The organism is Microbispora rosea (assembly GCF_900156315.1).
In the GTDB taxonomy this organism is placed as follows: Bacteria; Actinomycetota; Actinomycetes; order Streptosporangiales; family Streptosporangiaceae; genus Microbispora; species Microbispora rosea.
Window position 1 is genome coordinate 114,140 of record NZ_FTNI01000001.1, and the last position, 111,300, is coordinate 225,439.

General features: G+C 71.0%; 110 protein-coding genes and 1 pseudogene (2 of these 111 only partly in view). 58 read left to right on the forward strand and 53 right to left on the reverse strand.

The genetic code is table 11. The features are described from left to right. A protein-coding gene (gene map, locus BXA11_RS00520; RefSeq protein WP_076431851.1) for a type I methionyl aminopeptidase crosses the window boundary here: on the reverse strand, positions 1-461 show its 5' portion. The gene continues 388 nt to the left of window position 1, outside the view; 461 of the gene's 849 nt are visible here — the first part of the coding sequence; it begins with the start codon at positions 459-461; the stop codon falls past the left edge of the window. A gap of 43 nt (positions 462-504) precedes the next feature. Between map and BXA11_RS00525 the strand changes: the two genes are divergently transcribed. Beyond that, the gene (locus tag BXA11_RS00525; RefSeq protein WP_231513897.1) at positions 505-681 is read left to right on the forward strand and encodes a hypothetical protein; all 177 of its coding nucleotides are present in this window, start codon (positions 505-507) and stop codon (positions 679-681) included. Between the two features lie 55 nt (positions 682-736). Here the strand turns inward: BXA11_RS00525 and BXA11_RS00530 are convergent, their stop codons facing one another. Both BXA11_RS00530 and BXA11_RS00535 read right to left on the reverse strand, forming a co-directional pair. Then, entirely contained in the window at positions 737-1,027 is a 291-nt protein-coding gene (locus BXA11_RS00530) for a CBU_0592 family membrane protein (RefSeq protein ID WP_143734029.1), read from the reverse strand. Positions 1,028-1,307: 280 nt separating this feature from the next. Further along, entirely contained in the window at positions 1,308-1,886 is a 579-nt protein-coding gene (locus BXA11_RS00535; RefSeq protein ID WP_076431853.1) for a hypothetical protein, read from the reverse strand. Positions 1,887-2,118: 232 nt separating this feature from the next. Here BXA11_RS00535 and BXA11_RS00540 point away from each other — a divergent pair, with 232 nt between their 5' ends. Next, on the forward strand, positions 2,119-2,496 hold the full coding sequence (locus BXA11_RS00540; RefSeq protein WP_076431855.1) for a lipase family protein: 378 nt from the start codon (positions 2,119-2,121) through the stop codon (positions 2,494-2,496). Positions 2,497-2,528: 32 nt separating this feature from the next. Here the strand turns inward: BXA11_RS00540 and BXA11_RS00545 are convergent, their stop codons facing one another. From BXA11_RS00545 to BXA11_RS45700, 4 genes are all read right to left on the reverse strand, one after another. Continuing rightward, entirely contained in the window at positions 2,529-2,942 is a 414-nt protein-coding gene (locus BXA11_RS00545; RefSeq protein WP_076431857.1) for a lasso peptide biosynthesis B2 protein, read from the reverse strand. A gap of 5 nt (positions 2,943-2,947) precedes the next feature. Continuing rightward, positions 2,948-3,220, reverse strand: a complete 273-nt coding sequence (locus BXA11_RS00550; RefSeq protein WP_159454720.1) for a PqqD family peptide modification chaperone — start codon at positions 3,218-3,220, stop codon at positions 2,948-2,950. Between the two features lie 38 nt (positions 3,221-3,258). Continuing rightward, positions 3,259-5,049 carry an asparagine synthase-related protein gene (locus BXA11_RS00555; RefSeq protein WP_076431861.1) on the reverse strand — a complete coding sequence of 597 codons (1,791 nt, stop codon included), beginning with the start codon at positions 5,047-5,049 and terminating at the stop codon, positions 3,259-3,261. 102 nt (positions 5,050-5,151) lie between these two features. Continuing rightward, the gene (locus BXA11_RS45700) at positions 5,152-5,277 is read right to left on the reverse strand and encodes a lasso RiPP family leader peptide-containing protein (RefSeq protein ID WP_142556472.1); all 126 of its coding nucleotides are present in this window, start codon (positions 5,275-5,277) and stop codon (positions 5,152-5,154) included. Positions 5,278-5,864: 587 nt separating this feature from the next. On the opposite strand from BXA11_RS45700, the gene BXA11_RS00560 reads away from it, so the two are divergent. After that, on the forward strand, positions 5,865-7,598 hold the full coding sequence (locus BXA11_RS00560) for an ABC transporter ATP-binding protein (protein WP_159454721.1): 1,734 nt from the start codon (positions 5,865-5,867) through the stop codon (positions 7,596-7,598). A gap of 56 nt (positions 7,599-7,654) precedes the next feature. Here BXA11_RS00560 and BXA11_RS00565 read toward each other — a convergent pair whose 3' ends face one another. Further along, the gene (locus BXA11_RS00565) at positions 7,655-8,329 is read right to left on the reverse strand and encodes a response regulator transcription factor (protein WP_076431863.1); all 675 of its coding nucleotides are present in this window, start codon (positions 8,327-8,329) and stop codon (positions 7,655-7,657) included. Continuing rightward, on the reverse strand, positions 8,326-9,111 hold the full coding sequence (locus tag BXA11_RS00570; RefSeq protein WP_244303542.1) for a sensor histidine kinase: 786 nt from the start codon (positions 9,109-9,111) through the stop codon (positions 8,326-8,328). The genes BXA11_RS00565 and BXA11_RS00570 overlap by 4 nt, the downstream gene beginning before the upstream one ends. 201 nt (positions 9,112-9,312) lie before the next feature. Between BXA11_RS00570 and BXA11_RS00575 the strand changes: the two genes are divergently transcribed. The 4 genes from BXA11_RS00575 (at position 9,313) to BXA11_RS00590 (ending at position 12,657) form a co-directional block, all read left to right on the forward strand. Continuing rightward, positions 9,313-10,017: an ABC transporter ATP-binding protein gene (locus tag BXA11_RS00575; protein WP_076432405.1), complete on the forward strand. Its 705-nt coding sequence runs from the start codon at positions 9,313-9,315 to the stop codon at positions 10,015-10,017. Further along, entirely contained in the window at positions 10,014-10,778 is a 765-nt protein-coding gene (locus BXA11_RS00580; protein ID WP_076431867.1) for an ABC transporter permease, read from the forward strand. The genes BXA11_RS00575 and BXA11_RS00580 overlap by 4 nt, the downstream gene beginning before the upstream one ends. Next, positions 10,775-11,545 carry an ABC transporter permease gene (locus BXA11_RS00585; protein ID WP_076431869.1) on the forward strand — a complete coding sequence of 257 codons (771 nt, stop codon included), beginning with the start codon at positions 10,775-10,777 and terminating at the stop codon, positions 11,543-11,545. Before BXA11_RS00580 ends, BXA11_RS00585 begins: the two co-directional genes overlap by 4 nt. Before the next feature lie 446 nt (positions 11,546-11,991). Further along, the gene (locus BXA11_RS00590; RefSeq protein WP_244303545.1) at positions 11,992-12,657 is read left to right on the forward strand and encodes an LmbU family transcriptional regulator; all 666 of its coding nucleotides are present in this window, start codon (positions 11,992-11,994) and stop codon (positions 12,655-12,657) included. Positions 12,658-12,746: 89 nt separating this feature from the next. Here BXA11_RS00590 and BXA11_RS00595 read toward each other — a convergent pair whose 3' ends face one another. Beyond that, a complete protein-coding gene (locus tag BXA11_RS00595) occupies positions 12,747-14,576 on the reverse strand; it encodes an ABC transporter ATP-binding protein (protein ID WP_076431871.1) in 1,830 nt (609 codons plus the stop codon). 62 nt (positions 14,577-14,638) lie between these two features. Continuing rightward, positions 14,639-15,541 carry a single stranded DNA-binding domain-containing protein gene (locus tag BXA11_RS00600; RefSeq protein WP_030508208.1) on the reverse strand — a complete coding sequence of 301 codons (903 nt, stop codon included), beginning with the start codon at positions 15,539-15,541 and terminating at the stop codon, positions 14,639-14,641. 311 nt (positions 15,542-15,852) lie between these two features. Here BXA11_RS00600 and BXA11_RS00605 point away from each other — a divergent pair, with 311 nt between their 5' ends. The 7 genes from BXA11_RS00605 to BXA11_RS00635 all read left to right on the forward strand — a co-directional run bounded on the left by BXA11_RS00605 (position 15,853) and on the right by BXA11_RS00635 (position 23,659). Beyond that, complete coding sequence (locus BXA11_RS00605; protein WP_076431873.1) at positions 15,853-16,065, forward strand: mersacidin/lichenicidin family type 2 lantibiotic; 213 nt, start codon at positions 15,853-15,855, stop codon at positions 16,063-16,065. A 54-nt stretch (positions 16,066-16,119) separates the two neighbouring features. Then, positions 16,120-19,125 (forward strand): type 2 lanthipeptide synthetase LanM family protein, encoded by a 3,006-nt coding sequence (locus BXA11_RS00610; protein ID WP_143734030.1) that lies wholly within the window; start codon positions 16,120-16,122, stop codon positions 19,123-19,125. Positions 19,126-19,190: 65 nt separating this feature from the next. Then, positions 19,191-19,946, forward strand: coding sequence for an ATP-binding cassette domain-containing protein (locus BXA11_RS00615; protein ID WP_076431877.1), 756 nt, complete (start codon positions 19,191-19,193; stop codon positions 19,944-19,946). Beyond that, positions 19,943-20,641: a hypothetical protein gene (locus tag BXA11_RS00620; RefSeq protein ID WP_076431879.1), complete on the forward strand. Its 699-nt coding sequence runs from the start codon at positions 19,943-19,945 to the stop codon at positions 20,639-20,641. The genes BXA11_RS00615 and BXA11_RS00620 overlap by 4 nt, the downstream gene beginning before the upstream one ends. Positions 20,642-20,688: 47 nt before the next feature. Further along, positions 20,689-21,477 (forward strand): twin-arginine translocation signal domain-containing protein, encoded by a 789-nt coding sequence (locus BXA11_RS00625; protein ID WP_076431881.1) that lies wholly within the window; start codon positions 20,689-20,691, stop codon positions 21,475-21,477. Positions 21,478-21,606: 129 nt separating this feature from the next. Beyond that, positions 21,607-22,278: an NADPH-dependent F420 reductase gene (npdG, locus tag BXA11_RS00630; RefSeq protein WP_076431883.1), complete on the forward strand. Its 672-nt coding sequence runs from the start codon at positions 21,607-21,609 to the stop codon at positions 22,276-22,278. A gap of 85 nt (positions 22,279-22,363) precedes the next feature. After that, positions 22,364-23,659, forward strand: coding sequence for an esterase-like activity of phytase family protein (locus BXA11_RS00635; RefSeq protein ID WP_076431885.1), 1,296 nt, complete (start codon positions 22,364-22,366; stop codon positions 23,657-23,659). Between the two features lie 61 nt (positions 23,660-23,720). Here the strand turns inward: BXA11_RS00635 and BXA11_RS00640 are convergent, their stop codons facing one another. Further along, positions 23,721-24,401, reverse strand: coding sequence for a hypothetical protein (locus BXA11_RS00640; protein WP_030508200.1), 681 nt, complete (start codon positions 24,399-24,401; stop codon positions 23,721-23,723). Positions 24,402-24,514: 113 nt separating this feature from the next. Between BXA11_RS00640 and BXA11_RS00645 the strand changes: the two genes are divergently transcribed. Beyond that, positions 24,515-25,693: a trans-sulfuration enzyme family protein gene (locus BXA11_RS00645; RefSeq protein ID WP_030508199.1), complete on the forward strand. Its 1,179-nt coding sequence runs from the start codon at positions 24,515-24,517 to the stop codon at positions 25,691-25,693. A gap of 180 nt (positions 25,694-25,873) precedes the next feature. Here the strand turns inward: BXA11_RS00645 and panB are convergent, their stop codons facing one another. Beyond that, the gene (gene panB / locus BXA11_RS00650; protein ID WP_030508198.1) at positions 25,874-26,719 is read right to left on the reverse strand and encodes a 3-methyl-2-oxobutanoate hydroxymethyltransferase; all 846 of its coding nucleotides are present in this window, start codon (positions 26,717-26,719) and stop codon (positions 25,874-25,876) included. Between the two features lie 201 nt (positions 26,720-26,920). On the opposite strand from panB, the gene BXA11_RS00655 reads away from it, so the two are divergent. The 3 genes from BXA11_RS00655 to BXA11_RS00665 all read left to right on the forward strand — a co-directional run bounded on the left by BXA11_RS00655 (position 26,921) and on the right by BXA11_RS00665 (position 30,925). Beyond that, entirely contained in the window at positions 26,921-28,219 is a 1,299-nt protein-coding gene (locus BXA11_RS00655; protein WP_076431888.1) for an MFS transporter, read from the forward strand. A gap of 542 nt (positions 28,220-28,761) precedes the next feature. Next, entirely contained in the window at positions 28,762-30,276 is a 1,515-nt protein-coding gene (locus BXA11_RS00660; protein ID WP_083743857.1) for an MFS transporter, read from the forward strand. A gap of 7 nt (positions 30,277-30,283) precedes the next feature. Beyond that, positions 30,284-30,925, forward strand: a complete 642-nt coding sequence (locus BXA11_RS00665; protein ID WP_076431892.1) for a TetR/AcrR family transcriptional regulator — start codon at positions 30,284-30,286, stop codon at positions 30,923-30,925. Between the two features lie 627 nt (positions 30,926-31,552). On the opposite strand, the gene BXA11_RS00670 is transcribed toward BXA11_RS00665, so the two are convergent. Both BXA11_RS00670 and BXA11_RS00675 read right to left on the reverse strand, forming a co-directional pair. Then, positions 31,553-32,272 (reverse strand): response regulator, encoded by a 720-nt coding sequence (locus BXA11_RS00670; protein ID WP_076431894.1) that lies wholly within the window; start codon positions 32,270-32,272, stop codon positions 31,553-31,555. Continuing rightward, entirely contained in the window at positions 32,269-33,942 is a 1,674-nt protein-coding gene (locus BXA11_RS00675) for a sensor histidine kinase (protein WP_076431896.1), read from the reverse strand. Before BXA11_RS00675 ends, BXA11_RS00670 begins: the two co-directional genes overlap by 4 nt. Positions 33,943-34,078: 136 nt before the next feature. On the opposite strand from BXA11_RS00675, the gene BXA11_RS00680 reads away from it, so the two are divergent. From BXA11_RS00680 to BXA11_RS00690, 3 genes are read left to right on the forward strand one after another with little or no spacing between them, the layout of a single operon-like run. Then, complete coding sequence (locus BXA11_RS00680; protein WP_076431898.1) at positions 34,079-35,017, forward strand: ABC transporter ATP-binding protein; 939 nt, start codon at positions 34,079-34,081, stop codon at positions 35,015-35,017. Next, positions 35,014-36,582 (forward strand): DUF1349 domain-containing protein, encoded by a 1,569-nt coding sequence (locus tag BXA11_RS00685; RefSeq protein WP_076431900.1) that lies wholly within the window; start codon positions 35,014-35,016, stop codon positions 36,580-36,582. Before BXA11_RS00680 ends, BXA11_RS00685 begins: the two co-directional genes overlap by 4 nt. Then, positions 36,579-37,361 (forward strand): ABC transporter permease subunit, encoded by a 783-nt coding sequence (locus tag BXA11_RS00690; protein WP_076431902.1) that lies wholly within the window; start codon positions 36,579-36,581, stop codon positions 37,359-37,361. The genes BXA11_RS00685 and BXA11_RS00690 overlap by 4 nt, the downstream gene beginning before the upstream one ends. Here BXA11_RS00690 and BXA11_RS00695 read toward each other — a convergent pair. The 4 genes from BXA11_RS00695 to BXA11_RS00710 form a co-directional block, all read right to left on the reverse strand. Next, complete coding sequence (locus BXA11_RS00695) at positions 37,358-39,106, reverse strand: NAD+ synthase (protein WP_076431904.1); 1,749 nt, start codon at positions 39,104-39,106, stop codon at positions 37,358-37,360. The two genes, BXA11_RS00690 and BXA11_RS00695, sit on opposite strands and share 4 nt — an antisense overlap. A gap of 50 nt (positions 39,107-39,156) precedes the next feature. Next, positions 39,157-40,653, reverse strand: coding sequence for a BTAD domain-containing putative transcriptional regulator (locus tag BXA11_RS00700; protein WP_076431906.1), 1,497 nt, complete (start codon positions 40,651-40,653; stop codon positions 39,157-39,159). Positions 40,654-40,734: 81 nt separating this feature from the next. Then, positions 40,735-42,759 carry a sensor histidine kinase gene (locus BXA11_RS00705; RefSeq protein WP_239104787.1) on the reverse strand — a complete coding sequence of 675 codons (2,025 nt, stop codon included), beginning with the start codon at positions 42,757-42,759 and terminating at the stop codon, positions 40,735-40,737. Between the two features lie 152 nt (positions 42,760-42,911). After that, positions 42,912-44,123: an MDR family MFS transporter gene (locus BXA11_RS00710; protein ID WP_204053472.1), complete on the reverse strand. Its 1,212-nt coding sequence runs from the start codon at positions 44,121-44,123 to the stop codon at positions 42,912-42,914. Between the two features lie 73 nt (positions 44,124-44,196). On the opposite strand from BXA11_RS00710, the gene BXA11_RS00715 reads away from it, so the two are divergent. Continuing rightward, positions 44,197-45,159, forward strand: a complete 963-nt coding sequence (locus BXA11_RS00715) for an ArsR/SmtB family transcription factor (protein ID WP_030508185.1) — start codon at positions 44,197-44,199, stop codon at positions 45,157-45,159. Between the two features lie 12 nt (positions 45,160-45,171). On the opposite strand, the gene BXA11_RS00720 is transcribed toward BXA11_RS00715, so the two are convergent. Continuing rightward, positions 45,172-47,259, reverse strand: coding sequence for a sensor histidine kinase (locus BXA11_RS00720; protein WP_083743904.1), 2,088 nt, complete (start codon positions 47,257-47,259; stop codon positions 45,172-45,174). A gap of 245 nt (positions 47,260-47,504) precedes the next feature. On the opposite strand from BXA11_RS00720, the gene glnA (BXA11_RS00725) reads away from it, so the two are divergent. Continuing rightward, complete coding sequence (glnA, locus tag BXA11_RS00725; protein ID WP_076431909.1) at positions 47,505-48,866, forward strand: type I glutamate--ammonia ligase; 1,362 nt, start codon at positions 47,505-47,507, stop codon at positions 48,864-48,866. 158 nt (positions 48,867-49,024) lie between these two features. After that, positions 49,025-49,783, forward strand: a complete 759-nt coding sequence (locus BXA11_RS00730; RefSeq protein WP_030508182.1) for a hypothetical protein — start codon at positions 49,025-49,027, stop codon at positions 49,781-49,783. A 93-nt stretch (positions 49,784-49,876) separates the two neighbouring features. Here BXA11_RS00730 and BXA11_RS00735 read toward each other — a convergent pair whose 3' ends face one another. Then, complete coding sequence (locus tag BXA11_RS00735; protein WP_076431911.1) at positions 49,877-50,734, reverse strand: alpha/beta hydrolase; 858 nt, start codon at positions 50,732-50,734, stop codon at positions 49,877-49,879. 69 nt (positions 50,735-50,803) lie between these two features. Between BXA11_RS00735 and BXA11_RS00740 the strand changes: the two genes are divergently transcribed. Next, complete coding sequence (locus tag BXA11_RS00740; RefSeq protein WP_076431912.1) at positions 50,804-51,505, forward strand: type 1 glutamine amidotransferase; 702 nt, start codon at positions 50,804-50,806, stop codon at positions 51,503-51,505. 269 nt (positions 51,506-51,774) lie between these two features. Next, positions 51,775-54,819, forward strand: coding sequence for a bifunctional [glutamine synthetase] adenylyltransferase/[glutamine synthetase]-adenylyl-L-tyrosine phosphorylase (locus BXA11_RS00745; protein ID WP_076432413.1), 3,045 nt, complete (start codon positions 51,775-51,777; stop codon positions 54,817-54,819). An 82-nt stretch (positions 54,820-54,901) separates the two neighbouring features. Here BXA11_RS00745 and BXA11_RS00750 read toward each other — a convergent pair whose 3' ends face one another. Continuing rightward, complete coding sequence (locus BXA11_RS00750; protein ID WP_030508178.1) at positions 54,902-55,714, reverse strand: SAM-dependent methyltransferase; 813 nt, start codon at positions 55,712-55,714, stop codon at positions 54,902-54,904. Positions 55,715-55,841: 127 nt separating this feature from the next. Between BXA11_RS00750 and BXA11_RS00755 the strand changes: the two genes are divergently transcribed. Together BXA11_RS00755 and BXA11_RS00760 are read left to right on the forward strand one after the other, a co-directional pair. Then, positions 55,842-57,188: a hypothetical protein gene (locus tag BXA11_RS00755; protein ID WP_143734032.1), complete on the forward strand. Its 1,347-nt coding sequence runs from the start codon at positions 55,842-55,844 to the stop codon at positions 57,186-57,188. Between the two features lie 44 nt (positions 57,189-57,232). After that, positions 57,233-58,471 carry an MFS transporter gene (locus BXA11_RS00760; protein WP_143734033.1) on the forward strand — a complete coding sequence of 413 codons (1,239 nt, stop codon included), beginning with the start codon at positions 57,233-57,235 and terminating at the stop codon, positions 58,469-58,471. A gap of 145 nt (positions 58,472-58,616) precedes the next feature. On the opposite strand, the gene BXA11_RS41110 is transcribed toward BXA11_RS00760, so the two are convergent. Continuing rightward, the gene (locus tag BXA11_RS41110; RefSeq protein ID WP_239104799.1) at positions 58,617-58,778 is read right to left on the reverse strand and encodes a type II toxin-antitoxin system prevent-host-death family antitoxin; all 162 of its coding nucleotides are present in this window, start codon (positions 58,776-58,778) and stop codon (positions 58,617-58,619) included. 22 nt (positions 58,779-58,800) lie between these two features. Here BXA11_RS41110 and BXA11_RS00765 point away from each other — a divergent pair. Next, positions 58,801-59,781, forward strand: a pseudogene (locus BXA11_RS00765) (RNA-guided endonuclease InsQ/TnpB family protein); the annotation flags it as partial. A 100-nt stretch (positions 59,782-59,881) separates the two neighbouring features. Continuing rightward, entirely contained in the window at positions 59,882-60,205 is a 324-nt protein-coding gene (locus BXA11_RS00770; protein ID WP_159454722.1) for an ester cyclase, read from the forward strand. 47 nt (positions 60,206-60,252) lie between these two features. On the opposite strand, the gene BXA11_RS00775 is transcribed toward BXA11_RS00770, so the two are convergent. Beyond that, a complete protein-coding gene (locus BXA11_RS00775) occupies positions 60,253-60,693 on the reverse strand; it encodes a YybH family protein (RefSeq protein ID WP_076431916.1) in 441 nt (146 codons plus the stop codon). A gap of 57 nt (positions 60,694-60,750) precedes the next feature. After that, positions 60,751-61,341, reverse strand: a complete 591-nt coding sequence (locus BXA11_RS00780) for an NADPH-dependent FMN reductase (RefSeq protein WP_030508842.1) — start codon at positions 61,339-61,341, stop codon at positions 60,751-60,753. A gap of 152 nt (positions 61,342-61,493) precedes the next feature. Here BXA11_RS00780 and sigJ point away from each other — a divergent pair, with 152 nt between their 5' ends. Then, a complete protein-coding gene (gene sigJ / locus BXA11_RS00785; protein WP_076431918.1) occupies positions 61,494-62,429 on the forward strand; it encodes an RNA polymerase sigma factor SigJ in 936 nt (311 codons plus the stop codon). Positions 62,430-62,444: 15 nt separating this feature from the next. Here sigJ and BXA11_RS00790 read toward each other — a convergent pair whose 3' ends face one another. Then, on the reverse strand, positions 62,445-63,215 hold the full coding sequence (locus tag BXA11_RS00790; RefSeq protein ID WP_076431920.1) for a neutral zinc metallopeptidase: 771 nt from the start codon (positions 63,213-63,215) through the stop codon (positions 62,445-62,447). 125 nt (positions 63,216-63,340) lie between these two features. Between BXA11_RS00790 and BXA11_RS00795 the strand changes: the two genes are divergently transcribed. Then, on the forward strand, positions 63,341-63,862 hold the full coding sequence (locus BXA11_RS00795) for a GNAT family N-acetyltransferase (RefSeq protein WP_076431922.1): 522 nt from the start codon (positions 63,341-63,343) through the stop codon (positions 63,860-63,862). A 10-nt stretch (positions 63,863-63,872) separates the two neighbouring features. On the opposite strand, the gene BXA11_RS00800 is transcribed toward BXA11_RS00795, so the two are convergent. Beyond that, complete coding sequence (locus BXA11_RS00800) at positions 63,873-64,487, reverse strand: class I SAM-dependent methyltransferase (RefSeq protein WP_076431924.1); 615 nt, start codon at positions 64,485-64,487, stop codon at positions 63,873-63,875. Positions 64,488-64,491: 4 nt separating this feature from the next. Then, the gene (locus BXA11_RS00805; RefSeq protein WP_076432419.1) at positions 64,492-65,364 is read right to left on the reverse strand and encodes a LysR family transcriptional regulator; all 873 of its coding nucleotides are present in this window, start codon (positions 65,362-65,364) and stop codon (positions 64,492-64,494) included. Between the two features lie 83 nt (positions 65,365-65,447). Here BXA11_RS00805 and BXA11_RS00810 point away from each other — a divergent pair, with 83 nt between their 5' ends. From BXA11_RS00810 to BXA11_RS00820, 3 genes are all read left to right on the forward strand, one after another. Beyond that, on the forward strand, positions 65,448-66,689 hold the full coding sequence (locus tag BXA11_RS00810) for an MFS transporter (protein WP_204053473.1): 1,242 nt from the start codon (positions 65,448-65,450) through the stop codon (positions 66,687-66,689). Positions 66,690-66,863: 174 nt separating this feature from the next. Next, a complete protein-coding gene (locus BXA11_RS00815) occupies positions 66,864-67,490 on the forward strand; it encodes an HAD family hydrolase (RefSeq protein WP_208865546.1) in 627 nt (208 codons plus the stop codon). 161 nt (positions 67,491-67,651) lie between these two features. Next, complete coding sequence (locus BXA11_RS00820) at positions 67,652-68,071, forward strand: HIT family protein (protein ID WP_076431928.1); 420 nt, start codon at positions 67,652-67,654, stop codon at positions 68,069-68,071. 22 nt (positions 68,072-68,093) lie between these two features. Here the strand turns inward: BXA11_RS00820 and BXA11_RS00825 are convergent, their stop codons facing one another. Continuing rightward, a complete protein-coding gene (locus tag BXA11_RS00825; protein WP_143734034.1) occupies positions 68,094-68,348 on the reverse strand; it encodes a hypothetical protein in 255 nt (84 codons plus the stop codon). Positions 68,349-68,497: 149 nt separating this feature from the next. Between BXA11_RS00825 and BXA11_RS00830 the strand changes: the two genes are divergently transcribed. Further along, positions 68,498-69,262, forward strand: coding sequence for an SDR family NAD(P)-dependent oxidoreductase (locus BXA11_RS00830; RefSeq protein ID WP_076431932.1), 765 nt, complete (start codon positions 68,498-68,500; stop codon positions 69,260-69,262). A gap of 154 nt (positions 69,263-69,416) precedes the next feature. Here BXA11_RS00830 and BXA11_RS00835 read toward each other — a convergent pair whose 3' ends face one another. The 4 genes from BXA11_RS00835 to BXA11_RS00850 all read right to left on the reverse strand — a co-directional run bounded on the left by BXA11_RS00835 (position 69,417) and on the right by BXA11_RS00850 (position 73,826). Beyond that, positions 69,417-69,998: a dihydrofolate reductase family protein gene (locus BXA11_RS00835; protein ID WP_076431934.1), complete on the reverse strand. Its 582-nt coding sequence runs from the start codon at positions 69,996-69,998 to the stop codon at positions 69,417-69,419. Positions 69,999-70,064: 66 nt separating this feature from the next. Next, positions 70,065-70,904 carry a helix-turn-helix domain-containing protein gene (locus BXA11_RS00840; protein ID WP_204053474.1) on the reverse strand — a complete coding sequence of 280 codons (840 nt, stop codon included), beginning with the start codon at positions 70,902-70,904 and terminating at the stop codon, positions 70,065-70,067. 272 nt (positions 70,905-71,176) lie between these two features. Next, positions 71,177-72,601, reverse strand: coding sequence for a type I glutamate--ammonia ligase (gene glnA / locus BXA11_RS00845; protein ID WP_030508854.1), 1,425 nt, complete (start codon positions 72,599-72,601; stop codon positions 71,177-71,179). A gap of 169 nt (positions 72,602-72,770) precedes the next feature. Next, positions 72,771-73,826 (reverse strand): hypothetical protein, encoded by a 1,056-nt coding sequence (locus BXA11_RS00850; RefSeq protein WP_143734035.1) that lies wholly within the window; start codon positions 73,824-73,826, stop codon positions 72,771-72,773. Between the two features lie 109 nt (positions 73,827-73,935). Between BXA11_RS00850 and BXA11_RS00855 the strand changes: the two genes are divergently transcribed. Continuing rightward, entirely contained in the window at positions 73,936-74,397 is a 462-nt protein-coding gene (locus BXA11_RS00855) for an RDD family protein (protein WP_030508856.1), read from the forward strand. Positions 74,398-74,415: 18 nt separating this feature from the next. On the opposite strand, the gene BXA11_RS00860 is transcribed toward BXA11_RS00855, so the two are convergent. Beyond that, positions 74,416-75,072: a response regulator gene (locus tag BXA11_RS00860; protein ID WP_030508857.1), complete on the reverse strand. Its 657-nt coding sequence runs from the start codon at positions 75,070-75,072 to the stop codon at positions 74,416-74,418. Between the two features lie 3 nt (positions 75,073-75,075). Then, entirely contained in the window at positions 75,076-76,128 is a 1,053-nt protein-coding gene (locus tag BXA11_RS00865) for a HAMP domain-containing sensor histidine kinase (RefSeq protein WP_083743861.1), read from the reverse strand. A gap of 220 nt (positions 76,129-76,348) precedes the next feature. Between BXA11_RS00865 and BXA11_RS00870 the strand changes: the two genes are divergently transcribed. The 3 genes from BXA11_RS00870 to BXA11_RS00880 all read left to right on the forward strand — a co-directional run bounded on the left by BXA11_RS00870 (position 76,349) and on the right by BXA11_RS00880 (position 78,618). Next, positions 76,349-76,624, forward strand: a complete 276-nt coding sequence (locus tag BXA11_RS00870; RefSeq protein ID WP_030508859.1) for a cation:proton antiporter regulatory subunit — start codon at positions 76,349-76,351, stop codon at positions 76,622-76,624. Between the two features lie 44 nt (positions 76,625-76,668). After that, on the forward strand, positions 76,669-77,127 hold the full coding sequence (locus tag BXA11_RS00875) for a CBS domain-containing protein (protein WP_030508860.1): 459 nt from the start codon (positions 76,669-76,671) through the stop codon (positions 77,125-77,127). A 216-nt stretch (positions 77,128-77,343) separates the two neighbouring features. Then, positions 77,344-78,618 (forward strand): ArsB/NhaD family transporter, encoded by a 1,275-nt coding sequence (locus BXA11_RS00880; RefSeq protein ID WP_076431940.1) that lies wholly within the window; start codon positions 77,344-77,346, stop codon positions 78,616-78,618. A 39-nt stretch (positions 78,619-78,657) separates the two neighbouring features. On the opposite strand, the gene BXA11_RS00885 is transcribed toward BXA11_RS00880, so the two are convergent. The 4 genes from BXA11_RS00885 to BXA11_RS00900 all read right to left on the reverse strand — a co-directional run bounded on the left by BXA11_RS00885 (position 78,658) and on the right by BXA11_RS00900 (position 82,411). Further along, complete coding sequence (locus BXA11_RS00885; RefSeq protein ID WP_239104788.1) at positions 78,658-79,446, reverse strand: class I SAM-dependent methyltransferase; 789 nt, start codon at positions 79,444-79,446, stop codon at positions 78,658-78,660. A 14-nt stretch (positions 79,447-79,460) separates the two neighbouring features. Beyond that, positions 79,461-80,132, reverse strand: a complete 672-nt coding sequence (locus tag BXA11_RS00890; RefSeq protein WP_076431943.1) for a DUF4191 domain-containing protein — start codon at positions 80,130-80,132, stop codon at positions 79,461-79,463. Positions 80,133-80,161: 29 nt separating this feature from the next. After that, complete coding sequence (lipA, locus tag BXA11_RS00895; RefSeq protein WP_030508864.1) at positions 80,162-81,103, reverse strand: lipoyl synthase; 942 nt, start codon at positions 81,101-81,103, stop codon at positions 80,162-80,164. 135 nt (positions 81,104-81,238) lie between these two features. Further along, entirely contained in the window at positions 81,239-82,411 is a 1,173-nt protein-coding gene (locus BXA11_RS00900; RefSeq protein ID WP_076431945.1) for a hypothetical protein, read from the reverse strand. An 82-nt stretch (positions 82,412-82,493) separates the two neighbouring features. On the opposite strand from BXA11_RS00900, the gene BXA11_RS00905 reads away from it, so the two are divergent. Next, positions 82,494-83,147 (forward strand): TetR/AcrR family transcriptional regulator, encoded by a 654-nt coding sequence (locus BXA11_RS00905; RefSeq protein WP_076431946.1) that lies wholly within the window; start codon positions 82,494-82,496, stop codon positions 83,145-83,147. Beyond that, entirely contained in the window at positions 83,135-83,431 is a 297-nt protein-coding gene (locus tag BXA11_RS00910) for a DUF6204 family protein (protein ID WP_076431948.1), read from the forward strand. Before BXA11_RS00905 ends, BXA11_RS00910 begins: the two co-directional genes overlap by 13 nt. Positions 83,432-83,434: 3 nt before the next feature. On the opposite strand, the gene lipB is transcribed toward BXA11_RS00910, so the two are convergent. From lipB to BXA11_RS00940, 6 genes are all read right to left on the reverse strand, one after another. After that, positions 83,435-84,103: a lipoyl(octanoyl) transferase LipB gene (lipB, locus tag BXA11_RS00915; RefSeq protein WP_051761889.1), complete on the reverse strand. Its 669-nt coding sequence runs from the start codon at positions 84,101-84,103 to the stop codon at positions 83,435-83,437. Between the two features lie 5 nt (positions 84,104-84,108). Further along, positions 84,109-84,849, reverse strand: a complete 741-nt coding sequence (locus BXA11_RS00920) for a Type 1 glutamine amidotransferase-like domain-containing protein (protein WP_076432425.1) — start codon at positions 84,847-84,849, stop codon at positions 84,109-84,111. Positions 84,850-84,883: 34 nt separating this feature from the next. Continuing rightward, positions 84,884-85,774 (reverse strand): TIGR01777 family oxidoreductase, encoded by an 891-nt coding sequence (locus BXA11_RS00925; RefSeq protein ID WP_076432427.1) that lies wholly within the window; start codon positions 85,772-85,774, stop codon positions 84,884-84,886. A 101-nt stretch (positions 85,775-85,875) separates the two neighbouring features. Beyond that, positions 85,876-87,366 (reverse strand): 2-oxoglutarate dehydrogenase, E2 component, dihydrolipoamide succinyltransferase, encoded by a 1,491-nt coding sequence (gene sucB, locus BXA11_RS00930; RefSeq protein WP_076431950.1) that lies wholly within the window; start codon positions 87,364-87,366, stop codon positions 85,876-85,878. A gap of 33 nt (positions 87,367-87,399) precedes the next feature. Next, positions 87,400-88,779 (reverse strand): dihydrolipoyl dehydrogenase, encoded by a 1,380-nt coding sequence (gene lpdA / locus BXA11_RS00935; RefSeq protein WP_076431952.1) that lies wholly within the window; start codon positions 88,777-88,779, stop codon positions 87,400-87,402. A 154-nt stretch (positions 88,780-88,933) separates the two neighbouring features. Beyond that, entirely contained in the window at positions 88,934-90,505 is a 1,572-nt protein-coding gene (locus BXA11_RS00940) for a leucyl aminopeptidase (RefSeq protein WP_076431954.1), read from the reverse strand. An 85-nt stretch (positions 90,506-90,590) separates the two neighbouring features. Between BXA11_RS00940 and BXA11_RS00945 the strand changes: the two genes are divergently transcribed. From BXA11_RS00945 to BXA11_RS00955, 3 genes are read left to right on the forward strand one after another with little or no spacing between them, the layout of a single operon-like run. Then, on the forward strand, positions 90,591-90,950 hold the full coding sequence (locus BXA11_RS00945) for a GntR family transcriptional regulator (RefSeq protein ID WP_030508874.1): 360 nt from the start codon (positions 90,591-90,593) through the stop codon (positions 90,948-90,950). Next, positions 90,947-91,978: a DUF1648 domain-containing protein gene (locus tag BXA11_RS00950; protein ID WP_076431956.1), complete on the forward strand. Its 1,032-nt coding sequence runs from the start codon at positions 90,947-90,949 to the stop codon at positions 91,976-91,978. Before BXA11_RS00945 ends, BXA11_RS00950 begins: the two co-directional genes overlap by 4 nt. Continuing rightward, on the forward strand, positions 91,975-92,961 hold the full coding sequence (locus BXA11_RS00955) for a CPBP family intramembrane glutamic endopeptidase (RefSeq protein ID WP_076431958.1): 987 nt from the start codon (positions 91,975-91,977) through the stop codon (positions 92,959-92,961). Before BXA11_RS00950 ends, BXA11_RS00955 begins: the two co-directional genes overlap by 4 nt. Positions 92,962-92,979: 18 nt before the next feature. Here the strand turns inward: BXA11_RS00955 and BXA11_RS00960 are convergent, their stop codons facing one another. Both BXA11_RS00960 and BXA11_RS00965 read right to left on the reverse strand, forming a co-directional pair. Continuing rightward, a complete protein-coding gene (locus BXA11_RS00960; RefSeq protein WP_083743862.1) occupies positions 92,980-93,960 on the reverse strand; it encodes an adenosylcobinamide-GDP ribazoletransferase in 981 nt (326 codons plus the stop codon). An 18-nt stretch (positions 93,961-93,978) separates the two neighbouring features. Beyond that, complete coding sequence (locus BXA11_RS00965) at positions 93,979-95,037, reverse strand: bifunctional adenosylcobinamide kinase/adenosylcobinamide-phosphate guanylyltransferase (protein WP_076431960.1); 1,059 nt, start codon at positions 95,035-95,037, stop codon at positions 93,979-93,981. 165 nt (positions 95,038-95,202) lie between these two features. Here BXA11_RS00965 and BXA11_RS00970 point away from each other — a divergent pair, with 165 nt between their 5' ends. After that, positions 95,203-95,409, forward strand: a complete 207-nt coding sequence (locus BXA11_RS00970) for a hypothetical protein (protein WP_030508879.1) — start codon at positions 95,203-95,205, stop codon at positions 95,407-95,409. A 79-nt stretch (positions 95,410-95,488) separates the two neighbouring features. On the opposite strand, the gene BXA11_RS00975 is transcribed toward BXA11_RS00970, so the two are convergent. Beyond that, positions 95,489-96,487 carry an aldo/keto reductase family protein gene (locus BXA11_RS00975; protein ID WP_030508880.1) on the reverse strand — a complete coding sequence of 333 codons (999 nt, stop codon included), beginning with the start codon at positions 96,485-96,487 and terminating at the stop codon, positions 95,489-95,491. A gap of 65 nt (positions 96,488-96,552) precedes the next feature. On the opposite strand from BXA11_RS00975, the gene BXA11_RS00980 reads away from it, so the two are divergent. Further along, positions 96,553-97,734: an SMI1/KNR4 family protein gene (locus BXA11_RS00980; protein WP_143734036.1), complete on the forward strand. Its 1,182-nt coding sequence runs from the start codon at positions 96,553-96,555 to the stop codon at positions 97,732-97,734. 97 nt (positions 97,735-97,831) lie between these two features. Here BXA11_RS00980 and BXA11_RS00985 read toward each other — a convergent pair whose 3' ends face one another. After that, positions 97,832-98,467: a DUF3043 domain-containing protein gene (locus tag BXA11_RS00985; RefSeq protein WP_030508882.1), complete on the reverse strand. Its 636-nt coding sequence runs from the start codon at positions 98,465-98,467 to the stop codon at positions 97,832-97,834. Positions 98,468-98,614: 147 nt separating this feature from the next. On the opposite strand from BXA11_RS00985, the gene BXA11_RS00990 reads away from it, so the two are divergent. From BXA11_RS00990 to BXA11_RS01010, 5 genes are read left to right on the forward strand one after another with little or no spacing between them, the layout of a single operon-like run. Beyond that, complete coding sequence (locus BXA11_RS00990) at positions 98,615-99,415, forward strand: PspA/IM30 family protein (RefSeq protein WP_030508883.1); 801 nt, start codon at positions 98,615-98,617, stop codon at positions 99,413-99,415. After that, the gene (gene pspAA / locus BXA11_RS00995) at positions 99,412-99,690 is read left to right on the forward strand and encodes a PspA-associated protein PspAA (protein ID WP_030508884.1); all 279 of its coding nucleotides are present in this window, start codon (positions 99,412-99,414) and stop codon (positions 99,688-99,690) included. Before BXA11_RS00990 ends, pspAA begins: the two co-directional genes overlap by 4 nt. Further along, positions 99,690-100,583: a zinc metalloprotease HtpX gene (gene htpX / locus BXA11_RS01000; RefSeq protein WP_076431964.1), complete on the forward strand. Its 894-nt coding sequence runs from the start codon at positions 99,690-99,692 to the stop codon at positions 100,581-100,583. Before pspAA ends, htpX begins: the two co-directional genes overlap by 1 nt. A 10-nt stretch (positions 100,584-100,593) precedes the next feature. Then, positions 100,594-101,142 carry a PspA-associated protein PspAB gene (gene pspAB, locus BXA11_RS01005; RefSeq protein WP_030508886.1) on the forward strand — a complete coding sequence of 183 codons (549 nt, stop codon included), beginning with the start codon at positions 100,594-100,596 and terminating at the stop codon, positions 101,140-101,142. A gap of 16 nt (positions 101,143-101,158) precedes the next feature. After that, positions 101,159-101,953, forward strand: a complete 795-nt coding sequence (locus tag BXA11_RS01010; RefSeq protein WP_076431966.1) for a maleylpyruvate isomerase family mycothiol-dependent enzyme — start codon at positions 101,159-101,161, stop codon at positions 101,951-101,953. Positions 101,954-102,097: 144 nt separating this feature from the next. On the opposite strand, the gene nadA is transcribed toward BXA11_RS01010, so the two are convergent. Next, positions 102,098-103,252, reverse strand: coding sequence for a quinolinate synthase NadA (gene nadA / locus BXA11_RS01015; protein WP_197042676.1), 1,155 nt, complete (start codon positions 103,250-103,252; stop codon positions 102,098-102,100). Positions 103,253-103,448: 196 nt separating this feature from the next. On the opposite strand from nadA, the gene erpA reads away from it, so the two are divergent. After that, complete coding sequence (gene erpA / locus BXA11_RS01020; protein ID WP_030508889.1) at positions 103,449-103,802, forward strand: iron-sulfur cluster insertion protein ErpA; 354 nt, start codon at positions 103,449-103,451, stop codon at positions 103,800-103,802. Positions 103,803-103,984: 182 nt separating this feature from the next. Further along, positions 103,985-104,971 (forward strand): carbohydrate kinase family protein, encoded by a 987-nt coding sequence (locus tag BXA11_RS01025; RefSeq protein ID WP_076431968.1) that lies wholly within the window; start codon positions 103,985-103,987, stop codon positions 104,969-104,971. A 10-nt stretch (positions 104,972-104,981) separates the two neighbouring features. Here BXA11_RS01025 and BXA11_RS01030 read toward each other — a convergent pair whose 3' ends face one another. Next, entirely contained in the window at positions 104,982-105,203 is a 222-nt protein-coding gene (locus BXA11_RS01030; RefSeq protein ID WP_076432429.1) for a sulfurtransferase TusA family protein, read from the reverse strand. 101 nt (positions 105,204-105,304) lie between these two features. Next, the gene (locus BXA11_RS01035; protein ID WP_076431970.1) at positions 105,305-106,438 is read right to left on the reverse strand and encodes a cysteine desulfurase family protein; all 1,134 of its coding nucleotides are present in this window, start codon (positions 106,436-106,438) and stop codon (positions 105,305-105,307) included. A 187-nt stretch (positions 106,439-106,625) separates the two neighbouring features. Here BXA11_RS01035 and ctaC point away from each other — a divergent pair, with 187 nt between their 5' ends. The 4 genes from ctaC (at position 106,626) to BXA11_RS01055 (ending at position 110,818) form a co-directional block, all read left to right on the forward strand. Continuing rightward, positions 106,626-107,456 (forward strand): aa3-type cytochrome oxidase subunit II, encoded by an 831-nt coding sequence (ctaC, locus tag BXA11_RS01040; protein WP_030508893.1) that lies wholly within the window; start codon positions 106,626-106,628, stop codon positions 107,454-107,456. Beyond that, positions 107,453-109,117, forward strand: coding sequence for an aa3-type cytochrome oxidase subunit I (ctaD, locus tag BXA11_RS01045; protein WP_030508894.1), 1,665 nt, complete (start codon positions 107,453-107,455; stop codon positions 109,115-109,117). Before ctaC ends, ctaD begins: the two co-directional genes overlap by 4 nt. Then, the gene (locus BXA11_RS01050; RefSeq protein ID WP_030508895.1) at positions 109,114-109,509 is read left to right on the forward strand and encodes a cytochrome c oxidase subunit 4; all 396 of its coding nucleotides are present in this window, start codon (positions 109,114-109,116) and stop codon (positions 109,507-109,509) included. Before ctaD ends, BXA11_RS01050 begins: the two co-directional genes overlap by 4 nt. Before the next feature lie 139 nt (positions 109,510-109,648). Next, positions 109,649-110,818: a L,D-transpeptidase gene (locus BXA11_RS01055; RefSeq protein ID WP_076431972.1), complete on the forward strand. Its 1,170-nt coding sequence runs from the start codon at positions 109,649-109,651 to the stop codon at positions 110,816-110,818. Here the strand turns inward: BXA11_RS01055 and BXA11_RS01060 are convergent. After that, a protein-coding gene (locus BXA11_RS01060; protein ID WP_076431974.1) for an acyltransferase family protein crosses the window boundary here: on the reverse strand, positions 110,775-111,300 show its final stretch. 641 nt of this gene lie beyond the right edge of the window; the window shows 526 of its 1,167 coding nt (coding positions 642-1,167); its start codon lies off the right edge, out of view; its stop codon occupies positions 110,775-110,777. The genes BXA11_RS01055 and BXA11_RS01060 overlap by 44 nt on opposite strands.

Genomic DNA, 111,300 nt, shown 5'->3' on the forward strand with positions numbered 1-111,300 from the left:
CGCGACTCCTCGTCGACGTCGCCGACCAGGAAGGTGGCGTCGGTGTCGCCGTGCACGCCGCCGATGTAGGCGGTGATGTCCACGTTGACGATGTCCCCGTCACGCAGCACGGTGTCGTCGGGGATCCCGTGGCAGATCACCTCGTTGATCGAGGTGCACAGCGACTTCGGGTAGCCGCGGTAGCCGAGCGTCGACGGGTAGGCGCCGTGGTCGCAGAGGAACTCGTGCCCGATGCGGTCGAGTTCGTCGGTCGCCACGCCGGGGGCGACGTGCCTGCCGACCTCCTCGAGCGCCTGCGCGGCGATCCGGCCCGCGATCCGCATCTTCTCGATGGTCTCGGGGGTCTGGATGTCGCTGTCGCCCTTCTTGGGCTCGGCCTTCCCCACGTACTCGGGCCGGGGGATGTGGGCGGGAACCTTGCGGGTGGGCGAGATTCGCCCGGGGCGGAGCAGCGTGGTCATGCGGCCAAGTCTAGTTGCGCGTCAAGGGGGCACGATTAAGGACGTGAGCGATCAATGGTGGTTCTGCCTGAAGCACATGAGCGTCGAGCCCGAGAAGGGCTGCCCGAACAAGGACCGGCTCGGTCCCTACGACTCCCGCGACGCGGCCGCCAACGCCCTGCAGACGGCGGCCGAGCGCAACAAGCGCTGGACCGAGCAGGACAAGGAATGGGACGACTGACCCCCTGACCCCCGACCCGGGCCCGGCCTTCCAGAGTCTCAACCGGGCCCGGTTCTCACCGTCCCGGTGCCGGTGTGGGCTCCGCCGCGTGCCGCCGGGCGGTCGCGCGGCGGGTGACGAGCCGGCCGAGCGTCCACACGCCGATGCCGCTCCACACCAGGTTGAGGCCCGCCGAAGGCCAGGCCGAGTAATACGCGCTGTTGATCATCAAGGTGGCCGCCCCGCCGAAGTTGAGCAACTGGTAGGGCAGCTTGTCCGCGGACATCCGGCCGGACGACACCAACGCGTACGCGAGCAGAAGGACGACGGCGCCCGCGGTGCCGATGATCGTGATGAAGGTGGACATCAGGACGGTTCGCCGTCCACGCACATGGTCATGACCCGATGATCCTGCCTGCGGAGAGTGAAGGGCAAATGAAGGATTCTTGATCCGAACATAAGACCTGCTGCATGGATATCGACCCGTGGCGGCTGCGGATCCTGCACGGGGTGTCCCGCAGAGGCGGCGTCGTCAAGGCCGCGCAGGCGCCGCACCTCACGCCCTCAGCCGTCTCCCAGCGGCTCGCCATCGTGCCGTCGCCGGCGCTGCTCGCCCGCGTCCTGACCCGTCGCCGGGCGCCGGTCGCTCAGTCGCTCACCCGGGGGCCGGTGATCCGGTCGGCCAGGCGGGCGAGGCGTTCCCGCAGGCCGAGCCGCCGAATCTCCCCGGCCGCGCTGCTCACCAGGTGCTGCGCCGCGTCGAAACTCAGGACGGCCCCCTCGGCCGGTACGGCGATCGCGTCGTGGGCCAGCGACTCCAGTTCGGGATCGCCGCCGTCGACGGCGAGGATCGTGGCGCCGCTGCGGCGGGCGTCGTCCACCCGTTCGAGCAGGGGCACGGGGGTTCGTTGCTCGGTGACCACGAAGAGCGTCTCGCCCCTGCCTGCGCTCCGCAGGCGCTCCACCCCGACCCGCAGGTGGGCGGGCGCGCCGGGCGGCGGCGCCCAGCGGACCAGCGTGGGGGAGAGCTGGGCGAGCCCCGACAGCCGGGCCTCGTCGGAGAGATGGGCGGTGACGTGCCACGGCTCGTCCTCGGGGGTGCCGACGACGAGGAGCCCTCCGGCCGACCGGGTGGCCCGCAGGGCCAGGCCGAGCTCCCGGGTGCGTTCGAGCCATCCGGTGGAGGCGAGCACTTCGCGCAGCAGGTTCACCGATGCGGCGTCCATGAACGTTATGGTGCCTGACACGAGCGCGTGAAGTCCCGCCAATCGGGTCCATGACACACGGTTACCGCCGGGTAACGATCAGCCCGCGGCGCCGATTGCGGAATGGGATCCAACAGCCGGAAGGCGGCTTCATGAACCTTCCCGTTCGCGCCACCCTGTCCGTGATCGGGTCTCTCCTCCTGCTGCCCGCACTGGGGGGCACCGCACGCGCGACCTCCGCCGGAGGCGCCGGGTGCCGGGCGCGAACCTGTCCGGCAGCGCTCCCGTCGTCGTCATGGGCTATTCGCAGGGCGGGTCGTCCGCGACCTGGGCCGCCCAGCTCCAGCCGTCGTACGCGCCCGAGCTGCGGCTCAAGGGCGTCGCGGCGGGCGGCGTGTCGGCCGACCTGCGGGCGGTGGCCGACCACCTGGACGCCACGGGCGACTTCGGGCTTGCCGCGGCCGCCGGCATCGGCCTGGACGCCGCCTATCCCGAGCTGCGCCTGGACGGCCACCTGACCCCCGAGGGCGCGGCCCTGTCCGGCGACGCCCGCGACGACTGCGTCCCGCGATCCCGAACCGACGACGGGTCCGATCACCGGCACGGTGATGAGTCGTCAGGGATACCTTGAACCGGAGCATCGGGGATGTCCTGTTCCTCACGTCACGACCGGGACCTCGCCCGACGAGGCCGGACGCGGGACGCGTGAACGACCGTATAGGCCGATACCTTCTCGGGCTCTCCCACCGGCCGGCCATCCACCTCCACCCAGGCGTGAGCGGTGAACGGGTGCATCGCGAATCCGGCGCGCCAATCGGGGGCGCTTCCCCGGAGGCGGCACAAGATCACGACGGCCACCGAACGTTGGAGGCATCCCTGTCCGGCGCAGCGCGGGCTCAGCGCGCACACCACGTTCCGCGCTTCACCGGCGTCCGTCGCCGACGCGTGAGCGACGCCTCGGCAAAGGCACGTCAGTACGGCGGCAAGACGATCTGGGGAAAGCAGGATCAGCACCCGTGCGACGGTGATGGCCAGGCGCGCTTGAGCCCGGTACCTGACCGGATGGACCGTTTCCATCGTGATCAGTCCGAAGAGTCGGCGCGAATGAGGCGCGCCTCGACAAGAGCCGCGACCAACTGGTCGATGTCGGCTTTCACCCGCACGCGATCGATGTCATGGATTTGAGCGATCGACTCGACCACTTCGGTGGCTGTGTCGCCGTCGAGCAGGCGTTTCAGCATCAATAGTGCGGTGCCGTTGATGCGCCAGTAGGCCGCTTTACGTCCGGTCCCTACCAGGACCGCTTGCCCGTCGACTTCCTGGAGCACAACTCCCTTGTTCAATTGGATAGCCACGATATTCCCTTATTCGTCGTGAAGATGGAAACGGGTGATCAATCGACTCCACGCAGCCATCGCTCCGCGGTGACCAACTTCTCAATTTCAAGTAGCCCGATGTCGGATGCCGCTGGTTCAGCCAGAATCGGCTCGATCAAATCTCGCTGAACGAGGTCGCGCTCCACCAGACAGCTGTCCTTGAACTCGACGAGGAGCTTGTCCCGGCGGGCTCGATGCTCGGCGTAGATATCCGAGGTGAAGTCTCCCCGGCCTCTCTTGTCGTAGAAGCCGCTTGGCGCGATTCCATTCATCGTGGCCGCCAGCAGCGGCTTGTCGACAGAGTCGCTGATCCGGGCGGATGCTGGGGCGCGGAGCACCGCGCGCACGACCCGGCTGTCGGTGAAGGGCGCGCACCAGCGAATGTCGTACTGGCCGTACACCTCGGAGAACTGCCGGAGTATCTTGCCTTGAAAAGTGACCGACTCCACGGTCTGGTGTGCGAGCGGGTCGCGGCCCAAGGGCTCGGGCGCCGACGTGGCCGCATCGAAGAATGCCTGAACGATAAGGTTTCTCGCCTTGGTCGTGATCCACCGGGGGAGAACCACCGGCGGAAACCAGGAGTACGCGTCCTCGGGCCGCGAGGGGGCATCGTGCGCGATCGAGGCAGCGACACGCAGGAAATATCTCTGATAGCTCTCCCGGGATGACGCGCCCCTGAGAAGCGGAACAAGACGCTGCTTCTGCGTGAGTTGGAATCTGCGCATACGCCTCAAGGCCGCGACGGCATTCTCGCGCCACAGAGCCCGGAAAAAGCCAGGAACCACGTCGAAGAGTTCGTCGCCACCGAGGCCGGTGAAGTGAACGTGCGCCCCGGTCCGGCAGAGCTCATCCGCCAGGAGGTCGAGGTAGCCGCGGGAGGCGGCCCAGACAAGAGGACCTTCGGCGATGGAGGCCGGGCTCGGGTCGGGATCCAGGTCGAACGCCGTGCTCTGTTCGGCCAGCGGCGGGAACTCGTGCAGGGGCAGCCGGAGGTCTCGGGCAACCTCGCGGGCACGGGTCGTCTCGTCATTCCATGGGCTCATGGACGACGTTCTGTAGGTCGTGAATTCCGCGTCCAGGTCCGCGAGCAGGAAACAGAGGCTCGTCGAGTCCAGGCCGCCGGACAGGTCCGCACTGACGCGCCTGGCGCCGCTGTGGATCGCTCCGCCGGCCGCTTCACGCAGCGACGCGCGAACAGCGTCGGCCGACGACGCGAAGTCTTCGCCCGAAGCCGGAGGAACCCACCATCGCACGGGCCGAGCCGACCCCCGCGCGTCGATCCGCAGCCACTCGCCGATGCCCAGCGAGCACAGACCAACCCACGGTGTCCGCGGAGCGAACGGGTGGATGGGCAGTGCCTTCACCAGGGAGAGTGCAAGCCACGTCTCATCGACCTGGGGCTGTGTCACCTCCCTCAGCACACGCGGGCTGTTCGAGGCGAGCGCGACACCGTTGACCATGCTCCAGAACAGCTGCCTTTGCGTGCTCAACGAGCCTTGCAGACGCTGCTGCCCGTCGGCCGAGACAAGGAGGAAGCTGTGTAGCGTCAGGCTCTTCGCGATGTCGTCGACGCGTGCACTCGTCGAGAGGTCGTCGACTTCGGCCGCGACGACAGGGTCGCTGTTCGCTTCGGGAACGGCGATCCTCGTCCCGTCCGCCAAGTCCCGGACCGCCCAGTGCGACAGATCGTCCGTGAGAATCCAGGGCCTTCCCGAAGGATGCCGGACGACATCCGGCTCGACATCCCAGCTGAGACGGCCGGCGATGTGGTGATCGAGGTCTCGGTCCGGTAAAGCCAGAAACTTCACGTGACGTCACCCAACCATTGGAGTTCCAGTTGCGTCGCCGGTGAGTCGACCAAGCAAATGTGCGGGTGAGGTGAACTGAATCACCTCACCCGCGCACCGGACTCACGGTGAGATGAACGTGTGCCCACCGAAGAGGTCGCGATAGTCCCACCAGGGGTAGCCATTTGTCACTTCACGGAACCCGCCAATTTCCTCCAGGACCGGAGCGACGTAAGACTGCTTAGCCATGTCTCTCACCTCCTTCCTAATAGAACGGGTACCACAAGATAGGCGCAGTCAGCGCCTACTGACCCCCGCAATAGGCGGCAGTTGTTGTTCTCTGCCCCAAGCCTGCGGGCCGTGGGGTCACGCTAACACGCCGGCAGAGAAGCGGCCAGATTCGCGTTGAGACGTCCGATGACGGCCTCGATATTTTTTCGCTTTCGACGGACCGGGCCCTAGAAGAATGAGGATGTGCGCGCGAATACCATGCGCTTCACTATCTGTCATCCCCTTGACTCGGAGTGGGGTGCTTATCGACATGATGCGACGGCGGTTCTGATGACGGTATGCATCTTTCTCAATCCGCCTCGCAATGAGAGATCGGTCACATTGTCTGCGGCAGACTCCCTGTGATAGTCCGAAATCATTCTTCCGCCGGCCTCTTGGCGCCTCATGTCGTGCTGGGTCTTCCATGCGAACGGGCCGAAAGACCGAGGTCGCAGACCTCCGGATGTCGCGCGACCACCCGTGATCTTGTTCTTCCGCTCGGACGTTGAATCGTGATTGGATGGTGTGACATGCGACGTGGCGATGGAGCCCGTTCGTCGCTCCGTGTGCTGCTGGGCCTGCTGAGGGGCAATGGCGGACTTCTCACAGGCGGGATCGTCGTCAGCCTGCTGGGAGCCGCCGCGTCGTTGCTGCTTCCCGTTGTCGTGAACCGCCTGGTGAAAGAGGTCGGCGGCTCCGGCGGGACGTCCCTGATCCCGCATGTTCTGCTGGCGTGCGCGCTCCTCCTGGCCGTAGGACTTCTCAGCGCGCTGCAGCAATATCTCCTCTACCGCATGGGGGAGGGCATTGTTTTCAACGCCCGGCGGACGCTGATCCGTTCGTTGCTGCGGCTGCCGATCCGTGAGTTTGACGAGCGCCGAAGCGGCGACTTGGTCTCTCGTGTCTCCAACGACACGACAGTCATTCGCCTGGCATTGACCCAGGGGGTCCTCGCGAGTGCCGGCGGAATCGTCACGATGGTTGGCGCGCTGGCCGCACTGCTGCTACTCGATGCCTTACTCTTCGGGCTGACGCTGGGCATAGCCGCGGTTTTCGCGATACTCACGACTGGGATGTCGCTGGGCGTCAAGAAGGTGAGCCGCGAACTGCAGGAAAGCGTCGGTCAGCTCACATCGGCGCTGAGCAGGGCCATTGTGGGCATCAGGACGATTCGCGCCGGGAACGTGACCGATCCCGAAGAGCGGGCCATCATCCGCACCGCCGACGACGCGCGCAAGGCGGGGCTGAAGGTCGCAAGGATCACAGCGCTCCTGGAGCCGATGTCGCTTCTGACCATGCAGGCCGCCGTCCTGATGGTGCTGGGGGTCGGCGGCCTCAGGGTCGCGGCCGGTCAACTCGCCATCGGCGACATGGTGTCGTTCCTTATGTACGTTTTTCTGCTGATCGCCCCGCTCGGACAGATCTTCTCCGCCTTGGGGTCCCTTGGCTCCTCGATAGGTGCGATCGATCGCATTCGGGAGATCACCGAGCTGCCGAGCGAGTCCGGCGATCACCGGGTCACGTGCACGTCCAAGGGGCGCGCAGGAGCGGCGAGCGTCACGTTCAGGAACGTCACCTTCGATTATCGGGCCGCGGCCGTGAACGGCTCCTCGCGGCGGGGCGCGCTCTCGGATGTGTCCTTTCATATCGATCCCGGTCAGCGTGTCGCCTTGGTCGGCCCTTCGGGAGCGGGCAAGACCACCGCTCTCAGCTTGATCGTGCGCTTCTACGATGCGACTTCCGGCCGAATCCTCATCGACGGCGTGGACATCGCAGATCTTCCTCACGAACTCGTGCGTGACCGCGTTGCGTACGTCGAGCAGGACTCGCCGGTATTACCAGGGACGATTCGCGAGAATCTCACGCTCATCGCGCCAAAGGCGACGGACGCCGACTGCTGGGGTGTCCTGGACGCCCTGGAACTCGGGGAGAGGATTCGGGTCTCGACCACGAGATTGGACACTCCGGTCGGGGAGTTCGGCGCGACCCTGTCGGGTGGAGAGCGTCAGCGGCTTGCCGTCGGACGCGCGCTTCTCGCACGGCCCCGGCTCCTCCTCCTCGATGAGTCGACGGCGAATCTCGATGGACGAACCGAGATGCTCGTCCGCCGGGCGATCGCGTCGGCAGCGGACAACTGCACTCTCGTGATCGTGGCTCATCGCCTCGCGACCGTTCGAGACGCTGATTCCATCATCGTCTTGGACGAGGGCCGTGTCTCGGCGCAAGGCAGCCACGATGATCTGATGAAGGAGAGCCCGCTGTACCGGGAGCTCGCGCGCAATCAGCTCCTTGTCGAGTGAACGCGCGCGCCGGTTCGCGGTCGGCTGCACGTGTTCGATCGCGCCCAGGCGCGTATTCAACGTGTCGACTGGACGAGGTTGCTCTCGTAGGCCGCGATGACGAGATGCGCGCGATCTCGTGCCTGGAGCTTGCTCAGCAGGTTGCCGATGTGGGTCTTGACGGTTTTGATCGAGATCATGAGCGTCGTCGCGATCTCGTCGTTGGAGAGCCCGTGGCCGACCAGGGTGAGGACCTCGGTCTCCCGCTCGGTGAGACCGTCCAGGCTCCCCGGCTTCGCGACCGCCGGCTGGGCGATGTAGGCCTCGATCAGGCGTGTAAGGACTCTCGGGGCGAACAGCGACTCGCCCTGATGCGTTCGGCGAATCGCGTCGAGGAGTTCGTCCGGGTGGGCATCCTTGAGGAGAAAGCCGCTGGCGCCGGCTTGCAGGGCGGCGCGGACATACTCGTCGAGCTCGAACATCGTGAGAACGATGACCTTCACCGATTCAGTGCCCGGGTCGGCCATTAGGCGGCGGGTGGCTGCGATTCCATCTGTGCCCGGCATGCGGATGTCCATCAGCACGACGTCGGGATGGAGTTCAGCGGTGAACTCGACCACCTCATCGCCTGTGCCCGCCTCGCCGACCACCGTCATGTCGTGATTGGCGTTGATGACGGCGGCCAGGCTGTGACGCAGCAACGGCTGGTCATCGGCGATGACGACGCGAATCGGAGTCTCGCAGTCACTCATGACGTCCGAGCCTCGGGAATACGGGCGGTGACGCGAAACCCGTTCTCGACGTGCTCGGCTCGAAAGGTCCCGCCGACGGCGGCGACGCGCTCCCTGAGCCCCTCGATCCCATGCCCGGCTCCCGGGTGAGGTGTCCATCCGTCCACAGGGCCTTCGTCCCATACGCTCGTGACCACCCAGTCGCCGTCGCGACGCACGTGCACGTTCGCGCTCGTGGGCCCGGCATGCCGAGCGGTGTTCGTGAGGGCCTCACGCACGATGGAGCAGACCGTGAGTTGCGCGCCGGAGCTGATGTCATCGATCTCGCCGAGCCTGAGAGTGACGGTTGGGCCTGCCCTTTCGGCATCCTCGATGATGGCCGGCAGGTCGTGAAGGGATTCCGCGGGCCGCAGAGGTGCGGTCGTGCCGGTCGAGTCACGCAGCACGTTGAGCATCCGGCGTAGCTCTGTCGTGGTCTGCCGCCCGATGCGCTCGATGTCCGACAGCGCCGCGGAGCTGTCATCCCCCGCGCCGGGATAGCGTGCCGCGCTCGCGCGGACAGTGATCAGACCGAGGCCGTGAGAGACGATGTCGTGCAACTCGCGGGCGATGCGGAGTCGTTCGGCCTGTGCCGCGCGTTCGCCGGCCCATGCTGTCAGGCGCGCTTCGTACGCGATTCGCTGCCGGCGTGCGTGAAACAGCGCCCACACGGTGACCGTCAACGCCAGCGCGGCGATGACTACCGGGAGGACGACCGCGGCGGTACCCCCGCGGCCGACCGCGAGAAGAGCGAGCAGGAGCACGACGTGAACGGCGATGGCCAGTGGCCAGACTCGCCGACTGCGTTTCGGAAGTGCCTGACCCGGCCCCATCCCCCAAGTCTAAGGACTCGCTCGTGGATGAAGCATCAGTCCTGGGTCCGAGAGGCCCAGGTCCGAGCCGCGAGACGATGTCCGGTCTTCGGTCCGATGACCGGAGGTCATGTTCCGGGTTCACATGTGAACATGATTACGATCGACAGCCTCGTCAAGCGGCGCGGTTCCAAGGAGATTCTGAGCGGCATCGGCTTCCAGGCCCGCCCCGGAAGAGTGACCGGCTTTCTCGGCCCGAACGGAGCGGGAAAAAGTTCCACGCTGCGCATTCTGCTGGGCCTGGATCGAGCGACCTCCGGCACGGCACTCATTAATTCTGTCCCGTTCGTGCAGCTTCGTGATCCGCTCGCCACGGTCGGGGCCATGCTGGACGGCTCCGGCGCGCATCGGGCGCGGACGGGCCGGGCACACCTGCGGTGGGTGGCTCGCTCCGCAGGGCTGCCGCGGGCGCGCGTCGACGAGGTCCTTGACATCGTGGGCCTGACGAGCGCCGCATCGAGGCGGGTCGGCAGCTACTCCCTGGGCATGGCGCGTCGTCTCGGGCTGGCGGCGGCGCTGCTCGGAGACCCGGAGATCCTGATCCTGGACGAGCCGGTGAACGGGCTGGACCCGGACGGCATCCGCTGGATCAGGACCTTCCTCCGCCAACACGCCGCGTCCGGCCGTACCGTGCTGCTCTCCAGCCACCTCATGGGGGAGCTCGCGGAAACCGTGGATGACGTCGTGGTCATCAACGAGGGCAAGGTCGTGGCGGATGGCACCCTCGACGAGATCACCGGCTCTCACCGCACTCTCGAGGACGCGTTCTTCGCCCTCACCACGGGGGGTGCGCCATGAGGGCGCTCGCGGCTGAGGCGTCGAAGCTCGCCTCGTTGCCGACGGTGTGGATCGCGATGGCCGCCGGGGTGCTCGTGCCAAGCGTGATCGCCGCAATCACCGCGTCGTCGACCCGCAGCACGATCACCCGTGGCGCCGCGACCGTCGCCGGGGCCGACACCGGATATCAGGAACTGGCGTTCGGCGTGGTTGGTGCGATCACCCTCGGTGTCGTCGCCATCAGCAGCGAGTACTCCACCGAGAGCGCGGAATCCGGAGGCGGGCGCCAGATCACCACCAGCCTGACCGCCGTTCCCGCCCGCCTTCGGTTCCTGCTCGCGAAAATCTCCGCGGTCGCGATCGCCGCCGCGGTACTCGCGATCATCGCGTCGGGGACCACCATGGGCGTCATCCACGTGGTGCTCGGCGAGCACGCCCCTGCGATGGGAGCGGACGACGTTCCGCGGCTGGCCGGTGTCGTCTGCTACTGGGTGTACACCGCGCTCCTTGCCTTCGGGATCACCGTGCTCACCCGCCACGGGGTGATTCCGCTCGCGGTGCTCATCGCGAACACCTCGGTCGTCACCGTCACCTATCTGCTGACCAAGATCACTCCGCTGGCGAATTACCTGCCCGACATGGCCGGGGTCCGCATGTTCATTCGGAGGCTCGCCGACAACACTGCCGAGATCAGCCCGCTCACCGGAGGACTGGTGATGACCGCCTGGGTGGCGGTGCTGCTCGTGATCGCCGCCGTCGCATTCACGCGGAGGGACGCATGACCGCCCCTACGACGGCGACTCGCACCCGTGGCCGGGAAGCCGCTCAGGCGCTCGCGGCGGAAATGTCGAAACTCGTGTCTCTTCCGGCGACCTGGCTGACGCTCGGAGGCACCCTGGTGGTGAATCTGATCCTCGCGGTCGCGTTCACGGTCGCCGGCCTTCAGGGTTCCACCGGCACCAAGAGCGCCGTCGACATCGGATTGGCCTCGATCAGCTACGCGCAAGCCGGCTTCGTCATCCTCGGCGTCCTGACAGCCTGCTCCGAGTACATCGGTGGGCAGATCCGCACCACGCTGACCGCGATGCCCCGCCGCGCCCTTCAGTTCACCGCCAAGCACCTCGCGTTGGCGATAGTCGTGTGTCCCGCAGCGGCGATCACCGCTGCGTCCGGAGTCGTGCTCACGGCTGGTGTGCTCGGCGACACCGCTGCGCCGGTGACCTCAGGTCGTGTCGTGGGGGCCCTGAGCGGTGTGACCGCGTATCTCGCGCTTACCGCGTTGATCAGCGCCGCCGTCGGTGCGCTCGTGCGCCGGACTCTTGCGGCAGTCGTCGTCCTGCTGGGGTATTTCTTCATCGTCGGACCGCTCCTGCGCGATCGCACCCCTGCGGCGAAGTACCTCCCGGACACTGCCGGATTCGCCATGTGGTTTCCGGTAGCGGACGACGCGAGCGCGGTGACACCGGCGCAAGGCGCCCTGCTCCTCACGGCGTGGACTGTCGCCCTGATCGTCTTCGTCGTAATCGGGTATCGCCGTTGGGATATGTGACGCACAATTCCCAGAACCACTGGTCAGATGGCCGGTCGATGCCGTCGGCGAGCGCGATCACGATTTGCGGCCGGAGCGCAAGACCCGCCGGGGATGATCCGGGCACCGCGGAGTTGGGGGAGTCGTCCTTCGCGCCTCCCACGTCAACAGCGTGGTTGACATTGCAAGACAATGGCGGAAATCATGCAGATGCTCCCGGCAGCCTCCGTTAGCGGGAAGCGTGCTCAGCGGTGCTGCCGCGTGTCCGTAGTCCTCCTTGCTTCGCACATATCGCTGCCGGGGAGTGCGGTCAACCAGCTCCATGACGACATGGGTGAGGAGGCAGCGCTCTCACACCCCTGAGATTGAGGAGCCGATCGGGAAAACCGTCCTCATGAATCAGAGGCGGAGCCGAGGCCTGACCGCCTTGGCTCTCTACGGGGTTTCAGAACCGGGGGTTATGACCAATGGCGATGCCACTTCTCGATCCTGTTCCGAGGAAGGAAGAAGAGCGCGGGACTGCCCGCCGGGGAGTCAGCGACATGAGAAGGCATTCTCAACAGGAGAGGCTGGGGCTCGACGCGTCAGTGCGAGCGGGCAGGCTCGGGCTGCGTCTTCCAGTGGACCTGACATTCGAGTCATGGCAGAGGATCGGCAATCAGTTATGCGTCATCGCGAACTCCTCCACCTGGTGGCTGGGCGACTGGCTCGTCTACGGTGAGGAGTTCTTCAGTGACCGGTACCGGATGGCTATCGCAGAGACGTCCCTGTCGTACAAGACTCTCCGAAACTATGCATGGGTGGCCCGAAAGTTCCCAATGTCCCGTCGACGGGACACGCTGAGCCTGCAGCACCACGCGGAGGTGGCCGCCCTCATCGAAGACGAGCAGGAGTTGTGGCTCACACGGGCGGAGAAGGAAGGCTGGCCGCTCAACAGGCTGCGCAGGGAGATACAAGCAAGCCGTGGCCGCGGCCAGGACGCGGACACGGTGACGGTGACCATCTCCGTCGCGGTCTCGTCGGAGCAGGAGGAGCGGTGGAAGGCGGCGGCGCAGGTCGCGTCCGTCCCCTTGCCCGAGTGGATCGCCGCGACACTCGACCGGGCCGCTGTTCAGGACCACGATCCGAGGTAGCTGTTGGTCGTCGGCGACAGGTGGGCGGAGGACGTGGCTCCCGATACCCGTCGCCGGCCGGTCCGATCCTCCGGCGGTCCCAGCCGCGTTCACCCCGGGCTCTGCGCCGTCGAGCTCGGGGAGCCGGAAGTCATGTAGGCGGTGGCCTGCAGTGTGTACATCTCGGCGTACAAACCCTTGTCCGCCATGAGGCTGTCGTGCGTCCCACGCTCCAGGATGCGCCCATCCTTCAGCACGAAGATCTGGTCGGCGTGCCGGACGTTGGAGAAACGGTGTGAGACGACGATCGCGGTGCGCCCCCGCAACAGCTTCCGCAGGTTCTCCAGCAGCGCGTGGTCGGCCTGCGCGTCCAGCGCCGACGTCGGCTCATCCATGATCACCAGGTCCCGGCCCCGGTAGAAGGCGCGGGCGATGGCCAGGCGCTGTCGCTCGCCTCCGGACAGCGCGGTGCCGCCACCGAACTCGGGGCCGAGCGGGGTCTCGTACCCGCCCGGCAATCGGTCGACAAATTCGCGCGCGCCCGCTTCGTCGACTGCCGTGCGGACGGCCGTCTCCCCGTCCGGCCGCGTCGTGTCCCCAAGCGCCACGTTCTCGGCGACGGAGAAGTGGTAGGTCATGTGGTCCTGGAAGACGGTCGTCACCTGGTCGCGCAATCCCTCGCGGGAGAGCTCGGAGGTGTCCGCACCGTTCCAGAGCACGGCGCCCGACGAGGGCTCGTACAGGAAGGCCAGGATCTTCGCCAGCGTGGTCTTGCCCGAGCCGTTCGGGCCGACGAACGCGACTATCTGGCCGGCTCGGATGGTCAGGTCGACGTTGCGCAGCGCCGGCCGCGCGGTCTCGGGATAGACGAAACCGAGCTCGCGCACGCACAGTTCGCGCAGCGGTCCCGGCTGCGCGACCTGACGGCTGACCGAGCTCCTTCGCATGAGCTGAGCGAAGAAGGCGTGCTGGTCGTCGAGGAACAGCCCCGCCTCGGACAACTCGGCCAGCGGACCGCCCAGACCGGCCATCGCCGTCGCCAGCCTGCTCAAGCTGAGCACGGTGGTGAGCACCGTCGAGGTGTCCATCGCCCCGACGGCGTAGAACCAGGCGAGCACGGTCACGACCACGCACAGGATCAGGCCGAACGCCAGCACTCCCAGCAGCTGTCTGCGCCACTGCCCGCGCAGGGTTTCGCGCAGTTCCGCGTACCGCCTGCGGGTCAGGAGGTCGTATCTCTCGGCGAAGTGCTCCGACAGGCGGAAGGAGCGCACTTCCGCGGCGGCCTGTCGGCCGGTGATGAGCATGCCGACGTACCTGCGCATCCGCTCAAGCGGGGTCATCCTGGTGAAGAAGGCGAATCGGTCGCCGGCGAGCTTGGAGCTGACGACCGCGATCGGGGCCGCGGTGAGCGCCATCACCGGCAGCAGCCATGGCTCCAGCACGATGAGCAGCACGGTGAAAGCGGCCACCTGGAAGGCGGAGGCCAGCAGGCCGTTGACGCCCCTCACCACCTGCCGCGGTTTGCCGTCGGCGGTCTCCTCCGCCCGGCTGATCCGGTCGTGAACGACCGGGTAGTCGAAGTCGGCGAGGTCGAGCTTCGCGATGGCGGCGTGCATGCGGCGGCTGCTGAACTGACGCACCCGGTCCACGAGCAGCTCGTTCAGCGTATGACGCAGGTTGCCGAGAATGAGAGTGACCAGGGTGAGCAGGACCGCTCCCGCAAGCCACGGGATGAGCGTCCTGGTCGCCTGCGCGGGGCCGTCGGAGGACTCGAGGAAGACCCCTACGCTGCCGCGGAACAGCAGCAGCAGACCGACGCCGAGCAGCCCCTCGACGGCCGGCAGGAGGATCACCCCTGTCCAGAACAGCGTCGCGTCCGCCTGCCTGCTCAGCCTGAGGGCGGCCATGACGGTGGCGGCGGTGCCGGAACGGCTCATCGCTTCCTTCATCGCCGTGCCGGCGGTATCCCCCTGCTCCGCGGGGCTCGCTGGATAGCCCTTCATCGGCGTTCGTATCCGAGCAGGTCCAGCAGGTGCCCGTGGCGGCGATCGAAGGCGCGGACGGCGGCCTCGGAGAACGCGGCCCGCCATGCGCCCGACCGGCCGTCACGGAAGGTGAACGACGCTCGATTGAACAGCGACTTCGCCAGCGTCGCCGGATCCGCCTCGGCGCCCAGGAACGCGACGACCCGCTTGACCGCCGCCTCCTGGAGATCGAGGGTTCCGCCGCCGTCGGGGCCTATCAGTTCCTCGAAGGAGACCCTGCACACGGCCGGATGCGCGGCCAGCCAGCGACTGCTTCGCAGTTCCGAGAGCCCGGGGAACTGCTCGTCCTCCAAGGCGTAGGCGATCTGTTCGTCGAGGTGGGTAAGGGAATGGAGTATGTCGCTGTAGAGGCCGAAGCGGACCAGCTTGCCGATGCCCTCCGGCCGCGTGTCGGTGAGGAAACGCACCATCGACAGAAGGCTGTCGCGCGGGTCACGGTGCAGGAACAGAATGCGTGGCTCACCGCCCGTGCGCCATTCGTGGATGAATTTGCCGTACACCTGCGCGAGGTCCATCTCGTGCACGAACCAGCAGGTGTTCGGAGGAGTGTCGGAGAAGGTGCCGGTGGCGGTACGCCACAGGGTTTTCTGCACGAGCTCGCTGAGCATCGTCTCGTGCGGATAACGGGAGGCCAGCGGGACGCCCAATCGATGGAGCCACGCCCACATCACCGCCGTCCGGGCCACGTCGGTCAGCCGCGCGAAGCGCTCGGGGTCCTCCGTGACCCGCATCCGGAGCAGTTCCTCGTGGTCGTAAACCTGTGAGACGAGGTTCCACGAGGCGTCCTCGTCAAGAGTCATGCGCTCGTCCGGTGACGTCTTCACCTCTCCCTGGAGGCCGTACCCGAGAGCGAGCATCAATTCCTTGATGAGATGGGTGCCCGCTTTGGGAGGCGATACCACGACGACTCTTGGAGCACGGGCCATAAAATTTCCCTCCTCATACCGCCCTACAGCAATACCACGGTCCGCGCCGGGCTGAAAGACGGATGGAACTCGGCGTGAAAATTCCGGGATAATACGTCGGCGGTTTCACCGGGTCAACCCTCATCAGGTGTTAGTGCAAAAATGGGATTTTTGGAAGCCTGTCGCGATGAGAGGTTGCTCACATTGTCGGGAGTTCCGGTCCCATGTGATATTTCGGAACGACCGCTTAGGAGAGGAGAAAAATGCAGACGACAGATCTGGCCAAGGCGTGGAAAGACCCCGGTTTCAGCGCCACCCTCACCGCTGAGCAACTGTCCACCCTTCCCGCGAACCCGGTCGGCGACCTCGCCGACATCGCCGATTTCGCCAACGAGGGCGAGGTCCAGCCGATCATGATGTCGTGGGCTCCGTGCTGGATCACCTGGAGCAGCGACACGAATTGCTGCGCCTACTGACGCGGCAAGGTGAGAGGAGGTCGGGCGTCCGCTCCGCGTGGGCGCCCGCACCTCGTGTCCCTGCCGATCTGGATCGCCGAGTCTGTGAAATACGGGGTCAGAATGGCGCCTGAGCACGCGATCGATTCACTGCTCCAATTCTCGAAGCGCAACGTCGATGCCGCCGCCGCTGATTTGATCGAGAGAGTGCAGGAACGTCTCGGATCCCTCGCGGCCGAGCCGCTTCTCCATCACCTGACAGCGGCGCCGCCCCGCGCCGGGCTCGCCAGGATCGTTCTCAGGATCCTCGTACTGGAGCTCAACGTGCAGCGGGTCGAGGGCCTCTTGCACGGGGCCACGCCCGCCGAGCGCTTCGACTTCTTCTTGGCACGCTTGTCGGACACGGACTTCACACGGCGAATTTGGCGCGACTATCCGCTGATGCATGCGGAATGCCACCGGCTGCTCGCTCACTGGGTGAGCGCGCGCTGTGCGTTCGCCGAGCATCTGGCGGCCGACTTCGGGCTGTTGCACGGGCTTGGTATCCAGGCGGACCTACGGGAGATCGACGAGATCTCCTTCGATGCCGGCGACAGCCACGAAGGTGGCCGGTCTGTGGCTATCGTCCATTTCGGTCGCGGGCAGAGCGTCGTGTACAAGCCCAGAGCGGTGTCGATGGAGGCTCGGTTCCAGGCGTTGCTGGACTGGGTGAACGCCAAGGGGTTCGAGCCGCGGTTGCGCACCGTGCGCGTCCTCGACCGCGGCGACCACGGATGGCTGGAGCACGTCGGCGGCGGCGAATGCGACACCTCCGCCGCCGTCGAGCGTTTCTACCGCCGTCAGGGCGGCTATCTGGCTCTGCTGCACGCGCTCCGGGCGCGGGACCTGCACATGGACAACGTCATCGCGGCCGGTGAGCATCCCTTCCTCGTCGATCTCGAATGCCTGTTCACCGGAGACCTGAACGCCTCACAGGCCGACTCCGCCGGAGATGAGGCTCTGATGCGCGGCCTGTTCGACTCGACCGTGCTCGCGGTGGGCATGCTGCCTTTCTCGCGCCCGCGGACGGATGCGGCGGGCAGGGAGACGAGCGGCGACGTGAGCGGGCTCAACGGCGGCGGCGACTCGCGGTTGAGCGCGGGCGAGCTGCCCCAATGGGTGGACGCCGGCACGGACACGATGCGGCTGGCATATGGCCGGGTGCCCGTCCCCGCGTCGGCGAACCTGCCGCGCCTCTACGGCGAGGTGCGACGGTTCGACGAGTACCGGGACGTCTTCCTGTCGGGGTTCGAGCGCATGTACAGGCTCATCCGGACGCACGCCGACGATCTGCTCGCTGAAGGTGGCCTCCTGGAGACCTTCCGAGGCGCCCGGGCCCGTCACATCCTCGGGGCGACGCAGACGTACAACGCCTTCCTCTGGGCGAGCTGCCACCCGCACCTCCTGGGCGCAGCCGAGCAACGCGAGAAGTACCTCGACCGTGCGCTGTCCCGCCAGAAAGGACTCGCGCTGGGAGCGGAGATCGCGGCCAGCGAACGTGCGCAACTCGCGGCCGGCGACATTCCCATCTTCACGGCGGACGCGGACGGCACCTGCCTCATCGGCGGAGACGGACGGGTGATTCCCGGCGCGCTGGCTCACGATGGGCTGAGCGCTGTACGTGAGCGGATCGCGGGATTCGGCGACGACGATCTTCTGCGCCAGCGATGGATCGTGGAGTGCGCTGCGGCCACGGCCGCCGCCCCGGATCTCGACTCCTCCCCGGTCTTCCGGGTGCCCAGGGACGACAAACCGGTCCACCGACGGTCCGGCTCGAAGGAGGCGCCCGACGCCGGGACCGTGGTCGGTCATGCCATCGAGATCGGGGACGAGCTGATTCGGTCCGCGCTACGCCATGAGGGGGAGGTCGGCTGGCTCGGCCTGGCCTCGGTAAGCGGGGGAGGGTGGCAGCTCCTACCGACCGGGCTCGACCTCTATTCCGGCAACAGCGGCATCGGCCTGTTCTTCGCCTACCTGGCCCGAGTGACCGGCCAGGACAGGTTTCATGAGCTGGCACGGGATATCTCGTACGGCATCGTGCGCCGGATGGAACGCGCGATCTCGTTCGGCCGTCGCGAGGGCCGGCAGAACGCAATTCTGACCCTCGGCATGTCGGGCGGCTTGACCGGCGCCCTCTACTTTCTGACGCACTGGGCGGCTCTCACCGCGGACACCGTTCCGCTCACTCGGTTGATCGACGACGTCGCGCCGGGGATGGAGGAGATCTGTGGCGCCGACGAGATCCATGATGTCATCGGGGGCACCGCCGGTCACGTCCTCGCTCTCTGCGCGGCCTGGAGCGTCGCCCCGTCCCACGGGCTCGTGGGGCTGATCGGAAAGGTGAGCACGCACCTGGCCGAGCGCGGGGTCCGCACCGGCGACCAGATCAGCTGGCCCACAGCGCAATTCGACGGCCTGGCGCTGGGCGGATTCGCGCACGGCGCGTCCGGCATTGCGCTGGCCCTGGCCAGGGCGGCACGGGTGACCGGCGACGACACGCAGCTCGAGACCGCCAGGGCCGCGCTGCGCTTCGAAAGATCACTGCGCGACGAACATGGCGAAGCCTGGCCGGACCTGCGGCCGAACGTCCCCTGGGAGACGATGGTCGCCTGGTGTCACGGCGCGCCGGGAGCCGGTCTCGCCCGGCTGGCACTGGCCGAGACGCTGGGCGACGACAGGTCCCTGGCCGCCGACATCGAGCTCGCGGCGCGCATGACCGCCGACTATTACGAGGCGGCGAAGGAATATTACCCGGTGCGCAATCTGTCGCTTTGCCACGGGGAGCTGGGGAACCTGGATTTTCTCTGGTCGGTCGCCCGCAAAACAGGTGAGGGTGATCTGCTTCGCCTGGCGGAAAACGTCACGGCGGCAGTGCTGGCCGCGCAGGAGGATTATGGTTGGATTTGCGGGGTGCCGCGCGGGCTTCGCACCCCAGGTTTGCTGCTCGGACTCGCCGGTATAGGACTCGGCTATCTACGCATCGCCGATCCCGCCCGGGTGCCCTGCCTTCTCACGCTCGACGCTCCGGCCGGTGCCCTGTGATATGCCCAGTATCGGATACGATCACAGATCCGACTGAAAACCTATCGCAGAGTGGAGGGCGGCGAGTGCGCCTCCGGAACGTCTCCTATCGTTACCGGCGCAAAGCTCCTTGGGTTCTCCGTGGTGTCGACGTCGAGGTGGCGCCGGGCCGGATAACCGAGGTAACCGGAGCGAATGGTGCCGGTAAATCGACGCTGCTGCGGCTTGTCGCCGGACTGGCCCGGCCGTCGGCCGGTCACATCGAGCAGCGGCCGCGAATCGTGGGATACGCGCCCGAGCGTTTTCCCTCCGCCCTACCCTTCACGGTGCAGGAATATCTTGAGCACGTATGTCGTATCCGCGGGGTGCGCGTGGCCGACCGGCAGGCCGTGATCGGCCATTGGACGGAGAGGCTGCGGTGCCGGCACCTGGCCGCGACCCGAATCCGTGATCTCTCCAAGGGCAGTGCCCAGAAGGTCGGGCTGATCCAGGCGTTCCTGGCCAAGCCGGAACTCCTCGTGCTCGACGAGCCTTTCGCCGGGCTCGACGTGGCGGCCATGAACGCCGTCTCCGCCGCAGTGGGCGAGGTGGCGGCGCACGGCGGCAGCGTCGTCGTGAGCGACCACCAGAACTACCTCGGCGACGTCGACCTGCGACAGCGGTGGGAAGTCGGCGGGGGCACGGTGTCCGTGTTGCCGGCCTCGCCCAAGCCGCGGGAGGAGAAGCAGACCGTGGTCCTGCGGGTGCGTGTGGAGGAACGCAGCGCGGGCGTCGCCGTCGAGCACCTGCGCGAGCTGGGCTATGACGTGGAGATCGGCGGCCCGGCGGAGGTCCGGAAATGAACGTCGCGGCCCTGAGCTGGTTCTACATCAAGGCATACGGAAACTCCTATCGGTTCATCCAGCCGCTCGTCCCCACGCTGGTGCTGCTGGCGATCCTTTCCGGCGCGCCGCCGGGCACGCCGGGCGCGGCCCAGGCCGCGGTGCTGGAGACGTTGGGGTACCTCAGCGTTTTCATGATTCCGGTGTGGGCGTGGGCGTCCCGCCAGGTCCTCGACACAGAACCGGACACCCATCGGCTCGTGTCGGCCACGATGGTGAGCTCCCGTCCCAGGCTGCTGACCGGGCGTCTGCTGGCCTGCTACGCGGTGAGTCTGGTGCTTTCAGTGATCGCCCTGCTGCCGCCCCTGTGGATGACTCTGCAGTCGGGGGCGGGCATGCGGGGGCTGCTCTCCGGGGCGGTGCTTCTGGTGGTCGAGCCGGCTGTCGCTCTCGTTTTCGGCATCCTGACCAGCCGCGCACTGGTCCCGTCCACCGGCGGATCCACCCTGTTGTTCCTGGGAGGGCTCCTCGTGGCCGCCCTCCTGGACGCCCGCACCGGGTTCTGGCCGGGCCCGCCGATCGTGTCGGGGGTCGGTGCGGCCAACGAAGGGCTGGACGCCCTGCTCGCCGCCCTGCCCGGCCTGGCGTCGCGCGCCCTGGCGTGGACGGCCATCGGAATCGCCGTGTTCGCGTTTTTGCGGAGGCGCCGCGAGTGACAGTCTTCGCCGGTTCCTGTCCTTCTAGTGGAGAATGAGGTCCCCCCATGCGCCAGCCCAGCCGTCGTAGCGTCCTGAAGGCTTCCGTGGTGACGCTCGGAGCGATCGGAGCGGGAATTCCGTTGAGCGGTCCCGCGTTCGCCGCCGACTACAATCCCGCCCCACGGGACCCGGAATTTCCGGACGTCGAGGGAATGCGCGGGGACCGGCGGGCGAACGAGCTGTGGTACACCTACGAGAATGTCTTCCAATATCAGGCGACCGCCGAGATAATCGACGCCTACACCACCATCGGCGCGGTCGCGGGCGGATCGCCCGAGCGACTCTATCCCCTCTATCAGCAGCACCGCCAGGCGGGCATCTATCCCGACGGATTCATCGCCCAGATGGCTCCGGCCAAGGACGCGCTCGAATATCTCTCCCGCTTACAGCTCGACATCTACGACCGCTTCTACCGGCACGACGACAATGGATTGACGGCGGCGTTCGTCTGGTTCGGCGAGGGAGTTCTTTTCGATCCGCGCATGCCGTACGGATCGCGCACTCACATGATGAACGTCAAGCCCGGCGAGCCGCCGCAGAACTGGCATGCGTGGCACCCGATCATCAGGGCCACGGTGTTCCTCGGGATCGACGTCATGCGATGGATCGAGATCAACCGCCTCGTCGGGATCGGCTGGACGATCCAGTCCATCACCAAGCCGCAAGCCGGCGCCGACAATCCCTACCTGGACAAGAAGAGCGTCCACAACGTGGTGAAGACGTGGCGCCACATGTCCCCGGCGAGGATGGACGATATGTTCGATAACTTCCCCTATCCTCCGGGCATCTCCTGACATCGGCGCCGAGCGTGAGGCTTCACCCGCCCGGGGGGTGAAGGCCGCGTGGGGCTGCGGCTGACAGTTCGCGTCCTCTGAGGGACGCCCCGGGGCGGCTCTCGGTGGCGACCTGGCATGATCGGAGCCATGGTTGAGCACACCGCCGTAGATCTGCCCGACGTCTCCGCGCTGACCATCGGCATCCTGGGTGGGACCGGGGACCAGGGCAAGGGACTGGCCCGCCGGTTCTCACTGGCCGGGCACACCGTGCTGATCGGCTCGCGCAGCCCCGAGCGCGCCGAGGAGGCGGCCCGCGAGATCGGCGTACGCGGGGCCGCGAACGCCGAGGTGGCGGCCGAGGCGGACGTCGTGATCGTCGCGGTGCCCTGGGAGGGGCACAAGGCACTGCTGGAGTCCCTGCGCGAACCGCTCGCCGGGAAGATCGTGGTGGACTGCGTCAACCCGCTCGGCTTCGACAAGCAGGGGGCGTACGCGCTGCCCGTGGAGGAGGGCAGCGCCGCGCAGCAGGCCGCCGCGGTGCTGACCGGCAGCCGGGTGGTCGCGGCCTTCCACCACGTGTCGGCGGTGCTGCTGCTCGACCCCGCGGTGGCCGAGATCGACCTCGACGTGCTCGTGCTCGGCGACGACCGCGAGGCCACCGACGTCGTACGCGCGCTCGCCGGCCGCATCCCCGGCGCGCGCGGGATCTACGCGGGCCGGCTGCGCAACGCCCACCAGGTCGAGGCGTTCACGGCGAACCTGATCTCGGTCAACCGCCGCTACAAGGCCCACGCGGGCATCCGGGTCACCGACGTGTAGCCATCCGCGCTTCATCTGATCGTCACGTCGCAGACGTGATCGTTCACTACCTTCGGGCGCTGTCTCGCCGTCTGAAAGGTTCCCAGTGCTACGTCACGTCTCCGCCGGTCTGGCGATCGCCGCCGCGCTCACCCTCACCACCACCGGTACGGCCGCCGCCGATCCGGCCAAGGGCCCCGTCGTCGTCGCGGACGTCACGCTCCCCGCCCCCGCGCTGAAGCAGGTGCAGCGGTCCATCGCGGACGACCACGGCGTGCGGCTCGGCGGCGTCGGCAGCGGCCTGTTCCCGGCCGGGCGGGCCGGGGAGTTCTGGCTCGTCACCGACCGCGGCCCGAACGGCCAGCCGACCGTGGACGGGGAGAAGCGCCGGACCTTCCCGGTGCCCGAGTTCGCCCCGGCGATCGTCCGGGTCGCCCTCGCGGGCGGCACGGCGAAGATCAAGCAGTACATGCCGATCGTGGGCGCCTCCGGCAAGCCCGTGACCGGCCTGTCGAACCAGGCGGGGCACGACGAGACGCCCTACACCTGGGATGGCCGCACGGTTCTGCCGTACAACCCGAGCGGGCTGGACGTCGAGGACCTCGTGCGCACCCGCGACGGCGACTTCTGGCTGGTCGACGAGTACGGCCCGTCACTGGTGCGGGTGTCGCCGGACGGCCGGGTGCTGGAGCGGCACGTCCCGGCGGGGCTCGGGCTGACGGGTGCGGACTACCCGGTGAAGGAGACGCTGCCCGCGATCCTGGCGAGCCGCCAGCAGAACCGCGGCTTCGAGGGCCTGGCGATCTCATCCGACCAGCGCACGCTGTACCTGGCCGTGCAGAGCCCGCTGGCCAACCCCGACAAGAAGGCCGCGAAGAAGTCGCGGTTCGGGCGGATCCTCACCTTCGACCTGCGCGGCGGGAAGGTGACCGGGGAGTATCCGTACCGGTTCGAGGACGTGACGACCTTCGACCCGAAGGTGAACGGCGACCAGAGCGAGATGAAGATCTCCGGTCTCGCGTACGCCGGCCCGGACCGCCTGCTCGTGGACGAGCGCACCGACAACGTCGCGCGGGTGTACTCCATCGACCTGAAGAAGGCGACGAACCTGCTCGGCGGGCCGTACGACGACGCGAAGACCAGCCCGTCGCTGGAGGAGCTGACCGGCGCGTCCGGCCTGAGGCTGCCCGTCAAGTCGCTCGTGCTGGAGCCGAACGCGCTGGTGCCGTCGCTGCCCGGCAAGATCGAAGGGCTGGCGGTGCTCGATCCGCACACGATCGCGCTGGCCAACGACAACGACTTCGGCCTCGGAGACTTCGGCCCCGACGGCAGGCTGGTGGACAGCGGCGTGCCGAACCGTCTCGTCGTCGTCCGGCTCGCTCACGCGCTCGGCGCCCGCTGAACGCGTCCTCTGAACGCGTCCTCTGAGCGCGTGCACTGACCGCGCCCGCTCACGGGCGCGGTTACGCCACGCTCGCGAGCAGCCAGTCGGCCACCGCCTCCGGCGCGACGAGCTGGTGCAGGTGCTCGCCGGGGATGCGGGCGACCGGCCAGCCGCGCTCGCCGGCCTCGTGGGCGAGGGCGGCGTACGCGTCCGCGAACCACAGGTAGCCGCTCCTGAGATGGTCCCAGCGGGCCGGCACCGGGATCTCCTCCTGGTAGTACGCGAGGGGCAGCCGCGCCTGCTCGGCCACGACCACCTGGCGGATCATCGGGTCGGGCAGGAGGGCGGCGACGTCGTCCTCGGGCCACCAGTCGGTCCATCGGGGCAGGACGCCCGCGTCGTCGGCGAGAGAGCGCAGGAAGGCGAGGTGCTCCGGCTCCGCCGCCTGGCACACGCCGCTGCGCGGCGGCACCGCGGCGTCGACGAACAGGCACGCGGCGACCTGCCCGGCGAGGGCCTGCGCGATCAGCGGCACGAACAGCCCGGCGTTGCTGTGCGCCACGACGGCCAGCGGGCCGCGCGGCGCGCTCGCCGCCACTTCGCTCACCACCCTCGGCCAGTAGGGCGGCGGACCGGCCGTCACGTCGGTCAGCCGCGGCACCACGGCGGTGTGCCCGCGCGCCCGCAGGGTCTCGGCGACGGGGGTCCAGGTCGAGGGGCCGACGGAGGGACTGTGCACGAGGAGGAAGCTGACGTCCATCCCCTCATCCTCACCATTGGCGACGGCGGCGGACGCCCTCTCCGCTCGCCGCGTAACCGGTCGTCGAGTGTCTAATCTGACAAGAACGGCTTTTCTAGGTAATTGTGGACGCCATGAGCTCCTTGCATCCGGAAACGCGCGTCGTCCACCTGCCCCGGCCCACGCCGGAGGCCAGCACGCCGATCTCCATGCCGATCTACCAGACCTCGGGATTCGTCTTCGACGACCCGGCCGTCTTCGCCGACGGCATGGGGCGGCCCGACGGGGCGTACGTGTACGGCCGGCTCTCCAACCCCACGGTGCGCGCGCTGGAGGAGGCGGTCGCCGGCCTGGAGGGCGGCGTGGCCGCCGTGGCCACCGGCTCGGGCATGGGGGCGATCAACGCCGTGCTGCTCGGCCTGCTGAAGTCGGGCGACCACGTGATCGCCCAGTCCGCGTTGTACGGCGCCACCGCGCAGACGCTGGCCGACCTCGCGGAGCGTTTCGGCGTGGAGGTCACCCGCGTGCCGGAGGACGACCCCGCGGCCGTACGCGCCGCCGTGCGGCCCACGACGAAGCTGCTGTATCTGGAGACCATCGCCAACCCGATGACGCAGGTGGCCGACCTGCCGGGGATGTGCGCGGCGGCGCGCGAGGCCGGGATCCTCACCGTGGTCGACAACACCTTCGCCTCGCCGGTCCTGTGCCGCCCCATCGAGCACGGTGCGGACATCGTCGTGCACTCCGTCACCAAATACCTGTCCGGGCACACCGACGTCGTCGGCGGGATCGCCGTGTTCGCCTCCGAGGACGTGTACCGCAGGGTGTGGTCGTACGCGGTGGAGCTCGGCGCGACGACCGACCCGTTCGCCGCGTGGCTGACCCTGCGGGGGATGCAGACGCTGCCGCTGCGGATGGAGCGCCACTGCGCCAACGCCCGCGTGCTCGCGACGCGGCTCGCCGGACACCCGGCCGTGGCCGCGGTGCACTGGCCGGGCCTGTCCTCCCACCCGTCGCACGAACTCGCCGCGAAGCTCCTGCCCGACTTCGGCGGCGTGTTCTCCTTCGACCTCGCCGGAGGGCGTTCCGCCGGAGAGGCGTTCATGCGCAATGTCCGGCTCGCGCTGCTCGCGCCGTCGCTGGGCGGCGTGGAGACCCTGATCCTTCACCCGGCCACGACGTCGCACCGTACGGTGAGCGCCGAGGGCCTGGCCGCGGCGGGCATCGGCGAGGGGACGGTCCGGGTGGCCGTGGGCATCGAGCACGCCGAGGACCTGTGGGCCGACTTCGCCCAGGCGCTCGACGCGATCTGATTCGACGCGGTCCGATTCGACCCGGCTGAATCGGCGCGGCTGATTCGACGCGGCTGAATCGGCGCGGTCCGATTCGGTGCGGTCGACGGCTCGCGGGGGAACGGCCCCCGCCGCCGGAAGACGCCGGAAGACGCCGGTCGAGGGCGGCCGCCGCGCGGTGCCGCGGCCGCCCGCCGGGTGTCAGCGGTAGCTGTGCTCGGGCCTGGGGAAGACCCCGGAGACGACCTCGTCGGCGTACGCGCGGATCGCCCGGTCCATCTCTCCGGCCAGGTCGAAGTACTTCTTCACGAACTTCGCGGGCTGCGGGGTCAGGCCCATGAGGTCCTGCCAGACGAGGACCTGCGCGTCGGTGTGGGGCCCCGCCCCGATGCCGACCGTGGGGATGCTCAGCGACGTGGTGACCCGTTGAGCGAGGTCGGCGGGAACGCATTCGAGCACGACGGCGAAGGCGCCCGCGTGCTCCAGCGCCTTGGCGTCGGCCATGATCTCGTCGCCCGCCTGCCCGCGGCCCTGCACCCGGTAGCCGCCGAAGGCGTTGACCGACTGCGGGGTCAGGCCGAGGTGGGCCATGACCGGGATGCCGGCCGACACGAGCATCTCCACCTGCGGGAGGACCCGGTGGCCGCCCTCCAGCTTGACGGCGTGCGCGCCGGCCTCCTTCACGAAGCGGGCGGCGGTCTCCAGGGCCTGCTGGGGTGAGGCCTGGTAGGAGCCGAACGGCAGGTCGGCCACGACCATCGCCCGCGACGAGCCGCGTACGACCGCGGCGGTGAGGGGGATGAGGTCGTCGACCGTGACGGGCAGCGTCGAGTCGTAGCCGTAGACGACCATGGCGGCCGAGTCGCCCACGAGCATCACCGGGATGCCCGCCTCGTCGAACACCTTGGCGGTCATGGCGTCGTACGCGGTCACCATCGGCCACTTCTCGTGGCGTTCCTTGGCTGCCGCGATGTCGCGGACGGTGACCCTGCGTCCTGCGGCCCCGCCGTAGAGGGCGGGCTTGGACACAACGGAAACAGAGGACATGGCTACCTCCAGGCCTCGTGGCGCCCCTGTGGCGTCCCCGGACAGTCAGATCATTGCATGCCGCCATGGGCTGGAACACCCCCATACGGGCGCCGTAATCCTGGTGTGCAACGAGTGGGACTAAAGGGACGAAAGAGGCGACCCGGCGACGGAAATGTCAGAGGCGCCCGGCACAATGCCATGCGGAGGTAAGGAACCACAATGGCTTTTGATCGTTACCGGCGGGTGCTCGCCCTGCCGGGTGTGCGGGCGTTGCTGCTGGTCGGCATGATCGCGAGAATTCCCCTCACCGGCACCGGCATGACGCTGACCCTGCACGTGGTGAACGACCAGAAGCTGGGGTTCCTCCAGGCGGGCCTGGTCGGCACCGCCTCCATGGCGGGCGCCGCGATCGGCTCGCCGCTCGTCGGCCGGTTCGTCGACCGGCGCGGGCTGCGGCCGGTGATGGCCGTGACGACCATCGTGCAACTGTGCCTGTGGTGCGTCGCGCCGGCGATGCCGTACGCCGTGCTGCTGCCGGGCGCGCTGATCGGCGGGCTGTTCAGCCAGCCGGTGTTCGGGACCATCCGGCAGTGCGTGGCCGCGATGGTGCCGAAGGAGAACCACCAGACCGGCTTCGCCCTCGACTCGATGGGCGTGGAGTTGTCGTACATGGTCGGGCCCGCCCTCGCCGTCGCGAGCGTGACGGCGTTCGGCAGCACGGCGACGATGTACGGGGTGGCGGCCGGTCTGGCGGGCTCGGGAGTGGCGCTGTATCTGCTCAACCCGCCCACGCGGTCGGCGGAGGAGGACGCGGGGCACCAGGGTTCCGTCCCCCGGCGGCAGTGGCTGCGTCCTGGCCTGCTCGCCCTGCTCTGCCTGGTGTCCGGGCTCACCTTCGTGCTCACCACCACCGAGTTGAGCGTGGTGGCGATGCTCAAGGCGGACGGCGCGACCGCCTGGACCGGGCTGGTCCTCGCGCTGTGGTGCGCGTACTCGCTCGTCGGCGGGTTCGTGTACGGCGGGCTCTCCCGGGGGCTGCCGCCCGCCCTGCTCGCGGGCGGCCTGGCGCTGCTGACCGCGCCCGTGGGTCTGGTCGGCGGGGGCTGGGGCTGGCTGTGCCTGGCGCTGGTGCCGGCCGGGCTGCTGTGCGCCCCGGCGCTGTCGTCCACCGTGGACGCCGTCAACCGGCGCGTCCCGGCGGCGGCGCGGGGTGAGGCGATGGGCCTGCACGGCACGTCCCTGACGATGGGAGGAGCCCTGGCCGGGCCCCTCGCGGGCGGGCTCCTGGACACCCGCGGCCCGGTCTTGGCCTTCGCCGTGTCCGGAGCGGTCGGCGTCGCGCTGGCCCTGCTCACCGCCATGGTCAGGCGCGACGCTCCGGCCGCCGTCCTCGCCCCGGGCGGATCGAGTGACGCGGCCGGGCCGCAGCGTGTGAGCGGTCTCGGCGCGGCGGCCGGAGCGGACTTCGCGGCCGGGCCGGATGTCGCGACGCCCCTGCCCGCCGCCGCTGGAGAGTAGGGACCGGTGCCCGCCTCCACGGGAGCAGGACCGGTGCCTGCCCCCGTGCGGGAGCAGGACCGGTGCCCGCCTCCGCCCGGGAGGAGGACCGCCGGGCCGGGTGGAGGAATGAAATCCGCTCCGGAGTGGGAATAGAACCTGCCCCCGCGTGGATGTACAGGGGGCGTGGTTGTCTCTCGGGGCAGCCGCGCGAAGGGCGTCCGCCGCCTGTCCGGGTGGCCTTGGCTGCTCCGGAGCGCCGTGCGAGACGCGGTCGTGCCTCCCGGTGCGCCGGAAGACGCGGGGTGCCGGAGACGAACAAGGTGCGGGTGCCGGAGGCGAGCGGCACGGGAGCGGCGCCTCGGCCGAGCATCTTCAACCCAACTGACCAGCGGATACGGCGGCACCACCCCGGATTATGAAACGGTCCCGTTGCGTATCGGAATGACCAACGCTACGCTTGCGTTGCGAAACTCAGTCGTATCGAAATCATGGGGGAATCCGTGGAAGCTTCCGCAGAAGCTCATACAGGTCACCCACGCCGATGGCAGGTCCTCGGCGTGATGGTGTTCAGCCTGCTGGCCGTCGTCCTCGACAACACCATCCTCAACGTGGCGATCAAGACGATCGCCGATCCCGTCCACGGCCTGGGTGCGACCCAGAGCGAGCTCGAGTGGGCGATGAACTCCTACACGCTGGTGTTCGCCGGCCTGCTGTTCACCTTCGGCGTGCTGGGCGACCGCTACGGGCGTAAGCGGATGCTCATGGCCGGCATGGTCCTGTTCGGCCTGGCCTCCCTGGCCAGCGCGTACGCGCAGGACCCGATGCAACTCGTCGCGGCGAGGGCCCTGATGGGCCTCGGCGGCGCCGCGATCATGCCGGCCACGCTGGCGATCATCTCGAACGTCTTCCCGATCCACGAGCGGGGCAAGGCGATCGGCATTTGGGCAGGCGGCGTCGGCATCGCCGTGGCGATCGGCCCGATCACGGGGGGCCTGCTGCTGGAGCACTTCTGGTGGGGTTCGGTCTTCCTCGTCAACGTGCCGATCGTGATCATCGGCCTCGCGCTGATCGCCGGGATCGTGCCCGACTCCAAGGACCCGAACAAGAGCGGTCTCGACCCGATCGGTGTGCTGCTGTCCATCCTCGGCCTGATCGCTCTCGTCTACGGCATCGTCCGGATCAGCGACCTCGGCACCGTCGCCGACGTCTCGGTCATCGTGCCGTCGCTGCTCGGTCTCGCGATCCTCGCCTCGTTCGTCTGGTACGAGAGCCGGATCGACCACCCCGCCTTCGACGTGCGCAACTTCCGCAACGCCGGCTTCTCCACCGCGATCGCGACCGTCGGCCTCGTGTTCTTCGCGGCCATGGGCGTGATGTTCTTCCTCGCCTTCTACTGGCAGATCGTCCGGAACTACTCGCCGCTGCAGTCGGGGGCGCTCGTGCTGCCGTTCGCGGCCGCGCAGCTGATCTTCGCGCCGCAGAGCGCGCGCATGGTGCAGAAGTACGGCGCCCGCGCCGTCGGCACGGTGGCCATGCTCGTCATCACGCTGGCCCTGGCGTGCTACGCCTTCGTGCAGGTGGACACCCCGATCTGGATCCTGCTGGCCCTCGGCTTCGTCCAGGGCGCCGCGATGGCCAACATCATGCCCCCGGCGACCACGGCCATCATGAACGCGCTGCCGCGTGAGAAGGCCGGCGTGGGCTCCTCGATGAGCAACGTCGTCCGGCAGGTCGGCGGCACGCTGGGCATCGCCATCCTGGGCGCGGTCCTGTCCGCGAGCTACCGCAGCGACATGGAGGACAAGGTCGCGGCCCTGCCGGAGCAGCTCCGCCACGTCGTGACCGAGTCCATCTCCGGCGCGGCCGGCGTCGCCGAGAACCTGGGCCCGCAGGGCACGAGGCTGCTCGACGCCGCGAACGCCGCGTTCGTCACCGGCGTTCACTGGGCGGCCCTCGGATCGGCCTTCGTCGCCCTCGTCGGCACTCTCGTGGTGGCCCGCTGGATGCCGGGGAAGGGTTCCGCCGGCGCCGCGGTCGACAAGGCTGAGATCGAAAAGGAAGCGGCGGTAGTGTGAACTGGTCATGAAGACGCAGCAGACGGCTGAGGTGGCGGCCCGCCCGGCGGGCCGCCCGCGCAGCGAGAAGGCGGAACGGTCGATCATCGAGGCCACTCTCGAACTGCTCGGCGAAGGCATCGGGGTGTCGGAGCTGTCCATCGAGTCGATCGCCGGCCGCGCCGGTGTCGGGAAGACCACGATCTACCGCCGGTGGTCCAACAAGGAAGACCTGGTGGTGGACGCCCTGGCGACGCTCAAGCCGCCGATCCCGCTGCCACAGGGCGGAACCGTGCGGGACGACCTGGTGACCTACCTCCGGGTGATCCAGGAGGAGTCCCGCCACCATCGCACCCGGTGCATCATGAACATCGCCATGAGCGACTCCGAGCGGCATCCCCGGCTGGCGGAGCGGTTCCGCGAGCTGGCCGTGGAGCCGCGCAGGGCGGTGGTGACGGCGGTTCTGCGGCGCGGCATGGAGACCGGTGAACTGCGTGCGGACCTCGACCTCGACATGGCGCTGGCGCTGCTCAGCGGGGCCATGATCTGGTCCACGAAGTGGTCCCACTCCGGCGACCCTCAGGCCGACCTGCCCGAGCGGATCGTCGACGAGGCGCTCAAGGGCTTCCGCCCCCGCCCCTCCACCCCCGAGCCGTGCCCCGAGTTGTGACCCGTCCCTCCGCCCCCGAGCTGTGACCCGGCTCTCCAGGCCCGGGCCGTGATGCGGCCCTCCACTTCCGAGTCGTGACCCGGTCCGTACGGCCCACGGCCGTGCGGACCGCGCTCGTCACCGTCGTGCGCTGCGCGCGGAACGGCGCGTAGCGTCGAGCATCCTCGGGAGAGCCGAGTACCACTGGCGGGAATGGACGCGAGGGCGGGCAGCCGTCCACCGACGACGCCGTCTCCTATGACCTCTCCGATATCCCCGTGACCGGTGCCGGACGCCTACCGGCACTGGTCACGGCTTTCCGGTTCCGGGCCCGCCTCATTTCAGGCCTGGATAGAGCGCCCATCAATGTGCCGGTGTCGCCGGACATCTCCCAGACCATCGGTGGTCGCGACTGCCGGAGCCGTTGTGCACCTCGTACGCGCTGGTGGACAGGCTGTCCGGGGTCGCGGCGTCTCAGGCCGGCGTCGCCGTCTAGGTGGTCTCCACGGTGGCATGGAGGTCGCATCGGCAAGGGCCCGATTCGATCGGGGCCGCCGCGAACGGCCGCCGGGACACCGGCGCGGCTCGTATGGCAGGCGGTTGGATGGCGCGTATGGCAGGCGGTCGGGTGGCGCGCATGGCACGCGGTCAGGCCAGGCCGGGGAAGCCCGGCCCTTGCGGGCCGAGGTCCTGCCGGCCCGAGGGTCCCGTAGAGCGGGGAACGACCAATCCGGTCTCGTACGCCATGACGACGGCCTGGGTCCGGTCGCGCAGGCCGAGCTTGCCCAGCACCCGGCTCACGTGCGTCTTGACCGTCTCCTCGGTGACGGTCAACCGGGCGGCTATCTCGGCGTTGGACAGCCCCTCGGCCACCAGCCGTAGCACCTGCGTCTCACGCGGGGTGAGCGCGGCCGGGATGGCGGGCTCGGGCCTCGGCCGGAAGCGGGCGAACTCGGCGATGAGGCGGCGGGTGATCGAGGGGGCCAGCAGCGCGTCGCCCGCCGCCACGACGCGGACCGCGTCGAAAAGGCGCTCGGCGGTGACGTCCTTGAGTAGGAAGCCGCCGGCTCCGGCGCGCAGCGCGTCGTAGACGTACTCGTCCAGGTCGAAGGTCGTCAGGATGAGGACCCGTGTTCCGGAACCGGTGAGCCGTCGGGTGGCCTCGATGCCGTCCATGACCGGCATGCGGATGTCCATGACGACGACGTCGGGGCGCAGTTCTCGGCATGCCCGGACCGCCTGCGCCCCGTCTGACGCGGTCGCGACGACGACGAAGTCCTGCTGGCTGCCCAGCAGTTCGGCGAAGCCGGTGCGGACGACCAGATGGTCGTCCGCGACGACGACGCGGATCGGCGTCGCGCCGGTCACGGGTGCCCTCCCTCAGAGGCGGCGGATGCGACAGGGCCACCATGGCAGGCAGGACCATCAGGGTACGCAGGACTGTCAGGGGCGCCGGAAGCCGGGGAACCGTCGGCACCCGGGAGGCGGGGGAGGCGCGCCTCCACGACGAATCCGCCGCCGGCGGCGGAGCCGATGCGCAGTTCGCCGCCGACGGCAGCGGCCCGTTCCCGCATCCCGGCCAGTCCGTGACCTGCCAGTCCGTGACCTGCCAGTCCGTGACCGGCCAGTCCGTGACCGGTCACGCCGCCCGGTACGCCCGCGTTGTCCGATGCGCCGGCTCCGCCCGGCGTGCCCGTGCCGTCAGGCCCACCGGGCCCACCGGGCCCGACGTGCCCGACGGTGCCGCTCGTCGTGCCCGAGGAGAGCGGAACGCCGGGGCCGTTGTCCCGTACGCGAAGCCGCAGAGCGTCGCGGGTGTAGTGCAACTCCACGTCGACGGCGGCGCCCGGCGCGTGCCGCCGGGCGTTGGTGAGCGCCTCCTGGATGATGCGGTAGGCGGCGAGCTCGACGCCGGGATCGAGCACGGCCGGGCAACCGCTGAGAACGAGGCGCACGGCTGTTCCCGCGGCGTCGCGCGCCTCGTCGAGCAGCGCGTTCAGCTCGGCCAGCCGCAGGCCGGGCTGCGGGCGCAGATCCGCAGCCCGTTCCCGGTCGTCCTCGCGGAGCACGCCGAGCAGGCGCCGCATCTCGGTCAGCGCCGCACGGGCGGTGTCGCCGATCGCCCGCAGCCGCTCCGCCCCGGCGGACGGCATGCCCGGCACGGCGACACGGGCCGTCTCCGCCTGTACGGCGACCATGGAGATGTGGTGGGCGACCACGTCGTGCAGTTCCCGGGCGATGCGCGCCCGCTCGCCGCGCGCGGTGTGCTCCAGCAGGGTGCCGGCGATGACCTGCCGGGCGGCCAGGTTGTCCGCGGCCTCACCTCTGGCCCGCCGGGCGACTCCGGCCAGGGCCGCCGCCGGGGCGATGCACGCGAGCAGCAGGACGAGGACGCGCGTGTCGCCCTCAGCGGGAACCAGCATCTCCACCCCTCGGTGCGGGGTCCAGCCGGGCAGGCCGAGCAGCGCCGCCACGACGTACGGCACGGCGAGTACGGGGCCGAGCCACCGCGCTCCGGTGAGACCGAGCCGGTAGAGGCAGACCACCACGACGGCCGCGCCTGCGATGGTGAGCGTCCGGAAGGCCGTGAACGACAGCAGGCCCGCGACGCCGACGACCACGGCGGCGGTGGCGGGCTGGGTCCGCAGGAACACGACCGGCACCGTGGTGGCCAGGGCGAGCAGGCCGAACGCGACCAGACGCAGCGAGGCCCCGGCGGGATCGCCCCCCGGGCCGGTGAGCGGCGTGAGCGCGGTGCCCGTGCCCATGCCGGTACCCGTGCCGGTGCCCGTGCCCATGCCGGTACCCGTGCCCATGGGGGTGCCCGGAGCGCTCGATGCCATGCCCATCGGTGCGCTCACGCCGTGCCCGAACAAGGGCGGCGCGGTCGCGCCGCGGGCGTGCGCGACCGCCTCGGCCAGCGCGAGCAGGGCGGCGAGCACCCCCAGCGCGACGGGCGCGTACGAGGCACGGAAAGCGGGTGTCCACGCGCGAAGGGTCCACCCCCGCCTGTCTCTCCGGTCGTCCGCGCGCTCCACGGGAGGTCATTGTCCCAGGCATTCCCTTTCCGGACATCCCTCACAGGAGGGACGGAAGGTCCCTCATGCCGGGGAGGGCGAAGATGGCTCCCCACCGTGACGCCGCGCGTTCCGGCCGCCGCCTAACCTGCCGGGCATGCGAGCGGCCATCGAAGTAATCGGATTGCGCAAGCGCTACGGGCGCACTGTGGCGCTGGACGGGATGTCCTTCACGGTGCTGCCGGGCCGGGTCACCGGTTTCGTCGGACCCAACGGCGCGGGCAAGTCCACCACGATGCGGGTGATCCTCGGCCTCGACGCGGCCGACGAGGGCTCCGCGCTGGTCGGCGGCCGGCCGTACCGGAGCCTGCGGGCTCCTCTGTGCCAGGTCGGTGCTCTGCTGGACGCCGCCGCGCTGCAGCCGTCCCGTACGGCGCGCAACCACCTGCTGTGGCTGGCCCACTCCCAGGGGCTGGGCGCGCGGCGCGTCGACGCGGTGATCGAGCAGGTCGGGCTGGGGGCCGTGGCGCGGCGCAGGGCGGGCGGGTTCTCGCTCGGCATGCGGCAGCGTCTCGGCATCGCCGCCGCGCTGCTCGGGGATCCGCCCGTCCTCATACTGGACGAGCCGGTCAACGGCCTCGACCCGGAGGGCGTCGTGTGGATCCGCGGCCTGCTGCGGTCACTGGCCGCCGAGGGACGCGCGGTGCTGGTTTCCAGCCACCTGATGAGCGAGATGCAGGACATGGCCGACCACCTCGTGGTGGCGGGCCGGGGGCGGGTTGTGGAAGACACGAGCGTCGCCGACCTGATCGCCGCCGCCTCCGACGGGCGGGTCACGCTGCGCACGACCGCGCGTACGGAGGCGATGGAGGCACTGGCCCGCGCCGGCGCCAGGGTTGCCGTCCAGGACCGCGACACGCTCACCGTTTCCGGGCTGGAGGCCGGGCGGATCGTCGCCCTGCTCGGCGCGAACGACGTGCCGTTCTCGGAGGTGGCCGCGCACCGCGCCTCGCTGGAGGAGGCGTACATGGAGCTGACCAGGGACGCGGTCGAGTTCCGCGCCACGATCCCGCGAGACGGGACGGCGACCTCATGACGGACCCCTCGACGGTCATGACAGACCCCACGACGGGCGGGCGCGACGGCTTTCCGCACCTGGTCCGTGCTGAATGGACCAAGTTCAGGACCGTACGCGGCTGGGTGGCCGGCATGACCCTCGCCGTGGTGCTCGTCGTGGCGCTGGGGCTGCTGTCCGCGGCGGGCAGCCACGCCTCCTGCGGCATGGGCGGCGTCGAGACCGCCTGCACGCTCACGACCGGGCCGGGCGGTGAGGCGGTGAGCGACCGCTTCTTCTTCGTCCACCGCCGATTGGACGGCGACGGCTCGATCACCGTGCGGGTGGACTCCATGACCGGGCAGATCCGGCTCCCCGACACCGTTCCCGGGGTGCGCAGGGTGGTGGCCGGAGTGGTGCCGTGGGCGAAGGCCGGGATCATGGTCAAGGACGGCGTCCGGGAGGGCGCGTCGTACGCCGCGGTGATGGTCACCGCCCGGCACGGCGTGCGGATGCAGCACGACTTCACCGAGGACGTCGCGGGCAGGTCCGGCGGCGTCTCGCCGGGGTCGCCGCGCTGGCTGCGGCTGACCCGGTCGGGCGGCACCCTGACCGGCTACGAGTCGGTGGACGGCAGGCGGTGGACCGTGGTCGGCACGGCCCGTCCGGCCCATCTGCCGGCCGCGGTGGAGGCCGGCATGTTCGTGGCCTCCCCGGGCGACCTGACGGTGAGCAGAGGGGATCTGGGCGGCGCCTCCGTCCAGGTCCGGTTCACCGAGGCGACCGCCGTCTTCGACCAGGTCCGGGTGGAGGGCCGGGCGGGCGGCACGTGGAGCCATGACGACGTCGGCGTCGCGTACGAGGCCGACGGCAGGACGCCCCACCACCCGGGCCGGTTCACCGAGTCCGGCGGAGCGTTCGCGATCACCGGGGTGGGCGACGTCGCGCCGAGCGTAGACGGCATGCGGATCGAGAGCACGCTCTCCGGCCTGGTCGCCGGGCTGGTCGCGGTGATCGTCGTGGCGGTGCTGTTCGTCAGCGCGGAACACCGGCGGGGCCTGTTCCGCACCACTCTGCTGGCGGCACCACGGCGGGGCCGGGCGTTCGCGGCCAAGGCCGTGGTCGTCGGCGCGGTGGCCTTCGCCGCCGGCCTCGCCGCCGCCCTCACCGTTCCCCTCGGCGCGCGCGTCCTGCGGGCGAACGGCAACGCCGTCCTCCCGGTGAGCACGTTCACCGAACTGCGGGTCGTGGCCGGTGTCGCGGCGCTGACGGCCGCCGTCGCGGTCCTCGCCCTCGCCTGCGGCGCCCTGGTGCGGCGAGGCGCGGCGGCGGTCGCCGCGGTGGCCGGGCTGGTCGTGGTGCCGCACATCCTCGCGACCGCCTCCGTCCTGCCCCCGGAGGTGGTGCGGTGGCTGCTGCGGCTCACCCCGGCGGCCGGGTTCGCGGTGCAGCAGAGCGTTCCGGAGTACGCCCAGGTGCTCGGCTACTACAGCCCCCAGGGCGGCTACTATCCGCTGCCGCCCCTCGCCGGGCTCGCCGTGCTCTGCGGCTATGCCGCACTCGCTGCCGTCCTGGCCGCCGTACGCATCCGCAAGGGGGACGCGTGAGACGCGAGCTTCGCGCGGAGTGGACCAAGGCGCGCACCGCACCGGGCACGGCGTGGCTGCTGTCGGCCGTCGTCGTGCTCACCGCCGCCGCGAGCGCCGCCGTGGCCGCGACCGTCTCCTGTACGGCGGGGGGCTGCGACCAGGACGTCCCCCGGCTCGGCCTCGCCGGGATCCAGGCGGGCCAGGCGGCCGTGGCCATCATGGCCGTGTTCGCGGTCACCGGCGAATACGGCAGCGGCATGATCGCGACGACGTTCGCGGCGATGCCGCGCAGGGGCCGGGTCCTCGCCGCGAAGGCCGCCGTCCTCACCGGCCTGACGCTGGCCGCCGGGACGGTCGCGGTGCTCGCGTCCGTGCTGGCGGCGCGGCTCATCCTGCCCGGCAACGGGTTCACGGCCGCCAACGGCCACCCGCCGCCGTCCCTGGCGGACGGCCCGACGCTGGGCGCGGCGGCGGGCACGGTGCTCTACCTCGCGCTGATCGCCCTGCTCAGCCTCGGCGCCGCCACCGCCTTGCGGGACTCCGCGACCGCGGCCGGCGTGGTGTGCGGCGTGCTGTACGTGCTGCCGCTCATCCCGCACATGCTCGCCGACCCGGGCTGGCGGCGGCTGCTCTGGCAGGCCACGCCGGCGAACGCCGGGCTCGCGATCCAGACGACCACGCACCTGGACGATCTCCCGCTCGGCCCGTGGGAGGGCCTCGGCGTGACGGCCGCCTGGGCCGCCGCGGCGTTGCTCGGCGCCTGGCTGCTGGTCCGCACGCGCGACGTGCGGGCTTAGGGGCGCTCGCGCCAGCGGTTGGTGATGGGCAGGCGGCGGTCGCGGCCGAAGTTCTTGGGCGTGATCTTCGGGCCCGGCGGGTACTGACGGCGCTTGTACTCGGCCAGGTCGACCAGGCGGATGATCTGCGTCACCAGCTCGGGGTCGTGACCGGCCGCGACCAGCTCGTCGCGGCCCATGTCCCGCTCCACGTAGTCGCGCAGCAGCCGGTCGAGCACCTCGTAGGGCGGGAGCGAGTCGGTGTCGCGCTGGTCGGGCCGCAGCTCCGCGCTCGGCTCCTTGGTGATCGAGTTCTCCGGGATCGGAGGCCGCCCCGGCTGGGCGTTGCGCCACTCCGCGAGCTTCCAGACCACGCTCTTGAGCACGTCCTTGATGGGGGCGAACCCGCCCGCCGAGTCGCCGTACAGGGTGGAGTAGCCGGTGGCCAGCTCGCTCTTGTTGCCGGTGGTCAGCACCAGGTGGCCGTGCTCGTTCGACAGGCTCATCAGCAGCATGCCGCGCACCCGGGCCTGCAGGTTCTCGGCCGCAAGGCCGTGCAGCTCGATCTCCTTCTCGAACGCCGCGACGATGTCGGCGATCGGCACCATCTGCGAGTCGACCCCCTGGCGGCGCACCAGCTCCTCCGCGTCGGTGATCGAGTGGTCCGAGGAGTAGCGCGAGGGCATCAGCACCACGTGCACCCGCTCGGGCCCGACGGCGTCGGCGGCGATCGTGGCGACGAGGGCGGAGTCGATGCCGCCGGACAGGCCGAGGATGACCGAGCGGAAGCCGTTCTTGCGCACGTAGTCGCGCACGCCGAGCACGAGCGCGTGGTAGATCTCGGCCAGGTCGTCCAGCCGCTCGGCGACGACCGGCGCCTCCGGCTCGTACGGCTCGACCGGCGCGGCCGACAGCAGCACCCGCTCGACCGTGATGACCGTGCCGTCGTGCGCGTCGTGGCGGGACTCGCCGAGCTCGCCCGCGCCCTCCGGGAGCTCCAGGTCGGTGACGAACAGGTCCTCCTCGAACTGCGGCGCGCGGGCGACCAGCTCTCCGGAGGCGTCCACGATGAGCGAGTCGCCGTCGAAGACGAGCTCGTCCTGCCCGCCGACCATGTTCACGTACGCGAGAGCGCAGCCCGCCTCGCGGGCCCGCCGCGCGCACAGCTCCAGCCGCACGTCGTCCTTGTTCGTCTCGTACGGCGAGCCGTTGGGGACGACGAGCAGGCCGGCGCCGGCCTCGGCGACCACCGACACGGGACCGCCGTCCTGCCACAGGTCCTCGCACACGGCCACGGCGACGTCCACGCCGTGCAGGCGGAAGATCGGTAGGCGGTCGCCGCGCACGAAGTAGCGATACTCGTCGAACACCCCGTAGTTCGGCAGGTGGTGCTTGGCCGACTTCGTGACCACCCGGCCCTCGTGGAGCAGGGCGACCGCGTCGAGCGGGGCACCCTTGGGCTGTCCCACGCGCGGGGCGAGGTCGGCCCGGTCGAGGTAGCCCACCACGACGGGGAGATCGCCGAACCCCTCGTCGGCGAGCCGCATGGCCGCCTTCGACAGCGCCGTGATCGACGCCTCGACGAACGACGACCGGAGCACCAGATCCTCGGCGGGGTAGCCGGTCAGGAACATCTCGGGGAACACCACGAGGTGCGCGCCGCGCCCGGCGGCCCTGCGGGTCCACTCGACGAGCATGTCGGCGTTGCCGGTGATGTCACCGACGACCGGATTGGTCTGGGCGAGAGCGATACGCAGTTGAGCCACGGTCCCACCCTAAGGTGTCCGATTATTTGTCGTCAAAGCGACGATAAGGGTCAGGCGCCGGGCGATCCGGGGCTGACCAGCCCTCTCTCGTACGCGAGGACCACGAGCTGGGCGCGGTCGACCAGGCCGAGGCCGTGCAGCAGCGCCGTGACCTCGTCGGCGACCTCCTGCTCGGGTACGGCGAGCGTCATCGCGATCTGCCGGTTGGTGAAGCCCCGGGCGACGAGCTTGATCAGGTCGAGGTCGGAGTCGGACAGGCCCTCCGGCGCCGCCGGGTCGCGCCGCCCCGCGAACGCCGCGATGAGGTGCGTGGTGACCGCCGGGTCGAGCAGCGCGTCACCCGCGACGGCCGCCCGGACCGCCGCGATGAGCTGCTCGGGCGCCGAGGTCTTCAGCACGAAGCCGCTCACCCCCGCCCGCAGCGCGGCGTAGAGGTTCTCGTCGGTGCCGAAGGTGGTCATCATGATCACCTTTGGCGGCGCCTCCGCCGCGAGGATCCGCCGGGCCGCCGCCAGGCCGTCCAGGCGCGGCATCTGGATGTCCATGAGCACGACGTCGGGCCGCACCGACTGGACGAGCGCGATGGCCTGCTCGCCGTTCTCCGCCTCGCCGACGAGGTCGAGCCCGGGCTCGCTGTCGAGGATCACCTTGAGACCGGTGCGCACCAGCGCCTGGTCGTCGGCGACCAGCACGCGCAGGGCCGCCACGCCGGAGGCCGCCCCCGCCCCCGCCGTACCCGCCGGTGCCGACACCGCGGAGGGCCCGCCCGGCAGCGCGTCCGCGGCCGGACCGGGGGCGTCCAGATGCTCCGCCTGGACGAGGATGTCCTGCTCAAGCCGCTGCAGGGTGGGGCCGAGGTCGAGCCCGAGTTCGTCGCGCAGCGCCTCCCGGGCCCGGCGCAGCGCGCCGAGCGCGTCACCCTGCCGGCCGGCGCGGTAGAGCGCGAGCGCCAGCAGCCGCCAGGCCTCCTCCCGCAGCGGGTGCGCCGACGCGTGCGCCTCCAGGTCGGGGATCATCGGGCCGGTGCGCCCCAGCCGCAGGGCGGCGTCGGCGCGGCGCTCCACGGCGAGCAGGCGAAGCTCGTCGAGCCGCGTGGCCTCGGTCTGCGCCCAGGCCAGCTCCTGGAACCCGGCGAGCGCGGGCCCGCGCCACAGGGCGAGGGCCGTCTCCATCCGCTGCAGCGTCACGGCCGGGCCCTCGTGGTCGCTCTTGACCAGGTGCTCGAAGTGCCAGGAGTCCACGTTCTCGACGTCCGCCCGCAGCGCGTAGCCGGGCGGGGCCGACACCAGGACGCCGGCCTCCTCGCGCGGTGCGCGGTTCGGTTCGAGCGCCCGGCGCAGCCGGGACACGTACCCCTGGATCGTGGACAGCGCCTGGGCGGGCGGCTCGCCGGGCCACAGCTCGTCGATCAGCATGCTCACCGGCACGGCGCGTCCTCCGGCCACGAGCAGCCGGGCGAGCACGGCCTGTTGCCGCTGGCCGCCCAGGTCGAGCGTCTCGCCATCGGAAAGCGCCTCGAACGGCCCAAGAGCACGAAAAGTCACCATCGCACGGTAAGCGTAGAGGCAGCGGCCGTCCCGGTCGTGCCACGCGGCTCTCGGTTGGGTCACGAGGCGGGCGGGCGGCGCTCAGGCGGTGAGCGGGAAGCGCGCCTCGACGACCGTGCCGCCGGTCCCGGGGGCGGTGACCACACAGCTTCCGCCCAGTTCGGCGGCGCGCTCGCGCATCGAGGACATGCCGACCCCCGCGCGCAGCCGGGCGGGCGGGCCGATGCCGTCGTCGGTGACCGTCACCCGCAGTTCGCCGCCGCCGTTCCCGGCCGGGAGACGAGTGACGCGGACCTCGACGCGGGTGGCCCGCGCGTGGCGGCGCACGTTGTTCAGCGCCTCCTGCACGATGCGGTACACCGCGACCTCCACGGCGGCGGGCAGCCCCGCGAGTTCGCCGTCCACCCGCACCGAGACGCCCTCGACGCCGTCCGTACCCGCGGGCAGCGTCTCCTCCGCCAGCGCCCGTACGGCTCCCTCCAGCCCGAGGTCGTCGAGGGCCGGGGGACGCAGGCCGTACACGAGCTCGCGGATGTCGCCGGCGACCGCGTCCATGCCGACCCGCAGGTCCCGCAGCAGGTCGTCGGCCGTCCCCGGCGACGTGGACAGGTTGATCCTGGCCATGTTGATCGTCATCGCCATCGCCCCGAGCGTCTGGCCGAGCCCGTCGTGCAGGTCGCGGCGCAGCCGCCGCCGCTCCTCCTCGCGGGCGGCGAGGATGCGCTCGCGCGAGCGCTGGAGGTCGGCGGCCATCCGCACGGCGTGGGCGACGTCGGCCACATAGGGGAGCAGCGTGGACAGCACCCGATCGTCGTGGGCGGCGGCGAACCGCCGGGCCCCCGGCGGGCCGACGAGCAGCCGGCCCACCGGCTCGCCGTGCCAGACCAGCGGCACCTCGCGCGGCGACGGCCCGACCTGGCCGCTCTCGACGTACCGCGGCCTGCCGTCGGCGATCTCGACGGCGACCCCGTCCACGGCCAGGCCCTCACGCACGACCGTCACCACCGACGCCAGCGCGTCGGCGGGATCGGCCCGCCGCACCTCATGCGTGAGCCGTTCCGCGAGCAGCGCGGGATCGCCCACCCTGCCGTAGAGGGCGCGATCGACCACGCGTTGCAGGACGCGGCGCAGCGGCTGGAAGAACGCGCCGGCGAACAGCGCCGCCACGAGGCCGCCCACCTGGTGGTATCCGGACACGACCAGGCTGGAGACCGCCCCGGCCCCGAAATAGACGGCGCTGATCGCCCCCAGGAGCCCGGCGGTGACGAACGTCCGGCTGATCACCGTGTCGATGCCGTACAGCCGGTAACGCAGCGCCGCGAAGAGGATCGCGAACGGGATGAGCGCCGTCCACAGCGTCGCGGGCAGCCACATCGCGGGGCCGAGCAGGTACAGCGCCACGTACACCGCGAAGACGGACAGCGGCCAGGCGATCTGCCGGCGCGTCACCGGGTCGGCGCGCCGCAGCCGGAGCGCGAGCGAGGCCAGCGCCGCCACCACGCAGGCCTGGATCACGTACTGCAGGACGTCCCAGACCGTGGCGTAGTAGGGGAGGAGGGCCCTGACCTGCAGCGGGTTGTGGATCACCGCCGGCCAGGGGTAGCCCACCGGATCGGGATCGGGCCGCAGCAGCCCCAGGACGACCTCGGCGGCCGTGGCGACGGCGCCGGCGGCGAGGACCACGCGCCAGCCGCGGGAGGGGAGCCTCCCGGTGGGGGAGTGGAGCGGAACCATGACCGCCAGCAGCAGGCCCGACACCGCCCAGCAGGTCAGCTGGACCGCCCGGGCCGTGGCGGCCGCCCCCATGTCGCCCTGCGAGGCCCAGTGGAACATCAACGCGGTGAAGGCCACGTTGCCCGAGCCCAGCAGACCGCCCACCCAGATCAGCCAGGCCACGCTGAGCCGGGGCCGCTGGGACAGCAGGAACGCTCCCGTGAGCGGGAACGTGAGCGCGACGCCGAAGTCCGGCGTCAGCGGGGGGTGCGGCTGCCACTCCGCGGGGATCCGGACCTGGACCAGCACCCCCACGAGGGTCAGGGCCAGTGCCACGGCCGCCATCGCCCAGGCCATCGTCCGCACGGGAAAGGCAGGGGGGTTCTCGTCCATGCTGGGATGGATTATGTCCCGTCCCGTTCGCCCCCGCCAGCAACCCCCACCCCACCCCCTCCCCTTCCCCCGTGATCTTGTAATTTGAAAAACTGCATGATCACCGACGATGAACGTCCAGGTCGGGCGGCGCTGTGCGACAAACTACAAGATCACGGTGATGGTGAGGGGGAGGGGCGGCGGCGGATGGCGCGGCCGATGAGGAGCTGGCCCGCCGCCGCGAGCAGGCCGAGGCCGCCGAACAGGGGCCACACCAGGCCGGGGGCGTCGGCCAGCAGCCGGGTGCCCACCAGGGGCGCGAGCAGGGTTCCGGCCGACCAGGACAGGCCGTACAGGCCCGAGTAGCGCCCACGCAGGTGGGGCGGCGCGAGCGTCGCGACGATCGCCCCCGGGATCCCGGCCGTGAGCACCTCGCCGAGCGTCCAGACGGCCACGGCCGCCGCGTGCCCGGCCGCCGACGACGCCAGTGAGGTCACCGCGAATCCGACGCCGACGAGCGCGAACCCGGATGCGAGGACCTTGGACGAATCGAACCGGGCCAGCCACGCGTTGGTGAGCGGCTGGACGACCACGATCAGCAGGCCGTTGACCGCCATCGCCATGCCGTACGCGCTCGCGGGCAGCCCCTGGCCGGTCATGGCGAGCGGCAGCGTGGTGTAGCCCTGCAGGTAGACCAGCGAGTACGCCAGGTTGCCCAGCACGAAGACCAGCATGAGCCGGTCGCGCAGCACGTCGGCGAACCGGCCGGGCAGCGCGTCCTCGCGGGCCGGGCGGGTCTCCGGGATCGCCCGCCACACGAGAAGGCCGAAGATCAGGCAGGTCACGGCGTCCACCCAGAACAGCACGGTGAAGCCCGAGTGGGCGAGCCACCCGCCCGCCACCATGGCGACGGAGAAGCCGAGGTTGATGGCCCAGAACAGCAGCCCGAACGCCCGCGGCCGGTCCTCCGGCGGCACCAGGTCGGCGACGATCGCCTGCGAGGCCGGGCGGTAGGCGTCCACCACGATGCCCAGCACGAACATGCCCGCGACGAGCCCCGGCACGCTGGTGGTGTAGCCGAGCGCGACCATGGTGACGGCCGTGGCGACCATGCCGCCCGTCAGCGTGATCCGGCGCCCGAGGCGGTCGGCCAGCCACCCGGCGACCGGCTGCGACAGCAGGGACCCCACGCCGAACATCGTCATGACCAGCCCGGTGGTGGCGAGGGAGACGCCGCGCGCCTGGGTGAGGTAGATGCCGATGAACGGCTCCACCATCGTGCCGAGCCGGTTGACGAACGTTCCGCCGAACAGCACCCAGAACGGCCGGGGCAGGCCGCCGACCTTCGACTGGATGAAGCCGGTCCTGCTGATCACAGTGGTCACGGGCGTCCACTCTTGGACACCGGGGCCGCGCCGTGCCAATCTTTTAGCCCTGGCTAAAACATGGGGGTCGATCGTGGCGGTGGAGTGGCGGTTCACGCCGGACGACGTGGCGCGGCTGCGCTTCGCGTTCTCCCCGATGTGGGAGCTGGTCGCCAGCCTCCGGGTGCTGCGCGCCCCCGGCCGCCACTCGCTGCACCTGCCGTGGCTGCGGGCCGTACGGCCGCGCCTGCGCGAGGTGGACCTCACCGATCTGTTCGCGCTGGTCCCGGTGACCGGCTATGTACCCGACTTCCTCACCCCGCCGCCCGACACCCCGCTGCCGGACTTCGCCGCCGAGCTGGAGCGGGTGCGCGCCACGCCGCCCGGCACCGCGTACGAGGAGATGGTCTGGGTGCAGACGCCCGATCCCGCGGCGCTGCGGCGGTTCGCCGACGACCCGGCGGAGGGCGTGCGGCGGGTGGCCGACCAGCTGCGGGCGTACTGGTCGGTCGCGCTCGAGGAGTTCTGGCCGAGGATCAGCGCGCTGCTGGAGGGCGACGTCATGTGGCGGGCCCGCACGCTGGCGGCCGGGGGAGTGCGCGAGCTGTTCGCCGACCTGCACCCGGGCGTCGCCTGGCACGGCGACCGGCTCGTCACGGCCAAGAACTGCGCCTACGACGGCGACCTCGGCGGGGACGGCCTCGTCCTCGTGCCCAGCGCCTTCTCCTGGCCCGACGTCTGGGTGATGTACGAGCCGTACTCGCCGATGCTGTGCTACCCGGCGCGGGGCGTCGGGACGTTGTGGTCGGACGGCACGCCCTGCACGCCCGAGGCGCTGGCCGCGCTCATCGGCCGCACCCGGGCGCAGGTGCTCGCCGCGCTGGCCGAGCCCGGTTCGACCAGCGGGCTCGCCCGGCGGCTCGGCCTCACGCCGGGCGCGGTCAGCCAGCACCTCGCCGTGCTGTCCGACGCGGGCCTGGTGGCGCGGCGGCGCCTCGGCCGCGAGGTGCTCTACCGGCGGACCCCGATCGGCGAGTCGCTCGCCGCCGTCTCCTGATCACTCCGCTGATCACTCCGCGTCCGGCAGTGCGGGCACGGAGGGCAGCCGGGCGGTGACCGTCGTGCCGAGGCCGGGTTCGGAGCCGACGGCGCAGGTGCCGCCCAGCTCGGCCGCCCGCTCGGCCATCGAGCTCATGCCCACGCCCGACCGGCGGCCCGGCGGCAGTCCCACGCCGTCGTCGGCCACGACGACCCGCAGCTCGCCGTTCCTGTGCAGGACCACCCGCACCCGCCTGGCCCGCGCGTGCTTGCGCGCGTTGGTCAGCGCCTCCTGCACGATCCGGTAGGCCGCCACCTCCACGGCGGCCGGCAGCCCCGACATGTCCCCGGTCACCTCGACCTCCGCGACCGACTCCGCACCCGCTGCCAGGCCGGGGCGCGCCTCCTCCACCAGGGCGCGCACGGCTCCCGCCAGCCCGAGGTCGTCGAGCGCGGGGGGACGCAGGCCGTACACGAGCTGGCGGACGTCGGCGGTGACGCTGTTCATGCCCTCGCGCAGGTCCCGCAGCAGGGTGTCGGCCGTCTCGGGGGACCGTTCCAGGCTGTGGCGGGCCATGTTGATCGTCATCGCCATCGAGGCGAGCGTCTGCCCGAGCCCGTCGTGCAGGTCGCGCCGCAGCCGCCGCCGTTCCTCCTCCCGCGCCGTCAGGATGCGCTCGCGGGAGCGCTGCAGCGCGGTGGTCAGCGACACCGTGTGCGCGGCGTCGGCGACGTACGGCGCCAGCACCGCGATCACACGTTCGTCGTGTGCGGCGGGGAAACGGCGCCTGTCGGGCGGGCCGATGAGCAGGCGGCCGACCGGCTCGCCGTGCCAGACCAGCGGCATCTCCCGCGCCACGGGAGCGGGCCGCCCGCTCGTCGTGACGATCCCGTCGATCTCCACCGCGATGCCGGTGACCGACAGACCCTCGCGCAGCACCTCCAGGGCGGCCAGCAGGGCGTGCGCGGGGTCGGCGTGCTGCAGCCGCCGCCGCAGCCCGGCGGCGAGCGCGAGCGGGTCGCCGCGCCTGCCGTACAGCGCGCGGTCGACGAGGCGCTGCAGGCCGCCGCGGATCGGATGGAAGAACGCCCCGGCGAACAGGGCCGCGGCCAGGCCGGCGAACCGGTCGACGCCGGACAGGATCAGGCTGGAGCCCGCTCCGACGAGCACGTAGACGGCGGCGACGACGCCGGCCAGGCCCGCGCCGACGAGGGCCCTGCTGATCAGCGTGTCGATGCCGTACAGCCGGTAGCGCAGCACGGCGACCGCGATCGCGGCCGGCACCAGCGGGAGCGTGAGCGAGGCCGTCCACCAGACCGGATGGCCGATCACCCAGGGGATCACCACCCCGGCCATGGCCATCAGCGGCCACAGGATCTGGCGGCGCTCGATCCCGTCGGCCCGGCTGAAGCGGACGACGAGCGAGGAGAACGCCAGCGCCATGCCCACCGCGACGACCGTGTGCGCCACCTGCCGGGCACCCTGGTAGTACGGCGCGAAGGCCGCCACCTCCAGCGCGTTGTAGCCGGTGCGCACGCTCGACGGGGCGATCAGCGAGCACAACCAGTCGAGGGCGAGGGCCGTGGCGGTCACGGCCCCGGGCACGCACCACCGCTTGGACAGGATGCGCCCGGTGGGATAGAGCAGCGGCAGCAGCACCCCGAGCGCGTACGTCGTGAGGTTCCACACGCCGTCGGCGAACACCCAGAGCGGGTGGATTAGCGGATGGCCGCCGTTCTGGACGAGCAGGGTCGCCGTGTTGGCGGCGAGGATGTTGGCGGCCGAGCCCAGGCCGCCCAGGCACAACAACCAGCCGAGCAGCAGCCGGGGCCGCGAGATCACCAGCAGCGCGCCGAAGATCGGAAATGTCGTGCCGGCCACGTCCTCGGGCGCGAACGGCAGCGGCGTGTAGGGGGAGTCGGGCAGCTGGGCGGTCACCCAGATGTCGGCGAGCTCCAGGCAGATCGACACGCCCGCGATCGCCACCGCGACGGCGGGCCCGAGGACCCGCACCCGGCCCGGCCAGTCGAGCGCCCGCAGCCGCCGGAGCCGGGGTTCCGCGGAGTCGAGCAGCGGTCGTGCCACGGACGTGGGCTCCTTCGGGTCGGGCACCGGCATGCCGGGAAGGTAGTGCGCACGGGTCGACACCCGATCAACACCGGATCAACAGCAACGACGACCGGGCCGCGAAGTTTGTTCTGTGTGACGTTCGTCACCATCCGCGTCCGTGCCGCCGGGCGGCGCCGCCGTTCCCCGCAGTGGTGATCCGCAGGACCGCCGGCTCACATCCCCTCGTAACCCCTGTGAAACACTCAGCAGGCAGACTGGTAGGCGACCAGACCTGTGACTCCGTGAGGTACGCCTTGGACCGCCAGCAGGAATTCGTGCTCCGCACGCTCGAAGAGCGAGACATCCGGTTCATCCGGTTGTGGTTCACCGACGTGCTCGGTTTCCTGAAGTCGGTGGCGATCGCGCCCGCCGAGCTGGAGGGCGCCTTCGCCGAGGGCATCGGCTTCGACGGCTCGGCCATCGAGGGCTTCTCCCGGGTCTACGAGTCGGACATGCTGGCCAAGCCCGACCCGTCGACGTTCCAGATCCTGCCGTGGCGCAGCGAGTCTCCGGGCGCCGCCCGCATGTTCTGCGACATCCTGATGCCGGACGGCTCGCCGTCGCACGCCGACCCGCGCTTCGTGCTCAAGCGGACGCTGGCCAAGGCGGCCGACATGGGCTTCACGTTCTACACCCACCCCGAGGTGGAGTTCTTCCTCCTGCGCAACCGGCCGGAGAAGGGCGACAAGCCCCAGCCCATCGACGAGGGCGGCTACTTCGACCACACGCCGCACAGCGCCGGCCACGACTTCCGCCGCAACGCGATCATGATGCTGGAGTCGATGGGCATCTCGGTGGAGTTCAGCCACCACGAGGGCGCGCCGGGCCAGCAGGAGATCGACCTCCGCTACGCCGACGCGCTGACCACGGCCGACAACATCATGACGTTCCGGCTGGTCATGAAGGAGGTGGCGCTGGAGCAGGGGGTGTGGGCCTCGTTCATGCCCAAGCCGTTCACGGACTTCCCCGGGTCCGGCATGCACACCCACATGTCGCTGTTCGAAGGCGACCGCAACGCCTTCTACGAGCCCGGCGCCGACTACCAGCTGTCCAAGATCGGCCGGTCCTTCATCGGCGGCCTGCTCCGGCACGCCGCGGAGATCACCGCCGTGTGCAACCAGTGGGTCAACTCCTACAAGCGGCTGTGGGGCGGCGCCGAGGCGATCGCCGGGGCCGGCGGCGAGGCCCCCGCGTACATCTGCTGGGGGCACAACAACCGCTCCGCGCTCGTCCGCGTGCCCATGTACAAGCCGCACAAGGGCGGCTCGACCCGCATCGAGTTCCGGTCGCTCGACTCCTCCTGCAACCCCTACCTCGCCTTCGCCGTCATCCTGGCCGCCGGGCTCAAGGGCATCGAGGAGGGGTACGAGATGCCTCCGGGTGCCGAGGACGACGTGTGGGCGCTCACCAGCGCGGAGCGGCGGGCGCTCGGCATCCAGCCGCTGCCCCAGTCGCTGGACGAGGCGATCGTGGCGATGGAGCACAGCGAGCTGGTCGCCGAGACGCTGGGCGAGCACGTCTTCGACTACTTCCTGCGCAACAAGCGCGCGGAGTGGCAGGATTACCGCCGCCAGGTGACCGAGTTCGAGCTCGGCCGCTACCTGCCCGTGCTCTGACGGGGTCACCGCGTCACCACGGCGTTACAGGCTGCAAATCTTTCTGACACTCTCGTCTGTTTGGCTGGTCCCTACGCCGGAACAGTAAAATCGGCTCACTTGTTACGACTTTTGTGGGTGAGCCGTATCAAGACGTGACTCAGGGAGGGCGTGGCCATATGACGGCGGCTGCGGGGCTGCAGACCGTTCTGACGGTACCGAAGCGTTTCCGGGGACCCGAGGGCACCGCCAACGGCGGCTGGATCGCGGGGACTCTCGCCGGCACGCTGACGGGAGGCGGTCACGACTCGCCGGTGGAGGTCACCCTTCGCAGACCGGTGCCGCTGGAGACCGCCCTGTCGGTCGAGCACGTCGGCAACGCCGTCGTTCTCAGCCAGGGCGACAGTCACCTCGTCGAGGCGATTCCCGTCGCCGAGACGCTGACGCCGCCGCCGTTCGTGCGGTTCACCGACGCGGCCCGTGCGGAGGCCGGCTTCCCCGGCAGGCACGGCCACGCCATCGCCGGCTGCTTCGCCTGCGGCCTGCGCGAGCCGGGCGACGGACTGCGGATCTTCCCCGGCCCGGTCGAGAACCCGGAGGACGGCGCCGAGCTCGTGGCCGCGGGCTGGCGGGTGCCGTTCAACGTGACCGACGAGCAGGGCGTGGTCCCCGACTCGATCGTCTGGGCGGCGCTGGACTGCGCCACCGGATGGGCGCACTACCGCAGCTTCCCGGACCGGCAGCCCATCCAGCCCCCGCTGCTGGGCCGGCTGACCGGGCAGGTGTTCCGCCGGGTCTATCCGATGGGCCGATACTCGGTCGTGGCCCGGGCGGAAGGCCGTGACGGCCGCAAGCTGTTCGGCACGAGCGCGGTCTACGAGGTGGACGGCGCGCTCGTCGCCGCCGCCAAGGCCACCTGGATCCTGCCCCGCCAGTGACCCGGCTCCGCTGCTGACACGGCCCGGCGGGTGACGCCGGGCCGCACCCGGGTCAGGCCGACGGCTGCCGTTCCCGCACGAAGGGACGACCGCTCACCCGGTGAGGCGGGCGGCCACGACCGCGGCGCAGCGGGGGTCGAACAGGATCGTGTAGTGGTTGCAGCCGGGCACGACCTCGTCGCGGAGGCCGGGCAGGACGGCGGCCCACCGCGCGGTGAGGTCGTCCGGGAGCATCCCGACATCCTGGTTCAGCAGCCCTCGCGGCGCGCGGAGCAGGAGCGGCGCCGGTTCGAGGGCCTTCAGCGCCGTCCCGATCGCCTCGTGCTCGGTGAGCAGCCAGCGGCCGTCCTGCCGTACGGCGTCCTCGCGGGCGCGTGAGCGGACGGGGCCGTCCGGCCCGGCGGCGTCGTAGCGGACGTACTCCTCGATCAGCGGGGACCAGTCATGGGCGAGCGCGGGATGGGCGCGGAAGAAGTCGAGGTAGGCGTCGACGCTCGGATAGGTCTGGGAGAGCCGGACGATGGCCGGGCCGAGCGTCGCCTCCAGCACCTCGTCGGGGTCGGCGCCGGGCGGCAGCGGCAGCGGCAGGCCGCCGTCCACGAGCACCACCCGGGCGTAGCGCCGGTGCGCGCCGTGCAGCGCCGCGACGTAGGCGCCCATCGAGTGCCCGGTGAGCACGCTCGTGTCGTCGGCGCCCACATGCTCGGCGACCCGTTCCAGGTCCTCGGCGTGCCGGTCCAGGCCGTACGGGCCGGGCAGATCGGCGCTGTGGCCGCGCCCGCGCAGGTCCACGGCGACCAGCGACCAGCCGGGCGGCAGCGCCTCGGCCACCGCCCGCCACGCCATGAGGGAGGCGGTGATGCCGTGCGCCGCGATGATCAGGCGGGGACCGCCGCCGAACCTGGCGATCCGCAGCCGTCCGCCGGGGACGGCGACCTCATCGATGTTCATGATTCGGACTGTACGGTACGACCCTCTCCGGTATCGCCTGTCCTGATATGTGTCTTTAAGATCTCCCCTATGGGTGAACGTCTGATCGTCATCGAGCACGAGGCCGAGGCCGGTCTGGGCTGCTTCGCCGGTCGGCTGGAGGCCGCGGGCGTCGAGGCCGAGGTCGTCCGGCCGTACAAGGGAGAGCCGGTGCCCGGCCGCGCCCCCGCCGGGCTGCTGGTCCTCGGCGGCGCCGCGGCGGCCTGGGACGACGAGGGGTACGGCTGGCTGCCGGCCACCAGGGACCTGATCGCCCGCGCCGTGGACGAGGGCGTGCCGACGCTCGGCATCTGCCTCGGCGCCCAGCTCATGACCATGGCCTGCGGCGGGACCGTCGAGCGCGGCGACGCGGGCCTGGAGATCGGCCTGGGGGAGATCGAGCCGCTGCCCGAGGCCGCCGCCGACCCGCTGCTGTCCGCGCTGCCGTCCGGCCCGGTCCGGGCGATCCAGTATCACTACGACGCCATGACCACCCTGCCCGAGGGCGCCGTACGGCTGGCCACCGGCGCGCGCTACGCCAACCAGGCGTACCGGCTCGGCGACCGGGCCTGGGCCGTGCAGTTCCACCCGGAGGCCACGCCGGAGATCTTCGCCTCCTGGACCGGCGGAGGGGACCTGCCGCCCGAGCGGGCCGGGGAGCTGAACGCGCAGGTCGAGGCGGCCGGCGACGAGCTGAGGCGCACCTGGGGGAAGTTCGCCGAGGCGTTCGCGGCCCAGCTCACCCGGCGCTGACATGCACCGACAAGGGCCGACATGAGTGGAGAGGCGCGCGCGGAAAACGCGTGATGGGCCGATTACGCAGAGAAACCGCTAAGGACGCGCACAACGCGGAGGGTTAGCGTGTGCGCTGAGCCCGGCGGGCGCCGGGCGGTGACATCCGAGGTCGGCTCCGCCGCAGGGGGCCGATCTCTGCGAGGAGGCTTCCGACCCATGTGTACGGTTACTGGGAAGGTTCGTCTCGGGGGGCCGACGTGATCGACGTCGGGGTGGAGGAAGGAACGGTGAACGCCGCGCCTCGGATACAGACGACGGCAGGGCGCCTCGCGGCGCTCGGATTCGCCGACGGTGCGCGGGCCGAACGGCTGCTCGACGAGCTCGGCCCCGAGGCGGTCGGCGACCTCGCGCTGCTCGACGACCTCGTCGGGGCCGCGGACCCGGATCTGGCGCTGACCACGCTGAGCCGCCTGGTCGAGCGGGACCCGAGCGTGCTCGGAACGTTCCGCGCCGACCCGGACCTGCGCCGCAGGCTGCTCGGTGTGTTCGGGCTCAGCGCGGCGCTCGGCGAGCACGTCGTGCGGCACCCGGAGTGCCTGCCGTCGATCCAGTGGACGCGATGGCCTGCGCTCGGCGACCTGCGCGAGGAGATGCTGCTCGCGGTCGGGGCGGACCCGGACACGGCCGAGCCCGTCGCCGAGCCCGCGGCCGACGGGGTCACCGCCGGGCCGGGCACACCGAGCACCTGGGGCACCTCGGGCACCTCGGGCACGCCGGGACCGGCGATGGAGGCGCTGCGCGTCGCCTACCGGAACCGCCTGCTGCACCTGGCCACGCGGGACGTGACCGGCGAGTGCACCCTGGCCGAGGTCGCCGCCGCGCTGGCGGACCTCGCCTCGGTCGCGCTGGAGGCCGCCCTCGCCGTCGCCAGGGCCGAGGTGGCGGACGCGGGCGACGTACGGCTGGCCGTCATCGGCATGGGCAAGTGCGGAGCCCGCGAGCTGAACTACATCTCCGACGTCGACGTCGTCTTCGTGGCCGAGCCCAAGGAAGGCGTGGACGAGACCAAGGCGCTGCAGACCGCCACGCGCCTCGCGCAGGGCATGATGCGGGCCTGCTCGGCGAGCACCCCCGAGGGCGCGCTGTGGGAGGTGGACGCCAACCTGCGACCGGAGGGCAAGATGGGCCCCCTCGTCCGCAGCATGGAAAGCCACCTGGCCTACTACCGCAGATGGGCCAAGACCTGGGAGTTCCAGGCGCTGCTCAAGGCACGCCCGGTCGCGGGCGACCTGGAGCTCGGCCAGCAGTACGTCGCCGCGGTCAACGAGCTGGTGTGGCAGGCCGCGGCCCGGCCCAAGTTCGTGGAGGACGTGCAGTCCATGCGCCGCCGCGTGGAGGCGCACGTGCCCGCGGGCGAGGCCGACCGGCAGATCAAGCTCGGGCCGGGCGGGCTGCGGGACATCGAGTTCGCCGTCCAGCTCCTCCAGCTCGTGCACGGCCGCTCCGACCCGCTGCTGCGCCGCAGGGCCACGCTGTCGGCCCTCGCCGCCCTCTCCAGGGGCGGCTACGTCGGGCGCGACGACGCCAAGGCGCTCGCCGAGGCCTACACCTTCCTGCGCCAGGTCGAGCACATGCTCCAGCTCCACCGGCTGCGCCGCACCCACGTGGTGCCGGCCGACACCGCCGACCTGCGGCGGCTCGGCCGGGGGCTCGGCATGACGACCGACCCGGTGGGGGAGTTCACCACCACGTGGAAGCGGCACGCGCTGGAGGTGCGGCGGCTGCACGAGAAGCTGTTCTACCGCCCGCTGCTGCAGGCCGTGGCCCGGCTGCCGGAGACCGAGGCCCGCCTGTCCACGGCCGCCGCCACCGCGCGGCTGGAGGCGCTCGGCTACGCCGACCCCGAGGGGGCGCTGCGTCACATCGCCGCGCTCACCAGCGGCGTCTCCCGCCGGGCGGCCATCCAGCGGACGCTGCTGCCGGTCATGCTCGGCTGGTTCGCCGACGCCCCCGACCCCGACGCGGGACTGCTCGGCTTCCGTCAGGTGAGCGACAAGCTGGGCACCACGCCCTGGTATCTGCGCCTGCTGCGCGACGAGACCGCCGTGGCCGAGCGCCTCGCCCACCTGCTCGGCACCAGCAAGTACGTCACCGGGCTGCTGCTGCACGCCCCCGAGGCCGTCGCGATGCTGGGCTCGCCCGCCGAGCTCGCCGTACGGCCCGCGGCGACGCTCGCCGCCGAGGCGGCCGCCGCGGTGGGCCGCCACGCGGAGGACGCCGAGACCGCCGTCGCCGCCGTGCGGGCGCTGCGCCGCAGGGAACTGCTCCGCACGGCGTGCGCCGACCTGTCGGGGCTGATCGACATCGAGGAGGTCGGCCAGGCCCTCTCGTCGCTGAACGACGTCACGATCCAGGCGGCGCTGGACACCGCGATCAACAAGGTCACGCTGGAGCGGCGGGCTCCGTTCCCGACGCGGATGGCCGTGATCGCCATGGGCCGCCTCGGCGGCCTGGAGAGCTCCTACGCCAGCGACGCCGACGTCATGTTCGTGCACGCGCCGCTGCCGGGGGCGGCCGAGCGGGACGCGACCGGCGCCGCCCACGCGGTGGCCGAGGAGACGCGCAGGCTGCTCGCGCTGCCCGCCCCCGACCCGCCGCTGCAGATCGACGCGGGGCTGCGGCCGGAGGGGCGGCAGGGGCCGCTCGTGCGCACGATCGCCTCCTACCGGGCCTACTACGACCGCTGGGCCTCGCATTGGGAGGCCCAGGCGCTGCTGCGGGCCCGGTTCTGCGCCGGCGACGCCGAGCTCGGCCGCGAGTTCGTCGCGCTCGTCGAACCGCTGCGCTACCCGGCCGGGGGGATCTCCGCCGACGCCGTACGCGAGATCCGCAAGCTCAAGGCGCGCATGGAGGCCGAGCGGCTGCCGCGCGGGGCGGACCCGGCCCTGCACACCAAGCTCGGCAGGGGCGGGCTGAGCGACGTGGAGTGGGTGGCCCAGCTCATCCAGTTGCGGCACGCGGGAGCCGTGCCCGCGCTGCGTACGACGCGTACCTTGGACGCGCTGCGCGCGGCGGCGGGGGAGGGCCTGCTCGACCCGGCCGACGAGGAGGTGCTCGCGCAGGCGTGGCTGTTCGCGTCGCGCATCCGCGACGCCCTCATGCTGGTGCGCGGGCGGGCGGCCGACAGCATCCCGACCCCGGTCAAGGAGCGCGTGCTGCTGGCCCGGGCGCTCGGCTATCCGCTCGAGGGCACCGAGGACTTCGTCGAGGACTACCGGCGCGCCACCCGGCGGGCCCGGGCCGTGGTGGAGCGTGTCTTCTACGAGGACTGACTCCGGCCCTGGGCCGGGTGCTCCCGTGCGGGGCCGGTGAGGGGCCGCGTGGGGCGGGTGGCGGGGGCCGTGCGGGGGACGGTCAGAGCTTCCTGCCCACGGCCCCGTATCCGCCGTGTACGCGGTCGGCGAGGAAGGGGACCTCGTCGGGGTCCGTGCGCCACTCGCTGAGGGCCGCCATGCCGGGCTCGACGAGCTCGAAGCCGTCGAAGAACCGGCTGATCTCGGCGCCGGTGCGCAGGGTGAGCGGCACGGGCCCGGTGTTGTACGCCTCGGCGAAGGCCTCCAGGCTGTCGCGGGCGAAGTCGCCGGTGACGTGGGTGACGGCGAGGTAGCTGCCGGGCACGACCGCGTCGGTGTAGCGCTTGACGATGCCGAACGGGTCGTCCTCGTCCTTGATGAACATGAGCGTGCCCACGATCACCACGGCGATCGGCCGGTCGAAGTCGAGCGTCGCCAGCGTGTCCGGATGCGTGAGGACGGCGTCCGGGTCGCGCAGATCGGCCTCGACATAGGCGGTCCTGCCCTCCGGCGTGCCACGCAGCAGCGCGCGGGCGTGGACCATCACGATCGGGTCGTTGTCGACGTAGACGACCCTGGCCGCCGGATTCACGGCCTGCGCGACCTCGTGGGTGTTGTTCTGGGTCGGAATGCCGGTGCCGATGTCGAGGAACTGGGTGATTCCCTGCTCCGCGAGGAACCGTACGGCCCGGCCGAGAAACGCCCGATTGTCCCGGACACCCTGGACGACCCCGGGGGAGGCGATCTTGACCGCTTCGGCGACCCTGCGGTCGGCCTCGAAGTTGTCCTTGCCGCCCAGCCAGTAGTCGTAGATCCGGGCGGGATGCGGCACCAAGGTGTTGAGCTTTGCGGCGGCGGGTGTTTCGTCAGCCATTACATGCTCCGGAGGACGTGGTTTTCCTGATCTTATCCGTTCGCACCTCGCTTCCGGTCGCTTGATCGAAATTCGGGATCGCGGAATGCGTTGCCCTCACTGAGGCGACGTTGTATCAACGGTACGGGTGATCTCTTTGATCTCGTATTACGCAGACCTGGCCATCGGGCTGATCCTGGCCTTCCTGCTGCTGTCGCTTCTCGTCAGCGGCGTCAACGAGGGCATCGTCAGGCTGCTCGGAATCCGCAGCAAGTTCCTGTGGGCGTACCTGCGCGACACCCTCGACGGCGCGGAGACGGCGGACGGGGCCTCCCGGCTCGACCGGATCCTGGACGCGCTCAAGAGGCTCGGCCGCACCCCGCGCACGCCGCCGACGCAGGCGGTGTCGCCGGAGGAGGGCCGCTCGCGCCTGCCCGCCAGCCTCGTGGGGGTGTTCGCACGGCTGCCGTTCGGCCGGGACCCGCGGCCCGCGTTCAGCCAGCAGCCGCCCCCGGTGGAGAGCCCGCCGCTCGCCGCCGCCGCGGGCTCCGTCGCCGCCGAGCAGATGACGGCCGGGCAGACCGGGCAGGCGACGGCGGCCGGAGAGACCGTGGACCCCGCGCACCCCGCCGGACAGGCCGACCCCGAGGAGACCGCCGTCCTCACGGTGGAACCGGCGGCTGACGGCGCGGTGGACGGCACGGCGGTCGGCGCCGCGGTCGGCGTGCTGCCGCCGGACCAGGGCATGTCGATGGCCGAGCTGCTCCACGAACGGCTGCAGGAGATCGACCACGCCAAGCGCGGAAGGACGAGCATCGCCGACATCCCGCCCGCGCGCTTCGCCGTCGCCGTGATGGAGATCGCCACCGAGCACGGCGGCGTGGAGGCCCTGATGCGGGACCTCGACGCGCTGAAGAGCCCCTTCTCCCGCCCGCTCAAGGCCGTGTGGGACAGGGCGAGCCACGACCTGGAAGCGTTCCGGCACGGCGTCGAGGACTGGTTCGACGGCGAGATGGAGCGGCTCAGCCTGCTCTACCGCCGCTACGTCCGCTGGGTCATCGTCGCGCTCGGCCTCGTCGTGACGCTGGTGTTCAGCATGGACTCGCTGGAGTACGGCAAGACTCTGCTGCGCGACAACGCCTACCGCAGCGCGGTGACGGCCTTCGGCGAGGCGGGCCCCCAGGCGCTGGAGCCGCTGCGTGAGCAGTGCGAGCCGGGCCAGGACCCCTACGCGTGCGTCACCGACGTGCTGAGCACCCCGGCGTTCGTGAAGATCTTCACGCACGCCCCGGTGAGCGTCACGATGGACGCGGCCGACGGCCCGGCGTGGGGCTGGCACGGCGGGGACTGGTGGCAGCGCCTCACGTCGCCGGCCCACTGGCCGGGGTTCCTCATCACGCTGATCGCCCTGCTGTTCGGCGCGCCGTTCTGGTGGGACATCCTGCGCCGCGTGAGCGGCCTGCGCACCCGGACCTCCGGCTCCACCTCCTCCTGACATATCGGTTGCGGCGGCCGATCCGCGTGCGTACGGTCGGCCGGGTGCGTGGGCGAGGGCCGGCCGGGTCGCTGTGGCGGCACCGGGACTTCATGCTGCTGTGGAGCGGCCACACGGTGAGCCTGTTCGGCTCGCAGATCAGCTGGATCGCCCTGCCGATGGTCGCGGTCGCCGGGCTGCGCGCCACCACGTTCGAAGTGGCGGTGCTCGGGGCCATGAGCACGCTGCCGGCGCTGGTCGTCTCGCTCCCGGCGGGAGTGCTGGCCGACCGTCACCGCAGGCGGCCTCTCATGATCGCGTGCGACGCCGGGTCGGCCCTGGCCATGGCGTCGGTGCCGATCGCCGCCGTCCTGGGCCGGGTCACGATGGCCCAGCTCTACGCGGTCACGCTGGTGGTCGGCGCGCTCGGCGTGCTCTTCGGCACCGCGTCCGGCAGCCTGACGCCGGTGCTGCTCGGCGGGGGCCGGCTCACGGACGCCAACGCCAAGATGAACACCGCGCGGGGCCTGGCGGAGATGGCCGGGCCGAGCGTCGGAGGCTTCCTGGTCGGCCTCGTCGGCGCCGCCCGTGCGGTCGCCGCGGACGCCCTCTCGTACGCCGTGAGCGCCGCGGCCCTGGCGTCGATGCGCCTGCGGGAACCGAAGCCCGAGCGCGCCCCGCACCGCGGGCGCTTCCTCGGCGAGATCGCCGAGGGGCTGCGGTTCGTGCTCGCCCATCCGGTGCTGCGCGTGCTCGCCCTCTCCGGGGCGATCAGCGCCGTGCTGCTGCGCGGGATCAGCTCGATGTGGCTGCTCTATGTCGTGCGGGAGCTGGGCTGGAGCCCCCGGGCGGCCGGGCTCGTCTACGGCCTGAGCCTCATCGGTGGCATCGCCGGGAGCATGGTGGCCGCGCGGGTCACGGCCCGGCTCGGCATCGGCCGCGTGATCGTCCTGGGCGCTCTGCTGTCGGCCCCCTTCGAGCTGGTCACCCCCCTCGTGCCGCCCGGCCTGGCCGGCCAGTGGACCGTCGGGCTGGTCTTCACCTTCCTGACGGCCGCCGGGATGGTCCAGATGACCGCGGCCCAGACCGCGCGCCAGTTGCTGTGCCCGCCCGGCATGCTCGGCCGGATGAACGGCTCCACCCGCTTCCTGGGTGCGGGCCTGCTGCCGCTCGGGCCGCTCCTGGCCGGCGCTCTCGGCGCCTGGATCGGCCTGCGCCCCGCTCTGATCATTCTGGGCGGTGCGACCCTGCTGTGGCCGCTCCTGCTGTCCCTGTCACCCGTACGCGCCCTGGATGGGAGATGACCACCGTGAACGAGGACGAGTCGCGGTCGCCCCGGCGGCTCGCGACGCGCTACCAGGATGCGGGCCAGTGCTCCGGCCTTCAGGCCGCGGGTGAAGGCCCGTGTGGGAGGGCCGTCAAGGCCTGAGCGTGCTCTAACCCGCAGTGTCAGCCAAGTTCGCCCTGCACGAGTTCGGCAGCTTCCGCGACCGGTACCGGCACGATGGCGGCGACTCTGCGCCCCCGGTTGGTGATGTAGGTGATGCGGCCTCGGACAGCGGCGTCGTTGAGGACGTCTGCGAACAGCCTGCGTGCGTCGGCGACGCTCATCTCTTCCGACTCCATATGAGGCATCACCGAGGCGAAGAAGACCCCCGAACGCTCCTGGCTGGGCGAGGTCTCCGCCGTGGTGTTACAGCAGGCGCTGGCGGATCTGAACACTGCCTACCGGAACTCCTTCGCCTCCCTGACGGGGAAGCGGAAGGGGCCGAAGGTCGCCCCACCCCGTTTCCGATCCAAGAGGGACAACCGGCAGGCGATCCGCTTCACGAAGAACGCCCGGTTCTCCGTCACAGCGGGCGGGAAGCTGCGCCTGCCGAAGATCGGAGACGTTCCGGTCCGCTGGTCACGGGACCTGCCCGCCGAACCGTCCAGCGTGACGGTGATCAGGGACACCGCCGGGCGGTACTTCGCATCCTTTGTGGTCGAGACGGCAGGCGAGCCGCTTGCCAAAGTGACGCCGGAGATCGGGATCGGCCTCGGTCTCACGCACTTCGCGGTGCTGTCGGACGGTCGGAAGGTGGACAACCCGCGTTTCCTCCGCCGTGCCGAGCGGCGTCTGCGTAAGGCACAGCAGGAACTGTCCCGTAAGGAGAAAGGTTCAGCGAACCGCCACAAGGCCAGGGCCAAGGTCGCCAAGGCACATGCCAGGGTGGCCGACGCGCGCCGTGACTGGGCACACAAGCTCTCCACCGCGTTGATCCGCGATAACCAAGCGGTGTACGTGGAGGATCTTGCCGCCTCCGGCCTCGGCCGTACCCGCCTTGCCAAGTCCGTTCACGATGCGGGCTGGCCATCCTTCGTCGGCATGCTGGAGTACAAGGCGGCCCGGTACGGCCGCCACTTCGCCAGGATCGACCGGTGGTTCCCCTCCTCCAAGCTCTGCTCGCAGTGCGGGGCGCTGCAGGAGAAGATGCCGCTGAATGTCCGGTCGTGGGAGTGCCCGTGTGGTGCGGTCCACGACCGGGACGTCAACGCGGCGAACAACATCCTGGCCGCCGGACGGGCGGACAGGCTGAACGCCTGCGGAGGGACCGTAAGACCCGCCGCTTAGCGGAGGGCAGGACCCGATGAAACAGGAAGCCACAGAGGTGCCGCACGCGCGGCACGGGCTGAATCCCCAGCCTTCAGGCAGGGGAGCGCGTCAATTCGAGATGTGGAACACCGGCGACGCCTCGGCGGCCGAGCGGATTCTGAGCCCGGGCTCGGTCGATCACGCCCATCCCGAGGTGACCGGGCCCGAGGGCGTGCGGGAGGCGATCGAGCGGATCCGCGGCGCGCAGCCGGACCTCCGGTTCCGCATCGACGCCGTCCTCGGGGAGGGCGACCTGGTGGCGGTCGTGGGGAACGCGGGCCGCGGCCAGGACGCGGACGGCGCCCCCCTGGTCTGGCTCATCCGCGTGGAGGACGGCCGGCTCGCCGAGATGTGGACCTACCACGGCAGTGGCGGGGGCCCGGGGGGCCTTCGGCTCCGGTAACGCCCAGGTCAGCGCGGACCGGGGCGTTACCGGCGGCACCGCCCGCGTCAGGGTTCGAGGTCGGTCACTCCCCGGCCGCTCGCGATGTCGAACGGAACGGAGGCCTGGTCGTGCACGACCAGCCAGTCGCCTCCGGTCTTGCGGAAGCAGAAGGTGCCCCGGACCCACATGCCGCTCGTCGCCGTCCCGTTCCCCAGCGTGCCGCTGAGCCGGCCGAAGCAGTGACCGAATGCCACGTCGTCCCCCACGGCGAGGGTCAGGTCACGCACCTCGTAATCCACCTCCTGGAAGAACGCGAACACCTTCGCCCAGTTCTTCAACTTCGCGTCCACCCCGACGTGCTGCAGCGGCGGCTCGACGTCGAAGGACACGACGTCCTTCGCGTAGAGCCGCCTCAGGCCGTCGAGATCCTTGGCCCGGATCCCTTCGACGATCCTGCCGATCTGCCGCCTGATCGTGGCTTCGTCGTCCTCGCGTCGCGTAGACATCGCTGTCCGTCCTTTCAATCAGTTCTCACTGGTACGACCGGACAGCGCCGGGAAATGTCAGGTCGCGGCGACGGCGACCGGGGCGGCGGCGCGCAGCGGCGCGAGGGCGGTGCTCCAGGCGACGACATGGTCCAGCAGCGTGTCCAGGGCGCCGGCGCTGTGGGCGCCCGGCCTGAAGACCGTGTAATCCTCGAACTCGGTCTGCAGCGGCAGCGTGACCTGCGGGGCCACATCCGCTATCTGCAACGCCCCGCAGACCAGCCGCAACTGCTCGACCGCACGGGCGCCGCCCACGACGCCGTACGACACGAACCCGGCCGCCTTGTTGTTCCACTCCGCGTACAGGTAGTCGATGGCGTTCTTGAGCACTCCGGGGGCCGACTGGTTGTATTCGGGAGTGACCATCACGAACCCGTCGAACGCGGCGATGGTGTCCGCCCAGGCCCTGGTGTGCTCGTGCTGATAGCGGCCCGGTGACATCAGCGCCGGCGTCGCCTCGTCGAGGTGCGGCAAGGGGTGGTCGAGCAGGTCGACCAAGGCGAACTCGGCGTCGGTGCGGCGTGACGCCGTCTCATGCACCCACGTGGCGACCTGTTCGCCCCTGCGGCCGGGGCGGGTGCTGCCCAGTATGATTCCGATCTTGATCATCGCTCTCCTGCTCTCCACTGCCGATGCCGATGCTTCGAGCGGTACGACAACGCGGCGCCCCGGAATGTGAGGCGGCGGTCCGGCCTCACACCTCACCGCGCTGTCTTGTCGGACCGGTAGGGCAGAACTCGACCCAGGGAGCTTCCGGAACCATGACCGACCACGCGGGACCAGGACACGACGGGTCCGACGCGGGCCTGAGCGCGATCATCAGCGAGCGGCGCCAGCTGATCAACCTCGCCTACCGGCTGCTCGGCTCCCTGGCCGAGGCCGAGGACGTCGTCCAGGAGACCTACGCCCGCTGGTACGCCATGTCCCCGCAGGAGCGGGACGCCATCGTGTCCCCCGGCGCCTGGCTGACCAAGGTCGCCGGCCGCGTCTGCCTCAACGTGCTCTCCTCGGCGCGGGCGCGGCGGGAGACCTACGTGGGCGAGTGGATCCCCGAGCCGCTGCCCGACCCCACGGAGTGGACCACCGGGCGGCCGGACGGCATCGGCGCCGACCCGGCCGACCGGGTCACGCTGGACGAGTCGGTCAGCATGGCCTTCCTCGTCGTGCTCGACGCGATGACCCCGGCCGAACGCGTCGCGTTCGTCCTGCACGACGTCTTCCGCTACTCCTTCGCCGAAGTGGCGGAGATCGTCGGCCGGACCCCGGCGGCCTGCCGCCAGCTGGCGTCCTCGGCCCGCCGCCGCATCCGCGACTCGCGGGCCGCCGCGGCGCCGGCATCCCGGCAGGCCGGGATCGTCAGGGACTTCAAGCAGGCGTGGGAGGCCCAGGACATCAACGCCCTCATCGGGCTCCTCGATCCCGGTGCCACGGGAATCGCCGACGGCGGCGGGCTGGCCAGCGCACTGCTCCGCCCGATCGAGGGCGGCGAGCAGATCGCACGTTACTTCGCCGGACTCGCCGCCAGAGCGCCCAGCCTGACGCTCCTGGAGCGTACGGTCAACGGCCAGCCCGGCCTGATCGCCCAGCAGGACGGCGTCACCGTGTCGGTGTTCGCGTTCGAGGTCGTCGACGACCGGATCACGCGCATCTGGGCCGTACGCAACCCCGACAAGCTCCACCCGTGGACGACGGGCTGACGGCGCCGCTCACCGTCAGGTCACCTTCGAGGACGGGGCGGTCCAGGTGTTGCAGGCTCGGGGGTCGCCGGACTTGAATCCCTCGTTGGCCCAGTACGTGATCGACTTTCGGTTCCCGACGTACGTGCCCGCCCAGCCGCGCACGTAGAAGAGCAGATCGTCCCAGTCCTCGGGGTCACGCCGGAAGGACTTCCAGACGCTTCGCAGGGAGGCTGCGGCGAAGCAGGTGTTCTGCAGGCTGTAGCGCCGCGTCTGCTCGGCGAGCTCGGCCTTGTTCCGGTAGTCGAGCTTGTAATAGGCCCGGTACATGCCGGTGACGTTCTGCACGTGCTCCCCGTAGGACGTCGCCAGTAGGTTGAACAGGTAGAGATCCCCCGGCTGCTGCAAGAGGTCCTTCGAGAGCACGATCAGGATCGTGTGCGACGTCTCGCAGTAGAAGCCGTCCCAATCGCCCTTGCGCCACTTGTCGCCGCAGTACTTCGCCGGCACTTCGGTGGCGTACGTGAGCTTCACCGGGGACGGCTTCAGATTCGCCCGGCGCAATTCGGTGCCCCAGGTGCGGGTGAGGCAACGCAGCGCCTCGTTCAGATAGACCTTCACGGACCTCGCGTCCCCCTTCTTCACCGGTCTTTCCCGGCACGCGGTGGCCGGCAACGGTCCCGCGCCGTACAGGCGGTTGTCGGTGAGGGTCCTGCTCTTGACCGGGTGGGCGGCGGCCGTGCCGGTGAGGGCCGGGACGAGCCCCAGTGCCACTGTGCCGGCAAGCGCGATCTTGGCGAGTTTCACGGACGACGAGGTTAGGCCACACAAAAGAGTCACGGAAGCCTTTTGTATGGAAATAAACCGCTTGCTTCGCGCGCGGTAGTGAGGTGTACAACGGGGCGGCGTCGGAAAGCGGATATGGAGCGTGCATGGTCATCAGACGCGCCGAACCGGCGGACGCGGAGGCGATCGCCGTCGTCCACGTCCGGTCGTGGCAGGCCGCCTATCCGGGGCTCATGCCTCAGGCCCATCTCGACGGGCTCACTCCGGCCATGCGCCTGCCCGTCTGGGAGCGACTGCTGGGGGAGGCCGCCCCGCCGCGTACGGAGGTCCTCGTGGCGGAGGCGGACGGCTCCGTCGCCGGGTTCGCCTCGCTCGGCCCCGGCCGGGACGACGACGTCGATCCCGCCGTGGTGGCGGAGATATCGGCGATCTACCTGGTGCCCGAGATATGGGGCGCCGGGGTCGGTGGGCGTCTCATGGCCGCCGCGCTGGACAGCCTCGCCGCCGCCGGGTATGAACAGGCCGTCCTCTGGGTCGTCGACGGGAACATCCGCGCGCGGCGGTTCTACGAGCGCGGCGGCTGGCGCCCCGACGGCGCCGCACTGCACGACGAGTCGGACGGCTTCCCGCTGACCGAGATTCGCTATCGCCGGGCCCTGCGGCGTTGACCACCGAGCGCTATCGACCGGGCTTCGTCCAGGTCAGGGAGTATCGGCGGAGCACGTGCCGGCGGTAGCGCACGCCCGGTAGCAGGCGGCCTGCCGCGGCCCGCACCTGCCCGTAGCTCATCCGCGGTGCGGCCACGGGCATCCCCTCGGGCTCCCGCGCGCGGCGCAGCACCTTCGTGATCCGCACGACCGGGGCGGCCGCGATCATCGCCGCCCACTCCGCGGGGGACGCCTCGCGAGCCAGGCCGACCACCACCAGCGTGCCGCCGGGGCGCAGCAGTGCGCGCATCCGGGTGAGGGCGGCGTCGAAGTCCATCTGGTGGATCGCGGACACCGAGCAGACGAAGTCGTACTCCTCGGCGGGCAGGACGGCGGTGAGGAAGTCGCCCTCGACGAAGGTGAGCTCCGGCCGCCCGGCCGCGAGCTCTCGGGCACGGGCGATCATCTCCGGCGATCTGTCGACGCCGGTGACGCGCTTGGCCCGGCCGGTCAGCTTCCGGGCGAGCAGCCCGTCTCCGCAGCCGACGTCCAGCGCGTCACCGCACCCTTCGGGGACGGCGCGGAGGATGCCGGGGTGCCGGGCTACGTTGGTGTTCCAGTACGGGTCCGAGTCGGCCTGGCGCATCGGGTCATCGTAGAGCGGGCGTCATGACGAAGTCCCGGAAGCGGGTGGCGGGGGCGGCCGGATCGTGGTCCGTACGCCAGGTGAGGCCGATGGTGCGGCGGGCGGCCTCCGCCGCGATCCTGACGCCGACGGTGCCGGACTGCCCGGCGAAGGGCTCCGGGACGACGGCCACGCCGAGCCCGGCCGCGACAAGGCCCTCGATGGTCGCGAGGTCCTGGCTCTCGAAGGAGACGGCGGGGGACACCCCGGCGTCGCGCAGCAGCGCGTCGACCAGGGCCCGGTAGCCGAAGCCGACCGGCGTGGTGACGAGCTCCTCGTCCGCCAGCTCCTGGAGGGCCACCTCCTCCCGGTGACGCAGCCGGTGGCTCGGCGGCACGACGAGCACCAGCCGCTCCTCCTGCAGCGGGTGCCAGCCGAAGTCTCCGGGCGGGCGTGGGGAGGTGATCGCGAGGTCGGCGGCCCCGGTGTGCAGATCCTGGACGATCTCGTGCGCCGGTTCCTGGCGCAGCAGGATGCGCATCCGGGGAGCGTGCTCGTGGAAGGCGCGCAGCAGCCGCGGGACGAGGGAGGTGGCGATGGAGTCGAGGAAGGCCAGGCGCACCACCCCGGTGTCCGGGTCGAGCAGGCTCCGGAGGTCGGTCAGCAACTGCTCGTAGCGTGCCGTGAGGTCGCGCGCGGCCGCCGCCACGAGTCTCCCGTTGGGCGTCAGGTGGACCCCGTCCGGCGCCCGCTCGAACACCCGGGTGCCGAGTTCGGCCTCCACCCGGGCGAGGGCGCGCGAGAGCGTCGGCTGGCTGGTGCGCAGGATGGCGGCGGTGTCGGTCACGTGCCGGTGCTCGGCGAGGGCGACCAGCCAGGACAGGTCCCGGAGCAGCATGCCCACCATCATACGCATCGCGTATCGGAAGCCGCTTCTCATCGCATTGGACGCATAATGGCAGCAAGTGCACAGTCGTTCGGGTGACCGCTGTTCTCGAGACCTCCGCCGTGGAAGGACACCTGCCGGGCACCGCCGGATACCGGCGGGTCGTCGTCGCGCTGTTCGCCGCCGGGGTGGCGACCTTCGCGCTGCTGTACAGCACCCAGGCGATCCTGCCCGAGCTCGCCGCGCAGTTCGGGGTGTCCACGGCGGAGAGCACTTTGAGCGTGTCGCTCACCACGCTCGGGCTCGGCGTCGCACTGCTGGTGGCCGGCCCCCTGTCCGACGTCGTCGGGCGCACCCGGCTGATCCACCTGTCGTTGACGGCGTCCGCCGTCGTCGCGGCCGCGTGCGCGCTGGCGCCCGGCTGGCCGGCGCTCGTGGTCCTGCGGACGCTCCAGGGCATCACACTGGCCGGGCTCCCCGCGGTGGCCACCGCCTACCTGCGCGAGGAACTGCACCCGTCCACGCACGCCCGCGTCGCCGGTCTGTACGTCGGCGGCACGGCGCTGGGCGGGATGGCCGGTCGCCTCCTGACCGGCGCGGTCGCCCAGGCCGGCGGCTGGCGCTGGGCTCTCGCCGCGGCCGCCGTGTTCGGCCTGCTCTGCGCCCTGACCGTACGCGTGCTGCTTCCGGCCTCCCGGCGCTTCACCGCGGCCCCCGCGAGCACGCGCGCCCTGCTCCGCGGGAGCCTGCGCGCGGTGTCGGACCGCGGACTGCTCGCGTTGTACGGCATCGGCGGCTGTTCGATGGGCGCCCTGGTCGCGGTGTTCAACACCCTGGGCTTCCGGCTCTCGGGCGCGCCGTTCCACCTCGGCGTCGGAGCCGCCGGCCTGATGTTCCTCGTCTATCCCATCGGCTCGGTCAGCTCCGCGGTGTTCGGCCGGCTGGCGGACGGCTACGGGCGCCGGACCGTGACGCCGCTCGGCTGCCTGCTGGCCGTCGTCGGCGCGCTGGTGACGCTGTCGTCCTCGCTGCCGGTCGTGGTGATCGGGCTCGCTCTCCTCACCGCGGGCTTCTTCGCCGTCCACGGGGTGGCCAGCGGCTGGGTCCCGGCACGGGCGCATGCGGGCGGGGTGTCCACGGGCCAGGCCGCCTCGCTCTACCTGTTCACCTACTACCTCGGGTCCTCCGTCTTCGGCAGCCTCGCGGGGCGCGCCTGGACGGACGCCGGGTGGCCAGGGGTGGTCGCCCTCGCCGTGCTCCTGCTCATCGGCACCGGCGCTCTCACGCTCCTGCTGCGCAGGACCCCCGCCCATGCGCCGGCTGGCTCGAAACAGTGAACCCACGTGGTGGGGCCGCGGCTGCGCGACGGCGTGAATCAGCCGCCGACCCCTTTATGTGGGAGATTTCCGCTCATGAGTACGAAAGTGCGGCTACATGTCGCCCGTGTCCTGGCACGGACCCACATCGTCCTGATCCCGCTCGATGGGACACTTTGCGATTTCTATCGCGGGGTGGACACGGCGGCGATCGCGGACAGGATCTACGAGATGCTCTTCTCGGCAGGACACAGGATGTCGGTCCTGACCGCCATCCAACCCGATCCTCTCGCGAAGATGGGCTACGCCTACAGCGTCGGCCCGGACTACGGGGCGCAGGCCGAGGAGATGGTGAGGGAGGCCGAGCTGGCGGCGGCCACGACGGCCGTGCCCACATCGGGAGCGCAGGAGGTGTTGCAGGCCTGCCGGGCCAGCGGCAGGCGCATCGTCGTGGCCGGAGACATCTGCTCCGACGCCATGGAGACCTACCTTGACCTGCACGGCCTACGACCGGTGGTGGAAGCGGTCGTCGGGCGTGAACAACGGCCGGCGACGTCGGAATGGCCGGGCCTCGATCTCGCGCGGCAGGCGGTGAAGGCGCTGGGAGCGGAACCGTCCGATTGCACTCTCGTCAGCATGTCCGTCCTGGGGATGTATGCGGCGGCGGAAGCCGGTATCCAGGCGATCGGTGTGGTGAGCAGGAACGGCAGCCGCAAGCATCTCGCCGGCACCGGCGGTTCGGTCGTCGTTTCGAGCCTTGCCGAACTGGCCGGTGCGCTCACTGCCGTCCCGGCGACGGACTCATATGAGCCCTCACCGTGACTGCCGCGCATCAACCGGTTACTTCTCCACGATCGACCTTGTCGGTGGCGGTGTCCACACTCTCCGTCCACGCATGACGATCAGCAGCGAACTGTCGTCCGACTCGGCGGTCGCGAGAAATCCGGGCGCGCCGGACTCGGTGTAAACGCCATGATGATCTGATGAGGGCGTGCGTTTTCTGCGAGATCATCGCAGGGCGAAAGGCAGCCGGCGTGGTCCATGCCGACGACAGCGTGGTGGCGATCCTGGATCACAAGCCGGCCACCGTCGGCCACGTACTGGTGATCCCACGCGTGCACATGACCGGGTTGGCCGAAGCCGACGACGCGGTCGGTGCGGCGATCTGGCGGGCGGCGCGGCGTGTGTCGGGCGCCTTGCGGGCGTCGGGGCTCCGCTGTGACGGGGTGCGCCTGTCGCTGGCCGACGGGGAGGCCGCCGGCCAGGATGTCTTCCACCTTCACCTGCACGTGGTGCCGCGTTATCCGGGAGACGGCGTCGTGGTCGCCGCCGACTGGAAGAAGCGCTCGCGTGACCTTCTCGACGAGGACGCGGCGCTGATCCGCGAGGCGCTCGCGCGCTGACCCCCCTTTTTTTCTCGCGATCTCAGGCCGAACTGTGCCGGTCATGCTCGGCCACCAGGCGCTTCGGCGCCTGCTGATGCCATGCCTCTTCCACGAGACTCCTGACGCGTTCCGCCGGGACTCTGCCGAGCTCGACCTGCAGCCCGAGGAAGCTCTTCCGCGTATCGGGGCGGCGCAGGGCCTCGTAGGCGGACGGGCCGGCCTGCGACGCGTCGGCGGCCTGCTGCTCGCCGGCGCAGAACACCGCCGTCGTCTCGTCCCGATGGACACTATCCACATGCTGCCGCGGCAGCCGTCCCCCAGGGCCGCGGTGACCTGATTGGACTTGCCGGTCCATTTTTCATCTCGCACAGTGGCAGTGCCGCACGGGTGACCGGACCAGGTTCCGGTGCGGGCACAGGCAGACGAGGATGACAGGAGCGCGTGATGGGTGGACGGCTACAGGGCAAGCGGGCGCTGGTGACCGGATCGACGAGCAACATCGGGCGGGCGATCGCGGAGGCGTTCTCGGCGGAGGGCGCGCACGTGATCGTATCCGGCCGCAGCGCCGAGCGGGGTGGCGTCGTCGTCGACGGCATCCGTGCGCGTAGTGGTCGGGCCGACTTCGTGAAGGCGGATCTGGACGGAAGCGCCGAGGCCTCGTACGCCCTGGCGAGGGAGGCGATGTCCGTTCTCGGCGGGGGCATCGACATCCTGGTCAACAACGCCGGGATCTATCCCGGTGACAGCACGGCGGACACCGACGAGAAGACCTTCGACCAGGTCTACGCCGTCAACGTGAAGGCGCCGTTCTTCCTGACCGCCGCGATCGCTCCGGCCATGGTCGAGGCCGGCGGCGGGGCGATCATCAACCTGGGGTCGTGGATCACGCGCCTGGGCGTTCCCGTGGGCGCGCTCTACAGCTCCACCAAGGGCGCGGTGGAGACCCTCACGCGCGCCTGGGCCGCCGAATTCGGTCCTCGCGGCGTGCGCGTGAACGCGATCTCCCCGGGCGTGATCCTGGAGCCCACTCCGGGGGTGGCGCACCCGGGCGAGGTCATGATGAACGGCACTCCGGCGGGGGGCATGGGCGAGCCGCAGGCCGTCGCGCATGCCGCGGTCTACCTCGCCAGTGAGGAGGCGGCGTTCGTCCACGGCATCGTGCTGGACGTGGACGGCGGCCGTACGACCACGGCCGTCATCGCCGCGTGACGCGGCGCATCGCCACGCCCGCCGTCACGGTGCGCGCCGTCACGGTGCGAGCCGTTACGGCGGCGAGTCCGGCCCGGTCAGGGCCGCCTCGGGCGGGCGATGCGGAAAGCCGGGGGCCGCCCGATGTCTGCCTTCGCGTACCCGCTCAGATCGGTCAACGGCGCACGCGATAGCGCAGGTGAAGCACCCGGTTGCCCTGAATCACCACGTCAGGATCCTCCAACAGGTGCTGCGCGCGGACCGACCCGAAGTAGCGCTTGCCGGACCCGAACACGACGGGTACGACGTCCATGCGCACCTCGTCGATCAGGCCCGCGGCAAGCACCTGGCCACCGACGTCCCCGGCGGCGACCTCGACCACGCGGTCGCCCGCAAGCTCCTGCGCCTTGGCCACGGCTGCCTCGACGCCGTCGACGAAGTGGAACGGCGCCTCGGGGTCCCAGCCCTCGGGCATCGGCCGGCGTGACACGACGACCACGTGGTCGATCCCGCTCGGCGGCGTGCCGCCCCAGCCGTCCGTCAGGTCGAAGACGTGGCGGCCGACGATCGTGACTGCGATCTGGTCCCAGTACGCCCGGGTGTAGTCGTAGGACGTCTGCGACACCTTCAGCTCGCCACTCTCGTCCAACGGGACGTCACCGCTGGACAGCCAGTCGAACAGCGGTCCGGGCTGGTCGTTCTCGTCCGCGACGAAGCCGTCCACCGACACCGAGCTGTACATGACCACCTTGCCCACGGGGCTCTCCTCTGCTCTGGGGTGCCCCCAAATTAGCGAGTCGTGGGCTGTCGCTCTTGTAAGAAATCAATCGGCCGGCAGCGGCCAGCCGTCCATCACGTGGCCGGGATGTTCGCGCAGGAACCGCCGCCGGACTTCGACGTACCGGGTCGGCGTGAGCCCGGTGAACGCCCGGAACTCGTGGCCGAAGTGGGCCTGGTCGAAGTAGCCCGCGCCACCGGCGAGGTCGCTCCAGTCGATCGGGCCGGCGGGGTCGATCGCGAACACGGTGGCGGCGAAGCGGCAGGTGCGGGCCAGCCGCTTCGGCGTGACGCCGATGAGCTCTTTGAACCGCTGTGCCAGATGAGTGCTGCTGACACCGGCTGCCACGCTCAGGTCGCCGATCGCCACCGCCCCGCTGGTCGCCGCGATGACGCTGCTCGTATGGCGGACCAGCCCCAGACCGGCGGTCTCGCACAGCCGTCGCATCAGCTCCTCCTCGAGCAGCGTCAGCATCTCGTGCGGTCCGTCCGCCGTGGCCATCCGGTCTCGCAGCTCAGCGACGGCGGGCCGGCCCCACACCTGCTCTATCGTCACCGGCCGGTCACACAGCTCGGCCGCGGGCATAGGCAGGAACGGCGCCAGCCCCCACGGCTTGACGTGCGCGCCGACGGATCGGCTCGGGAGCGGGTAGCCGAACTCGAACGCGCGGGTGGGCATGGTGACCACGCAGCCGTCGGCGTACTCCGCCGTCTCGATGTCGGTGCCGGATCGGATGCGGAACGGCGTCCCGAGGTTGACGATGAGCAACGCCGACGGCATCGGCGGCAGCGTCAGCCGGGCGTACGGCGGCGCACCGTCCAGGTAGTAAAGGTCGTCGATCAGCCCGTCCAGCGGCGGTCGCGGCACTCTGGACACGTACTCCACGCCCACAGCATCGCGGCGACCGTGTTCGCGATCAACCCCGTCGGCCGTCCGGCGTGCTTTCCGCCGATCGCCGGGAGCGCCTGCGGCGTCGCCGTGATGGCGGCGCGTGCGGCCCGGTCAGGGCTGCCGTGAGCGCGCGATGCGGAAAGCCCGCGGCAAGGTGCAGGACCTTCCCACGGGCTTTCGACGCGGTGTTCGTCGCTCGGACGGAATCGAGGCAGAACCGGCCGGACACCGCGCGATGGACGAGCACGTCACCGCGCGGTCACCGGTCACACGTCGTAGTAGAGCTCGAACTCGTGCGGGTGCGGGCGGAGGCGGATCGGGTCGACCTCGTTCTCGCGCTTGTAGGAGATCCAGGTCTCGATGAGGTCCGGCGTGAACACGCCGCCCTCCAGCAGGTAGTCGTGGTCGGCCTCGAGCGCGTCGAGCACCTTCTCCAGCGAGCCCGGCACCTGCGGAATGTTGCGGGCCTCCTCCGGCGGCAGCTCGTACAGGTCCTTGTCGACCGGCTCCGGCGGCTCGATCTTGTTGCGGATGCCGTCGATGCCGGCCATGAGCATGGCGGCGAAGGCGAAGTACGGGTTGCAGGACGGGTCCGGCACGCGGAACTCGATGCGCTTGGCCTTCGGGTTCGAGCCCGTGATCGGGATGCGGACGCAGGCCGAACGGTTGCGCTGCGAGTAGACCAGGTTGACCGGGGCCTCGTAGCCGGGCACCAGGCGGTGGTAGGAGTTCACCGTCGGGTTGGTGAAGGCCAGCAGCGACGGGGCGTGCTTGAGCAGGCCGCCGATGTAGTAGCGCGCGATGTCCGACAGACCGGCGTAGCCGACCTCGTCGTAGAACAGCGGCTCGCCGTCCTTCCAGAGGGACTGGTGGCAGTGCATGCCGGAGCCGTTGTCACCGAAGATCGGCTTGGGCATGAACGTGACCGTGCGGCCCGCCTGGATGGCCGTGCTCTTGATGATGTACTTGTACAGCATCAGCTTGTCGGCCGTCTGGAGCAGCGTGCCGAACCTGAAGTCGATCTCGGCCTGGCCCGCGGTGCCCACCTCGTGGTGCTGCATCTCGGTCTCGATGCCGGCCTCGATGAGGTTGCGCACCATCTCCGAACGCAGGTCGGTGAAGTGGTCCATCGGCGGGACCGGGAAGTAGCCGCCCTTGTAGCGGGGCTTGTACCCCAGGTTGCCGCCCTCGGAGGCCTTGCCGGTGTTCCAGGCGCCCTCGATGGAGTCGATGTAGTAGTAGCCGGCGTTCTGCTTCGTCTCGAAGCGGACGTCGTCGAAGATGTAGAACTCGGCTTCGGGGCCGAAGAACACGGTGTCCGCGATGCCGGTGCCCTTGAGGTACTCCTCGGCCTTGCGTGCGACGTTGCGCGGGTCGCGGCTGTAGGCCTCACCGGTCAGCGGGTCGTGCACGAAGAAGTTGATGTTCAGCGTCTTGTGCTGACGGAACGGGTCGAGCACGGCCGTCGTCGGGTCGGGCAGCAGGAGCATGTCCGACTCGTGGATGGCCTGGAACCCGCGGATCGACGAGCCGTCGAACATGAGGCCGTCGGTGAAGACGTTCGGCCCGAAGTTCTCGGACGGGAAGGTGAAGTGGTGCGTCGTCCCCGGCAGGTCCGTGAACCTGACGTCGACGAACTGCACACCCTCGTCCCGGATGAACTTGAGGACGTCATCGGCGGAGTTGAACACTCTCGAACCTCCCAGGGGCATGGGCTAGCAACCCGAAAATAGGCCGATGCCGTTTCCGCCCCATGTCTCGATTGTTTCGCGCGTGTTAAGGGAATGCGCTACCCGGGCGGTCGCGGCGATATCGTCGGCCCGCCGTTCCCCGGGCTCCATCGTACGACCTTTTCGCAGGTCAGGTGCCCAACGCGGCCGGGCAGCGCGGCCCGCCGGAAACGCCCGGGACACGGTCGTAGGGATCGACGGGCTCGCCGGAGGGCCGCGCTCCCTGCGGGTCGCCGGGGAATCGCGGACGTACGAATCCATCATCCGGTGTGCAATTCGCACCAAAGAGGGCCGATCTGTCGCTGTTCACCCAGACGACGAGCTTTCCGTCCTCGCGGTACGCGGAGAATTCGCTTCTGTGGTGCTCGACGACCCTCGTCACGATCGAGGGCGCGCCGGGGCGGCTGACCGGGTGGACGAACAGATAGTCCGTCTCGATCCTGACGCCTCCACCGGCCCTTTCGGAGATCGTCGTCTCGCCGGAGACCTTCACGACGTCCCCGACCGGCTCGGCCGTGTCCGGCGCGAGGCTGAACAGCCACGACCGGGTGCCGGCGGGGCCGCTGTCGCGCAGGTGACGGAGGAACGCCTCGCGCTGCCGGGGATGCAGCAGGCGGCTGAACTCCTCCGGGCGCCCGCCGCGCACGGTGGCCGGGTCGAGGTGCGCGGCCGACAGCAGTCGCCGTACGCGCCGCAGGGCGTCACCGACCTCCTGCTCGGTGAGCCCGCCGAGCGCGCGCGCCGCGGGCATGGCCAGCCCCTGCTCTCCGTCGGCGTAGTCGACGGCGGGAGTGCCGGCGAACGGGGCGTCGGAGGGCGCCGGGACGGGGCCGTGGTCGAACAGGCCCTCCTCGCCGTCGGGAATGGGCGTCAGCACGGGACCCGGCCGGGCGACCACGGGCCCGGAGATCATCAGCTTCTCGCCGCCTGCGGCCGGGCGGACAATACCGAGTCGCTCCAGGACGTCCGGCCGCAGGACGACGACGAGCCCCACGAGCACGACCAGGCCCGCGATCACCAGCAACGCGGCCGGGCGACGCCGCCGTCCCGGCGGATACACGTCCGTCTCGGCCGCCGTGGTCATCCGCCGGATCTCGTCCTCGTCGAACTGCGCGACCAGCGCCTCGAAGCGCGCGTCGATGTCATCGGGGTCCGCCGGTCGCACGGTGCCCTCCAAAGCGCTCAAGTCGGAAACGATTCACGATACCGGGATTCAATGCGAAAAGCCCGCCCAGGAGGTAGGGCTTCGCGGCCGGGCGCCGGACCGGCGACCCTCCCCGATACGCTGGGAAACCATGAACGACCGGCAGCCGCGTTGGACGCAGACCTGGATGGGGGGCCCGCGGGCCGCCGGGGTGGACCTGGGTTATCCGGGGCAGCGCCTCGGTCTGCCCGAGCAGGGGCCCGGGGCGGTCGCGGGGTGGGGACGCAGGATCGGCGCCGTCGTCGTCGACTGGCTGCTGTGCACCTGGGCCATCGCCGGCGGCCTGCTGCGCTTCCAGGGCAACGACGTCGGCGCGGTCGGACTCGGCGTCTTCGCGGCGGAGTACGTCCTGCTGGTCGGCACGATCGGCATGACGCTGGGCATGCGCCTGTTCGGCATCCGCGTGGCCCGGCTCGACGGCGGGCGGCCGCACTTCTCCGGCGTGCTGGTGCGCACGCTGCTGCTGTGCCTCGCCGTGCCCGCGCTCATCTGGGACCGCGACCGGCGCGGCCTGCACGACCGCGCGAGCGGCACTGTCGTGGTCAACCTCTGACATAGAGGGAGGCCGGGGTCAGGGTTCGACGAGGCCGGCGCGGATGGCGTAACGGGTCAGTTCGAGCCGGTCGCGCATGCCCAGCTTCTGCAGGATGTTCGCGCGGTGCCTGTCCACGGTCTTCACGCTGATGAAGAGCGTCTCCGCGATCTCCTTGGCCGAGTTGCCCTCGGCGATGAGCTTGACGATCTCCTCCTCCCGGGGCGTCAGGATGCTGTCCGGCACGCGCTCGCCCTGCCGGGCGCGCCGGAGGTAGTCGCGGATGAGGGCGGTGACCGCGCCCGGGTAGAGGAACGGCTCCCCGCGCATCGCCGCACGGCAGGCCTCCAGGAGGTCCTGGTCGGCGACCGACTTGAGCACGTAGCCCGAGGCGCCGGCCTTGAGCGCCTCGAAGAAGTACTGCTCGTTGTCGTACATCGACAGGATCAGTATCCGGATGTGGGGGGCGTGCCGTGAGATCTCGCGCGCCGCCTGGATCCCCGTCATGCGGGGCATCGCGATGTCGAGGATGGCGAGGTCGATCTCCTCGGACCGGGCGGCCTCGACCGCCTCGGCGCCGTCGGCGGCCTCGGCGACCACGACGAGATCGGGCTCCGCGTCGAGGATCAGCCGCAGTCCGCGCCGGACCAGCGCGTGATCGTCGGCCAGCAGGATGCGGGTCTTGGGGCTCTCCATCGATCAGCTCTCCTTCACCGCGTGCGGGGGTACGACCAGACGCACGTCCGTGCCGCCGCCGGGCGGGGAGTCGACGGTCAGCCGGGCGCCGATGAGAAGGGCGCGTTCGCGCATGCCGCGGATCCCGGCGCCTTCCCTGCGGACGCCCCCGCGCCCGTCGTCGGCGATGCGCAGTGTGAGCCGTCCCTCCTCCTGCCGGAGCGACAGCTCCACGTGGCGGGCGTGGGAGTGCCTGGCGACGTTCGTCAGCCCCTCCTGCGCGATCCGATAGAGGACGAGTTCGACCTCGCCGCTGAGGGCGGGCAGGCCGGGGTCGACCTCACGCGTGATCGCGATTCCGCTCGCCTCCGCGAAATCGCTGCTCAGCGCGCTCAGCGCACTGTGCAGGCCGAGGTCCTCCAAGACCCCGGGCCGCAGCCGCCTGGCGACCTGCCGCACCTCGTCCAGGCTGGCGCGCACCGTCTCCTGAGCCGAGCGCAGCTCCTCCCGGAGCTCCTCGGGCGCCCGGTCGACGACGCGCTTGAGCGACAGCAGTGCCACCGTGAGGCTCTGGCCGATCTCGTCGTGCAGCTCGCGCGCGATCCGCTGCCGTTCCCCCTCCTGCGCGGCCAGCGCGTACGCGCTGCTGGCGCTGCGCTCGGCTTCGAGACGTTCGAGCATCTCGTTGAACGTGCCGATCAGCTGGGCGAGATCGCCGTTGCCGCTGTCGGTGAGCCGGTCGCCCGCCCTCAGCAGGTCGACCCGCCGCATGAGCGTGGTGAGCGCGTCCAGCGGGGCGAGGCTTTTGCGGATCAGCAGCGCGTTGGCCGTGATGATCACGGCCAGCCCCACGATCAGGACCGGGATCTCGGTGAGCAGGACCGGTGAGGACACCGTGGCAGGGGAGAGCGCGAGCACGAACGTCCCGGCGGTGAAGACCAGCCCGTTGATCGCGAACAGCCGCCAGAACAGCGCGCGGGCCGGATGCCGCGACCGCGTCGCCGCCGCTCGGCCGGCCCCCGCGTCGATACGCGGGCCGGCGCGCGGGTCGGTACGCGAATCGGTGCGCTCGTTCACGGCTCACAGCCTGCTCGTCCGCGTGCGCCGGTGTCCATGCGGGCTGCCCCCCATCGTGCGGCCGTCCTACATGTCATACCTCTCCCGATATGGGGGCCGCACCCGATGGTGGTGGCCCGCGCCGTCTCGAAGACTGGTGACGACGGGCGGAGAGGGGACGCGATGACGCCGGCAGGCCTCACTTCCCCGGCGCCGCTCGCCGCGATGGGAGGGAGCTGAGATGGACGTGACCCGCGCCACCCTGCCCGGCGTCGCGACCGTGGTGCACCAGTGCGTCACCCGCGACGGACAGCGCTTCGGCGTGCTGGTGGAGAAGTCCGGCGGCCGGAGGCTTCTCCTCTATGGCTCCGCGGAGCCCGACACGCCGTTGCAGGTGATCACACTGGACCGGCGCGAGGCCGATCAGCTCGCCGACATCCTGCACAGCAGGCCCGTCCTCGATCGGCTCGCCCATCTGGAACGCCGCTTCGCCGAGTTCGTGGAGGCGGCCCGATGACCACGCCAGGAACCGTCCGCCTCTCCGATCGATGTGATGATCTGATGCAAGCACGCGATGTCGTTGTGAACCTGCCGACGGTGACCGTCCACGACTCCGTCGCCCGGGCCGTACGGATCATGGTGCTGAACCGGATGCCCGGGCTGATCGTGGTGGACGACAGGGGACGGCCGGGATGGGTGCTGCCCGGCACGCAGGTCCTGCGTCTCACGGTGCCCGGGGCCTATCAGGAGGACCCGGCGCTCGCCCGGGCGATCGACGAATCCCACGCCGACCGCTTCTGGCAGGAGCTGGCCGGCATAACGGTGGGCGAGTGCCTGCCGTCCCGGCCGCCCAGGCCGGTCACGGTGCCCCTCGACGCGACCCTGCTCGAAGTGGCCGCCCTCATGACGCGGCTGCGCAGCCCCATCGCCGCCGTCGTCGGGCCGGACGGCACCCTGGCCGGCGCGATCACCCTGGAGCGGCTGCTCACCAGCCTGGCGCTCGTGCCACCGGGTGAGTGATCTCCCCATCTCGGCGGCGGGCCGTCCCGCACCCTTTCCGGTCGCAGACCCATCTCGCGTCCGTCCGGGTCGCGCCGTGCGGCGTCCCCACGATCCGGAGGTTCCGATCATTCACCGCTTCGCCATGCCGTCGTCGTCGCGGCGCCCGCCCACCGGGACGCCGTTCCGCAACCCCGCCTGCCGTGCGCGCACCGCCGGACCACCGGGGCGCCGCACGTGAGCGCGGCCGTCTCCTTCGCGATCTTCCTGGTGGCCTTCGTCTTCATCGCGTCGGAGAAGGTGCACAAGGTCAAGGTGGTCCTCGTCGCCGCCGGGGCGATGGCGGTCCTGGGGCTGATCCCCGGCGACGAGGTGTTCTTCTCCGAGGCCGCCGGAATCGACTGGAACGTCATCTTCCTGCTGCTCGGCATGATGATCATCGTCGGCGTCGTCAAGCACACGGGAGTCTTCGACTACCTCGCCATCTGGGCGGCCAAGAAGTCCAAGGGCCGGCCGTACCGGCTGATGATCATCACTGCGATCGCCTCGCCGTTCCTGGACAACGTCACTACGATCATGCTCGTCGCGCCGGTCACCGTGGTCGTCTGCAACCGGCTCGGCATCCCGGCTCAGCCGTACCTCATCGCCGAGGTCCTCGCGTCCAACATCGGCGGCGCGGCCACGCTCATCGGCGACCCGCCCAACATCATCATCGGTAGCCGCGCCGGCCTGACGTTCAACGACTTCCTGGTCCACATGGCGCCGATCGTGGTCGTCGTCTTCGTGGTGTTCGTGCTGCTCACCCGGGTGCTGTTCCGCACGTCGTTCCACTACGCACCGGAACGGGTGGCCGCGGTGATGGCGCTGCAGGAACGGCGGGCGATCACCGACCCGCGCCTGCTCGTGCGATGCATGATCGTGCTCGGCGGGGTCGTCGCCGCGTTCTGCCTGCACCCCGTCGTGCACGTGGAGCCGTCGATCGTCGCCCTGGTGGGCGCCGGGGTGATGCTGCTGGTGTCCCGCGCCGACGTGTCCGACGTCCTGCGCGAGGTCGAGTGGAGCACCCTGGTCTTCTTCATGGGCCTGTTCGTCCTGGTCGCCGGCCTGGCGAACACGGGTGTCATCGCGGCCATGGGCGGCTGGGCCGTCGGCGCGCTCGGCGGCGACCACTTCCTGTCGGCCACGGCGCTGCTGTTCGGCTCCGGCGTGCTCGGCGCGTTCTTCGACAACATCCCCTACGTCGCGACGATGGTGCCCGTCGTGGAGGAGATGGTCGCCCAGGCGCCGGACGCGAGGACCGGGCAGGCCCTGTGGTGGTCCTTCGCCCTGGGGGCCGACTTCAGCGGCAACGGCACCGCGGTGGCGGCGAGCGCCAACGTCGTGGCCGTGGGCATCGCCGCCCGGACCGGCCACCGCATCGGCTTCTGGCAGTTCACCCGCTATGGCGTCCTCGTCACCGCACTGAGCATCACGATGGCCTGGGTGTACGTTTGGCTGCGTTACTTCGCCTGAGATGAGCGAGCGGGAACGCGGGCCGCCCGCCGCCGGGTCCTACGACGCGGCCCTGACGCACCGGAAGATCGCCGTGCCGGGGAGCAGGCGGCCGCGCAGCGGACTCCAGCCGCCCCACGCGCGGTCGTGACCCGGCGGCCACTCCGGCTCCGTCAGGCCGGTCAGGACGAGGCCGGAGGCGGCGATCAGGCCCACCCAGTCGCCCATCGTCCGGTGGTGCTCCACGTACGACGCCTCACCGTCCTCGCCGAACTCGACGTACGGCGAGCGGTCGAAGTAGGGGCGGTCGGCGGTCAGGCCGCGCGGGCCCGGATCGTCGGGGAAGGCCCACCGCACGGGGTGGCTGACGGAGAACACGAACCGGCCGCCCGGCCGCAGCACCCGGCGCACCTCGGCGAGCACCGCCCCGGCGTCCGCGACGAACGGCAGCGCCCCATAGGCCGAGCACGCGAGGTCGAACGACTCGTCCCCGAACGGCAGCGTCTCGGCGTCGGCCTGGACGACGGGCAGCCACACCCCGGCGGCCATGTCGATCCGCCGGGAGTGCTGCAACTGCCGGTAGGACAGGTCGACCGCGGCGACCGTCGCGCCCTGTCCCAGCAGCCACCGGCCGCACTGGCCGGCGCCGCACCCGATCTCCAGCACGCGGCGCCCCGCCACGTCGCCGAGCAGCCGGGCCTCGGCCTCGTCCAGGCCCTCGGGGCACCACACGAAGCCGTCGTCGCGCAGGAACTCGCCGTGCTCGGCCTGGTAGTCGTCGGCCGCGCCGTCCCACCAGCCGCGGTTGGCCCGGGAGGTCTGCGACCGGGAGACCGGCCGCCTTCCCACGAAGTCCAACGTCGTCAGCGCATCTTGGGGCCGCGCGGCATCCGGGCGCCCTTGGGGATGGGGCCCTTCGGCATCGGGATGGCCGGGGTGAGGGCGCGCATCCGGTTGTTGATCTCGGACACCGCCCCCTTCTTCAGGTTGCGGGGCAGCTTCATCATGTGCCGCTGGAGCTTGGCCAGGGGGATCTGACCCTCCGCGTCACCGCACTGGACGTCGTACACGGGCACGTCGACCGCGACGCGCTGCACGCGCTTCTTCTCCGCGACGAGCATGCGCTGCACCCGGTTCGACGGGCCCTCGGAGACCAGGATGACCCCCGGGAACCCGACGACCCGGAAGACGAGGTCCTGGTCGCGGTTGACCGCGACCGGCTTCTCCTCGACATACCAGGTGCCGCGCAGGCTCTGCAGGATCGCGTACGTCGCCCCCGGCTGGCCGTGCAGCATCGAGTACTGCGCCTTCTGCGCCAGACGGCTGAAGACGATCATCCCCACCAGCACGGCGGCGAAGACGCCGAACACGATCCACGTCCAGCCGAAGATCACGCCGATGACGACGAACAGGACGAGCGTGCCCAGAGCCGACGCGTAAACGATCGGCATGCCCTTGGGGTTCGCCTGCTGAATGATCTGTGCGACCATCCGGAGCTGCTTGAGGCGCCCCGGAGACGCTGCGTCTTTCGCCATGCTCTGAAGGATACAAACGTCGAGCTGACTTAATGAAAACGAGACTCGCCCACGCGGGCGGCGATCGCCTGCTGGTACAGGCGGCCGGCCCGGTAGGACGAGCGCACCAGCGGCCCGGACATGACGCCGGCGAAACCGATCTCCTCGGCCTCACGCTGGAGCTCCACGAACTCCTCGGGCTTGACCCAGCGGTCCACGGGGTGGTGGCGGGGGGTGGGGCGCAGATACTGCGTGATGGTCACCAAATCGCAACCGGCCTCGTGCAGGTCGCGCAGCGCCTGGATGATCTCCTCGCGCTCCTCGCCCATGCCGAGGATGAGGTTCGACTTGGTGACCAGCCCCGCCTCGCGGGCCAGGGTGATGACCTGCAGCGAGCGCTCGTAGCGGAACGCGGGCCGGATCCGCTTGAAGATCCGGGGCACGGTCTCGATGTTGTGCGCGAAGACCTCGGGCCTGCTGGAGAAGACCTCCTCCAGCTGGCCGCGGTCGCCGTTGAAGTCCGGCACCAGCAGCTCGACGCCGCAGCCGGGCACCGCCTCGTGGATCTGCCGGGCGGTCTCCGCGTACAGCCAGGAGCCGCCGTCGGGCAGGTCGTCACGGGCGACACCGGTCACCGTGGCGTAGCGCAGGCCCATCTGGCGCACCGACTCGGCGACGCGGCGCGGCTCGTCCCTGTCGTACTCGGCCGGCTTGCCGGTGTCGATCTGGCAGAAGTCGCAGCGCCGGGTGCACTGGTCGCCGCCGATGAGGAAGGTGGCCTCGCGGTCCTCCCAGCATTCGGAGATGTTGGGACAGCCCGCCTCCTGGCACACGGTGTGCAGCCCCGCGCCCTTCACCAACGACTTGATCTCGTTGAAGTTGGGGCCGTTGTGCAGCCGGGTCTTGATCCACGGCGGCTTCTTCTCGATGGGGGTCTGGCTGTTGCGCACCTCCAGGCGGAGGAGCTTTCGGCCTTCAGGAGCGACGGTCATGCGACATCCTTCGCAGCACTCCGCGGTAGCGGTCCGCGGGCCCGGGGTCCGAGCGGGAGCACGCGGCCCTGCGCCGTACGCGGGCCTGCATGCATGTCGGAACGCTCGTTCACAAGTCCAGCTTATTACCTGCTCTCAGGTGATCCGGGACAGCTCCCGGACGGCGCGGGCGAGCCGGCGGGACAGCTCGGCGTCGATCCGGTCGGACTCGCCGGAGCCGAGGCCCGCCGAGCCCTCCTCGACGCCGGCGGATTCGAGGAGTGAGGCCCGCAGCGCCATCGGCGGCTCCGCCTGCCAGGCGGCCTGCCCGGCGAGGGACTTCTCCCGGCGCGCGGCCACCAGGCCGGGGCCGGCGTCCCTGGAGAGCACGGCACGGCGGATCTCGTCGGCCGTCTCCCCGCGCCTGGCCGCGGCCATCACGGGAGTGAGGCGGCTTTCCGCCATGACGAGCGCGTCGACATACTCGACGACGGCCCGCGACGAGACGGCGCGGGCCGCGACCTGGTCGGCGTAGTAGACGGCGTGCTGCGACTGGGCGGAGACGAGCCGGCGCAGCGCGAACTCGGCGAGGAACAGCGGCCACACCAGAATCCAGCCGGTGACCTTGCCGATCGCCTGCGACGCCATCCTGCCCCCCTTGACGGCGCTGTTCGCCTCCACCAGGGGATCGCCGAAATCGCGGTAGCCGTCCACCCGCATGCCCGTGAGGGCGTGCCGCCACTCTCCCACGGTGGCCAGCGCCGACGGGACGAGCAGGCCGCGGCCGGGGTCGCCGCTGACGTCGCGCGCGAGCTCCGCGCCGAGCATGCCCGCCCGCTCGCGCGGCGTCAGCGTGAGCAGCAGCGGGAGGCCGACGAGCAGCACGGGCCGCCGTCGCAGCCCGGGGCGCAGATGGGCGCACCGGTAGAGACGGTCGTGCAGGTGGATCGCGGCGGGTGGCGCCGCCCCCACCGCGCCGGCGATCCGGTCGGCCGCCTCGAACAGAGCCGGCGCCTCGGCTCTGGTGACCTCTTCGGCGCCGTCCGGGAGCCGGACCGTACGGGGCCTGGTCCAGATCGCGATGGCGATGGGCACGCTGCCGCACAGCCAGCCGATCACGTTCCCGCCCCAGCCGACGACGATGAGGACGCCGGCGGCCAGGACGGCGGCGGTCACCGCGTGGACGACGGCCGACAGGGCGAGGGAGACCAGCGTGGCGGCCGTGCGGGGCCGGTCGAGTCGCCGGCCCCGGAGCCGGTGGAACCGCCTCATGGCGTCACGGGGCAGCAGATCGGCACGGACCTCGCCGGGGGGTGAGGAGAGGTTCATGCCGCGAGTATCACCGAGGCGGTCCCGCTCGGCGAGAGGCCGAAAACCGTAATGCATTGCAATTTTGGAGTAGAGTGCAGAAATGGCCGAGGGACTGCGGGAGCGCAAGAAGCGGCGGACCCGGCAGCACATCGCCGACGTGGCGATCGGGCTGTTCGTGGAGCACGGCTTCGACCACGTCACGATGGCCGAGGTCGCGCGGGCCGCCGAGGTGTCGGTGAACACCGTCTACAACTACTTCCAGGCGAAGGAGGACCTCGTGCTCCCGCCCGAGGAGGCGTCGCCGCGGCGGCTGGCCGACATCGTGCGGGAGCGGCCGCCGGGGCAGTCGGCGGCCGGCGCGGTGCTGGAGCGCCTGCGCCGGGAGATCCGCGGACGCGAACGCGCGGTCGGGCTGAGCGCGGGATTCGGGCGGGTGCTGGAGATGATGCGCGCGGCCCCCACGCTGACCGCCCGGCTGGAGGACCTCGGCCGCCGGATGACCGACGCGCTGGCGGCCGAGCTGGCCGAGGAGACCGGCGCGGACGCCGCCGATCCGCTGCCGCGCCTGGTCGCCTGGCACATCGGCTGCCTCCACTCGCTGGTCTACGCCGAGATCGGGCGGCGTACGACGGCGGGGGAGAGCCCGGACGCCATCGCGGCCGCCGTGCTGGAGCTGCTCGACGTCGCCGAGAGCCTCCTGGGCGAGCGCGTCCGCGCCTATGCCGTACGAGAGGGACGACCGTGTTCAGAGTGACGATCAGGGGCAAGTTCAAGGGGCTCGACGACGCCGGCCGGGCCGCGGTGACGGCGGCGGGCGGCGCGGCCTACACCGAGGGCGGCACGTTCACCCACGACGCGAGCGTGTCCGCCTTCACCTTCCGCTGCCAGGTGCCCGCCGGGCCGGACGACGGCGAGGACGAGGCAACCCTGGGGGCGATGGCCGCGCTCGACGCGCACGGACACCCGTACGAGATCCTGCGGGTCGCGGTGACCGACATGCGCCAGATCAAGATCCGCCGGAAGGGCCGGGGCGCGTAGGCGTCAGGCGAGATCCTCCTCGTACAGGTCGTACGGCTCCTCGCCCAGGGCCTCGGCGAGACGCTTGCCGGCGAACGGGATGACCTCGTCGACCGTAATCCGCCGGCCGGTCTCGGCCGCCAGCGACGTGACCCCGGCGTCGTCTCCGGCGATGCGGGTGTACCAGCTCAGGTCGTTGACGCAGTTGAGCGCGAAGCCGTGCATGGTGACCCCGCCGGAGACCCGGATGCCGATCGTGCCGAGCCTGCGGTCGGGCACCCCGTGCGCGGGGTCGCCGGGCACCCATATCCCGCCGGCGCCCTCGACCCGCCGGGCCGTCACCCCGAAGTCGGCGCAGACCTGGATCAGGACCTCCTCCAGCGACCGGATGTAGGAGACCACGTCGCCGATGCGGATGATGGGGTAGCAGACGAGCTGCCCCGGGCCGTGCCAGGTGATCTTCCCGCCCCGGTCGACGTCGATGACCGGGGTGCCGTCGACCGGCCGCTCGTGCGGCAGCGTCCGCTTGCCCGCCGTGTAGACGGGGGCGTGCTCCAGCACGAGGCACACGTCGGAGATCTCGCCGGCCGCCCGCCGCGCGTGCAGCCGCCGCTGCAGGGTCCACGCCTGCTCGTACGGAACGTCGACGCCCAGGCGGACGATGGCCACGCCCTTCACGTTCCCATCGCCCATCACGTTCACAGCGTAGAGGTGAGCAGCCGGGGCTCGATACGCAGCTCCTTGACGGCGGGCCCGTCCCGCTCGATCCGGTAGGCGTACCCCTGGGGGTCGGTGGTCACGGCCTGGATGAACTCGGTGCCCACGTAGTGCAGCGCCACGCCCTCGTCGGCGGCGTACCCCTCGGGCAGCTCGCCCGACGCGACCGACTCGTGCAGCAGCGCCCGCCGCTGCGGGTCGGAGTTGTAGTGGACGCCGCACGAGTAGGGCAGCAGGCCCAGGCCCTCGGCCCAGGGACGCAGCGTCGGGCCGAACGAGTCGGTGTTGCCGCCGACGTGCCAGCACAGCGCGCCGGCGCTCTGCCCGGACAGCACGATCCCCGCCCGCCACGCCTCGGCGAACGCCTCGTCCAGGCCGTGCAGCCGCCACAGCGCGGCGAGGTTGGCGACGCTGCCGCCGCTCACGTAGATCGCGTCCTGCTCCAGGATCCACTCGCGGGGGTCCTCGACGTTCGGCATCGGGAAGGCGGTCAGGTGGCTCACCTCGACGTCCCAGCGGGCGAACGCGCCGTACATCTTGAGCAGCCAGTCGGCGTCGTCGCCGGTGGCCGTGGCGAGCAGGCCGAGCTTGGGGCGGTCCTGACCGGTCAGGTCGAGGACGTAGCGCAGCAGGGCGGTCGGCTCGATGAACCCGTATCGCTCCGTCTGCCGGAACGAGCCGCCTCCGATGGCGACGATGTGCGACTGCCCGATGCGGCTCATGCCCATCACTCCTGTTCCCGGATCGAATGACTCTTTAGAGTACGGCGGCCAGCGCCTCGCCGATGGTGGGATGGGCGAACCGATGACCCGCGTCGAGCAGCCGCCGGGGGAGCACCCGCTGACCGGCGAGCAGGGCCTCCTCCGCGAACTCCCCGAGCGCCAGGCGCAGCGCGAGGCGCGGGGCCGGCAGCGGCATCGTCGGGCGCCGCAGCGCCTTCGCGAGCGCGGCCGTGTACTCGGCGTTGGTCACCGGCTCGGGAGCCGTGAGGTTCACCGGCCCCGCGAGCCCGTGCGCGAGCAGGAAGCGCACCGCGTCCACCCAGTCGGGCAGCGATATCCACGAGACGTACTGCCTGCCGCTGCCGAGCACGGCGCCCGCGCCCATCTTGAAGATCGGCAGCATCCGGGCGAGCGCGCCGCCCCGGCCGCTGAGCACCATCCCGGTGCGCAGCAGCGTCACCCGCACGCCCGCCTCTCCGGCGGGCTCGGTGGCGTCCTCCCAGCCGCGCACCAGATCGGCCAGGAAGCCCGTGCCCGCCGGCGCGGACTCGTCCACGGCGCGATCCCCGGTGTCGCCGTAGAAGCCGATCGCGGAGGAGGACAGCAGCACCCGCGGTCCGCCTTCGGCGCGGGCCAGCGCCGTGGCGAGGGTGCGCGTGCCGCTGAGACGGCTGTTCACCAGCTTCCGCTTGTACGCCTCGGACCACCGGCGCTCGCCGATCCCGGCGCCGGCCAGGTGGACGACCGCGTCCGCGCCCTCCAGCGCGCCGGGGTCGAGCACGTCGCCCTCCGGGTCCCAGAAGGACTCGTCGGGCCCGGCGGGCGCCCGCCGTACGAGACGGCGCACCTCGTGCCCGTCGGCGCGCAGCGCGCTCACCAGAGCCGTCCCGAGCAGCCCCGACGAGCCTGTCACCACTGTCGTCATCGTCTCCACGCACGCATCACTACCCGGAAACGGACGGGGCCGCCCCGCGAAGCGCGGGACGGCCCCTGTGGCGGTGCGGCCGGCGCCGCCCCGGCGTACGGCTACGCCAGGCCGAGCTGGGCCTCGAAGCGGCCCTCCTCGAGACGGTGCTTGATCGTCGTGAGGAAGCGGGCCGCGTCGGCGCCGTCGACCAGGCGGTGGTCGTAGCTGAGCGCGAGGTACACCATCGAGCGGACCGCGATGACCTCGCCCTCCGGGGTGTCCACGACGACCGGGCGCTTGACGACCGCGCCGGTGCCCAGCATGCCGACCTGCGGCTGGTTGAGGATCGGCGTGTCGAACAGCGCGCCCCGGCTGCCGGTGTTGGTCAGCGTGAACGTGCCGCCGGTGATCTCGTCGGGGCTCACCTTGTTGGTGCGGGTGCGCTCGGCCAGGTCGGCGATCTTACGGGCGAGCCCGGCGATGTTGAGGTCGCCCGCGTTCTTGATCACCGGGACGAGCAGGCCCCGCTCGGTGTCGGTCGCGAAGCCGAGGTGCTCGACGTCGAAGTAGGTGACCTCGTTGGTCTCGCTGTTGATCGTGGCGTTCAGCTTCGGGTGCTGCTTGAGCGCCTCGATCGCGGCGATCGCGAAGAACGGCATGAACGACAGCTTCACGCCCTCGCGCTGCAGGAACTCCGCCTTGGCCCGGTCGCGCAGGCGGGCGATGCGGGTGACGTCGACCTCGACCACGGTGGTGAGCTGGGCCGAGACCTGCAGCGACTCCACCATGCGCTTGGCGATGGTCTGCCGCAGGCGCGACATCTTCTCCGTACGGCCGCGCAGCGTGGTGTCCACCCGCACCTCCGACGCGGCGGGCGCGGCGGCGGCTGCCGGGGCGGCGGGCGCCTGGGCCGGGGCGGGCGCCGCCTGCGGAGCCGGAGCGGCGGCAGCGGCGGCGGCCTGCTCGCGCTGGACGCGGGCGGCCTCGATCACGTCCTGCTTGCGGATTCGGCCGCCGACGCCGGTGCCGGTCAGCGCCTCAAGGTCGACGCCGTGCTCGGCGGCGAGCTTGCGGACCAGCGGCGTGACGTACGGGCCCTCGCCGGACGAGGGCAGCGGGGTCGGCTCGCTCGGCTGCGCGGCCGGGGCGGAGGCCTGCGGCTGCGGGGCCGGGGCCTGCGGGGCCGGGGCGGGCGCCGGGGGCGCCGGCTGCGGCGTCACGACGGCGGGCGCGGGCTGCGGGATCGACGAGATCGGCGCGGCGGGAGCGGGCTCGGGCGCCGCCGCCGGCGCAGGGGCCGGAGCGGGCTCGGGCTCGGGCTGCGGAGCGGGGGCCGGAGCCGCCGGCTCGGCGGCGGCCGGAGCGGCGCCCGCCTCGGAGTCGATCAGGGCGAGCTCGGCGCCGACCTCGACCGTCTCGTCCTCAGCGACGACGATCTTGGTCAGGTAGCCGGCGGACGGCGACGGGATCTCGGTGTCGACCTTGTCGGTCGACACCTCGAGGAGCGGCTCGTCGGCCTCGACGCGGTCGCCTTCCTTCTTCAGCCAACGGGTGACGGTGCCCTCGGTAACGCTCTCGCCGAGCTGGGGCATGGTTACAGAGACCGGCATGGTGTGTCTTCTCTCGCGTTCGCTAGGAGGGCTTCAGTTGTGGACGTGCAGCGGCTTGCCGGCCAGGGCCAGCATGGCCTCGCCGAGAGCCTCGGACTGGGTCGGGTGCGGGTGGATGAGCTGGGCGACGTCGGTGGCCGTGGCCTCCCAGTTGAAGATCAGCTGAGCCTCCGCGATCAGCTCGCCCACCCGGCTGCCGACCATGTGGACGCCGAGCACCCGGCCGTCGCGCTCGGCGACGACCTTGACCTCGCCCTGAGTCTGCAGGATCTTGCTCCTGCCGTTGCCGGCGAGGTTGTAGTTCTGCTCGACGACGTCGTGACCGCGCTCGCGGGCGACCGACGTGGCGATGCCCACCGACGCGACCTCGGGCTCGGAGTAGGTGATGCGCGGCACGCCGTCGTAGTCGATCGGCACCGGGTTCAGCCCGGCGATGTGCTCGGCGACCAGGATGCCCTCGGCGAAGCCGACGTGGGCGAGCTGCAGCGTGGGGATCAGGTCGCCCACGGCGTACACGCCCGGCACGCTGGTCTGGCAGAACTCGTTGACCAGCACGTAGCCGCGCTCCATCGCGACGCCGTTCTCCTCGTAGCCGAGGCCGGCCGAGACCGGGCCGCGGCCGACGGCGACGAGCATGATCTCGGCGTCGAGGGTCTTGCCGTTCTCCAGGGAGACGACGACCCCGGTGTCGGTGGTCTTGACGCTCTCGAACCGGGTGCCCAGCTCGTACTTGATGCCACGACGGCGGAAGGCGCGCTCCAGCAGCTTGGAGCTGGACTCGTCCTCCAGCGGCAGCAGGTGCGGCAGCGCCTCGACGATCGTGACCTCGGCGCCGAACGAGCGCCACACGCTGGCGAACTCGACGCCGATGACGCCGCCGCCCAGGATGACGACCGAGGACGGGATCCGGTCGAGGACCAGCGCGTGGTCGCTGCTGATCACCTTCTCGCCGTCGATGTCGAGGCCGGGCAGCGACTTCGGCACGGAGCCGGTCGCCAGCACGACGTTGCGGCCCTCGTAGACCTGGTCGCCGACTACGACGCGGCCGGGGCCGGCCAGGCGGCCCTCGCCCTCGACCACGGTGATCTTCTTGCTCTTGACGAGCCCGGCGAGGCCCTTGTAGAGGCCCGCGATCACCTTGTCCTTGTACGCGTGGACGCCGGGGACGTCGATGCCCTCCAGCCGGGTGCGGACGCCGAACGACTCGCCCTCGCGAGCCTGGTCGGCGAGCTCGGCCGCGTGCAGCAGCGCCTTGGTGGGGATGCAGCCGCGGTGCAGGCAGGTGCCCCCGACCTTGTCCTTCTCGATGAGGACGACGCTCATGCCGAACTCGGCCGCCCGCAGGGCACAGGCGTAACCACCGCTACCGCCACCTAGGACGACGATGTCGTAGGGGCCGCTGCCATCAGCCACTGGAATGCTCCTTGGTCGTATTCGCACCGCCGGGTGGACCCGGCAGCATCTTTTCACTTGTCCCGGAAGATCGTGGCCCCGGCCCGGGGCCCGTGCGGGCACGCCGCGACGGGGCCGTCTTCCGTTCTCGAACAGCCCGCGAAGGCTCCTTCTCTTAAACAGCCTGCGCGGACGTGCCGTTCCCCGCGTAACGCTCGGCGACGGCGACGAGCGTGCGGGTCAGTGCGCCGGTGCCGCCCTTGGGCGTGTAGCCGTGCGGCTCGCCCTTGTTGAACGCGGGCCCGGCCATGTCCACGTGCGCCCAGCGGACGCCCGTGGGGACGAACTCCCGCAGGAAGATGCCCGCGGCGAGCATGCTGCCCCACCGCTCGGGCTGGAGGTTGGCGATGTCGGCGACCGCGGAGTCGAGCCCCTTGCGCAGCTCGGCGGGCAGCGGCATGCCCCAGGCGCCCTCGCCCTGCTCGCCGGCGATGCGGACGATCTCCTCGCGCAGGTCGTCGTCGTTGGCCATCACGCCGGCCGTGCGCCACCCGAGCGCCACGATCTGGGCGCCGGTCAGGGTGGCGACGTCGATGATCACGTCGGGCTCGTCCTCGGAGGCGCGGGCGATGCCGTCGATCAGGACCAGGCGGCCCTCGGCGTCGGTGTCGAGCACCTCGACGGTCTTGCCGCTGTAGGTGTGCAGGACGTCGGAGGGGCGCTGGGCGCTGCCCGAGGGCATGTTCTCCGCGAGGCAGAGGTAGCCGACGGCGTTGACGCGCAGGCCCAGCCGGGCGATCGCGAGGAGCGCGCCGAACACCGCTCCCGCTCCGCCCATGTCCGACTTCATCCAGTCCATGGAGGCGGAGGGCTTGAGCGACAGGCCGCCGGAGTCGAAGGTGATGCCCTTGCCGACGAACGCGACCTTCCGGGTGGCCTCGGGGTGGCTGTAGGCGACGCGTACCAGGCGGGGCGGGTTGATCGAGCCCTGCCCGACGCCGATGATGCCGCCGTAGCCGTCCTCCTTGAGCCTGACCTCGTCCAGCACCTCGACCGACAGGCCGGCCTCGCCGCCGGTCTCCTGGGCGATCTCGGCGAAGCGCGCGGGCCACAGGTCGGACGGCGGCGTGTTCACCAGGTCGCGGACGAGGGTGACGGAGTCGGCGAGCGTCGCCGCGTGCGCGACGGCCTCCTCGGCCCCGGCCGCGCCGGACAGGACGGTGAGCTCGCCGACGGGCGGCTTGCGGTCACCGACCGTGCGGTAGCGCGTGAAGTCGTAGGCGCCCAGCAGGCCGCCCAGCGCCACGGCCTCCGCCTCGGCGGCCGTACGGGCCGGCAGGGCGAGCGTGGCGGACGCCGTGCCGGCGAGTGAGCGGACCGCCGCTCCGGCCGCGCGGCGCAGGGTTTCCAGGTCGTAGCCGTCCCCGGCGCCGTCCTGCGGCGCGTCGCCGAGGCCCACGGCTACGGCGACGGGCGCGGGCAGCGCCCCGAGGGTGGGGATCTTGACGACCTCTTCGGCCTTGCCGGTGAACCCTACGGTGGTGAGGATCCCGGCGAGTCGTCCGTCCAGGGCCTGGTCGAGGCCTTCGCCTCCGGGAGCCGGGCGTGGACCCTCCGGGGTCGTGTGGACGCCGATTATGAGAGCACTGGTCTCGATGGAGACCGCGTCAGATGCGTTTATGCGCACTGTGGTCACGTGAGCCGATGCTAGCTGGGCTGACTCGGCTACGCATAAACGAGGGTTCATCCTACCTATCGGTAATCCCGATGGTGCCAATGAAGGTAGCACCATATAGACCTTTCCGACCTATGGTGCTAATGTCACTAGCACTATGTTGCTCACGCTGGATCTCAACGATCCGCGGCCCCTGCACGAACAGGTGGCCGCCGCCATCAGGCGCGCGATCGGAGCCGGAGACATCGCCCCCGGCGATCGGCTGCCGCCGGCCCGCGACCTCGCCCACGCGCTGGGCGTCAACGCGAACACGGTGCTGCGCTCGCTGCGCGACCTGCGCGACGAGGGACTGCTGGAGTTCCGCCGCGGGCGCGGCGTGTCCGTGCTGCGGCGGCCGGACGGCCGCGCGGCGCTGCGGACCCGTGCGCGCGACCTGCTCGACGAGGCCGTCAAGTACGGCCTCACCCCGGACGACGTCGTGGCCCTGGTCAGGGACGTCGGGAAGGAAATGGCATGACCGACACGCGGGACACCTCCGCGACCGGCTTCCGCACCCGATTCCTGCTGGCCGCCGCGGCCTGGGCCGTCCTGGTCGCCGCCGTGCTCGTGGCGGTGCCGAAGGCGTTCTCCGATCGCCTGCCGGACCCGGTGGCCACCCACTGGGGTCCGTCCGGCGCGCCCGACGGCTCCGCCCCGGCCGTCTTCCTCGCGGTCGTCCCCCTGGCGCTCTGGGCGGTGCTCGCGGTGTCCTGTCTCGCTTTCGGGCGGCGGCGCCTCGTCGTCCGGCGGGCGGGCCGGTACGGGATCGTCGCCGGTCTCGCCTGGGGCGGGATCTTCGTGGTCGGGGCGCAGGCCGTGTCGATCGCCGCCAACCTCGACAGGTCCCGCTGGCAGGACGCGGCTCCGGTCACCTGGCAGGCGATTCTCGTCGTCGTCGCGGCCTCCGCGTGCGCCCTGCTCGCGGCGTGGGCGGGACGTCGTGGGCCGGACGAGCCGCCGCAGGCGCCCGAGCCGGGCGCGGCCGTCCCCGACCTCGCCCCGGGACGGCGGGTGGTGTGGGTGTCGTCGGCGTCGGCCCCGCTGCTGCTCGTCCTCTCCGGCGCCGTGCTGGCCGCGTCCGTCGCGTTCGCCGTGCTCAGGCTCATGGGCCTGTCCGGCCGCGACTGGCACACGGCCGCCGTGCTCGCCGTCGTCGCCCTCGCCGGGTTCGCGCTCTCGACCGTCTCGGTCAGGGTGAGCTCCGAGGGCATGCGGGTGGCGTACGGCCCGCTCAGGTGGCCCGCGCGGCGGGTGCCGCTCGGCCGGATCGAACGCGCCTGGGTGGAGGAGCGGTATCCGTCCCAGGTGGGCGGCTGGGGCTACCGCGGCCTCCCGGGACGGGCCACGATCATGATCCGCGGCGGCGCGTGCCTGGTCGTGCGCTACACCTCCGGCGGGCAGCTCGCCATCAGCGTGGACGACGCCGACAGCGGCGCCGCCCTGCTCAACGCCCTCCTCGCCCGCCATCCGGCCGCCCCCGGCCCGACCTCAGGTGAAAGGCGATGACCGTGATCCGGCGCCACACCGATGTCTGGCTCTTCCTCCTCGTCGCGTTCGGCGCCTCGTGGCTGATCGCGCTGCCCCTGTGGACCGGGCCCGTCAGCCCGGCCGCCTTCCAGCTCCTCGGCATCCCGATCATGTTCACGCCGTCCCTGGGCGTGCTGGCCGTGTGGCTCACCCGGCGGCGCGGCACGCCGCTGAAGGAATGGGCGCGGGCGACCGGGCTCACGCTCGGACCGGACCGGGGCACCACGGCCCCGCTCCTGGTGACGGCGCTGCTCGGCGTGCCGCTTCTCGTGGCCGTCGCCCTCCTGGTCAGCGCCGCCGTCGGCGTGGTGAGCCTCGACTTCGCCGGGCTGAGCCTCTACCGCGCGCAGCTGGGCGCGGCCCTCGACAAGGTGCCGCTGGACCCGGGGGTCCTGTACGTCGTGCAGGTCGCGCAGGCCGTGCTGATCGCCCCGTTCATCAACGCGATCCCCGCGTTCGGGGAGGAGTGGGGCTGGCGGGGCTGGCTGCTGCCGCGTCTGCTCGGCGACCCGGCGGTCGCACCCGTGCCCACGGCCTCGCAGGTGCCGGGCGGCTCGCCCGTGCCGGCGGGAGCGCCCGGCACGGGGGAGCGGCGGCCCGCCCGGGTGTGGCCGGCGATGGTGCTGTCCGGCGTGATCTGGGGTCTCTGGCACGCCCCCCTCACGCTGAAGGGCTACAACTACCCTGCGCTCGGTGCCTGGGCGGCGGTGCTGTTCATCGGCTTCTGCGTCATCTTCGGCGCGCTGCTCGGCTGGATGCGGCTGCGCTCGCGCAGCGTGTGGCCCGCGGTCATCGCACACGGCTCGCTCAACGCCCTGGCGGGCCAGGCGCTGCTTCTCGGCGACGCGGACGCCCCGCCGAACCCGGCGCTCGCCGGGATCACCGGGATCGTCGGCTGGGTGCTGCTCGCGGTCGTCGTCGTCATCGCCTACCGGCTGCGCCCCGTCGCCGTGCCGCGCTGACCGGCGCGTCCACGCCCCTCACAGCAGCAGGGCGGCGACCAGCAGCGTGACGGTCGTGGCCGTCTCCACCAGAGCGCCGAGCACGTCGCCGGTGACGCCGCCCAGCCGCCGTACGGCCCGGCGGCGCAGCAGCGCGGCCGCCCCCAGCCCGGCGGCCATCGCCAGCAGCAGCCCGGCCGTCGTGATGACGTACGGATCGTCCGACAGGCGGTGCAGCAGCCACGCGGGCCGCAGACCCGCGTCGGCGGTGCCCTCGTAGATGATTCCCGGGGACAGGTCCCGGACGGAATAGCCGACGGCGCCGAAGGCGGGCGTCGAATCGAACGGCCAATCGAACGGCCAGCAGTAGTCCAGCAGCGACGGGCCGGCGGCCGCCACGAGGGCGAGCACCACCACGACGGCCGCCGTCGCGGCGGTGGCCCCGAGCGCGGCGCCGCGCCGTACGGTGCCGGCGACGAGCGCGCCGAGGCCGGTGGGACGGGCGGCGGGCACGCCCTCGCGGCAGGCCCACGTGACGGCCAGCCTGCCGGTCGCCGCGGCCGCCACCAGCACGACCCAGGCCACCTCGCCGTCCCGCGCCAGCACGGCCACCTGCACGAGCAGGGTGATCACAAGGGCGACCACCCCGAACGGGCCGATGTCGGAGCGCTTCATCACGTCGAGAGCGCCGTCGGCCGGCTTGCCGCTGCCGAGCCCGTCGGCCAGGTCCGCGAGGCCGTCCAGATGCAGCGCCCGAGTCAGCCACGCCAGCATGCCCACGGCGAGGACGGCACCGAGCAACTGCGAGCCCGACACCGCGCCGGCGACCACGAGCACCACGGCGGCGACCACGCCGAGCAGCAGGCCGACGAACGGCGCGAGCGACATCGCGCGTCCCGCCACGGCGCGGTCGACCTCTACCGGCCGCACGGGGAAGACGGTGAGTGTCCCGACCGCGAGCCGCCAGGCCGCGCCGGGGCCGCGTACGGGGCCGGGTGCGGGGGAGGGTTCATCGGGCACGAGGGGAGATCGTAGTTGTCAAAGGGGCAGCGGGACGACCCGGCCGGAGACCACCAGGGCGACGTCCTCGGACTCGCGGGCGAGGGCCTGGTTGAGGCGGCCGAGCGCGTCGCGGAACAGCCGTCCTGCGGGGGTGGCCGGGATCACCCCGAGGCCCACCTCGTCGCTCACCGCCACCACGTGGGCGCGGGTGCCGCGCCAGGCGGCCGCGAGCGCGTCGCACCGCTCCGCCACCCGATCGAGTGCGGCGCGGTGACCGGCCGAGGGCGCGGCGTCGGGCCAGGCGGCGCACTCGTCGAACACGGCGGCGAGCCAGGTGCCGAGCCCGTCGACGAGCAACGTCCCCGGACCGCCGGAAAGGACGGACACGAGGTCGGTCGTCTCCGCGGTCCGCCAGTGCGCCGGGCGCCGTTCGCGATGGGCGCGCACGCGGGCGAGCCAGGCCGGGTCGTCACCGCCCGAGGGACCGGTGGCGACGTAGGTCACCTCGGGTTCGGCGGCCAGGCGGAGCTCGGCCTCCTCGGACTTGCCCGACCGCGACCCGCCCAGCAGCAGCGTCCGGCGGGGCCGCACCGGCGGGGTCGCCTCCGTGGTCGTCTCCGTGGTCGCCGTGTCCACGACGGTTCCGTCGGGGACGGCCGCCGCGCCCCAGAAACCGAGCCGGCGGCCCAGCTCGCTCTCCGCGGGAACGCGGTGGTCGAGGTGCACCGCGATAATCCGTGTCGCGGGCGTGACCCGTCCGCGGCGGCGCAGGTCCCCCAGCCGCTCGGGACGGTCGGGCAGGTCCATGAGCACCGCGTCGAAGGGCCCGTCGGCGTCCCGCCCGGGTGACCCGGTGGCGGGCCCCGCGGCGTACAGCAGCCGGCCGCCGCCGGGCCCGGTGACCTCGCGCCCGTCGGCCGTGTCGCGGACCGCGTACCCGGCGGGCAGGCGGGCGTCGGTGACCCGTACGCGGCCGTCGAGCACGATGGACGACGGACGCCGGTGGCCGGGGGCGAGCCGGCCGCAGGACGCGCAGGGACAGCCGGGGACGGGCCAGCCCTCCGGGCCGCCGGTTCCCTCCAGGCGGATCTCCATGCCGCTGCCTTTCCGCGTCCGTGTCGCCGGGCGGCCCCGCGTCGGCGGGGGAGGTTGGACGCCGGGAAGAGAGGATAGGGTCCGGCTGCACGGTCTTTGTGCCGCACCGGCCCCGGCGTGAAGTCCCGGCGCGGGGGCGGCGAGGAACCGAAGGAGCGGGTGCGCATGATTTGGCGGTGGCGTTACGAGGACGCGAACGGCGGCGAGGTCACGGACCGGCCGCTGCCCCGGGAGATCTTCTCCAGCCAGTCGGACGCGGAGTCGTGGCTGGGGGAGAGCTGGCGCGAGCTGCTCGAGGCCGGTGTCGAGCAGGTGTCGCTGATGGAGGACGAGCGGGTCGAATACTCGGGGATGTCCCTGCGCGCCGACTGAACCGCGCGGGGGCCGGGACCGCGACGGGCGCGGTCGCGACCCCCGCGACGACACCGGTCCGGCAGGACCGGAGACGGCGTCAGGGACGCGTGGGCGGGCTGACGGTCTTGGCCGGGTCACGCTCGACGACCGGGCCGAGCACGTCGTCGATCTTCTTCAGCACCTCGGCGTCGAGCTTCACACCCGCGGCCTTGACGTTGTCGCGCACCTGCTCGGGCTTGGTGGCCCCGATGATGGCCGACGACACGTTGGGGTTCTGCAGCACCCACGCCACGGCGAGCTGGGCCATCGAGAGCCCGAGGTCGGCCGCGATCGGCTTGAGGTCCTGCACCCGGCGCAGCAGCTCGTCGTCCATCAGCCGGCCGATGAAGCCCGAGCCGGACGGGTCGGTGGCGCGGGACCCGGCCGGCGGCGGCTGGCCGGGCAGGTACTTGCCGGTCAGTACGCCCTGGGCGATCGGCGACCAGACGATCTGGCCCAGGCCCTCCTTCTCGCACAACGGCACGACCTCGGCCTCGATGACCCGCCAGAGCATCGAGTACTGCGGCTGGTTGGACACCAGCCGGTCGAAGCCCATCTCGTCGGCGATCTTCAGGGCCCGGGCGATCTGGTCGGCCGACCACTCGCTGACTCCGACGTACAGCACCTTGCCCTGCCGTACGAGGTCGTCGAAGGCCCGGAGGGTCTCCTCCAGGGGCGTCTCGGCGTCGAAGCGGTGCGCCTGGTAGAGGTCGACGTAGTCGGTCTGCAGCCGGCGGAGCGACCCGTTGATCGACTCCATGATGTGCTTGCGGGACAGTCCCCGGTCGTTCTTGCCTTCGCCCGTGGGCCAGTAGACCTTGGTGAAGATCTCCAGCGACTCGCGCCGGATGCCCTTCAGCGCCCGGCCGAGGACCTCCTCGGCCCTGGTCCCGGCGTAGACGTCGGCGGTGTCGAAGGTCGTGACGCCTTCGTCGAGAGCCGCGCGGACGCACTCGACGGCGGCGTCCTCCTCCACCTGGGACCCATGGGTGATCCAGTTGCCGTAGCTGATCTCGCTGACCATGAGGCCACTGCGGCCAAGATGACGGTATTCCATGGGTCCGACCTTAGGACATGACATCGCGTCACTCCCCCGGGGTGGTTCGCGGTAATGTGCCCGGCGTGCGCCGGTTGATCGTTTCTCGCCCCGTACGGCTGGCTCTGGCCGTCGCGCTGGTGGCGGGTGTCGCCGTAGGGCTGGTCGCCGCCGCCCGCCGGCGCCGCGCCGCCGTGCAGGTCCCGGCCGCTCCGCACTCCGCTCCGCCGGATTCGCGGCAGCCCGCCCCGCTGCCAGAGGCGGGGGAGCCGGCCGGGCGCGGCCCCGAGCCCGTGCTCGGCTGGCCCACGAGGGAGGACCTCGAGAGGTACGACCGGCCGGAGGCCGGCGCGCCGATCGCGCGCCTCCTCGGCGGGCTTCCCCGGATGGAGCGGCCGCGCGGACGGAAGGCGCGCCGCTGGACGGCCGCGCTCGTCGGGCTCGGCCTGCTCGTGCTCGCGTCGCAGTTGCTGGAGAACGCCGTGTTCAGCCCGGAGCCCGGGGCGTCGTTCGGCTGGACGGCGTACGCGGGAGACCCTGCCGGGCCCTGCCTCGCGGACGGTTGCCCGGCGGCGGGCGACCGCGTGTCCGCCGGCCGGCCGGACGAGTCCTGCCTCGCCGCCGCGTGCGGCGTGGCGCGGAATCCCGTGCCGTCCGAGGGGCCCGCGGGCGCGGAGGCGGCGGCAGTGACGCCGGCGCCGTCCCCCGCTCCCGAATGCGCGGTCCGGAAGAGGTCCACGACTCCAGTCGCACGGCCGGTCTCCCGGCGCGTGACGGCCGCGGTGAACCGGCAGTGGCGGCGGATAGAGAGATGGCTGAAGGCGCACGCGCCCAGGACGTACGCCTCGCTGAACGGCCCCGCCAGCCGGCGACTGGTGGCGACGGCCGAGGCGCGGCTGGGGAGGCGCATCCCCGACTCGTTGCGGGCCTCGCTGCTGCGCCACAACGGAGCCCGGGGATCGGCGGCGTTCCGGCTCTCGCCGTATTACTGGGTCATGGGCGCGCGCGAGCTGGTCGCCTCCTGGCCCGAGGTCTGCCGGATGGGCGGAGGCATCCCCTTCGCCTACAGCCCCGACGTCGCCGACTACCTCGTGACGGACTCCGTCACGGGCGGGGTGGGCTCGGCGGACTGGGAGACGCCGTACTTCGAGGACGAGTGGACGTCGTATTACGCGCTGCTCACGGCCACGGCGGACGCCCTCGCCGAGGGCGGCCCCGTGGGCGGGTGGGTCCCCGTGGTGCGCGAGGGCGTTCTCGAGTGGAAGTGAGGCGGCCCAGGCCGGACGGCCTGGGGAGCCACGCCCGGGCAACCCGGGCAACCCGGACATCCGGGGTCAGGCTGCCCGGGTCACGCGGCCGTGCGGGTCACTTCTTCGCGCCGGCCGTGTTCTTGAGGGCGACCGGCAGACCGCCGGGCAGGACGGTCGGCTTGGGGAAGCGCAGGCGGCGCATCTGGGACGAGCGCATCGCCGCGTAGAAGCCCACGCCCTTGAGGTCCTCGCCCGGGAACTTCGCCGCCGCCTCCTTCTTCACCCTCCCGGCCACGTAGAACGAGCTCGCCAGCACGAGCACCATCACGACCGGCAGGGACAGCGTGTAAAGCAGCATGACGGCCGAGCGGACCGGGATCGGGAACGGCACCATCGACAGCAGCATGATGACGAACACGACGGGCAGGAAGTACTGCCCCGGCAGCCGCCGCGAGTCCACCCAGTCGCGCGCGAACTTGCGCACCGGGCCGCGGTCGCGTGCCGGAAGCGCCCGCTCGTCGCCGCGCAGCATGGCGTCGCGCTGCTTGCCGCGCAGCGCCTTGTCGCGCTCGCGCGCCAGACGGTAGGCCTCCTTGCGGTTGGCAGGAGCGGTCACCGGGGAGCGGCGGCGGCCCTGCGCCTCGCTCCGCTTGGGAGTGGGACGGCCCTTACCCGGGGTGCCGTGGGGCTTAGGATCCTCTACAGGGACGGGGGAGTCCTCCGCTGAGGTCTGAGTGCGACGTCGGAACACGTCGCCCAGCCTACCGGGAGTGCAACTTAGTGACGCCCTCGCGCGTTATGCGTAGGGTGAACCCAGGCGGTTACGCCGCCTGACAAGGGGTTTGAGACGGCTGGGGTCACCCACGCACAACCTTGGAGAAGGGGACGGCCGACGCGCATGAGCGTGATGAAGAGACTTTCCATGATCTTCAAGTCCAAGGCCAACAAGGCCCTGGACAAGATGGAGGATCCGCGGGAGACGCTGGACTATTCCTATCAGCGCCAGCTTGAGCTGCTGCAGAAGGTCCGCCGGGGCGTGGCCGACGTGGCCACCAGCCGCAAGCGGGTGGAGCTGCAGATCAACCAGCTCGAGGGGCAGGCCACGAAGCTGGAGAACCAGAGCAGGCAGGCCCTGTCGGCCGGGCGCGAGGATCTGGCCCGCGAGGCGCTGACCCGCCGCAACGGTCTCAACGCCCAGATCGCCGACCTGCGCATCCAGTACAGCAACCTCCAGGGCGAGGAGGAGAAGCTCACCCTCGCCAGCCAGCGGCTCCAGGCCAAGGTCGACTCCTTCCGCACGAAGAAGGAGACCATCAAGGCCACCTACACGGCGGCCGAGGCCCAGACGCGGATCAACGAGGCGTTCTCCGGCATCTCCGAGGAGATGGGCGACGTCGGCCTGGCCATCCAGCGGGCCGAGGACAAGACCGCGCAGATGCAGGCGCGCGCCGGCGCGATCGACGAGCTGCTCGCCAGCGGCGCACTCGACGACTTCACCGGGCAGCGCGACGACATCCAGGCGGAGCTCGACCGCATGGGCGGCGGCTCGGACGTCGAGCTGGAGCTCGCCAAGATGAAGGCCGAGCTCGGCCAGGGCCCGGCGCCCAGGAGCGCGATCGAGCAGGGCCAGCAGGGCCAGGCCGCCCCGTCCAACCAGCAGCACACGCAGCAGCTGCGCCAGCCGGGGGAGGGACTGTGATCGTCAGAATCATGGGTGAGGGCCAGGTCGAGATCGGCGCCGCCGACATCGACGTCCTCAACGAGCTCGACAGCGAGCTGGAGGCCGCGATCGAGTCGGACGACGAGACCGAGTTCCGCACCAAGCTGCACGCGCTCCTCGACAAGGTGCGTCACGTCGGCAAGGCCCTGCCGGACGACTCGCTGGAGCCGTCCGAGCTGATCCTGCCGCCGGCCGACGCCTCGATCGAGGAAGTGCGGGAGATGCTCGGGGACACCGGGCTCATCCCTGGCTGATGGCCTCCACGCGCTTCGCCCCTGATCGCGGCCTCACCGTCCGGATGACCGTGACGATGTTCCTGCTCGGGCTGCTCTATGTCGCGTTCGTGGCGGTCCTGGTCGCGGTGGGCGTACGTGCGGTCACCGTGCTCCTGATCGCCGGGGGTCTCCTGCTGGCGCAGTACTTCCTGTCCGACAAGATCGCGCTGTTCGCGATGCACGGGCGGGAGGTCTCCCCGCAGGAGGCTCCCGAGCTTCACGGGATCATCGACCGGCTGAGCGCGATGGCGGGGATGCCGAAGCCGCGGGTGGCGATCGCCGACTCGGACATCCCGAACGCGTTCGCCACCGGACGCAACCAGAAGAACTCGGTGGTCTGCGTGACCACCGGCATTCTGCGCAGGCTCGACGCGCGGGAGCTCGAAGGCGTGCTGGCCCATGAGATGTCCCACGTGGCCCACCGGGACGTGGCGGTGATGACGATCGCCTCGTTCCTGGGCGTCGTGGCCGGTCTGATGACGCGCTTCGCGCTCTACACCGGTCTGGGCGGCCGGAGGAACGACAACGGCCCCCCGGTCGGCCTGATCATCTTCGCGGTCTCCGGCCTGGTCTACGCCGTCAGCTTCCTGCTGACGCGGGCGCTGTCGCGCTACCGCGAACTGGCCGCCGACCGCGCGGGCGCGCTGCTGACGCAGCAGCCGAGCGCCCTGGCCAGCGCCCTCGTCAAGATCAGCGGTGACATCGGCAGGATCCCGACCAGGGACCTGCGCGAGGCGCAGCCGTTCAACGCCTTCTTCTTCGCGCCCGCCCTGTCGGGCCAGAGCGTCGCCTCGCTGCTGTCGACCCACCCCTCGCTGGAGCGCCGGCTGGACCAGCTGGCCAGGATCTCCGCCGCGCTGGGCCGCGGATGAGGGGGCGCTGATGGGCTGGTTCGACTCGCTGCTCGGCCGCTCCAAGCCCGCCAGGCCCGACCTGGACGCGCTGTTCGCCCTGCCGTCGGCCGCCGTCACGCTGCAGGCCGCCACCGGCTTCGCCCCGGCGGGAACCGGGTCGGTGTGCTTCCGCGCCGCGGAGGGCGGCGCCTTCGCCCGGCTCGAACAGGACATCGAGGCCCTGATGGGCAGGGTCGAGGTCTCCCGGGACTCCTACGGCTACACCTGGCTGCAGGTGCGCAATTCCGACGTGGCCGGGCTCGTCACCGACCTGCACGCGGCCAACTCGTCCCTGGAGTCGGCGGGGTTCGGCCCGTCACTGCTGTGCTCGCTCGTCACCTTCGCCGACCCGTCGCGACGGAAGCTGGCGATCGTGTATCTCTACAAGCGCGGCACGTTCTACCCCTTCGCCCCGGTGGGCGAACCGCGCCGCGACAACGCGCTGGAACTGCAGGTGCGCGGCGTCCTGGACCACGAGCTCACGATCGAGCCCGAACTCGCGAGCTGGTTTCCCGTCTGGGGCGCCCCCGGCCTCTGACCTTCGGGAGCTCCCCATGACCGAGTGGACCCACCTGCGGCACACCGAGGCCGCGGCCGCGGAGATCGGCCGGATGGCCGAGGCCGTACGGGGACGGGACGGGACCACACCTGTGCCGACCTGCCCGGGGTGGGACCTCAGGGAGCTGGTCGAGCACACGGGCGCCATCCACCGGTGGGCCGCCGCGATGGTGCGCGACGCCGCCGTCCGCCGATACGACCGCGCCGCGATGGACCACGGCATCCCCGAGGACTTCGCCGGCCACGCGGACTGGCTGGAGGCCGGAGCCGGGCAGCTCGCCGAGGCGCTGAAGGGCCGCGACCCGGACACCGAGGTGTGGAACTGGACGGGGAACCGCAGCGCCCGGTTCTGGTCCCGCCGACAGCTCCACGAGACCGTCGTCCACCGCGCCGACGCCGAGATCGCCCTCGGGATCGCCCCGGAGATGGACGAGGGCGTCGCGGCCGACGGGGTGGCGGAGTTCTTCGACATACTCCCGTACACCCGGTGGCAGCCCCTGATCGCCGAGCTGAGGGGCGACGGGGAGACGATCTCCTGGCGGACGGAGACGGGCGGGGCCTGGCTGGTGCGGCTCACGCCCGAGGGGTTCGCGTACGAGCGGTCCGGCGCCCCGGGTGACGTGGCCGCGGACGTCACCGCAGACGTCACCGCGGATGTCACCGCGGATGTCACCGTGCGCGCGGAGACGACCGGCGACCTGATGCTGACGCTGTGGGGACGGCGCGAGCCCGGCGCGGTCGAGGGCGACACGGCTCTACTGGACTGGTGGCGCGAGCGCGCGCGCATGTGAGGCCGGAAGCCGCGGTCGCGGTCGGAAGAACGCGGGGCGCCTCCGGGAGGTCCCGGGGGCGCCCCGCGTCACAGTGCCCCGATCACGCCAGCCTCGATCACGGCGGCCTCGATCACGGCGGCCTCGGTTAAGGCAGCGCCTCGGTTACGGCAGGGCCAGCATGCGGTCGAGGGCGACCTTGGCCCAGTGGGTGGTGTCCGCGTCGACCGTGATCTGGTTGACGACCTCGCCGTCGGCCAGCGACTCCAGCGCCCAGACCAGGTGCGGAAGGTCGATGCGGTTCATGGTGGAGCAGTAGCACACGGTCCGGTCGAGGAACGTGATGGTCTTGTCGGGGAACCGGTTCGCCAGCCGGCGCACCAGGTTCAGTTCCGTTCCGACGGCCCAGGAGGACCCGGCCGGGGCCTCCTCCAGCATGCGGATGATGTACTCGGTCGAGCCGACGAAGTCCGCCTTGGTCACGACCTCGTGGCGGCACTCGGGGTGCACGAGCACGTTCACCCCGGGGATGCGGGCGCGCACCTCGTCCACGCAGGCGGCGGAGAAGCGCCCGTGGACCGAGCAGTGGCCCTTCCACAGGATCATCTTCGCGTTCTCCAGCTGCTCCCGGGTGAGGCCGCCGTTCGGGCGGTGCGGGTTGTAGACCACGCAGTCGTCCAGCGACAGCCCCATCTCCAGCACGGCCGTGTTGCGGCCCAGGTGCTGGTCGGGCAGGAACAGCACCTTCTCGCCCTGCTCGAACGCCCAGTCGAGGGCGCGCTTCGCGTTCGAGGAGGTGCACACGGCGCCGCCGTGCCGCCCGCAGAACGCCTTGATGTCCGCACTGGAGTTCATGTAGGTGATCGGCACGACCCGGTCGGCGATGCCGGCGTCCTCCAGGGCGTCCCAGCAGTCCTCGACCTGGTTGAAGGTCGCCATGTCGGCCATCGAGCAGCCGGCGGCCAGGTCGGGAAGCACCACCTTCTGCGTGTCACCGGTCAGGATGTCGGCCGACTCCGCCATGAAGTGGACACCGCAGAACACGATGTACTCCGCCTCGGGCCGGGCGGCGGCCTCGCGGGCGAGCTTGAACGAGTCGCCGGTCACGTCGGCGAACTGGATGACCTCGTCGCGCTGGTAGTGGTGACCGAGCACGAACAACCGGTCGCCGAGCCGCTCCTTGGCCACGCGGGCGCGTTCCACGAGGGTCGGATCGGACGCGGGAGGCAGCTCGCCCGGGCAGTCGACGCCGCGTTCGCTGTGCGGGTCGGTGTCCCGGCCGAGGATGAAAAGCGGAAGGCCAGTCTCTGTGATCGTCACGACCACACCCCCTCGGGGACTTATCGTCTAACTGACGACTAATCATTACACATCACCTCGCCTGGTTCGTCGCGCGGTTGCCTGTGAGGCATCTGGAATGTGTAGGGCTGCACGGGTGTTGGTAGCGTCTAGGTAGGACGTCAGAACCAATCAGACCGCCCCGAAGGGCGGTTGGCGCAGACGCGGGAGTCAGCACATGACGGTTGAGAGCAGCGAGACCACGCAGCAGGGCCTGATCCTGACTGACGCGGCCGCGGCCAAGGTCAAGAGCCTGCTCGAGCAGCAGGGCGAGGAAGGGCTGCAGCTCCGGGTGGCCGTCCAGCCGGGTGGCTGTTCCGGCCTGCGTTACCAGCTCTTCTTCGACGACCGGTCGATGGACGGCGACGTGGTCGCCACCTTCGGCGGCGTGAACGTCGTCACCGACCGGATGAGCGCGCCGTACCTCATCGGCGCCACGGTCGACTTCGTGGACACCATCGAGAAGCAGGGCTTCACCATCGACAACCCCAACGCGACGGGGTCGTGCGCCTGCGGCGACTCGTTCAACTGACGGCGAGCGCGTGCCCGGCAGCCTCGCCGGGCTCGTGCCGCGATGGAGGGTGGGTCGAGCGCCCCGTACGGGTTGTTCCGTGCGGGGCGTCGTCGTGCCCGAGACGGTACGCTCAGTAGGTTCGGCGGGATCAACGTCCCCGCCCCTGTCTCTCTGATGCTGACAACGAGGAGAATGACCCCGTGCGCATCGCCGTCACCGGCTCCATCGCCACCGACCATCTGATGACGTTCCCCGGCCGCTTCGGCGACCAGCTCATCGCCGAGCAGCTCGACCGGGTCTCGTTGTCGTTCCTCGTCGACGAACTGCAGATCCGCCGTGGCGGATGCGCGGCCAACATCGCGTTCGGCATGGGCTGCCTGGGGCTCACCCCGGTCCTCGTCGGCGCCGTCGGCACCGACTTCGCCGACTACCGCTCGTGGCTGGAGCGCCACGGCGTCGACTGCGACTCGGTGCACATCTCCGAGCTGCACCACACGGCGCGCTTCCTGTGCACCACGGACGAGGACCACAACCAGATCGCCTCGTTCTACACCGGCGCGATGGCCGAGGCGAGGGAGATCGAGCTGGGCCCGATCGCCGACCGACTCGGCGGGCTCGACCTCGTCCTGATCAGCCCCAACGATCCGGCGGGGATGCTGCGGCACACCGACGAGGCGCGGCAGCGGGGCATCCCGTTCGCCGCCGACCCGTCGCAGCAGCTCGCGCGCATGCCGGGCGAGGAGATCCGCCAGCTCGTGGAGGGCGCGGCGTACCTGTTCAGCAACGACTACGAGCTGGGCCTGATCGCGCAGAAGACCGGCTGGTCGGACGAGGAGATCCTCGACCGGGTCGGCGTACGGGTGACCACCCTCGGGCCCAAGGGCGCCAGGATCGACCGCAAGGGCGAGCCGTCGCTGCACATCCCGCCGGCGCCCGAGCTGGGCAAGGCCGACCCGACCGGCGTCGGCGACGCCTTCCGCGCCGGGTTCCTCTCCGGGCTCGCCTGGGGCCTGTCCCTGGAGCGCTGCGGCCAGATCGGCAACCTCACCGCCACCCACGTGCTCGAGCAGGTCGGCTGCCAGGAGTACGAGTTGAGCCAGCGCGTCTTCCTGGAGCGCTTCGCCGCGGCGTACGGCTCGGAGGCGGCCGGCGAGGTGGGCGGGCACGCCCGCTGCCACTACGCCTGAGGACGGGCGCTCAGTAGTTGCGGCGCACGTGGATGGACCAGCCGCCGTGAGGCAGCTCGTAGCTCCCCACGTGCTCGTGTGACTTCAACCGGCACCAGGCCGGGACGTCGGTGAACGCGGCGGGGTCGTCGGCCAGCACGGCGACCACCCCGCCCGTCGCCACCTGGTTGATCCGCTCGGCCAGCATGATGATCGGGATCGGGCACTTGCGGCCCAGCGCGTCGATCGTCAGCGCGGGCGGCTCCGCCGGCTGGACCGGCTCGGCGACTTCGGCGGGCTCGGCCCGAACCGCCTCGGGAGACCGCCGGGCGCCGCCCGTCCGTCTGCGCCACATCAGTGCACCCCCAAGCTCGACCGGATCCGCCGCACGATGTCCGGGAGCACCGCGAGGAAACGATCGATGTCGTCCTCGGACACGCCACGGGGCAGCGATACCCGCACATTTCCATGCGTAAGCACGCCCATTGCCTCCAGAACATGCGATGGACGAAGCGTACTCGCCGTGCAGGAGCTGCCGGACGAGACGGCGAAACCGGCCTTGTCGAGCTCGGTGAGCAGCGCCTCGCCCTCGACGTACAGGCAGGAGAACGTGACGAGGTGCGGCAGCCGCAGGACCGGGTCGCCGACGACCTCCACGTCGGGCACCAGGCGGGGCACCTCGGCGCGGATCCGGTCGACCAGGGCGGACAGCCGCCGTCCCTCGGCCTCCGCCTCCTCGGCCCGGGCGCGCAGCGCCGCGGCGGCGGCCACGATCGCGGGCACGTTCTCGAACCCCGGCACGCGCCGCCGTTCCCGCTCGTCCTCGGGCAGCGGCGAGCGCCATCGCACGCCCTTGCGCACCGCCAGCACGCCCACCCCGGCCGGTCCGCCCCACTTGTGCGCGCTCGCGGTCAGGACCGACCAGCCCTCGGGGAGCGGCAGGCGGCCCGCCGACTGCGCGGCGTCGACCAGCAGCGGCACGCCCGCCTCACGGCAGGCCCGCGCCGCCTCCTCGACCGGCTGGAGGGTCCCCACCTCGTGGTTGGCCGTCTGCAGGCACGCCAGGGCGGCGCCGGGCCGCGCGACGGCCTCGGCGAACGCGTCCGCGTCCACCCGGCCCGTACGGCTCACGCCCACGATCTCCATCTCGCCGCCGCCGCCCTCGTGGAGGGCGCCCGCGTGCAGGACGCTGGAGTGCTCGACGGCGCTCGCCACCAGGCGGGTCCCGGCCCGGCGGCGGCCGGCCAGCGTGCCGAGCACGCCGAGGTGCACGGCCTGCGTCCCCGACGAGGTGAACGACACCTCGTCGGGCCGGGCGCCGATCAGTTCGGCTACCTCTGCCCTCGCGCGCTCCAGTAACATCTGGGCGCGGCGCGCCGTGCCGTACAGGCGGGCGGGATCGGCCCAGCCGGCGTCGATCGCCGCCAGCAAGGCGTCACGGGCCGCGGGATGGAGAGGTTCGGTCGAAGCCGCGTCCAGGTAGGCCACAGTTAGGACATTAACGGGGGCTGCTCAGAGGGGCGGCGCCGGTCCGCGCTAATGTGTCCCCCAGCGTGAACTCAACCAAGTAAAGGTCTGACCGGCCGGAAGACTGGCGCCGGTCTCACCTAAGGGTCAATTGGAAAAACCGCCCAGGAGAGGAACTCTTGGGCTTCATCTGTGGGGTAGGCGATCCGTGAGTCCGACCCGCCGTACGACACGGCGACCGTGGGCACGCCGCCGGTTGCCCGGAGCCGCCGCCCTGGCGCTGCTGGTGGCGTCCGGGACGGCGTGTAGCAACCAGGCGATCGATCAGTGGTCCCGTGGGGGCATGCCGGAAGGTGTCACCAAGCAGGCCGGCATCGTCCAGACGCTCTGGAACGGGAGCTGGATCGCGGCTCTCGCCACCGGCGTGGTCGTCTGGGGACTGATCCTGTGGGCGTGCATCTTCCACCGTAAGAAGAAGAACAGCCCCGATCAGCTGCCTCCGCAGGTGCGCTACAACCTGCCGATCGAGATCCTCTACACGGTGGTCCCGGTCATCATGGTCGCGGTCTTCTTCTACTTCACGGCCCGTGACGAGACCGAGATCACGCGGATCACCAAGGCCGCCCCGGTCAAGGTGGCCGTCGAGGGCTACCAGTGGAGCTGGCGCTTCACGACCGAATACCAGGGCCAGAAGGCCGTGGTCGCGGGCGTGCCCGTGGACCTCAGCAAGCAGAGCGCGGAGAACCCGCAGGGTCCGCAGCTCGTGCTGCCGGTCAACACCCAGGTCCAGTTCGACCTGCACTCGCCCGACGTCATCCACTCGTTCTGGGTGCCGGCGTTCCTGTTCAAGCAGGACGTCTTCCCGGGCAACGTGCACAACCGCTTCCAGATCACGACGCTCGACAAGACGGGTGTCTTCGTCGGCCGATGCGCCGAGCTCTGCGGCACCGACCACAGCAAGATGCTGTTCTCCGTGAAGCTCGTCCCGCAGGCCGAGTTCGACCAGTACATCAAGAGCCAGGCGGGGAGTGCGCAGTGACCGCCATCCAGGAACCGGCCGGCATCGCCGCGCGGCCGTACACCAAGGGCACGGTCATCGCCAAGTGGCTGTCCTCGACCGACCACAAGGTGATCGGGCACCTCTACCTGATCACGTCGTTCGTGTTCTTCCTCATCGGCGGCCTCATGGCGCTGGTGATGCGGGCCGAGCTCGCGCAGCCGGGGCTGCAGGTCGTGTCCAACGAGCAGTTCAACCAGCTGTTCACCATGCACGGCACGATCATGCTGCTCATGTTCGCGACGCCGCTGTTCGCCGGCTTCGCCAACGAGCTGATGCCGCTGCAGATCGGCGCGCCCGACGTGGCGTTCCCCCGGCTGAACATGGTGAGCTACTGGCTCTACCTGTTCGGCAGCACGATCGCCGTCTCCGGCTTCTTCACCCCGAACGGGTCCGCGTCGTTCGGCTGGACCGCGTACGCGCCGCTGTCGAACGCGGTGACCTCGCCGGGCCTCGGCAGCGACCTGTGGGTCCTCGGCCTGGCGCTGTCCGGTCTCGGCACGATCCTCGGCGCGGTGAACTTCATCACCACGATCCTCACCATGCGGGCCCCCGGCATGACGATGTTCCGGATGCCGATCTTCACCTGGAACATCCTGCTCACCAGCATCCTGGTGCTGCTGGCCTTCCCGGTCCTGGCGGCCGCGCTGCTCGCCCTTGAGGCCGACCGCAAGCTGGGCGCGCACATCTTCGACTCGCCCACGGGCGGGGCGATGCTGTGGCAGCACCTGTTCTGGTTCTTCGGTCACCCCGAGGTCTACATCATCGCGCTGCCGTTCTTCGGCATCATCACCGAGATCCTTCCGGTCTTCAGCCGTAAGCCGATCTTCGGGTACATCGGCCTGGTCGGCGCGACCATCGCCATCGCCGGCCTGTCGGTCACCGTGTGGGCCCACCACATGTTCGTGACCGGCCAGGTGCTGCTGCCGTTCTTCTCGTTCATGACGTTCCTCATCGCCGTGCCGACCGGAGTGAAGTTCTTCAACTGGATCGGCACCATGTGGCGGGGACACCTGTCGTTCGAGGCGCCGATGCTGTTCGCGGTCGGCTTCCTGGTGACCTTCCTGTTCGGCGGCCTGACCGGCGTCATCCTGGCGTCGCCCCCGCTGGACTTCCACATCAGCGACACCTACTTCGTCGTGGCCCACTTCCACTACGTGGTCTTCGGCACCGTGGTGTTCGCGATGTTCGCCGGGTTCTACTTCTGGTGGCCCAAGTTCACCGGCAAGATGCTGAACGACAAGCTCGGCAAGCTCCACTTCTGGCTGCTGTTCTTCGGCTTCCACCTGACCTTCCTGGTGCAGCACTGGCTGGGCGTCATCGGCTTCCCCCGGCGCTACGCCGACTACTCGGCGAGCGACGGCTTCACCGACCTGAACATGGTCTCCTCGGCCGGCGCGCTCCTGCTCGGCCTGTCCACCCTGCCGTTCTTCTACAACGTGTGGGTGACGTGGCGTAAGGCGCCCAAGGTCACCGTGGACGACCCGTGGGGCTTCGGCGGCTCGCTCGAGTGGGCGACCTCCTGCCCGCCGCCGCGGCACAACTTCACGTCGCTGCCGCGCATCCGGTCCGAGCGCCCGGCGTTCGACCTCAAGTACCCGCACATCACCGCCAAGCCTGAGCTGGTGGAGGAGTCCCGATGAAGATCCAGGGATGGATGTTCCTGCTCTGCGGCGTCTTCTTCGCCGCCGCGGACGTGGTCTACTGGTTCTGGTCCAAGGAGCCGACCGGCACCACCGCCATGGCGATCTCCGTCGGCCTGGCCCTCATGATCGGCTACTACCTGCTGTTCACCGCGCGCCGCGTCGGCGACCAGCCGGAGGACAACAAGGAAGCCGAGATCAGCGACGGCGCGGGCGAGATCGGCTTCTACAGCCCGCACAGCTGGTGGCCGCTGTTCGTGTGCCTGTCGGCCGCGCTGACGTTCTTCGGCTTCGCGGTCGGCTGGTGGCTGTTCTTCATCGGCCTGTTCTGCACGGTCATGAGCATGATCGGGTTCGTGTTCCAGTACTACCGGGGCAACTTCTCGCACTGATCGCGCGAATCCCCTGACGGCCGGTCGGCGTTCTCGCCGACCGGCCGTCCGCGTTCTTTGCCGGCATGCGGTCCCCGGACTGCCCGAACGGTACATCACCAGGGAATAACCCCCGGAAAGCGACGCTAGGGGGACGGACGTGCGTGCTGGTGCGGGGGCGCTGGCCCTTCTCGTGATGGTTGCCGGGTGTTCCACGTCGGGCGGGCGGGACGAGGATCGAGGCCCAGGGACAGCGATCAGCATCAGCCCGCTCGACGGCGCGGCCGACCTGCCGCCCGAGCTTCCGATCCTGATCGGCGCGGCGGGCGGCACGCTCACCCACGTGGCCGTACAGGCCGCGGGAAAGCCCGTAGCGGGCGTGTTCAGCCCCGACCGCACCCAGTGGCGCAGTGAGCGCTCCATGGCCCCGGGGACGGCCTACAGCGTCGAGGCGACGGCGGCGGGCTCCGGCGGCTCGGCGACCAGGACCGTCCGCTTCACCACGAAACAGGCCGCCAAGACCTTCGGCATCTCCACCCTGCTGCCCGACAAGCAGGACACCGGCCTCAAGGTCGGCGTCGGCATGCCGATCATCATCACCTTCGACAAGCCGATCGCCGACCGCGTGTCCGTCGAGCGCAACCTGATCGTGCGGGCGTCCAAGCCCATCGACGGCGCCTGGCACTGGATCGACGACAAGAACGTCGTCTTCCGCCCGGAGAAGTACTGGCCGACGTACACGAAGGTCCGCGTCACCGCGCGCCTGGCCGGCATCAGAGGCGGCGAGGGCATGTACGGCAAGCAGGACTACGTCAGGGACTTCGAGATCGGCCGGTCGCAGATCAGCGTCGCCAACACCCAGACCCATTACATGAAGATCGAGCGCGACGGCAAGCAGATCAAGAACATGCCGATCAGCGCCGGCATGGGCGACGTGCTCCGCCACCACACCACCAGCGGCATCCACGTGGCGATGTCCAGGGAGGACGTCACGGTCATGACGTCTCCGGACGCCTCGCCGGGGCAGTCCGGCTACTACGAGACGACCGTGTACAACAGCGTCCGCATCTCCAACACCGGCGAGTACGTCCACGGCGCTCCGTGGTCCGTGGGCGACCAGGGCAACTCCAACGTCAGCCACGGCTGCGTGAACGTCAGCCCGGAGAACGCCAAGTGGTTCAAGAACAACACCCTGATCGGCGACCCGATCATCGTGACCGGGACGCCGCGCAGGCTGGAGGCGACCAACGGCTGGAGCTACTGGCAGGACTCCTGGCCGGAATGGCTCAAGCGGAGCCGCCTGCGCGCCGCTCCCGCCGAGTCCCTCTGAGCGGCCTTTCAGCGCCGTGTGGGCGGCGCGTCTCGTGGTGGCGGAAGACGGCCCAGCACACGGCCAGGGCCGCCGCGAACGCCGGCAGCCACGCCAGCCGGGCGGCCACCCAGCCGGGATCGCCGGGGACGGTGTGCAGGCCGGGCAGCGCGCCGCCCGCGAGCCGCAGGGCCGCCGCCGTGACCGCGATCATCGCGGTCTGGTGCCACAGGAAGAGCGTCATCGCGGAGACGTTGACCAGCGCCACCGGTGCCCAGACGGCGGGACGGCGCAGCACCCGCCGCAGCGGCCCCGACAGCACCAGGGCCGCCCCGCACTGGGCGAGCCCGAACGCGACGGCCGCCACCGTGGGCGGGGACTGGTTGGAGACCGGCGCGCCCGGCACCCCGACCATGGACGCCGGATAGCCGGCCCACAGGACGAGAGCGGCGGTGGCGGCGGCCCCGCCGAGCAGCAGCGCCCACCCTGTCAGGCGGCCGTCC

Excerpts from the sequence above, each read along its gene's own strand:
- BXA11_RS00530 (WP_143734029.1), bottom strand. The coding sequence starts at position 1,027 with ATGTCCACCTTCATCACGATCATCGGCACCGCGGGCGCCGTCGTCCTT.
- BXA11_RS00535 (WP_076431853.1), bottom strand. The coding sequence starts at position 1,886 with ATGGACGCCGCATCGGTGAACCTGCTGCGCGAAGTGCTCGCCTCCACC.
- BXA11_RS00545 (WP_076431857.1), bottom strand. The coding sequence starts at position 2,942 with ATGGAAACGGTCCATCCGGTCAGGTACCGGGCTCAAGCGCGCCTGGCC.
- BXA11_RS45700 (WP_142556472.1), bottom strand. The coding sequence starts at position 5,277 with ATGGCTAAGCAGTCTTACGTCGCTCCGGTCCTGGAGGAAATTGGCGGG.
- BXA11_RS00565 (WP_076431863.1), bottom strand. The coding sequence starts at position 8,329 with ATGAGTGACTGCGAGACTCCGATTCGCGTCGTCATCGCCGATGACCAG.
- BXA11_RS00575 (WP_076432405.1), top strand. The coding sequence starts at position 9,313 with ATGATTACGATCGACAGCCTCGTCAAGCGGCGCGGTTCCAAGGAGATT.
- BXA11_RS00580 (WP_076431867.1), top strand. The coding sequence starts at position 10,014 with ATGAGGGCGCTCGCGGCTGAGGCGTCGAAGCTCGCCTCGTTGCCGACG.
- BXA11_RS00585 (WP_076431869.1), top strand. The coding sequence starts at position 10,775 with ATGACCGCCCCTACGACGGCGACTCGCACCCGTGGCCGGGAAGCCGCT.
- BXA11_RS00590 (WP_244303545.1), top strand. The coding sequence starts at position 11,992 with ATGGCGATGCCACTTCTCGATCCTGTTCCGAGGAAGGAAGAAGAGCGC.
- BXA11_RS00595 (WP_076431871.1), bottom strand. The coding sequence starts at position 14,576 with ATGAGCCGTTCCGGCACCGCCGCCACCGTCATGGCCGCCCTCAGGCTG.
- BXA11_RS00600 (WP_030508208.1), bottom strand. The coding sequence starts at position 15,541 with ATGCTCGCTCTCGGGTACGGCCTCCAGGGAGAGGTGAAGACGTCACCG.
- BXA11_RS00605 (WP_076431873.1), top strand. The coding sequence starts at position 15,853 with ATGCAGACGACAGATCTGGCCAAGGCGTGGAAAGACCCCGGTTTCAGC.
- BXA11_RS00620 (WP_076431879.1), top strand. The coding sequence starts at position 19,943 with ATGAACGTCGCGGCCCTGAGCTGGTTCTACATCAAGGCATACGGAAAC.
- BXA11_RS00625 (WP_076431881.1), top strand. The coding sequence starts at position 20,689 with ATGCGCCAGCCCAGCCGTCGTAGCGTCCTGAAGGCTTCCGTGGTGACG.
- npdG (WP_076431883.1), top strand. The coding sequence starts at position 21,607 with ATGGTTGAGCACACCGCCGTAGATCTGCCCGACGTCTCCGCGCTGACC.
- BXA11_RS00640 (WP_030508200.1), bottom strand. The coding sequence starts at position 24,401 with ATGGACGTCAGCTTCCTCCTCGTGCACAGTCCCTCCGTCGGCCCCTCG.
- BXA11_RS00645 (WP_030508199.1), top strand. The coding sequence starts at position 24,515 with ATGAGCTCCTTGCATCCGGAAACGCGCGTCGTCCACCTGCCCCGGCCC.
- panB (WP_030508198.1), bottom strand. The coding sequence starts at position 26,719 with ATGTCCTCTGTTTCCGTTGTGTCCAAGCCCGCCCTCTACGGCGGGGCC.
- BXA11_RS00655 (WP_076431888.1), top strand. The coding sequence starts at position 26,921 with ATGGCTTTTGATCGTTACCGGCGGGTGCTCGCCCTGCCGGGTGTGCGG.
- BXA11_RS00660 (WP_083743857.1), top strand. The coding sequence starts at position 28,762 with ATGGTGTTCAGCCTGCTGGCCGTCGTCCTCGACAACACCATCCTCAAC.
- BXA11_RS00665 (WP_076431892.1), top strand. The coding sequence starts at position 30,284 with ATGAAGACGCAGCAGACGGCTGAGGTGGCGGCCCGCCCGGCGGGCCGC.
- BXA11_RS00680 (WP_076431898.1), top strand. The coding sequence starts at position 34,079 with ATGCGAGCGGCCATCGAAGTAATCGGATTGCGCAAGCGCTACGGGCGC.
- BXA11_RS00685 (WP_076431900.1), top strand. The coding sequence starts at position 35,014 with ATGACGGACCCCTCGACGGTCATGACAGACCCCACGACGGGCGGGCGC.
- BXA11_RS00700 (WP_076431906.1), bottom strand. The coding sequence starts at position 40,653 with ATGGTGACTTTTCGTGCTCTTGGGCCGTTCGAGGCGCTTTCCGATGGC.
- BXA11_RS00705 (WP_239104787.1), bottom strand. The coding sequence starts at position 42,759 with ATGGACGAGAACCCCCCTGCCTTTCCCGTGCGGACGATGGCCTGGGCG.
- BXA11_RS00720 (WP_083743904.1), bottom strand. The coding sequence starts at position 47,259 with ATGCCGGTGCCCGACCCGAAGGAGCCCACGTCCGTGGCACGACCGCTG.
- BXA11_RS00730 (WP_030508182.1), top strand. The coding sequence starts at position 49,025 with ATGACGGCGGCTGCGGGGCTGCAGACCGTTCTGACGGTACCGAAGCGT.
- BXA11_RS00735 (WP_076431911.1), bottom strand. The coding sequence starts at position 50,734 with ATGAACATCGATGAGGTCGCCGTCCCCGGCGGACGGCTGCGGATCGCC.
- BXA11_RS00740 (WP_076431912.1), top strand. The coding sequence starts at position 50,804 with ATGGGTGAACGTCTGATCGTCATCGAGCACGAGGCCGAGGCCGGTCTG.
- BXA11_RS00750 (WP_030508178.1), bottom strand. The coding sequence starts at position 55,714 with ATGGCTGACGAAACACCCGCCGCCGCAAAGCTCAACACCTTGGTGCCG.
- BXA11_RS41110 (WP_239104799.1), bottom strand. The coding sequence starts at position 58,778 with ATGAGCGTCGCCGACGCACGCAGGCTGTTCGCAGACGTCCTCAACGAC.
- BXA11_RS00770 (WP_159454722.1), top strand. The coding sequence starts at position 59,882 with ATGTGGAACACCGGCGACGCCTCGGCGGCCGAGCGGATTCTGAGCCCG.
- BXA11_RS00775 (WP_076431916.1), bottom strand. The coding sequence starts at position 60,693 with ATGTCTACGCGACGCGAGGACGACGAAGCCACGATCAGGCGGCAGATC.
- BXA11_RS00780 (WP_030508842.1), bottom strand. The coding sequence starts at position 61,341 with ATGATCAAGATCGGAATCATACTGGGCAGCACCCGCCCCGGCCGCAGG.
- sigJ (WP_076431918.1), top strand. The coding sequence starts at position 61,494 with ATGACCGACCACGCGGGACCAGGACACGACGGGTCCGACGCGGGCCTG.
- BXA11_RS00795 (WP_076431922.1), top strand. The coding sequence starts at position 63,341 with ATGGTCATCAGACGCGCCGAACCGGCGGACGCGGAGGCGATCGCCGTC.
- BXA11_RS00800 (WP_076431924.1), bottom strand. The coding sequence starts at position 64,487 with ATGCGCCAGGCCGACTCGGACCCGTACTGGAACACCAACGTAGCCCGG.
- BXA11_RS00805 (WP_076432419.1), bottom strand. The coding sequence starts at position 65,364 with ATGCTGCTCCGGGACCTGTCCTGGCTGGTCGCCCTCGCCGAGCACCGG.
- BXA11_RS00820 (WP_076431928.1), top strand. The coding sequence starts at position 67,652 with ATGAGGGCGTGCGTTTTCTGCGAGATCATCGCAGGGCGAAAGGCAGCC.
- BXA11_RS00830 (WP_076431932.1), top strand. The coding sequence starts at position 68,498 with ATGGGTGGACGGCTACAGGGCAAGCGGGCGCTGGTGACCGGATCGACG.
- BXA11_RS00855 (WP_030508856.1), top strand. The coding sequence starts at position 73,936 with ATGAACGACCGGCAGCCGCGTTGGACGCAGACCTGGATGGGGGGCCCG.
- BXA11_RS00860 (WP_030508857.1), bottom strand. The coding sequence starts at position 75,072 with ATGGAGAGCCCCAAGACCCGCATCCTGCTGGCCGACGATCACGCGCTG.
- BXA11_RS00870 (WP_030508859.1), top strand. The coding sequence starts at position 76,349 with ATGGACGTGACCCGCGCCACCCTGCCCGGCGTCGCGACCGTGGTGCAC.
- BXA11_RS00875 (WP_030508860.1), top strand. The coding sequence starts at position 76,669 with ATGCAAGCACGCGATGTCGTTGTGAACCTGCCGACGGTGACCGTCCAC.
- BXA11_RS00890 (WP_076431943.1), bottom strand. The coding sequence starts at position 80,132 with ATGGCGAAAGACGCAGCGTCTCCGGGGCGCCTCAAGCAGCTCCGGATG.
- lipA (WP_030508864.1), bottom strand. The coding sequence starts at position 81,103 with ATGACCGTCGCTCCTGAAGGCCGAAAGCTCCTCCGCCTGGAGGTGCGC.
- BXA11_RS00900 (WP_076431945.1), bottom strand. The coding sequence starts at position 82,411 with ATGAACCTCTCCTCACCCCCCGGCGAGGTCCGTGCCGATCTGCTGCCC.
- BXA11_RS00905 (WP_076431946.1), top strand. The coding sequence starts at position 82,494 with ATGGCCGAGGGACTGCGGGAGCGCAAGAAGCGGCGGACCCGGCAGCAC.
- lipB (WP_051761889.1), bottom strand. The coding sequence starts at position 84,103 with ATGGGCGATGGGAACGTGAAGGGCGTGGCCATCGTCCGCCTGGGCGTC.
- BXA11_RS00920 (WP_076432425.1), bottom strand. The coding sequence starts at position 84,849 with ATGAGCCGCATCGGGCAGTCGCACATCGTCGCCATCGGAGGCGGCTCG.
- BXA11_RS00925 (WP_076432427.1), bottom strand. The coding sequence starts at position 85,774 with ATGACGACAGTGGTGACAGGCTCGTCGGGGCTGCTCGGGACGGCTCTG.
- sucB (WP_076431950.1), bottom strand. The coding sequence starts at position 87,366 with ATGCCGGTCTCTGTAACCATGCCCCAGCTCGGCGAGAGCGTTACCGAG.
- BXA11_RS00940 (WP_076431954.1), bottom strand. The coding sequence starts at position 90,505 with ATGAACCCTCGTTTATGCGTAGCCGAGTCAGCCCAGCTAGCATCGGCT.
- BXA11_RS00945 (WP_030508874.1), top strand. The coding sequence starts at position 90,591 with ATGTTGCTCACGCTGGATCTCAACGATCCGCGGCCCCTGCACGAACAG.
- BXA11_RS00950 (WP_076431956.1), top strand. The coding sequence starts at position 90,947 with ATGACCGACACGCGGGACACCTCCGCGACCGGCTTCCGCACCCGATTC.
- BXA11_RS00955 (WP_076431958.1), top strand. The coding sequence starts at position 91,975 with ATGACCGTGATCCGGCGCCACACCGATGTCTGGCTCTTCCTCCTCGTC.
- BXA11_RS00965 (WP_076431960.1), bottom strand. The coding sequence starts at position 95,037 with ATGGAGATCCGCCTGGAGGGAACCGGCGGCCCGGAGGGCTGGCCCGTC.
- BXA11_RS00970 (WP_030508879.1), top strand. The coding sequence starts at position 95,203 with ATGATTTGGCGGTGGCGTTACGAGGACGCGAACGGCGGCGAGGTCACG.
- BXA11_RS00975 (WP_030508880.1), bottom strand. The coding sequence starts at position 96,487 with ATGGAATACCGTCATCTTGGCCGCAGTGGCCTCATGGTCAGCGAGATC.
- BXA11_RS00990 (WP_030508883.1), top strand. The coding sequence starts at position 98,615 with ATGAGCGTGATGAAGAGACTTTCCATGATCTTCAAGTCCAAGGCCAAC.
- htpX (WP_076431964.1), top strand. The coding sequence starts at position 99,690 with ATGGCCTCCACGCGCTTCGCCCCTGATCGCGGCCTCACCGTCCGGATG.
- pspAB (WP_030508886.1), top strand. The coding sequence starts at position 100,594 with ATGGGCTGGTTCGACTCGCTGCTCGGCCGCTCCAAGCCCGCCAGGCCC.
- BXA11_RS01010 (WP_076431966.1), top strand. The coding sequence starts at position 101,159 with ATGACCGAGTGGACCCACCTGCGGCACACCGAGGCCGCGGCCGCGGAG.
- erpA (WP_030508889.1), top strand. The coding sequence starts at position 103,449 with ATGACGGTTGAGAGCAGCGAGACCACGCAGCAGGGCCTGATCCTGACT.
- BXA11_RS01050 (WP_030508895.1), top strand. The coding sequence starts at position 109,114 with ATGAAGATCCAGGGATGGATGTTCCTGCTCTGCGGCGTCTTCTTCGCC.